Origin of the sequence: Geobacillus sp. 47C-IIb (genome assembly GCF_014679705.1) — a bacterium.
Taxonomy (GTDB): domain Bacteria; phylum Bacillota; class Bacilli; order Bacillales; family Anoxybacillaceae; genus Geobacillus; species Geobacillus thermodenitrificans.
Map to the genome: position 1 here is coordinate 2,253,313 of NZ_CP061473.1, position 115,343 is coordinate 2,368,655.

91 protein-coding genes, 8 pseudogenes, 2 CRISPR repeat arrays and 1 riboswitch (2 of these 102 only partly in view) are annotated in these 115,343 nt (G+C 45.9%); of the genes and pseudogenes, 62 read left to right on the forward strand and 37 right to left on the reverse strand.

Going from position 1 to position 115,343, the window contains the following annotated elements:
• The 6 genes and pseudogenes from gatB to IC804_RS11485 all read left to right on the forward strand — a co-directional run.
• Positions 1 to 1,172: the 3' portion of an Asp-tRNA(Asn)/Glu-tRNA(Gln) amidotransferase subunit GatB gene (gatB, locus tag IC804_RS11460; protein ID WP_008881443.1), read on the forward strand. 259 nt of this gene lie to the left of the window's left edge; 1,172 of the gene's 1,431 nt are visible here — the last part of the coding sequence; its start codon lies beyond the left edge, outside the window; the stop codon is at positions 1,170 to 1,172.
• A 186-nt stretch (positions 1,173 to 1,358) separates the two neighbouring features.
• Positions 1,359 to 2,663 (forward strand): homocysteine synthase, encoded by a 1,305-nt coding sequence (locus tag IC804_RS11465; RefSeq protein ID WP_008881442.1) that lies wholly within the window; start codon positions 1,359 to 1,361, stop codon positions 2,661 to 2,663.
• A gap of 608 nt (positions 2,664 to 3,271) precedes the next feature.
• Positions 3,272 to 4,150, forward strand: a complete 879-nt coding sequence (locus IC804_RS11470) for an IS982 family transposase (RefSeq protein ID WP_171355544.1) — start codon at positions 3,272 to 3,274, stop codon at positions 4,148 to 4,150.
• 48 nt (positions 4,151 to 4,198) lie between these two features.
• On the forward strand, positions 4,199 to 4,939 hold the full coding sequence (locus IC804_RS11475; RefSeq protein WP_223812798.1) for a lanthionine synthetase C family protein: 741 nt from the start codon (positions 4,199 to 4,201) through the stop codon (positions 4,937 to 4,939).
• Positions 4,940 to 5,280: 341 nt separating this feature from the next.
• Positions 5,281 to 5,973: pseudogene (locus IC804_RS19050) on the forward strand (response regulator transcription factor); the annotation flags it as partial.
• Positions 5,959 to 7,383, forward strand: a complete 1,425-nt coding sequence (locus IC804_RS11485; RefSeq protein WP_190300700.1) for a HAMP domain-containing sensor histidine kinase — start codon at positions 5,959 to 5,961, stop codon at positions 7,381 to 7,383. The pseudogene IC804_RS19050 and the gene IC804_RS11485, both read left to right, overlap by 15 nt.
• 93 nt (positions 7,384 to 7,476) lie before the next feature.
• Here the strand turns inward: IC804_RS11485 and IC804_RS11490 are convergent, their stop codons facing one another.
• From IC804_RS11490 to IC804_RS11520, 7 genes are all read right to left on the reverse strand, one after another.
• Positions 7,477 to 7,911: a NisI/SpaI family lantibiotic immunity lipoprotein gene (locus IC804_RS11490; RefSeq protein WP_008881434.1), complete on the reverse strand. Its 435-nt coding sequence runs from the start codon at positions 7,909 to 7,911 to the stop codon at positions 7,477 to 7,479.
• 54 nt (positions 7,912 to 7,965) lie between these two features.
• The gene (locus IC804_RS11495) at positions 7,966 to 8,754 is read right to left on the reverse strand and encodes a lantibiotic immunity ABC transporter MutG family permease subunit (RefSeq protein ID WP_008881433.1); all 789 of its coding nucleotides are present in this window, start codon (positions 8,752 to 8,754) and stop codon (positions 7,966 to 7,968) included.
• 1 nt (position 8,755) lies between these two features.
• Complete coding sequence (locus IC804_RS11500; RefSeq protein WP_008881432.1) at positions 8,756 to 9,502, reverse strand: lantibiotic immunity ABC transporter MutE/EpiE family permease subunit; 747 nt, start codon at positions 9,500 to 9,502, stop codon at positions 8,756 to 8,758.
• A gap of 18 nt (positions 9,503 to 9,520) precedes the next feature.
• Positions 9,521 to 10,210, reverse strand: coding sequence for a lantibiotic protection ABC transporter ATP-binding protein (locus IC804_RS11505; protein WP_008881431.1), 690 nt, complete (start codon positions 10,208 to 10,210; stop codon positions 9,521 to 9,523).
• 652 nt (positions 10,211 to 10,862) lie between these two features.
• Positions 10,863 to 11,492 carry an ABC transporter permease gene (locus IC804_RS11510; protein WP_011886703.1) on the reverse strand — a complete coding sequence of 210 codons (630 nt, stop codon included), beginning with the start codon at positions 11,490 to 11,492 and terminating at the stop codon, positions 10,863 to 10,865.
• Positions 11,493 to 11,881: 389 nt separating this feature from the next.
• Complete coding sequence (locus IC804_RS11515; RefSeq protein WP_008881428.1) at positions 11,882 to 13,015, reverse strand: betaine/proline/choline family ABC transporter ATP-binding protein; 1,134 nt, start codon at positions 13,013 to 13,015, stop codon at positions 11,882 to 11,884.
• Between the two features lie 16 nt (positions 13,016 to 13,031).
• A complete protein-coding gene (locus IC804_RS11520) occupies positions 13,032 to 13,934 on the reverse strand; it encodes a glycine betaine ABC transporter substrate-binding protein (protein ID WP_008881427.1) in 903 nt (300 codons plus the stop codon).
• 260 nt (positions 13,935 to 14,194) lie between these two features.
• Here IC804_RS11520 and IC804_RS11525 point away from each other — a divergent pair, with 260 nt between their 5' ends.
• Both IC804_RS11525 and cas6 read left to right on the forward strand, forming a co-directional pair.
• The gene (locus tag IC804_RS11525) at positions 14,195 to 14,365 is read left to right on the forward strand and encodes a hypothetical protein (RefSeq protein ID WP_171355543.1); all 171 of its coding nucleotides are present in this window, start codon (positions 14,195 to 14,197) and stop codon (positions 14,363 to 14,365) included.
• 561 nt (positions 14,366 to 14,926) lie between these two features.
• Complete coding sequence (cas6, locus tag IC804_RS11530) at positions 14,927 to 15,673, forward strand: CRISPR-associated endoribonuclease Cas6 (RefSeq protein WP_081157436.1); 747 nt, start codon at positions 14,927 to 14,929, stop codon at positions 15,671 to 15,673.
• Between the two features lie 715 nt (positions 15,674 to 16,388).
• On the opposite strand, the gene IC804_RS11535 is transcribed toward cas6, so the two are convergent.
• The 10 genes from IC804_RS11535 to IC804_RS11580 form a co-directional block, all read right to left on the reverse strand.
• Positions 16,389 to 17,557 (reverse strand): IS3 family transposase gene (locus tag IC804_RS11535; RefSeq protein ID WP_087959838.1). Its coding sequence is split into 2 segments (ribosomal slippage): positions 16,389 to 17,290 and positions 17,290 to 17,557, totalling 1,170 coding nucleotides; the frame shifts between segments, so codons are not numbered across the junction.
• Between the two features lie 106 nt (positions 17,558 to 17,663).
• Positions 17,664 to 18,227: a CRISPR direct-repeat array (repeat unit 36 nt; unit sequence GTCATAGTTCCCCTGAGATTATCGCTGTGGTATAAT).
• Between the two features lie 99 nt (positions 18,228 to 18,326).
• On the reverse strand, positions 18,327 to 18,653 hold the full coding sequence (gene cas2, locus IC804_RS11540) for a CRISPR-associated endonuclease Cas2 (RefSeq protein ID WP_171355769.1): 327 nt from the start codon (positions 18,651 to 18,653) through the stop codon (positions 18,327 to 18,329).
• Positions 18,640 to 19,539, reverse strand: coding sequence for a type II CRISPR-associated endonuclease Cas1 (gene cas1, locus IC804_RS11545; RefSeq protein ID WP_081157434.1), 900 nt, complete (start codon positions 19,537 to 19,539; stop codon positions 18,640 to 18,642). Before cas1 ends, cas2 begins: the two co-directional genes overlap by 14 nt.
• The gene (gene cas9, locus IC804_RS11550) at positions 19,484 to 22,732 is read right to left on the reverse strand and encodes a type II CRISPR RNA-guided endonuclease Cas9 (protein ID WP_081157433.1); all 3,249 of its coding nucleotides are present in this window, start codon (positions 22,730 to 22,732) and stop codon (positions 19,484 to 19,486) included. Before cas9 ends, cas1 begins: the two co-directional genes overlap by 56 nt.
• Positions 22,733 to 23,119: 387 nt before the next feature.
• Complete coding sequence (locus IC804_RS11555; protein WP_033025194.1) at positions 23,120 to 24,256, reverse strand: IS110-like element ISGka2 family transposase; 1,137 nt, start codon at positions 24,254 to 24,256, stop codon at positions 23,120 to 23,122.
• Positions 24,257 to 24,730: 474 nt separating this feature from the next.
• On the reverse strand, positions 24,731 to 25,969 hold the full coding sequence (locus tag IC804_RS11560; RefSeq protein ID WP_081157432.1) for an MFS transporter: 1,239 nt from the start codon (positions 25,967 to 25,969) through the stop codon (positions 24,731 to 24,733).
• Positions 25,970 to 26,142: 173 nt separating this feature from the next.
• Positions 26,143 to 26,796 (reverse strand): PspA/IM30 family protein, encoded by a 654-nt coding sequence (locus IC804_RS11565; RefSeq protein ID WP_029761612.1) that lies wholly within the window; start codon positions 26,794 to 26,796, stop codon positions 26,143 to 26,145.
• Complete coding sequence (locus IC804_RS11570; RefSeq protein ID WP_029761613.1) at positions 26,756 to 27,277, reverse strand: hypothetical protein; 522 nt, start codon at positions 27,275 to 27,277, stop codon at positions 26,756 to 26,758. The genes IC804_RS11565 and IC804_RS11570 overlap by 41 nt, the downstream gene beginning before the upstream one ends.
• Before the next feature lie 169 nt (positions 27,278 to 27,446).
• The gene (locus tag IC804_RS11575) at positions 27,447 to 28,820 is read right to left on the reverse strand and encodes a sensor histidine kinase (RefSeq protein WP_029761614.1); all 1,374 of its coding nucleotides are present in this window, start codon (positions 28,818 to 28,820) and stop codon (positions 27,447 to 27,449) included.
• Complete coding sequence (locus IC804_RS11580) at positions 28,810 to 29,472, reverse strand: response regulator transcription factor (RefSeq protein WP_008881421.1); 663 nt, start codon at positions 29,470 to 29,472, stop codon at positions 28,810 to 28,812. Before IC804_RS11580 ends, IC804_RS11575 begins: the two co-directional genes overlap by 11 nt.
• A gap of 44 nt (positions 29,473 to 29,516) precedes the next feature.
• Here IC804_RS11580 and IC804_RS11585 point away from each other — a divergent pair, with 44 nt between their 5' ends.
• The 8 genes and pseudogenes from IC804_RS11585 to IC804_RS11620 all read left to right on the forward strand — a co-directional run bounded on the left by IC804_RS11585 (position 29,517) and on the right by IC804_RS11620 (position 38,457).
• On the forward strand, positions 29,517 to 29,660 hold the full coding sequence (locus tag IC804_RS11585; RefSeq protein WP_190300600.1) for a hypothetical protein: 144 nt from the start codon (positions 29,517 to 29,519) through the stop codon (positions 29,658 to 29,660).
• Between the two features lie 174 nt (positions 29,661 to 29,834).
• Entirely contained in the window at positions 29,835 to 31,043 is a 1,209-nt protein-coding gene (locus tag IC804_RS11590; protein WP_081157431.1) for a S1C family serine protease, read from the forward strand.
• Between the two features lie 745 nt (positions 31,044 to 31,788).
• Entirely contained in the window at positions 31,789 to 32,088 is a 300-nt protein-coding gene (locus tag IC804_RS11595; protein ID WP_008881419.1) for a YhdT family protein, read from the forward strand.
• Positions 32,085 to 33,554, forward strand: coding sequence for a sodium/pantothenate symporter (gene panF / locus IC804_RS11600; protein ID WP_190300601.1), 1,470 nt, complete (start codon positions 32,085 to 32,087; stop codon positions 33,552 to 33,554). Before IC804_RS11595 ends, panF begins: the two co-directional genes overlap by 4 nt.
• Before the next feature lie 3 nt (positions 33,555 to 33,557).
• Positions 33,558 to 34,787 (forward strand): annotated as a pseudogene (locus tag IC804_RS11605) (M20 family metallopeptidase).
• A 3-nt stretch (positions 34,788 to 34,790) separates the two neighbouring features.
• Entirely contained in the window at positions 34,791 to 35,864 is a 1,074-nt protein-coding gene (locus tag IC804_RS11610; RefSeq protein ID WP_190300602.1) for a tartrate dehydrogenase, read from the forward strand.
• 74 nt (positions 35,865 to 35,938) lie between these two features.
• A complete protein-coding gene (locus IC804_RS11615; RefSeq protein WP_233129504.1) occupies positions 35,939 to 36,637 on the forward strand; it encodes an SDR family NAD(P)-dependent oxidoreductase in 699 nt (232 codons plus the stop codon).
• Between the two features lie 374 nt (positions 36,638 to 37,011).
• Positions 37,012 to 38,457 carry an aldehyde dehydrogenase family protein gene (locus tag IC804_RS11620; RefSeq protein WP_029761619.1) on the forward strand — a complete coding sequence of 482 codons (1,446 nt, stop codon included), beginning with the start codon at positions 37,012 to 37,014 and terminating at the stop codon, positions 38,455 to 38,457.
• A 310-nt stretch (positions 38,458 to 38,767) separates the two neighbouring features.
• Here the strand turns inward: IC804_RS11620 and IC804_RS11625 are convergent, their stop codons facing one another.
• Complete coding sequence (locus tag IC804_RS11625; RefSeq protein WP_223812800.1) at positions 38,768 to 40,039, reverse strand: M56 family metallopeptidase; 1,272 nt, start codon at positions 40,037 to 40,039, stop codon at positions 38,768 to 38,770.
• Positions 40,040 to 40,972: 933 nt separating this feature from the next.
• A pseudogene (locus IC804_RS11630) lies at positions 40,973 to 42,254 on the reverse strand (IS110 family transposase).
• An 821-nt stretch (positions 42,255 to 43,075) separates the two neighbouring features.
• Here IC804_RS11630 and IC804_RS11635 point away from each other — a divergent pair.
• The 4 genes from IC804_RS11635 to rlmD (IC804_RS11650) all read left to right on the forward strand — a co-directional run bounded on the left by IC804_RS11635 (position 43,076) and on the right by rlmD (IC804_RS11650) (position 47,675).
• The gene (locus tag IC804_RS11635; RefSeq protein ID WP_008881412.1) at positions 43,076 to 43,612 is read left to right on the forward strand and encodes an NfeD family membrane protein; all 537 of its coding nucleotides are present in this window, start codon (positions 43,076 to 43,078) and stop codon (positions 43,610 to 43,612) included.
• A 21-nt stretch (positions 43,613 to 43,633) separates the two neighbouring features.
• On the forward strand, positions 43,634 to 45,154 hold the full coding sequence (locus IC804_RS11640) for a flotillin lipid rafts scaffold protein FloT (protein WP_081157607.1): 1,521 nt from the start codon (positions 43,634 to 43,636) through the stop codon (positions 45,152 to 45,154).
• A 143-nt stretch (positions 45,155 to 45,297) separates the two neighbouring features.
• Positions 45,298 to 46,218 carry a diacylglycerol kinase gene (locus IC804_RS11645; protein WP_008881410.1) on the forward strand — a complete coding sequence of 307 codons (921 nt, stop codon included), beginning with the start codon at positions 45,298 to 45,300 and terminating at the stop codon, positions 46,216 to 46,218.
• 74 nt (positions 46,219 to 46,292) lie between these two features.
• A complete protein-coding gene (gene rlmD, locus IC804_RS11650) occupies positions 46,293 to 47,675 on the forward strand; it encodes a 23S rRNA (uracil(1939)-C(5))-methyltransferase RlmD (protein WP_008881409.1) in 1,383 nt (460 codons plus the stop codon).
• Between the two features lie 668 nt (positions 47,676 to 48,343).
• Here rlmD (IC804_RS11650) and IC804_RS11655 read toward each other — a convergent pair.
• Positions 48,344 to 49,729: an L-cystine transporter gene (locus IC804_RS11655; protein WP_011886717.1), complete on the reverse strand. Its 1,386-nt coding sequence runs from the start codon at positions 49,727 to 49,729 to the stop codon at positions 48,344 to 48,346.
• A gap of 337 nt (positions 49,730 to 50,066) precedes the next feature.
• On the opposite strand from IC804_RS11655, the gene IC804_RS11660 reads away from it, so the two are divergent.
• The 17 genes and pseudogenes from IC804_RS11660 to IC804_RS11730 all read left to right on the forward strand — a co-directional run bounded on the left by IC804_RS11660 (position 50,067) and on the right by IC804_RS11730 (position 66,696).
• On the forward strand, positions 50,067 to 50,840 hold the full coding sequence (locus tag IC804_RS11660) for an ABC transporter ATP-binding protein (RefSeq protein ID WP_011886718.1): 774 nt from the start codon (positions 50,067 to 50,069) through the stop codon (positions 50,838 to 50,840).
• Positions 50,815 to 51,786 (forward strand): FtsX-like permease family protein, encoded by a 972-nt coding sequence (locus IC804_RS18595; RefSeq protein ID WP_223812801.1) that lies wholly within the window; start codon positions 50,815 to 50,817, stop codon positions 51,784 to 51,786. Before IC804_RS11660 ends, IC804_RS18595 begins: the two co-directional genes overlap by 26 nt.
• On the forward strand, positions 51,752 to 52,687 hold the full coding sequence (locus IC804_RS18600) for an FtsX-like permease family protein (RefSeq protein ID WP_223812802.1): 936 nt from the start codon (positions 51,752 to 51,754) through the stop codon (positions 52,685 to 52,687). Before IC804_RS18595 ends, IC804_RS18600 begins: the two co-directional genes overlap by 35 nt.
• 24 nt (positions 52,688 to 52,711) lie before the next feature.
• Entirely contained in the window at positions 52,712 to 53,068 is a 357-nt protein-coding gene (locus IC804_RS11670) for a YxeA family protein (protein ID WP_029761624.1), read from the forward strand.
• A 400-nt stretch (positions 53,069 to 53,468) separates the two neighbouring features.
• Positions 53,469 to 53,819 carry a DUF2200 domain-containing protein gene (locus IC804_RS11675; RefSeq protein WP_008881404.1) on the forward strand — a complete coding sequence of 117 codons (351 nt, stop codon included), beginning with the start codon at positions 53,469 to 53,471 and terminating at the stop codon, positions 53,817 to 53,819.
• 197 nt (positions 53,820 to 54,016) lie between these two features.
• Complete coding sequence (locus IC804_RS18875; protein WP_255350162.1) at positions 54,017 to 54,148, forward strand: hypothetical protein; 132 nt, start codon at positions 54,017 to 54,019, stop codon at positions 54,146 to 54,148.
• 257 nt (positions 54,149 to 54,405) lie between these two features.
• Positions 54,406 to 56,498: a CRISPR direct-repeat array (repeat unit 30 nt; unit sequence GTTTGTATCGTACCTATGAGGGATTGAAAC).
• A 10-nt stretch (positions 56,499 to 56,508) separates the two neighbouring features.
• Positions 56,509 to 57,527: pseudogene (locus tag IC804_RS11680) on the forward strand (type I restriction-modification enzyme R subunit C-terminal domain-containing protein); the annotation flags it as partial.
• 227 nt (positions 57,528 to 57,754) lie between these two features.
• Entirely contained in the window at positions 57,755 to 58,078 is a 324-nt protein-coding gene (locus tag IC804_RS11685; RefSeq protein ID WP_008881400.1) for a PadR family transcriptional regulator, read from the forward strand.
• Entirely contained in the window at positions 58,071 to 58,631 is a 561-nt protein-coding gene (locus IC804_RS11690; protein ID WP_029761512.1) for an HAAS signaling domain-containing protein, read from the forward strand. The genes IC804_RS11685 and IC804_RS11690 overlap by 8 nt, the downstream gene beginning before the upstream one ends.
• Positions 58,632 to 58,665: 34 nt before the next feature.
• A complete protein-coding gene (locus IC804_RS11695; RefSeq protein WP_223812803.1) occupies positions 58,666 to 59,427 on the forward strand; it encodes a DUF4097 family beta strand repeat-containing protein in 762 nt (253 codons plus the stop codon).
• 360 nt (positions 59,428 to 59,787) lie between these two features.
• Positions 59,788 to 60,621 (forward strand): nucleotidyltransferase domain-containing protein, encoded by an 834-nt coding sequence (locus IC804_RS11700; protein ID WP_081157643.1) that lies wholly within the window; start codon positions 59,788 to 59,790, stop codon positions 60,619 to 60,621.
• 122 nt (positions 60,622 to 60,743) lie between these two features.
• Positions 60,744 to 61,331: a GrpB family protein gene (locus IC804_RS11705; RefSeq protein WP_060475559.1), complete on the forward strand. Its 588-nt coding sequence runs from the start codon at positions 60,744 to 60,746 to the stop codon at positions 61,329 to 61,331.
• A 676-nt stretch (positions 61,332 to 62,007) separates the two neighbouring features.
• Positions 62,008 to 62,886 carry an IS982 family transposase gene (locus IC804_RS11710; protein WP_190300603.1) on the forward strand — a complete coding sequence of 293 codons (879 nt, stop codon included), beginning with the start codon at positions 62,008 to 62,010 and terminating at the stop codon, positions 62,884 to 62,886.
• Between the two features lie 62 nt (positions 62,887 to 62,948).
• Complete coding sequence (locus IC804_RS11715) at positions 62,949 to 63,434, forward strand: hypothetical protein (RefSeq protein WP_081157687.1); 486 nt, start codon at positions 62,949 to 62,951, stop codon at positions 63,432 to 63,434.
• Between the two features lie 317 nt (positions 63,435 to 63,751).
• Positions 63,752 to 63,874: an ATP-binding cassette domain-containing protein gene (locus IC804_RS18605; protein WP_223812948.1), complete on the forward strand. Its 123-nt coding sequence runs from the start codon at positions 63,752 to 63,754 to the stop codon at positions 63,872 to 63,874.
• Between the two features lie 978 nt (positions 63,875 to 64,852).
• A complete protein-coding gene (locus tag IC804_RS11725) occupies positions 64,853 to 66,322 on the forward strand; it encodes an alanine/glycine:cation symporter family protein (protein ID WP_190300604.1) in 1,470 nt (489 codons plus the stop codon).
• 194 nt (positions 66,323 to 66,516) lie between these two features.
• Positions 66,517 to 66,696 carry a hypothetical protein gene (locus IC804_RS11730; RefSeq protein WP_011886726.1) on the forward strand — a complete coding sequence of 60 codons (180 nt, stop codon included), beginning with the start codon at positions 66,517 to 66,519 and terminating at the stop codon, positions 66,694 to 66,696.
• A gap of 495 nt (positions 66,697 to 67,191) precedes the next feature.
• Here the strand turns inward: IC804_RS11730 and sstT are convergent, their stop codons facing one another.
• Positions 67,192 to 68,424: a serine/threonine transporter SstT gene (gene sstT / locus IC804_RS11735; protein ID WP_008881301.1), complete on the reverse strand. Its 1,233-nt coding sequence runs from the start codon at positions 68,422 to 68,424 to the stop codon at positions 67,192 to 67,194.
• Between the two features lie 274 nt (positions 68,425 to 68,698).
• Between sstT and rlmD (IC804_RS11740) the strand changes: the two genes are divergently transcribed.
• The 4 genes and pseudogenes from rlmD (IC804_RS11740) to IC804_RS18615 all read left to right on the forward strand — a co-directional run bounded on the left by rlmD (IC804_RS11740) (position 68,699) and on the right by IC804_RS18615 (position 71,441).
• Positions 68,699 to 70,090 (forward strand): 23S rRNA (uracil(1939)-C(5))-methyltransferase RlmD, encoded by a 1,392-nt coding sequence (gene rlmD, locus IC804_RS11740; RefSeq protein ID WP_011886727.1) that lies wholly within the window; start codon positions 68,699 to 68,701, stop codon positions 70,088 to 70,090.
• 236 nt (positions 70,091 to 70,326) lie between these two features.
• A pseudogene (locus tag IC804_RS11745) lies at positions 70,327 to 70,736 on the forward strand (holin family protein).
• Between the two features lie 194 nt (positions 70,737 to 70,930).
• On the forward strand, positions 70,931 to 71,206 hold the full coding sequence (locus IC804_RS18610) for a peptidoglycan recognition protein family protein (RefSeq protein WP_223812804.1): 276 nt from the start codon (positions 70,931 to 70,933) through the stop codon (positions 71,204 to 71,206).
• Between the two features lie 46 nt (positions 71,207 to 71,252).
• Positions 71,253 to 71,441: an SPOR domain-containing protein gene (locus IC804_RS18615; RefSeq protein WP_223812805.1), complete on the forward strand. Its 189-nt coding sequence runs from the start codon at positions 71,253 to 71,255 to the stop codon at positions 71,439 to 71,441.
• An 86-nt stretch (positions 71,442 to 71,527) separates the two neighbouring features.
• On the opposite strand, the gene IC804_RS11755 is transcribed toward IC804_RS18615, so the two are convergent.
• Complete coding sequence (locus tag IC804_RS11755) at positions 71,528 to 72,310, reverse strand: helix-turn-helix domain-containing protein (RefSeq protein WP_008881273.1); 783 nt, start codon at positions 72,308 to 72,310, stop codon at positions 71,528 to 71,530.
• Positions 72,311 to 72,742: 432 nt separating this feature from the next.
• Between IC804_RS11755 and IC804_RS11760 the strand changes: the two are divergent.
• Positions 72,743 to 74,294, forward strand: a pseudogene (locus tag IC804_RS11760) (IS1182 family transposase).
• Between the two features lie 171 nt (positions 74,295 to 74,465).
• On the opposite strand, the pseudogene IC804_RS11765 reads toward IC804_RS11760, so the two are convergent.
• Positions 74,466 to 75,631 (reverse strand): annotated as a pseudogene (locus tag IC804_RS11765) (IS256 family transposase).
• A gap of 259 nt (positions 75,632 to 75,890) precedes the next feature.
• Complete coding sequence (locus IC804_RS11770) at positions 75,891 to 76,115, reverse strand: hypothetical protein (RefSeq protein ID WP_190300605.1); 225 nt, start codon at positions 76,113 to 76,115, stop codon at positions 75,891 to 75,893.
• A gap of 636 nt (positions 76,116 to 76,751) precedes the next feature.
• Here IC804_RS11770 and IC804_RS11775 point away from each other — a divergent pair.
• The 3 genes from IC804_RS11775 (at position 76,752) to IC804_RS11785 (ending at position 80,229) form a co-directional block, all read left to right on the forward strand.
• Positions 76,752 to 77,285 (forward strand): DUF8052 family protein, encoded by a 534-nt coding sequence (locus IC804_RS11775; protein WP_008881270.1) that lies wholly within the window; start codon positions 76,752 to 76,754, stop codon positions 77,283 to 77,285.
• Entirely contained in the window at positions 77,282 to 78,898 is a 1,617-nt protein-coding gene (locus IC804_RS11780; protein WP_011886730.1) for a carbon starvation CstA family protein, read from the forward strand. Before IC804_RS11775 ends, IC804_RS11780 begins: the two co-directional genes overlap by 4 nt.
• 425 nt (positions 78,899 to 79,323) lie before the next feature.
• Complete coding sequence (locus IC804_RS11785; protein ID WP_223812806.1) at positions 79,324 to 80,229, forward strand: DUF3990 domain-containing protein; 906 nt, start codon at positions 79,324 to 79,326, stop codon at positions 80,227 to 80,229.
• 49 nt (positions 80,230 to 80,278) lie between these two features.
• On the opposite strand, the gene IC804_RS11790 is transcribed toward IC804_RS11785, so the two are convergent.
• Complete coding sequence (locus IC804_RS11790; protein WP_078172601.1) at positions 80,279 to 81,067, reverse strand: zeta toxin family protein; 789 nt, start codon at positions 81,065 to 81,067, stop codon at positions 80,279 to 80,281.
• Positions 81,068 to 81,446: 379 nt separating this feature from the next.
• Here IC804_RS11790 and IC804_RS11795 point away from each other — a divergent pair, with 379 nt between their 5' ends.
• Positions 81,447 to 82,127 (forward strand): YebO family protein, encoded by a 681-nt coding sequence (locus IC804_RS11795; RefSeq protein WP_223812807.1) that lies wholly within the window; start codon positions 81,447 to 81,449, stop codon positions 82,125 to 82,127.
• A gap of 135 nt (positions 82,128 to 82,262) precedes the next feature.
• Here IC804_RS11795 and IC804_RS11800 read toward each other — a convergent pair whose 3' ends face one another.
• Positions 82,263 to 83,024, reverse strand: coding sequence for a sporulation protein (locus IC804_RS11800; protein ID WP_008881263.1), 762 nt, complete (start codon positions 83,022 to 83,024; stop codon positions 82,263 to 82,265).
• Positions 83,025 to 83,190: 166 nt separating this feature from the next.
• Here IC804_RS11800 and IC804_RS11805 point away from each other — a divergent pair, with 166 nt between their 5' ends.
• Entirely contained in the window at positions 83,191 to 83,592 is a 402-nt protein-coding gene (locus IC804_RS11805) for a (deoxy)nucleoside triphosphate pyrophosphohydrolase (RefSeq protein WP_029761499.1), read from the forward strand.
• 200 nt (positions 83,593 to 83,792) lie between these two features.
• Here the strand turns inward: IC804_RS11805 and IC804_RS11810 are convergent, their stop codons facing one another.
• From IC804_RS11810 to IC804_RS11830, 5 genes are all read right to left on the reverse strand, one after another.
• Positions 83,793 to 85,034: a HAMP domain-containing sensor histidine kinase gene (locus tag IC804_RS11810; protein WP_008881261.1), complete on the reverse strand. Its 1,242-nt coding sequence runs from the start codon at positions 85,032 to 85,034 to the stop codon at positions 83,793 to 83,795.
• Positions 85,034 to 85,738 carry a response regulator transcription factor gene (locus IC804_RS11815; RefSeq protein WP_008881260.1) on the reverse strand — a complete coding sequence of 235 codons (705 nt, stop codon included), beginning with the start codon at positions 85,736 to 85,738 and terminating at the stop codon, positions 85,034 to 85,036. The genes IC804_RS11810 and IC804_RS11815 overlap by 1 nt, the downstream gene beginning before the upstream one ends.
• A gap of 115 nt (positions 85,739 to 85,853) precedes the next feature.
• Positions 85,854 to 88,337: an ABC transporter permease gene (locus IC804_RS11820; RefSeq protein ID WP_008881259.1), complete on the reverse strand. Its 2,484-nt coding sequence runs from the start codon at positions 88,335 to 88,337 to the stop codon at positions 85,854 to 85,856.
• Between the two features lie 31 nt (positions 88,338 to 88,368).
• Positions 88,369 to 89,055, reverse strand: a complete 687-nt coding sequence (locus IC804_RS11825; RefSeq protein ID WP_008881258.1) for an ABC transporter ATP-binding protein — start codon at positions 89,053 to 89,055, stop codon at positions 88,369 to 88,371.
• Between the two features lie 443 nt (positions 89,056 to 89,498).
• Positions 89,499 to 90,668, reverse strand: a complete 1,170-nt coding sequence (locus tag IC804_RS11830; protein WP_008881257.1) for a Gfo/Idh/MocA family protein — start codon at positions 90,666 to 90,668, stop codon at positions 89,499 to 89,501.
• 287 nt (positions 90,669 to 90,955) lie between these two features.
• On the opposite strand from IC804_RS11830, the gene IC804_RS11835 reads away from it, so the two are divergent.
• The 6 genes from IC804_RS11835 (at position 90,956) to IC804_RS11860 (ending at position 98,179) form a co-directional block, all read left to right on the forward strand.
• Positions 90,956 to 91,999: a nucleotidyltransferase family protein gene (locus tag IC804_RS11835; protein ID WP_008881256.1), complete on the forward strand. Its 1,044-nt coding sequence runs from the start codon at positions 90,956 to 90,958 to the stop codon at positions 91,997 to 91,999.
• Positions 91,996 to 93,186, forward strand: a complete 1,191-nt coding sequence (locus tag IC804_RS11840) for a glycosyltransferase family 4 protein (protein ID WP_011886733.1) — start codon at positions 91,996 to 91,998, stop codon at positions 93,184 to 93,186. The genes IC804_RS11835 and IC804_RS11840 overlap by 4 nt, the downstream gene beginning before the upstream one ends.
• Positions 93,167 to 94,282 (forward strand): glycosyl transferase, encoded by a 1,116-nt coding sequence (locus tag IC804_RS11845; protein WP_099233018.1) that lies wholly within the window; start codon positions 93,167 to 93,169, stop codon positions 94,280 to 94,282. Before IC804_RS11840 ends, IC804_RS11845 begins: the two co-directional genes overlap by 20 nt.
• Positions 94,233 to 95,642 carry a phosphomannomutase/phosphoglucomutase gene (locus IC804_RS11850; protein ID WP_011886735.1) on the forward strand — a complete coding sequence of 470 codons (1,410 nt, stop codon included), beginning with the start codon at positions 94,233 to 94,235 and terminating at the stop codon, positions 95,640 to 95,642. Before IC804_RS11845 ends, IC804_RS11850 begins: the two co-directional genes overlap by 50 nt.
• Positions 95,643 to 95,840: 198 nt before the next feature.
• Positions 95,841 to 97,499 (forward strand): helix-turn-helix transcriptional regulator, encoded by a 1,659-nt coding sequence (locus IC804_RS11855; protein WP_081157486.1) that lies wholly within the window; start codon positions 95,841 to 95,843, stop codon positions 97,497 to 97,499.
• A gap of 278 nt (positions 97,500 to 97,777) precedes the next feature.
• The gene (locus tag IC804_RS11860; RefSeq protein WP_008881251.1) at positions 97,778 to 98,179 is read left to right on the forward strand and encodes an ATP-binding protein; all 402 of its coding nucleotides are present in this window, start codon (positions 97,778 to 97,780) and stop codon (positions 98,177 to 98,179) included.
• Between the two features lie 211 nt (positions 98,180 to 98,390).
• Here IC804_RS11860 and IC804_RS19055 read toward each other — a convergent pair.
• Both IC804_RS19055 and IC804_RS18620 read right to left on the reverse strand, forming a co-directional pair.
• Positions 98,391 to 99,717 (reverse strand): annotated as a pseudogene (locus IC804_RS19055) (IS1634 family transposase).
• Entirely contained in the window at positions 99,615 to 100,046 is a 432-nt protein-coding gene (locus IC804_RS18620) for a DUF4277 domain-containing protein (RefSeq protein ID WP_223812808.1), read from the reverse strand. Before IC804_RS18620 ends, IC804_RS19055 begins: the two are co-directional and overlap by 103 nt.
• A 28-nt stretch (positions 100,047 to 100,074) precedes the next feature.
• On the opposite strand from IC804_RS18620, the gene IC804_RS11870 reads away from it, so the two are divergent.
• Complete coding sequence (locus IC804_RS11870) at positions 100,075 to 100,425, forward strand: STAS domain-containing protein (RefSeq protein ID WP_144038736.1); 351 nt, start codon at positions 100,075 to 100,077, stop codon at positions 100,423 to 100,425.
• A gap of 6 nt (positions 100,426 to 100,431) precedes the next feature.
• Positions 100,432 to 101,955: a SpoIIE family protein phosphatase gene (locus IC804_RS11875; protein ID WP_008881249.1), complete on the forward strand. Its 1,524-nt coding sequence runs from the start codon at positions 100,432 to 100,434 to the stop codon at positions 101,953 to 101,955.
• A 102-nt stretch (positions 101,956 to 102,057) separates the two neighbouring features.
• Here the strand turns inward: IC804_RS11875 and IC804_RS11880 are convergent, their stop codons facing one another.
• Positions 102,058 to 102,789, reverse strand: coding sequence for a sulfite exporter TauE/SafE family protein (locus IC804_RS11880; RefSeq protein WP_008881248.1), 732 nt, complete (start codon positions 102,787 to 102,789; stop codon positions 102,058 to 102,060).
• Positions 102,790 to 103,073: 284 nt separating this feature from the next.
• Between IC804_RS11880 and IC804_RS11885 the strand changes: the two genes are divergently transcribed.
• The 7 genes from IC804_RS11885 (at position 103,074) to IC804_RS11915 (ending at position 113,248) form a co-directional block, all read left to right on the forward strand.
• Complete coding sequence (locus IC804_RS11885) at positions 103,074 to 103,487, forward strand: RDD family protein (protein WP_008881247.1); 414 nt, start codon at positions 103,074 to 103,076, stop codon at positions 103,485 to 103,487.
• A gap of 328 nt (positions 103,488 to 103,815) precedes the next feature.
• On the forward strand, positions 103,816 to 105,069 hold the full coding sequence (locus IC804_RS11890; RefSeq protein ID WP_008881246.1) for a methyl-accepting chemotaxis protein: 1,254 nt from the start codon (positions 103,816 to 103,818) through the stop codon (positions 105,067 to 105,069).
• A 127-nt stretch (positions 105,070 to 105,196) separates the two neighbouring features.
• A riboswitch (TPP riboswitch) is annotated at positions 105,197 to 105,310 on the forward strand.
• Between the two features lie 163 nt (positions 105,311 to 105,473).
• Positions 105,474 to 107,165 (forward strand): phosphomethylpyrimidine synthase ThiC, encoded by a 1,692-nt coding sequence (gene thiC, locus IC804_RS11895; RefSeq protein WP_008881245.1) that lies wholly within the window; start codon positions 105,474 to 105,476, stop codon positions 107,163 to 107,165.
• 342 nt (positions 107,166 to 107,507) lie between these two features.
• Complete coding sequence (locus tag IC804_RS11900) at positions 107,508 to 108,683, forward strand: aminotransferase class I/II-fold pyridoxal phosphate-dependent enzyme (protein WP_081157240.1); 1,176 nt, start codon at positions 107,508 to 107,510, stop codon at positions 108,681 to 108,683.
• Positions 108,680 to 110,320: a thiamine pyrophosphate-binding protein gene (locus IC804_RS11905; RefSeq protein ID WP_008881243.1), complete on the forward strand. Its 1,641-nt coding sequence runs from the start codon at positions 108,680 to 108,682 to the stop codon at positions 110,318 to 110,320. Before IC804_RS11900 ends, IC804_RS11905 begins: the two co-directional genes overlap by 4 nt.
• A 134-nt stretch (positions 110,321 to 110,454) precedes the next feature.
• Complete coding sequence (locus IC804_RS11910) at positions 110,455 to 111,936, forward strand: aldehyde dehydrogenase family protein (protein WP_008881242.1); 1,482 nt, start codon at positions 110,455 to 110,457, stop codon at positions 111,934 to 111,936.
• A gap of 154 nt (positions 111,937 to 112,090) precedes the next feature.
• Positions 112,091 to 113,248: a saccharopine dehydrogenase family protein gene (locus tag IC804_RS11915; RefSeq protein ID WP_029761490.1), complete on the forward strand. Its 1,158-nt coding sequence runs from the start codon at positions 112,091 to 112,093 to the stop codon at positions 113,246 to 113,248.
• A 111-nt stretch (positions 113,249 to 113,359) separates the two neighbouring features.
• Here the strand turns inward: IC804_RS11915 and IC804_RS11920 are convergent, their stop codons facing one another.
• From IC804_RS11920 to IC804_RS11930, 3 genes are all read right to left on the reverse strand, one after another.
• Positions 113,360 to 114,517 carry an MFS transporter gene (locus IC804_RS11920; protein WP_008881240.1) on the reverse strand — a complete coding sequence of 386 codons (1,158 nt, stop codon included), beginning with the start codon at positions 114,515 to 114,517 and terminating at the stop codon, positions 113,360 to 113,362.
• A complete protein-coding gene (locus tag IC804_RS11925; RefSeq protein WP_008881239.1) occupies positions 114,517 to 114,945 on the reverse strand; it encodes a MerR family transcriptional regulator in 429 nt (142 codons plus the stop codon). The genes IC804_RS11920 and IC804_RS11925 overlap by 1 nt, the downstream gene beginning before the upstream one ends.
• 135 nt (positions 114,946 to 115,080) lie before the next feature.
• Positions 115,081 to 115,343, reverse strand: partial view of a (2Fe-2S)-binding protein gene (locus tag IC804_RS11930; protein ID WP_008881238.1) — the 3' portion only. It continues 244 nt past the right edge of the window; 263 of the gene's 507 nt are visible here — the last part of the coding sequence; the start codon falls outside the window, past its right edge; the stop codon is at positions 115,081 to 115,083.

Consider the following 115,343-nt stretch of genomic DNA (forward strand, 5'->3'; position numbering starts at 1 on the left):
CGAAGGCGTACCAAATTTCGCAATACGACCAACCGCTTGGCAAAAACGGTTGGATTGAAATTGAAGTGAACGGGAAAAAGAAAAAAATCGGCATCACCCGCATCCATCTCGAGGAAGATGCCGGTAAATTGATGCATACAGGCGACGGCTATTCGCTTGTTGACTTTAACCGTCAAGGGACGCCACTTATTGAGATCGTCTCCGAGCCGGACATCCGCTCGCCGGAAGAAGCGTACGCCTACTTGGAAAAATTAAAAGCGATCATCCAATATACCGGCGTTTCCGACTGCAAAATGGAAGAAGGGTCGCTTCGCTGCGACGCCAATATTTCGCTTCGCCCGCTCGGTTCGGACAAGTTCGGTACAAAAACGGAATTGAAAAACCTCAACTCATTCAACTTCGTCCGCATGGGGCTCGAGTACGAGGCGAAACGGCAAGAGAAAATTTTGCTCTCCGGTGGCGTCATCCGTCAAGAAACGCGGCGGTTTGACGAAGCGACGAAAACGACCGTTTTGATGCGCGTCAAAGAAGGTTCGGAAGACTACCGTTACTTCCCAGAGCCGGATTTGGTCATGCTTTACATTGACGACGAATGGAAAGAGCGCGTCCGCGCCTCGATTCCGGAGCTGCCGGACGCCCGCCGGAAGCGGTATGTCGAAGAGTGGGGCTTGCCAGAATATGACGCCAAAGTGCTCACACTGACAAAAGAAATGGCCGACTTCTTTGAAGCGACCGTTGCGAACGGCGCTGATCCGAAACTGGCGTCGAACTGGCTCATGGTAGAAGTATCCGGTTACTTAAACTCCGAACAAAAAGAGCTTCATGACATCGCCTTGACGCCGGAAAGTCTAGCTGGGATGATCAAGCTCATCCAAAACGGCACGATTTCGTCGAAAATCGCGAAAAAAGTGTTTAAAGAGCTCGTTGAACACGGCGGCGATCCAGAGAAAATCGTCAAAGAAAAAGGGCTTGTGCAAATTTCCGACGAAGGAGCGCTGCGCAAAATCGTGCTAGAAGTGCTAGATGCCAACCCGCAGTCGGTGGAAGACTATAAAAACGGTAAAGACCGTGCGCTCGGCTTCCTCGTTGGCCAAGTGATGAAAGCAACGAAAGGGCAAGCGAACCCGCCGCTTGTCAACAAGCTGCTTGTTGAAGAAATCAATAAGCGATAAATCAAAAGACAAGGCTGCTGACCGGCAGCCTTGTCTTTTTATTTTATTTTTTAGACTTTTAAAAAAATACAATTGACATCCCTCAATGGAAATGATAGATTTTTAGACAAAACCAACTGAATTAGTTGGATATAGACATCAAGAGGAGCGAGAGAGGAAGAATCAAAACAGAGAGGGATGAGAACGATGAGTGAAGAACGTGCATTCCGCCCAGAGACGCTCGCCATTCATGCGGGGCAACAACCGGATGCAGAAACAGGTTCGCGAGCGGTACCGATTTATCAAACGAGTTCGTATGTATTCCGTGACAGTGAGCACGCGGCCAATTTGTTTGGATTGAAAGAGGAAGGATACATTTATACGCGTATTATGAACCCGACGAACGATGTGCTTGAAAAGCGAATCGCGGCGTTAGAAGGCGGCGTTGGAGCGCTGGCGCTGTCATCGGGGCAGGCGGCAGTGTTTTATTCGCTCATCAACATCGCCTCGGCGGGTGATGAAATTGTATCGTCTTCGTCCATTTACGGCGGCACATACAACTTGTTCGCCCATACGCTGCGCAAATTTGGCATTACGGTGAAGTTTGTTGACTCGTCTGATCCGGAAAACTTTGAGAAGGCCATTACTGGCAAAACGAAAGCAGTGTTTGCTGAAACGATCGGCAACCCGAAAAACGATGTGCTCGACATTGAAGCGGTAGCTGATATCGCTCATCGCCACGGTATTCCGCTCATCGTTGATAACACGGTTGCCAGCCCGTACCTGCTGCGGCCGATTGAGTTTGGCGCTGATATCGTTGTCCATTCGGCGACAAAGTTTATCGGCGGGCACGGCAATTCGATCGGCGGTGTCATTGTCGACAGCGGCAAGTTTGACTGGAAAGGAAGCGGCAAGTTTCCGGAGTTCACCGAACCTGATCCGAGTTATCATGGTTTGGTGTATGTCGATGCTGTTGGGGAAGCAGCGTATATCACGAAAGCGCGTATTCAGCTGTTGCGCGACTTAGGGGCAGCGCTGTCGCCGTTTAATGCGTTTTTGCTTTTGCAAGGATTAGAGACGCTTCATTTACGGATGCAGCGTCATAGCGAAAATGCGCTCGCTGTTGCTAAGTTTTTGGAAGAGGAAGAAGCCGTCGAATCCGTCAGCTATCCAGGGCTTCCAAGCCATCCGTCACATGAACTCGCGAAAAAGTATTTGCCAAACGGGCAAGGTGCGATCGTTACGTTTGAAATCAAAGGTGGCGTCGAAGCCGGGAAAAAATTGATCGACTCGGTGAAGCTGTTCTCGCATTTGGCCAACATCGGTGATTCGAAATCGCTCATCATCCACCCAGCCAGCACGACGCACGAGCAGCTGACCCCGGAAGAACAGCTGTCCGCCGGTGTCACCCCAGGTCTTGTTCGCCTGTCTGTCGGCACGGAGTCGATCGACGACATTTTAGAAGACTTACGCCAAGCCATTCGCCAAAGCCAAACCGTGGCGGTGAAGTAGTGGGCATCAACAGATGCGTATACAACACTACCATGAAATTTAGGGATTGAGAAGTGAGGGCTGAACTAAAACGCACGCGCGTTTTGGATCAGCCCTGCTTTTTTACTCCCAAAGAAGAATTGAGCTCATTCTAGTCGGATAGCGACTGCCATCAAAAGAAAGATGCCTTTTTTATATGGAAAGAGGATAGATCATTGACACACTTGTGGTGTAGAAATTCGTGAGGGGTGTGCTCATTTTAAACGTGCAACTGTACGAAGTGCAGATCTAATGTTCATTGAATAATCAAATGGAAGTGATTGAGCGAACCGAATAGTGCCCTGTATTTGAAAAGAATGAGGAGCGCTTTCGTGTAGCGGTCTTCCTCGTTACGTCAACTGCACCATCCTGATCTTGAACAAGCAAGTCGTCATGTAGAAGATGTTGTGTATTTTGCCAATAACCTTTTGAGATAGTCTCGTATACACAATAAATTTAAAGAACATTATAAAAAATATATACAAATACACCCGTGGTGCTAGATAAAATCTCAAGACATAAAAACAGCCCTTGCATGAGGATCTCCTTTAAAATGAAAGTGCGAACAAACATCCAAAAGGAGAAGTCCCATGCAAGAGCACTTTCATTTTACAATAGACCAAGCAAAAATTCAAAAGCAATATGCCGCGATCTTATTCTTTGTATCAGAACAATTGCCTTGTATCCAGATGTATTTACAACGTCGAAATTGTCATTTGTTGAAGCAAGAGGATGAGGTCATCATCGCCGTCCATGTTCTTGGAAAGTTGTTAGGTTTTACATCCGAACGAGCTTGGCACCGATTTGTGATCGGAAACTTATTTTCGAAAGATTTATTTCCTGAACGCTCTCGATATAACCGTCGTTGTCGAAATCTTGGCTTTGCCGTCAAATGGATCCGATATCAACTAGCCAAACGTGGACAACATCACGCTTATGCGGTGGTGGATAGCTTACCCATTGAACTCTGCCACCACGCACGAATGTATCGCGTCAAACGATTTCAAGGAATCGCAGATATTGGGTATTGTGCATCCAAAAAGATGGCTTACTATGGATTTAAGCTTCATCTTCAGATTACCGACCAAGCGCTTCCGATGGGATATGTCCTGACCGAAGCATCCTGCCACGACCGGACAGCTGCGGAAACCGTGATGGCCCAACTTCCTCATCCGTATACACTTGGCGACAAAGGATATGTGAGCCAAGCCTTGCAAAAGAAACTATACGATGAATACAAAATCGCTTTTTGGACGCCTGCTCGGAAAAATCAACGAGTTGCGCAATCAAAAAAATGGAAACAATGGATGAAGCAAAAACGCAAAATCGTCGAAACTGCGTTCTCGGTTTTAGTGGATTCATTTCGGATTACGGAAATTCGTGCCAATTCGGTTTCTGGATTTGAAACAGCGCTTGATGGCATTTTATTGGCCCATTCTCTCGTTGTTCTTGGGCTAGTGGAGCGTTGACGCTCAACTAGCACCACGGGTATTATAGATTTATCTCAAGATAAACAAATGGAGGATATCAACGTTCCTGGCTGGTATATTCCTCCAATGAATGCTTTTTCAGACACCGAAAGGAGAAAATGGCCATCGGGTTTCTTTAACATTGGGTTGTCTCACGGTATACCTGCTTTACTCATTGTCTTGTGCAATGCCAAAAAACTGAATATTTACGTAGATGGGCAAGATGAATGCATTCAAAGAATAGCTGATTTTCTTATGAAGTTTCAAATTAAAGATGAAAATGGCTCTTATTGGGGGACTCATGTTTCTCTAGAGGAATACAAAAATGGCTCTGTCCTAAACAAAGATACAAGGGATGCCTGGTGTTATGGCACGCCTGGTGTTGCTTATTCGTTACTTATAGCAGGTAAAACTCTAAATAATCAATCATACATTGATTGTGCTGTCAGCGGAATGAAACTGGCAAGCAAACGGCTTTACAACATTTTTTCTCCTTCCTTCTGTCATGGTTTATCGGGAGTTGCGTATATATGCAACAGATTTTATGAAGAAACGAATATCAGCGATTTTAAGGAAGCCGCCTGCAAATTAGTCGATGATATAATAAAATTTTATAATGAGGAATTCCCTTTTGGCTTTAAAAATATTGAGGAGAGCGAAGGAAGCACGAAATATTATGATTATGTGGGACTAATCGATGGAACAGCGGGAATTTTATTGACGATATTAGCTATACAAAACTCGAAAAAAACGCCTTGGGATTGTGCATTTTTATTATCTGAAGTTTAAATGTTGTTTATATACAATGGAAAAGCCGACTGATCGATGGTTAGAGGCAAGCCGCAGAGGGGGCTCCATCATACCTTGGCGTACCGATCGGTCGAACAACTCCCTAAAAAGGGGGTTGTTCGATCGACCGGTCATCGATCAAATATGTTGGAAAAGGTTCATAGACAAGAGGTGTCTTTCACCCGGGCGTCACTCAAGACGTGCGCATTTTTTAGTAAAAAGCAACAAAGAGTAAAGCTTCACATTGCACCTATGAACAATGCAACGGTGTTATGAGATTACCCCATGATATGGGGATGGAATAGGTTAAAATGCGATTCAACTGTATGGGGGATCAAAAGATGAATAACAAGAAAATTTTGGTCGTTGATGATGATGAAGATATTTGCTGCACCATTAAACAATATTTGGAGCTTCATCATTATCAGGTAGAAACGGTCCACAGCGGCGTAGAAGCGTTGAAGATGATAAACGACGATTTTGATTTGATTGTGTTGGATATCATGATGGAAGGAATTGACGGAATGGAGCTGTGTACAATCATTCGTGATCGGGTTGATTACCCTATTGTATTTGTTAGTGCTAAAACGCTGGAGGAAGATAAGGTTCAAGCTCTGGCGATCGGTGGGGATGATTACATCACCAAACCGTTCAGCTTAAAGGAGTTAAAGGCGAGAATTGATTCTCATTTAAGAAGGGAAGAACGGATTCGTTCAAACGAGAGATATCTTTTGAGTTCTAAAAATATTACGATTGATCTTTTGGCTAACGAAGTCTTTTGTAAAGGAAAGAAATTACCGTTAACAAAAAAAGAATATGAGATTGTTAAGTTGTTGATGCTCAATAAAAAGGTCGTTTTCTCCAAAGAAAGAATCTTTGAACGAGTATGGGGGATTGACTCCGACAGCCAGTTAGACACTGTTACAGAAAGCATTAAAAATATTCGAAAGAAAATCAAGGCCGTCGATCCAGAAACCTCTTATATTCAAACATTATATGGGCTCGGTTATAAATGGGATGTGACCGATGAAAAGAATAAAACGATTAAACGAGATTTTTATTTGTTAGTTGTGAAAGTCGTGTTGGCAACGGCAATCTCTTCGGCCGTTACTTATTTATGCTTAATCTATTTGATTATTACATTAGCCACGAACGATGTGGTGAAACCGACCAATTATTTCGTGAAGGATTTGGATTTGATTGAAAAAAAGGTGAAAGAAAACGAAGAGGCGATTTTCAAGGGGAGATTAATTCCCATTCATCGTTACAGTGAAAAGATACAGGGAGAAGTTGTAGACATCAGCGGTAAGCATCTGTATGGTGATCGAGAAATTATAGACGATCAAGTGGATATTAGTCAATCGATCAACCGTGAGATTGTAAAAGGAAGCTATGTGTATCGGTTCATTCCCTTGAAGCATGATAACGCCATTCAGGCGGTATATGTGTTGAAAGCGCCTTTTGGGTTCATCATTAACAATCAAAATCGCTTCGAAGCCGTGTTGATTTATGCTGTGATGTTTATTTCTCCGTTGATCTTTTTTATTGTCTATTTGATTTTCTTTACATCTAGGCTGTACAAATCATTGTTTCATAATGTCAAATTGTTGCTCCAGGCTTCGGATCACATTGCAAGCGGGAATTTTGATTTTCAAGTCTCGGGGTTGAAAAGAAAAGAGTTTATCAAGATCCAGGATTCCTTTAATACCATGATCAGTGCACTGAAAGAAATGGTGGAACGTTTAGCAAAGACCGATGACGAACGAAAAATGATGGTATCATCGATCGCACATGATATCAGAACCCCGTTAACGGTCATCCAAGGACAAATTGATTTGATTCAAGATTTGAGAAAGTTGGACCACTTTGATGTCACTCCCCATTTAGAGATTATTCGCAAAAACTGTGGGAAGATGACCATGTTGACAGATAATTTGTCGTTGCTCTATAAAGTAGAGAATGACCACTTCTCATTGAATGGAAAAGAAGTGGATGTAAGGCAAATCCTTGAGGAGAAAAAACTAGAGATCTCAACAATGGTTTACCATCAAAAATCGATAAACATTTGCTTTGATGTGAATTTGCAAAAATCATCTTACATACTTGATGAAGCGATGTTAATGAGAGTGTTGGACAATATTTTATACAACAGCCTGAGGTTTACAAAAAGCGGAGAAATTAAGTTGGAAGTACATGATGAAAAAGAGGGGAATGAGTGGAAAATCTATTTTCGCTGTTCAGATACAGGAACGGGATTTAAAGAAAACGATACGTCTTTGTTGTTCCAGCCTTTTTACCAGGATAAGCAGTATAAAAATCATGTTGGATTAGGACTGTATATTGCCAAACGAATTGTGAATCATCATGGCGGTGAAATTTGGGCCTACAACAATGAAAAAGGTGGAGCGACGGTTGAATTTTATATTAAGGAGCTATCTGATTAATCATCCAATCTTATGGGCTTTCCGCCGTTATAGAGAGTGGAGAATGCAGCTAGGGAGGAATTTCTCTTTCCCTAGCTGACAGTCTCTAAGCCTTTATTTTCTTTTAGCAATCAAAAATTGGTGGTTCACCGTAACAGCTACTTCTTCATCTGGGTTTACGCCTTTGATGCTGTATACCCAGCCAAAGTTCAAGTGAGTTCGTTTTTCATCCGTTTGATCGGGAATGACTTCGATCTTTCGCAGCTCTTTTTTACTCAAGATTTGATGATGCTCATTGATGGTAATCGTCTCCGCTACTTTCCCGATCGGTTTGTTCAATTGATTCCGATCGACTTTTGCTGCTTGAATCATGTACGTTCGGCCTTGATAGTGAATTTCTTGCAAATTTTCTTTGTTCAACTCGTATTTTGGTAATTTCCGATCGATCTCCATATTTTGTGTGGCTGTCTTTTTTAAGTCACTGACAAGTGAACAACCTCCTATAAAGAGGATTCCAATCAACATGAGGAGTAAGATGAAGTTTTTCATCGTTACTCTGAAACCTCCTTTTTTACCATCCCATTGAGAGGGAGCAGTGAACTTTCATTCATGTGGTTGATTTCCTTCCCAACGATGAAACCAGATCGAACCGATGATGGTGACGATGATGAAGCTTAGAAGGGCATAGGCTATTCCTTCCCATAATGATAGCGAAAAGGAACTTAATAACTGCACCCCCAAGGCTTGCTTTACTTCGGGCATCATAAGAATCGGAAATTGTGAGAGACGAACAGCCCAAGCCCAAGGAATATAGCTCCATACGTGATCGCCTAAGGAAGTTGCGCCAATCAGGGCAGAAATGAGAAATCCGCCGCTTCCTACTGCGATCGAGGCTCCCATTCCAAAGGCAAAGCTGATGAACAGATGCAAAGAAAAAAGGATGAGTGAGCCCACGATGGAGAGCATGGCTCCTTGCAAAAATAACTGATAATGAATGTGCGCCACTTTGAGTACGTATTTCATTCCAAAGAGCATGAGAATCGTCGCTAGCAAGATGTCCGCGCATGCAATAAAGATGAGCAGCGTGAGTTTGCCAACATACCATTGAACTTTGGATACAGGACCGGCCAAGATGTTCATGAAACTTCCTGCTTTTTCTTCTTGATAGGACATCAGCCCAGTCAGTAGGGAGATAATGATCGGTAAGGAAACGGCCATTACTTCAAAAAATCCTTGATAGATTTTCATCTGCCAAAACGTAGAGGTACGGTAGTGCGAAAAATACCATACCATAAAGAGAGAATAAATGATTGGCGTGATGATGACCATCATCCGAATCGCTGTGCGTTTTGTTTTTATCCATTCGGATGACAGAAGGCGAAGAAACGACATGTCAATACACTTCCTTTCGCGCAAACCAAACAGCGGTTAAAAAAGATAACAATAGAAACATGACAAGGGCAATCGCCAGGCCTATTGGAATGACAGAAGGATCCAATAGCGGACTCCCTTTTTCCAAAGGAACACCGTTCGGATGAACCCCGACGATCGGGCACATCATCCTCATTCCCCAGCTCCATGGGATGAACAGCCAATACGGTTGTGCGGCCATGACTACCCCTAAGGCGAGGCCAATGACACTGACAATGATCGAGACTACCATCCCGAACCGCTCGGCCACAAATAATCCGATCGGGATATAGGCTAAAGAGGTCAACCAAATGACCAAGCTGGCGAATACGGCAACCGTAGCTGATGAGAGGCTGTTGGGAAAAAGCCATTTCAATAAAACAAGTAAGATGATCAGCTCTATTGTTGAGAGCAACATGTAATAGGCGATGACGGTGATTTTGCTCCACCATAGACGCACGATGCTAATGTCGTGACAACGCAACACTTTATCGTTTCCTGACTTTTTCTCCCTTACCGTTGACAAGGAAGCGATCAAGGCTGTTCCAATCGGAACAAAAATCAATGGCCACCAATTAAATACGGCATATTCAAAATAATTGTGTGTGGAATTTATAGTTGGCATGGTGATGATGGCGTACAGGACAAAGAAAAGCGGAGCGATGAATACAAGTTTTTTCGCAAACGTCCGCTTATATTTTAAACGTTCTGACTCGAACATATTGAGCATGATTTCCATCCTCCTTCATTACTCGTTCACTACATCGACAAAGAGTTTTTCGAGATCTTGACTTTCGTCTATTTTCCCTTCGTACCTGAGTTTTCCGTTTTGGATAATGCCAATATAATCGGCTAATTGCTTAACTTCGGACAAAATATGGCTCGATAGAATGACGGTGATCCCGTTTTCGGTAAACGATTGAATGAGTTTTCGCAAGTCCTGTATGCCTAATGGGTCCAAGCCGTTTGTTGGTTCGTCGAGAATGAGCAGCTTTGGATGGTTTAAAAGCGCTTTGGCAATTCCTAATCGCTGTTTCATTCCGAGGGAAAATTGAGATGCTTTCTTTTTCCCTGTATTTTCTAAGCCGACGATGTTCAAAACTTCTTGGATCCGCGACTCAGGCAAATGAAGCAATTTAGCGTGAACAAGCAAGTTTTCATGAGCCGTTAGATTGCCGTAAAGAGCAGGGGATTCGATCAGCACACCGATATCTTTTAAGTCTTTTCTGCTCCAAGGATGGCCGTTGATCATGATTTCCCCTTTCGTAGGACGCAAAAGCCCTGTCAGCATTTTTAAAAGGGTTGACTTTCCGGCTCCATTTGGTCCAAGCAATCCATAAACCGTCTGTTTCTTGACTTTAATGGATACATCATCTACGACGAGTTGTTTCCCAAACGCTTTGCTTACATGATGGGTCTCTAACATATACTCTCCCATGTTCATTCTCCTCCTATATATAGAAAATTGGGTGGTGATGTTGCTTTTAGCTGGCATTAGCGAAAGGAGCGATGGCGATATCCGTGCTGTGTTTCATATTAATGGCTCAATGTAATGTTTTTATAAGAAAATGAGCACATGGATGATGTTTTTTACAGATTGGGCTTCGTACCTTGGTTTATCGTTTGCTGTTGCCGTGATCAGCGCTCTTCATTGACCAGTGAATGAAAATGATTGGAAATATCGATGGATTTGAGCGGTTAAGTTGATGTCACATGTGGTGAGGAAACAGAATGGTCAAGGGGGCTGTTGTAGTTCGTACATAGGGAGTGGGAGGCGGATGAATCATCATAAGGGGTAGTGTCCATTTTCATGGTGAGGCGGTTGACTAATGAACAAAACATATCATTTGTGGGGTGGGAATCACCCAACCCACAATGATTTTCAAATCTTATTTATGGCAGCAAAAACTGGACTGAACTTCCTCCGTTTTGTATCCTTACTCAAATAATCATTGACAAGCATTCATTTTGATTAATACGAACGTCAGGGGTTATATCTATATAAATATTCTCGCCCGCTCCGGGGCGAGTAAGCAGGGGAGAGTGGTGTTCGAATTCTTGTTGGGGTGGCGCCAAAGGGCTGATTACAGCTACAGCCCTTTTGGCGTCACTTTCTTTTCCACTTTGCGCAGCAACCAGTCAAACACAATCGCCAAAATGGCAGCTGGGATGGCGCCGGCTAAAATCAAGTTTTTATCGGCGATACGCAAACCGCGGTCGATCAAGTCACCAAGCCCGCCAGCGCCGATAAACGTCGCTAAGGCGGCGACACCGATCGTCAACACCGTTGCTGTGCGCACGCCGGCCATAATGACCGGAAGAGAGAGAGGAAGCTCGACCATCCATAAAATTTGTCGCGATGTCATCCCCATCCCTCGTCCGGCATCAACGAGCGCCGGGTCAACGCCGAGAATGCCCGTGTACGTGTTACGCAAAATCGGCAATAGGGCATAAAGCGTCAAGGCGATGATCGCCGGCAGTTTGCCAATGCCGAAAATCGGCAACATAAACCCAAGCAATGCTAAGCTTGGAATCGTTTGGATGATGGCGGCAATGCCGATAATCGGCTCAGCGAGTTTGCGATACCGCGTCAACACCACACCGAGCGGCACAGCAACCGCAATGGCGATGCCCATGGCAATAGCAGATAACAGTACGTGCTCTTGAAAAGCGATCCAAATCTCTTCTTGTCGTTCGATAAACGTTTGCAATAATTCCATTGTACCCCTCCTTGGTGGAAAAACAGCGGCAGATGGATAGCCGCTTGGTCATCGTGTTATTCCTTCCTTGGTGAAACAATCGTTGGCAGATGGACTAGTTTTCCCCCTTTGGGGAAAAGCGACGGGAAATGAGCCGCGACTTCATCATGGTATGCCATTCGGCAGAAAGGCGGCGGGTCAGCCGCCACTTCGTCCTCGGCTGAAACCGGCCGCCAACCGGATGAGTGATTTCAGCGGCTACTTTTCAAACAAGCAGTCGCATCCCCTTGTCCATAAACCACTTATCAGCAGTTCAACCCTTATTTTAATCGAGCCATCGTTTCAAGCGGTTTGCCAACAAGATGGACAGAAACGGGACATTCCTCTCCACCTATATCTCATTCATTTTTTTATGCATGTTGTTGAAATGTCCACTCAGCAAGCGCGCGCATCATGCTTGAGCGCGTAATACCGCCAACAAGACGGTCGCCGTCGAGCACCGGAATGATGCGCACATCCGAGTCTTGGAACAAAGCAGCGACGTCGGTGACACCCGCTTCTTTTTGTAATGTCGTCACATCGTAATCAGCGATGTCCGCAACAAGCAAATGTTCCTCATTGTATCGTTGTTCGATTTGTTTGAGTGTCACGATGCCGAGAAACGAGTGCTTTTTATCGACGACAACCAAACTGTCTACTTTTCTCGCTTTCATTAGCCGGAACGCTTCGGCTAAGCCACGCCGTGGCGAAATCGTTGCGACGTCATCGGACATTAAATCTTCCGCTGTTGGCACGGCTGTTTGGCGAGTTCGCATTTGCAGCCGATCTTCACCAATAAATTCGCGGACAAACGAGTTCGCTGGTCGCCGAAGCATTTGGTCTGGCGTCGCAAACTGGACGATTTCACCATCTTTCATCAGCGCAATCCGATCGGCAATTTTAATCGCTTCGTCCATATCATGGGTGACAAAGACAATCGTTTTGTGAATCTCCTCTTGCAGACGGATGATGTCATCTTGCAGCTGTTCACGGCTGATCGGGTCGAGAGCGCTAAATGGCTCGTCCATCAAAATGATGTCCGGTTCAGCAGCCAAGGCGCGGACGACACCGACACGTTGCTGTTGGCCGCCGCTGAGCTCCGACGGATAGCGATGCTTGAATGTCGCTGGATCTAAGCCGACGAGCTCAAGCAACTCATCGACCCGCTTTTCATAGGCGTGTTTTTCCCATTTTTTCAGCTTCGGCACGAGCGCAATGTTTTCCGCGATCGTCATATGTGGAAACAAGCCGATTTGCTGGATGACATAGCCGATGTTACGCCGCAGTTCGACCGGATCAAGCTCAGAAATGTCTTGTCCATCGATATACACTTTTCCCGATGTCGGCTCGATTAAGCGGTTGATCATCCGCATCGTTGTCGTTTTCCCGCAACCGCTCGGCCCGATGAGGGCAACCAGCTCTCCTTTACGGATTTCAAGATTGATATTTTTTAAGGCAACGAACCCATCTTCATACTGTTTTGTTACGTTTTCAAACCGAATCATCCACATTCCTCACTTTCTAGTCGATCAGTCCTTCCGATTTCAAGAAGTCAATCGCCACCTTGCGCGGCTGTTTCCCTTCCAAGTTCACTTCGCCGTTGAGTTCCATCATTTTTTCGTCAGTTAAAATATTCGCTAGTTGATTGAGTTTTTCTTCCAATCCCGGGTTGGCATCCAACACTTCTTGGCGGATGATCGGTACGGCGTAGTATGGTGGGAAGTACTGTTTATCGTCTTTGAGCACAACGAGGTCATATTTCTTAATACGGGCATCCGTCGTGTAGGCTGTGATGACATCAATCTTTCCATTTTTCGCTGCTTCGTATTGCAAGTCTGGATCGATGTTGACCGTTTTCTTGAAGTGGAATCCGTACGTATCGACAAGCCCATCATAGCCGTCGCTTCGCTCAAAAAACTCGGCGTCTGACCCAAATGTGAGGGAAGATGAATGGTTCACTAAATCGGAGTACGTTTTAACTCCGAGCTTTTCAGCAAGGTCTCTCCGCATCGCTAATGCATACGTATTGTTAAATCCGAGTGATTTGAGCCAAGCGATGTTGTATTTTTCCTTATATAATTTCTTCGTTTCATTGTAGATTTGTTCGGGCGTTTTCGTTGGATCGTACGGCTGTTTTAAAATGTTTAAATACCCTGTCCCTGTATATTCAACATACATGTCGATGTCCCCGTTTTCAATGGCTTGCTGCAACATAAAGGCACCGCCTAAACTTTCCTTCACCTCGACATCCAAATCGGTGTTGGCTTTCACATATTCAGCTAGTACATGCGTCAAAATCATCTGTTCGGTAAACTTCTTTCCGGTAATTACGATTTTCCCTTTCGCATCACTTTTTCCGCTGCAGGCGGCCAATCCTAAAACAAGCCCGACAGCGAGCAAAGACATGAACCATTTTCGCAACATAATTCCTCCTTTTTCTGCTAGTATCATAGGGGAGAAGAGAATAAAAAAGCGGCAAAATGACGCGGAGGGGTGAAAAGCGTCATAATAAAAGGGTAACGTAATATGGGGGTAGCTGGCAAATTTGGTATCGGCCGATCTGTCCGTCTGTCGCTTGCTCTTGTAGTGATCAGTGTTCTCTCCTCCTTGATGCTTATAAATGCTCGGGAATGCTCTCAGATCCTCCCGAATACTCCGAACTCAAGATATTCTGGTTGACCCCAATGTTACCGCCGCCCCGTCAGTTTACCGGTCTCCCGAGCGGGCTCGCTAAGCTCGCCTTCGTCATCGCCGAAAGCTTGCGGCCCATGGCCAAGGAGATGAAGCAGCGCCAAACAGCAGGCGGCCAAGAGGTGGCCCTCGGGCGGCTGTTGTTCGGATGTTTCGAGACATAGTTTGCGATTGTGTGAAGAAGAGGAGCTCCAATTGCGAAATGAGGTGAGCGAAATAATGAATAGAATGGATGGCCTCGTACGAACAGTGGGGAATGGTGAAAGAAAAGATACATATTGCGAAGCGAATGCTGACGCAAGAGATATAACGTGAAGGCGATTAGTGAACTGACCCGATTGTCGGTGGCAGTGGTGGGAAAACTGAAAAAGTAGAAGATCCATGTGAGGACACTAAGAAGCAAGATTCGTTTGTCGTCGACCTCCAATCGTGCAAAAACCCCAGGGGGTCGACGACATTTGTGTTTGTCACTGGGTTCCTACAGCTATCACGAGCGAGCATGATTGACAGAATTTTTCGACCGTGTTATTCTGAAGGCAACAAGGGATGAAAAAGCTTGATATAACAGCACTTTTTGGGGTTTGTATCGTACCTATGAGGGATTGAAACTCTGTCGATGAACTGAATTTTTATTTCGCCTGCGGTTTTTATCGTACCTATGAGGGATCGAAACGCCTCTGCTTATAAATAAAGAAAGAAGGAATTATAGAAAGCAGGGTATTCTCATGAGACTGACCATTACCATGAATGGGCGGCAGGGTCCTGTGTCGCTGCCGCTTCATTATCAGCATTTGTTGCAAGGGCTATTGTATCGATCACTAGAAAGTAAACAACTCGCGACGTTTTTACATGAGATTGGATTCCGCCATGAGAAGCGGTCTTTCAAACTGTTTACGTTTAGCCGCCTTTTTGGACGACATGAAGTGGACCGGATGAAGAAAACGATACGGTTTTTGGACGAATTCCAATGGCATATCGATACGATCCTTCCAGAGTTGACCGAGCAACTCGGGCAGCAGTTGTTGCTGCGGCGGGAGATTTGGCTTTACGATCAGCCGGTTGAAGTCAAAAGTGTGAAAATGGACAAGGTTGAGATCCGTCAAAGCACAATCGAGGTGGCTATGCTTTCTCCGCTAACTGTATACAGCACATATGAGACGATCGATAGAAGAAAGAAAACTCATTTTTTCGGGCCGGATGATGAGGTATTTCCCCATCTCATTGAGCTGAATTTTCGCCATAAATATCAAGCGTACTATGGTGTCCCGCCGGTGGAGAGATTGTCAATTCAACCCGTTCATGTCCACCAACGCCATCGCGTTGTGACACTATTCAAAGATATGTATATTACAGGGTGGTTGGGGCATTACCGTCTCTCCTCTTCTCCCGAGCAGTTGACGTTTTTATACCACGTTGGCCTGGGCAGCCGAAATTCCCAAGGGTTCGGCATGTTCTGCCTAACGGGTAAGTAATTCGATTCCTCTATTGTCGTCGACCTCCAATCGTGCAAAAACCCCAGGGGGTCGACGACATTTGTTTTTGTCACTTGGTTCCTACAGCTATCACGGGTGAGCGTGATTGACAGAATTTTTTGACCGTGTTATTCTGAAGGTAACATGGGATGAAAAAGCTTGATATAACAGCACTTTTTGGGGGTTTGTATCGTACCTATGAGGGATTGAAACCTTTACGCAAACGCTCAGCCAGATCCTCGCTACACAGTTTGTATCGTACCTATGAGGGATTGAAACTATTTTGAAACGGAAGAGCGTAAACGCTATATTCCGTTTTTATCGTACCTATGAGGGGCGAAATAAGATATATATTACGTAAAAAATCACTTTAATCAACTATGTAGAAACTTACAAGTACCTGGAGGAAAAGTATGCACATCAGTCATAGTTCCCCTGAGATTATCGCTGTGGTATAATAAACTGCAAGTAATTGAGGTGGTGGAAAGTGTCATAGTTCCCCTGAGATTATCGCTGTGGTATAATAAACTGCAAGTAATTGAGGTGGTGGAAAGTGTCATAGTTCCCCTGAGATTATCGCTGTGGTATAATGTAACCGCTCTGCTATCTCTGCTTGCTCGAGTCATAGTTCCCCTGAGATTATCGCTGTGGTATAATAAAAGACTGGTGTTATGTCAAGAAAACGGACACGTTAAACAGAGAGAAATAGCTGAATTTATACAGCTACCTTTCTCTGATTAGCGTAGTAAGCAGCTTCAAATTCACATGGCGATACATATTCAAGAGCGGAATGACTTCTCTTACGGTTGTAGAAACATTCGATGTACTCAAAAATGGCTTGTTTCGCTTCTTTTCGCGTACGGAATCGATTCGGATAGATACATTCTTTCTTGATTAAGCTATGAAACGACTCGATACAAGCGTTATCGTAACAGTTCCCACGTCTCGACATGCTCACTTGAAAATGGTGTTCCTGTAAGAGCTGCTGATAGTCATTTGAAGCATATTGGCTCCCACGATCCGAGTGATGGAGGACTCTCCCTGTTGGTTTCTCGTTGTTTAACGCTCGTTGTAAGGCTTTAATGACTAACTCTTTCGTCATTTGGTTATCGATATACCATCCTACGATTTTACGGGTATATAAATCCATGATGCTCGCTAAATACAACCATCCTTCATCAGTAGGAATGTACGTGATATCGGCCATCCATACTTCATTTGGAGCCGTTGCTTGGAAGTTCTGTTCTAACAGATTCACATACACGTTGTAAGGATGATTACTATTCGTCGTTGCCTTGTATTTACGTACCGTAATGGATCTTAATCCTTCTTCACTCATGATGCGAGCGACTGTCTTTTGGGACACACCAATTCCTTGTTTGCGTAGTTCTTGCGTAATTTTCGGACTACCGTAAATCTTGCGTGACTTGAGATACTCATTTCGAATCTGTTGGGTCAGTTGTTCTTTTTTCTCTTTTTGGTTGCTTTTTGGTCGTTTCAGCCATGCATAATACCCACTTTTAGAAACACCGAGAACTTGGCACATCTTCACCACGCGAAATTCATTTCGATGTTGAAAAATGAACGCGTAAATCACTTCTGGTTTCTGGTGAAGATGCCTAACGCCTTTTTTAGGATCGCTAATTCCTCCTCCAGCTCTTGATTGCGACGGCGCAATTCGATGATTTCTTGGTTTTGTGGCTTGATATTTCCTGAACCTACAAAGCTTGTACCATTGCTTTCTTTGTATTCTTTGACCCAACGGTGAAGAGTGTTGTATGCCAAACCTAACTCTTTTGCCACTTGGGCGATGGACTTATCCCCCTCCAAGCATAACTCAACGGCTTGAATCTTGTATTCTTGATCAAATGTTCTCTTTTTCATGATTGGACACCTCGAACTGATTGTAATTAAGTTTATTATAATCTCTCTGTTCTCCGTGTCCACTTTTTAGACTAACATCACATGAACGTAAACGGGTTGCATGTCAGTCATAGTTCCCCTGAGATTATCGCTGTGGTATAATCAGCCACTAAATCAATATCTTGTCTAATTGGTCATAGTTCCCCTGAGATTATCGCTGTGGTATAATTCATCACGATAGAACATATACGGTGTTCCTGTCATAGTTCCCCTGAGATTATCGCTGTGGTATAATCAGCCACTAAATCAAGATCTTGTCTAATTGGTCATAGTTCCCCTGAGATTATCGCTGTGGTATAATAGCTTGGCAGACGTACAGCTTGAGAACGGAGTCATAGTTCCCCTGAGATTATCGCTGTGGTATAATAAAAGAGGAGGAATCGAAATGAGCGAAGTTGTCATAGTTCCCCTGAGATTATCGCTGTGGTATAATTGTAGCTTTCTCGTCGAATACTCGTTAAGAGTCATAGTTCCCCTGAGATTATCGCTGTGGTATAATCGTTTTCTTGAGTTATCAGAACGCGCGGCAGTCATAGTTCCCCTGAGATTATCGCTGTGGTATAATGCGAAAGGCTTGCTTGCTTACATGCTTTCTGTCATAGTTCCCCTGAGATTATCGCTGTGGTATAATACATGTCCAAAAAAGCCTGCAATCTCAAGGATCGCAGGCTTTTTTGTTTTAAAAAAACGAAACGGTGTTGCTTGAAAAAGGGGAACTGTTGTTGTTTTTTTAAAAAAGCGTCAGTTGTGTGGATGTGAGTTTCTTTTCTTGCACTGTTGGTTCCCCGAGAAGCAGTTGCATTTTTGCATATTGCTTTTCCGTTACGACCATTGCCCTTATGGATCCTTGAGGTGGTAGATTCTGCTTCAATCTCGCCAAATGTTTGTCTGTTGCTTCATGTCCATGGCAAACACGGCTGTAAACCGAAAATTGCAACATATCATATCCTTCGCTTAGTAGGAATGTACGAAATCGCCGGTATTCGCGCTTCTCCCGTTTGGTCACAACGGGTAGGTCAAAAAAGACGAGCAATCTCATAAATTTACTCATAAACATGCAATTGCAACGGAAGAAGTTCCGGCAATTTCAAAAGCGAAGGATCTTGGCTTCGGCTTGCAGTGACGAAACTTTTTGCCATTTCCTCTACTGCGTTTACCACGGTCAGTTTTTCTTCATTCAATAGTATATCCATATTGACTAAATTATATAAGTCTGCCCGAATTGAAGAAGAAAATTCATCATCTGGCTGGACATGATGAGCAACGTATAGGTCTACGAGCGGACGCAGTACTTCCATAAAATCGTCGGCAAGATTAAATTTGTTTAATTCATTGTCGTGATAAATCCCTAGACATGGGAAAAATCCATACCCGACGAGGGAACGGGCGACGAGTCCACGCATGATGGCATATCCATAGTTTAAAGCTGCATTTATGACTGAATCGCTTCGACGTGTAAACTCATTGCCGAATAAATATTGGAAATACTTTTTTGCCCCATATGCTTCACGGTTATTGCTATCTCCGGAGTCGACGGTTTTGCTGATGCGGTATAGTTCATCAGCTCCTTGTTTATTAAGGAATTCTAGACATTTTCCTTGATTGATCAACTTTTGAATGACAATTCGCTGCCAAATTCTTTTTTTAAAAGGTTTGGAGTAGGCGTACTGCATATGCAATACGCCTACTTGCCGCGAATGTTTTTGGAACGGTTGCCATATCCCGTTTGGAAGCCGCTTTTGGTCGCAAGTAAACAAGGCGATGTTATACTCTGCCATTTTGCTTAGAGCGACTGCAGTCACGCTTACGGCTTGTTCCTCGATGACAATGGAACAAATGTCTTCCAATGGAATCGAGATTTTTTCTTCCTGTTCAATCACGAGTTGATTATAACGGACGGATAGTTTCCCCGGCTTTCGAATGAGAAGATGACGCCACCCCAACTCTCTTTTCCCCTCTCACTTTGTAGATGTTGCCTAGCACATCTACTTGGTATTTCTCGAATCGTTTGAGGGTTCTTGAACCGATGCTGCGGAGCGAAAAGCTGTTATCATGGCTAACCAAACTTAACCCTCCATTGGAGGAGTCGATGGTTTGATAATAGGCGAACAGATCCTTAATTTTGATTTCTTCCCCCACAGCAGTCTTTATTGTTTTTTCTCGGGGAAATTCGATACGGATAAGATCATTTGGGTATAGACTGAATCGGAATGTATAGTCCTCCGTCATTTCCTTCCACTCAGAGTACGGTTTGTTCGGCTCGATCGCCTTGTTTGGCAAGATCCCTTTCATCATATCTATTGTATAGATAGGGACACAATAATATTTGCCATCTTTCTCAAAGACGTCGACCCGCACGATGTTGCTGTTGTAGGCGACTGTTTTGCCATCGTTGAGCGGAATAACTTGATTTGTCGTATCGATGATTTTGATTGTTCGGATGATAGGACCTAGTTCTCCGTTCTTCTTCGGTTTATACAGAGGCTCTTGAAACGCCTTTTTTGGGTCATTGTTATGTTCAAGCAACCGTTGGCGAATGGCTTCATATGTCCTTGGATCGCTTTCTTTCCCGTACATTGGGAAATGACCTGTTTTATCCAGTTGGATCTCGGATAGTTTCTTTTTGACGACCGTCTGTATTTTTCCGCTCCGTTCGTCGATGCCGATATAACGCCGCAATGTTTCTTGATGAGCCGCTCCTGTTATGCTCCGCTTCGGCATTCGGGAGACAAAAACCGGCTGCAACGATTCGAGTTTCTCGTTATCATAATTTCCAAGATTGAGAGCTTTTATACTCTCCTTTGGATTTTTTGATAAACGCGCCTGCAGTTCATCAGCAAAGTGCGGCCAAGGCTGCGGAAACTGCGGATCCGTCTTTTTGGACAGTTCTTTGTTTTGTTCGCGCCGTTGATAGAAGGCGGTGACTCGGGCGATATCGCTCGGCGTTGTGCAGGCGACGATGGCAGCATCGACGGCATGATGCAAATTCGATTCTTCCCGGTTTTTGTTAAAATTCCAACGGCTGCGTAAATGGGCGGTAATACGGCCGTTGACCGTGTATACTTTTTGTTTGTCATCGCTGTCGGCGAATTTGAGATGTTCACGAATAAAGTTAGCCAAGAAGCGTGAGATATAACGGGTATCATTTAGATTACGATTTTTAAACTCATTTTCTTCGTTTTCATCGTAATGAAGCCGAAGGAGTCGATCCCGCTTCTTTTTCGAAAACTGCTTATTTGTCAAGACAAACGTCTCGAACTGTTGCCAACGTTCTGAGCCTAATCCTAAATATTCAGCTGGGGTGCGGTTTCCTTTTTCACGGTTCTCCTTTGTCAACACAAGAACTTTATTGGTATAGCTATCGTCCAAGCTTCGGCTGTATGGAATCACATGGTCGACTTCTGTATAGCCTGGTTCGAGCAACCGCTCGATTTCGATCGGTTGGAGTGAATAGGCACATTTTCCGTTTTGTTCGCTCCATAGTTTGAATTTCACAATGTCAAGCCCAGTTGGATTGAGCGTCAGCCCATATTCAACAAGTTGGCGAATGGCAGTTTCGTTTTTCTTTCGGTTTCCTTCCTGTTCTTTCTGCATTTTACGTCGTTCATCAAAGGATTGTGATAGTTCCCGGGCCAGTTCGATATGGATGGAGACCGGTGAGCCGTACTTTTTGATAATGGCATTGACCACTTTGCGTGCCTGTGTCAGTGCGCGCATGACGACCGGATTGGCGATCGGCGGAATGTTCGGCAGCAATACCGTTTTCTGTTTTTTCTTTGGCCCTGTAAATGTATATCCTGCTCGTTCACAAGCGGTTGAGTAGACTTCGCCTTGTTCCATATATGGAAGGATGTTGCGAAGCGCTTTAAGGGATAGATGACCAAACTTAGAAAACGATAAGTTTAAAAGTTCTTCAATCAATTCTTCATCATAGACTTTATCCGCTAGATTTTCCATTCGTTTTCCATTTTGTTCGTATTCGTTTCGCAAGTAACTGCGAATGTCGGTGTCGTCTTTAAACATCGTTAATGCGTAGCCAAATGTATCAAAATCAATCGGACGAAATGATTTTGCTGCTCCTTTGCCATAGACGCTGTCGATCGCTTTCCGTATTTTATGATAGGCGCCGAGTTCAAGGAAGCGAACTTTCTCATTTTCCTTCAGCGTGGTGTTTCGGTCATATAAAAGACCTTTAAAACGGGTGTCGTCAGGCAAGTTAAGCAATGTTCGAACATCATGGAAGGTGATTTTATTTTTATGAAATGCTTGCTTGTATATAAGACGACGTTCATCATCGGTTAGTGCCCGGATGCCTCCCGGGGAGACAAGACGAAGTTTGTTAATATGTTCCCAGACGGTGAAGGACTGGAATGTGTATGTTGCTTTTGGCGCGCGTTTTTCTTTAGGCTCAAACGTACAGAAACCGACTTTTTTCTCGATATCATCCTTAGAAGCAAAAGGGCGTTGCGATGCCCAAATGGAAATATACTCGTGTTCAAATGCTTCTGTGCAAACGATGTTCCCATATTCGCGCTGTTTGGCGAAAATCAGTTTGATTTCCCGTTCAAGATCGTCGCGGGCAACAGTGTTGGTGTAATTATCCTCTTTATTACGCTTGTGCAGGGAAAATTTCGGATCCTTGACAACCATTTCTGCAACCGTTCGGTAACTTGAAAGAATGGATTGGTTTTCTTCAATATGTTTGAGCATCGTACTGTTTTCTTTGTTGGTGCGCTCACTCTTGCGGTTGGATCTAAATCCACGCCGTTTAGCCAGATGAAGAAGGATGCGGGCTAATTCATCGTTATTTAGTTTTCGATCCAGTGCTTCAACACGAAGCTGCCAGACGTCGATTTCGTGCTTTTTTTCAAACAGCTTGTTCAGCTCTTCCTTCGTTAAAATTCCTTCGCGGATGAACAGGCGGCGAATGCGCTCCAGTCGATGTTTGCGACGCCGCAGACGACGTCGGGCGGAGCGGGCGAGGCGACGTGGAAGAGCTAGTGACTCCCCGGTTTTCGGGTTTTCCGCTCTGTCAAAAATGCGGACACCTAAATCTTCGATGCGAGGAATGTCCAAATTAATGACAGCCCAACCGATAGACGTAATGCCGATATCAAGACCGATTTTATACTTCATATTGTTTTCCCCTCCCATGCACAATAGTTTTATAGTAAAAAAGACCTTGACGTTTTCCGCCAAGGTCTTCGTTCGCCTAAGAGTGGGGAATGCCCGAAGAAAGCGGGCGATAGGCGATCCCCAACGCCACGGGTCAGTCTGCCTATAGGCAGAAAGCCCTTATCATAGTAACCCTGAGATCATTGCTGTGGTATAACCCTATTACTATAATAATGTTTATATTTGGGAAAATCAAGTCCTTTTTTCGTGAAAATCCCCACCACTTGGTGAGTGCGGTATACGCTCCTGATCCGTGCGGGTATACTGAAAATGGCCAAAAAAGGCAATAGGAAAGCAGAGGTGCCCGATTTTAGGCATCTCGTATAACCTGTCTGCCTTTTGGCTAGACTAAATAAGTTGTGGTTGGCGGAACGGCTCTTTGCGGGAGATCATGCAAAAGATGATCACCAACATCCGCCGAGCAATGGCGATGAGGGCTTTTTTCTTCCCGCACCGGGCCGCCAACGACCAAAACTTTCGGGACAAGGGATGCGTCTTGGATCGAGCTGCTGACCATGCCGCCTCGCATAACGCCGATCGGAGATGGGGATTGCCTTTTGTCGTGCGCGTGCTCTTTCGCTTTCCGGCGCTTTCATGGTTGCCGGGGGACAATCCAGTCCATGAAGCCGCCCGTTCCGGCGTTTCAAAGACGCTCATGTCGGTTCCCATCTCGGCTATGATGACGGCGGCGGTTTGTTTTTTCACTCCGGGCATGGTCATCAGCAATTCGACTTCCTCGCGATACGGCTCGAGCAGGCGGTCGATGTGCTGGTCGACTTCTTCGATTAACTGCTCCAATTCCTCAACGTGTTTCCACAAGAGGCGAAGGAGACGGAGCTCGTGTTCGGTCAAGGTGCCGAGCAGCGAATCGTACACCGCTTGCTTTTTCTTTTTGAGCCTTCCGCGCAGGCATTGATCCAACTCGTCCTTGTCCACGTATCCCTTCTCAAGCAGCCGGGCGAGGATGTCTTTTCCGGAAACGCCGAAGAGATCGGAGAGGACCGAGCCGAGTTTGACATTGGAAGACTCGAGCACTTTTTGAATCCGGTTTTTCTCCGAAGTCAGCTGTCCGACCCACTTTTTGCGGAGGCGGGTAAAATCCCGCAATTCGCGAATATCCGCTGGGGGGACGAAACTTTTTTCAACGAGTCCATGGCGGAGCAGCTTGGCGATCCACTCGGCGTCAGAGACATCGGTTTTTCTTCCCGGGACATTTTTGATCCGCTGCGGATTGGCCAGTGTCAAGTCGACATAGCCCTCGAGGAAGGCGAAGACCGGTTTCCAATACACGCCGGTGGATTCCATGGCGACATGGGTAACGCCATGTTCTTCGAGCCACTCAAGCAGGTCGCCAAGTCCCTTCGAGAACGTGGAGAAGGTTTGAATGTCCTTTTGAATGTGTCCATCTTCTTCCCATAGCGCGCAGGCGACGATGGTTTCGGCATGAACATCCAATCCTGCGCAGCGAGGATAGATGACATCCATGATGAAAATCCTCCTTTTCGATGATCGAGTGCGCAAACAGCGAATCCACGGGAGAAATGCGGCAGTTTTCCGTTCGTCGTCACCTTTCCTCCGCATCGGGAAAGGGCGGACAATGGGTGGTGCACCCAGTGGATTCGAACGCTTTTCTGTACAGGGTCCAAGCCACCATTAAGTATAACGTCCTATTGAGCTGTTTGCGCCTACTCTTCATTATGGGAAGAAAAGGGGGATTTTCATGCCCGGGTGGAGAGCAAAAATTGCTCATGGAACTTTTCTGTGAAAGTGTGTGCCCCTTAGTTCCTCATTTCCATGCCTAGGTAAGGAGCAAACCTTGCTCATGGGTTTTTTTATTTTTTCATAGAAAAATCCCCTCCATAGTAAACAGATCCGCGGGCTTTCTTTTTCTGTCTACTATAAGGGGATCATCTCATTTCTTTACGGACACCTTCTTTGCGTTCGATTCCGACAAGACGCTTAGTGCCGACTATGAAGGCGATGTGTCCAAGTGGTGAGTTTTTCTTTCATCTCTTTGCGCCACACGCTTGATGAACGACGATGGGCATAGCCGACTAAGGCGCCGGTGACAATGAGCAAGAGGCTGGAGAAGGCAAAAATGTAGGCGATGGAAAATAGACTGGCGATGGAACCTGCAGCGGTAGGACCGGTCAAGTTGCCAAGAAAGCGGCTGCTGGCGGTGACGCCGAACACCCGCCCTTGAATGCGGCGTGGGCTTTGCACATTGATGAGTGCCTGAATGGCTGGCCATACGCCGCCGACTACCAGCCCTTGCAAGAAGCGCCACACGTACAGGGCGTAAATATTGTCTGTCCATACTTGCGGCAAGGCGAACAAACCGGACAGCACAAGCAGTATCGGTAATGTTTTCTCCTGCCCGATCCGGTCGCCGAGTTTTCCTAAGTACGGCGCGCCGATGATCGTCGCAATGCCGGTGATGGATGAGGCGAGGCCGGACAGAAATGCAAGATTGCTTGTGTTGCCGACTAACGATTGGACAAAAATGGTCATCATCGAATTGACGCCAAGAACGGCGATTTGTACAAGAAACGTAGCGATAAACAAGATGATGAGCGGCCGATGTTCGAACACTTCCTTGAAGCTCGCTTTGTTCTTTTTCGTCTGCGGCACGACCGGATCTTTTTCGAGCCAAAACATTACAGGCAAGAGCGTAAGCAAGATGCAAAGCCCGGTCACCAAAAACACCGGACGGAAGCCAAATAGGTCGGATAAAGCGCCGCCGATGAGCGGTCCGATAATGTTGCCGGCGATACTTCCGGTTTGCAGTGTTCCGAGTGCCTCGCCGCTATGGTCTTTTGGAACGATGCGGGCCAAATAGGAAAACGAGACGGTGATGAATCCCGAGAAAAAGCCAACAAGAAATCGGAGCACAAGCAGTGCCATCGGCGATGCGGCAAACGCCATGCAGGCGGTGAGGAGGCCCATGCCGATTCCAGCGCGAATCAAATTGGCGCGCTGGCCGTATTTATCGGCAAACATGCCCCAAATCGGTGCCATAATCGCAGCCGATAAAAAGGTGGCGGAAAAGACGAGCCCTGTCCACATGCTTAAGGCATGATGTTCAGTGACACCCATTTGCCATAGGAAGAGCGATAAAAAGGGAATGACCATGGTCATTCCAGCCGAAACCATAAAATTGCACAGCCATAAAATGCGGACGCTTCGCTTCCAGTCCATGGGAGGTCATCTCCTGAATTATTTCGTTTCTCTAATCATTCTACTACAATGGAAAAATAGAGGAAATGATTTTGCTCATCCATGGCGGGAAATCAACTAGAGCGGAACAAACCAATCCCCCTTGCCAGGTGGGGCAAGGGGGTCATCTATGTGAAAAGGGGGGGAGGGGGAGATTAGGCGTTCGTCGATTGGGCTTCCTTCCATTTCGCTAATTCACGTTCCACTTCTTCCTCAAACGGCACAGGGGACAACACAGCGTTCGTTCCGAATCGAGCAGCGGACGCTTCGGCTTCTAACGCGATGACGCGTTCTTCCATGCGGGCGAAGCCGCGCAGCGCCTCATCGGCAGAAAACGAAGCGAGTGTCGTGTCGATTTGTTTTAACGCTTTGGCAGCATTGACGCGTGCGGTGAGCTCTAGCTGTTTGGCGGCAAGCTCGTCATATCGTTCGCGCAGCTGATTGAGGCGGCGGACGATTTCGGCTGTTTTTGCTTTGATCGTTTCATATTGTTGCTTGTAGGTTTCTAGTTTCTTCTCATACAGCAGTTTGTCGCCCAATGCCAACTTGGCGACGGCTTCTTCGTTGCGTTCGAGCGCCAACTTGGCTTGACGATTCCGCTTTTCCACCGTTTCTTCCGCTTGCGCGATGAGCGTTGCATAACGCTGTTCGGTGACCCATTGTTGGGCGAGCGCTTGGCGCCCTTGTTCGAGTTGTTGTTCGAGTTCGCGTAAATATTGTTTCGTCATGGCGATCGGATCTTCCCATTGATCGATTTGTTCGTTCACTTCAGCGAGAACGATTGTTTTGATCCGGCGGAACACACCCATTTGTTTTGCCCTCCTTTTGTACAATTTTTTCCCATTCATCGAGCCAGTCGGTGGAAATGGGTGCGGTTGTTGGTTTCCATGTTTCCGCGGCTACTGATTTTCGCGTTTGATGGCGTCCGAAGGCATATACGGCGGCCAGCGCCAATCCGAGTAACACCCATTTCGGCAACAGGGCGGCGATCCCTAAGGTGATAAGCGCCCAGCCAATCCAGCGCTTCGATCGCTTCGCCACAAGCCATATCGCGCCAACGCCGACAAGCAGCAGTGGGATGAACCACATGAGCAAGCCGGGAATCAACCAGCCTGCGCGCGGCTCTACACGAAAGATCAGGTGGTGATGCCCAAAGCCGCCGTGCATGCCGTCAAACAGAACACTTAGGCGCCTGTACACGATCACTTCATGTGGCGTGAGCACATGAAATAGGCTGACCCCGGCGAGCACAATAAGGGCGAGCAGAGCGAGCGCTCGAAGTTTCTTCAATATCGACACCTCCTTTTTCGGTGGTGGACTAGCTTACAGTTTGCATTGTAGTAGGCGAAGGAGAAAATTAGGTGAAAAGCGAAATCTTTTTAAACTGATTGTGGATAGAGAATGAAAGGTGTCCCGTTCTATAGGGGACACCTTTTGTTGTGATAAAAAAAGCTGTGGGTTAAGCGGGCAGGAGGACAAGAAATTCTGTCCCTTGGCCGAGTTGGCTTTGAACGTGGATCGTACCACCATGGGCGTCAACGATCCATTTGGCGATCGATAGTCCCAGACCGTGGCCACCTTGTTGGCGGGAGCGCGCTTTGTCGACACGGTAGAAGCGGTCGAAAATCCGGCCCATATCTTCCGGCGGAATGCCGATGCCGGTGTCTTTGACGGAAAGGACAAATTGTTTCGGTTCGGTGCGGATCGACAGCGTCACATTCCCGCCTTCTGGGGTGTATTTGATGGCGTTATCAAGCAAAATGTATAGCAGTTGCGTCAACTTGTCCGGATCGGCTGTCACCATCGCCTGCTCCGGGGCGTGAAAATTCATTGTGATCTGTTTTTTCGCTGCCAGCTCCGAGATGAGCTGGAATGTTCGCTCAGCGTGCGGGCGGAAGTCAAACGTTTGTTTCGCCAGCTCCAACGCGGCATGTTTTGCATCCGCGCGGGCGAGCGTCAAGAGGTCGTTCATCAACTTCGTGATCCGCTTCAACTCTTCACGAAGGCGATCGAGCAGACGGTGGGCCAATTCGTTTTTCATCACATCTTCTTCCAGTGTGAGCGCCTCAACGGATGAAAAGACGACACTAAGCGGCGTGCGCAACTCATGCGAGGCGTCGGCGACAAACTGGCGCTGCCGCTCGTACGCTTCTTCAATCGGCACGAGAGCTCGCTTGGACATAAAGAAACTAAGCGCCACCCCGACGGCGAGAAACAGAATGGCAAGACCGATGAGCACGATCAGCAGCCAATGAAACACTCCAAAAAACGATGTCACGTCCATCCCGATATAAAGCATGCCGACGACATCTCCCCGAATGACGAGCGGGTGGGCGGCGGTGAGCACTCGCCAATCACGCGCAGCGTCGCGGGCTAGGCCTGGCATATGTTTAGGCAATGATACGGTCAGATAGACTGGGGTCTGTTCGTTCGTGTCCAGATGAGACAAGGCGCTTAAAAAATACGGGCGCAGGCGCCGGTGGACTTCATCCCCGGCGAGCAGACGGCCGGTTGGGCTGATGACGTAAAAAAAGAGTTGATCTTCGCTGAACAGCACGAGACTTTGGTCATCGAACAAGTCAAAATTGCTTTGTTTTAACAAAAACTGTTCAATGGTATTGGCCTCCTGTTCGGCGAGGCGAGTGATGCGCTGCTCTTGCTCGGATGTCGTGATCCAATAAAACAAGGCGGCGGCAATAACGACAAACAAAGCGAGAAATAAGGTGAAAATGCCGCTATAAAGCGCGGTCAGCCGCCAATGAGTGCGGCGGAACAAGTCCGCGTTACCTAAACGGCGCAGCCATTGGCGCCACTCGTTCCAGTTATTTATCAATTTTATATCCCACTCCCCGCACCGTTTGGATGACATCGTCTTTCAACTTTTTACGAAGCAATTTAATCGTCGCGTCAATCGTTTTCATGGATACATCAGCGTCCCATCCCCAGACGCGGTCTAGGATCGTCTCGCGCGGCACAACTTGGCCTTGGTTTTGGACGAGAAGATCGAGAAGCTGAAACTCGCGCGGGGTAAGGGAAATTTCCTCATTATTGCGATGCAGCGTATGGCTTGTTCGATTCAACGTGAAGCCGTGAAAAGTTACTGTTTCCTCTTGAAGCGGGACGAACGTGCGCCGAGCGAGCGCTTTTAAGCGGGCAACAAGTTCATCAATTTCAAACGGCTTAACCAAATAATCATCCGCCCCAGCTTCAAGCCCGGTGACGCGGTCTTGCACTGCGTCTTTTGCCGTCAGTATCAAAATGGCGCCCGTATAACCATTTTGCCTCAATCGTCGGCAAATATCGACTCCATCGCCGTTTGGGAGCATCCAATCGAGCACGACGACATCGTAAAACTCCGCCATCGCGTAGTCGTACGCGTCTTCTCCTTCTTGTACCCAGTCGATATGGTCAATCCCTTTTTTCTTTAACAAATGGACGATTAGTTCCCCTAAGTGGAGATCATCTTCGGCGAGCAATACTTTCATGGCCGTTCCTCCCGTTTCCCATCATTTCTTTTATCATAACAAAGATGCGTGAAAAAAAGGTGAAAATCAGAAGGGAAGGGAGGAGTCACTCCGAAGAGATGGTTTCTTTCACTATTTTTTCACTTTTCTTGACTATGATGATGGGGGAAGAGGAAATGGGAGGAACAGAAGATGCGATTGAGCTCTAGTATGACGCCGACAGCTAAGTGTCGGACTGGGTGGTCTTCGCTATGCGTGCGACCGATAGATGTCGGCGATAGGATGGTGTTTCATCCGCCTTTTCGCTGTTTCGCCAGAATGCGAGCCAATCTGTCTAATGCTTGGTTATCGATGACGATTCATCATCAAGGAGGAGAAGAGCTATGGACATGATGACATTCGAACCAACACCACCCCCACAACCGAAACGACGCGGTCGTTTCGTGTCATGGCTGGCGGCTTCTGTCGCGGGAGCGGTGATCGGCAGCGTGGCGACATGGTATGTGGCGCCCAAATGGCTGAATCAAGGAAACGTCGCCCAAACCCAATTGACCCAAACGAATGGGAAAAAAAGTGAAACATTGCCGTTGCAGCCGACTGCGAGCACAAACACGAATATGATCGCGGCGATCAACGAAGTGGCTGATGCTGTCGTTGGGGTCATCAACATCCAGAAGCAAGCGGATTTTTTCTCTAACCAAGTGCAAAATACAGAAGCGGGAACAGGTTCGGGCGTGATTTTCAAAAAAGATGGCAATACGGCATACATTGTGACGAACAACCATGTCATTGAAGGAGCGAACGAAGTCGAAGTGGCACTTGCGAACGGAAAAAAAGTGAAAGCGGACATCGTTGGCGCCGATGCGTTAACCGATTTGGCCGTCTTGAAAATTCCGGCCAATGGCGTAACGAAAGTAGCGAGTTTCGGCGACTCGTCAAATGTACCAATCGGCGAACCAGTCGCGGCAATCGGCAATCCGCTTGGCCTTGACTTGTCGCGGACGGTGACGGAAGGGATCGTCAGCGGCAAACGGACGATGCCCGTATCCACCTCAGCGGGTAATTGGGAAATCGATGTCATCCAAACCGACGCGGCGATCAATCCGGGCAACAGCGGCGGTGCGCTCATTAACAGCGCCGGGCAAGTCATTGGCATCAACAGCATGAAAATTGCCCAAACGGGTGTTGAAGGACTCGGCTTTGCCATCCCGAGCGAAAACGCCCAACCGATCGTCGAGCAGCTCATGAAAGATGGAACAGTCAAGCGCCCGTACCTTGGTGTCCAACTCGTCGATGTCGCTGATTTGTCTGCCGACGTACGCAACGACGAACTGAAACTTCCATCAAGCGTGACACAAGGCGCTGCTGTCACCGCAGTCGAACCGTTCTCGCCTGCGGCCGAGGCCGGGTTGAAGTCGAAAGATGTCATCGTGGCAATCAATGGGGATAAAATCGACAGCGTCAGCACCTTGCGCAAATATTTGTATACAAAAACATCGGTAGATGAACGCATCAAACTGACCATTTATCGCGATGGATTCGAGACAACCGTTTCGGTGACGCTCAAAACCAAACAAAACAATCAATCATAAGAAAATAACGCCTCTTTTCGGCTGTATCAGCTGGGAAGGGGCGGTTTTTTATTTGAAAAGCCCCCCTGCGAATACAATCGACTTGACGGTGGTGATCACGCATCTTTACTGCAGGATCGACGAAAAGACTCTGAATAGCGCGGAGGAACCACTACAGCACTTAGGATGTGTAGGATGACGGCTTCGATTCCCTTCTGGTACATACAGCAACGAGGTGAGAAGGAGAATGGGAAGCAGATGAAGGCAGCTGAGATTCCATCCAATGTGGTGAGATGCTCAAATCCTCGGTCGGCGTCCGGTTATATTGCTGATCTGAAAAGGAGTGTGTGGTAGACTTGGTAGGTAGTTTGACGTTGTTTCAAAGAGTTTCTCTTTGAAGCGAAGACAAGGGGAGATGAATCAGGAGGTGTCTTATTCACAAAAACGAGCTTACATTCTATAACAAGATTATCCTATCAAGTAGAGAAGGAGGGAATATCATACCCTTATAGCCAAAAAATATTTCTCTGAGTATCAAAGGAGAATTGGGGACGTTTGATGTCTGTGACTAGGAAGCTATCCGTGTAAGGTTTTCATGAGTTTCAACATAACAACAGTGTTCGAACAGCATATTTTTACATAATGAAAAACAAATCTGTCTGTTTATTTAACAGAATGTATAATGAAATTAACGATCTGATAATATAGAATATTTTTTGAATTTTGTCTTTATTAAATATTCTATAAATGGATGGGGGTTCTATGAGTGAAACATGACATTTTTTCAAAAGACCCACGCTATAAAATAGCTCGCAAGGAAGTTTGGATTGGGATAGGTTTGGTGATTTTCAATTTTATTTGGTGGTATGGTTTTGCTTATGGATTAGGATCTGTACCGGCTAACCAATACAGCTATATCTTTGGATTTCCTGCTTGGTTTTTTTACAGCTGTATCCTTGGTTTAATTGTTATGTCCTTGCTTGTTTTCACTGTTGTTAAATTCTTTTTTAAAGAAGTTCCGTTTGACGAGGACGAAATCGATGGAGAAGGGAGGGGGGTAAAATGAATCGGGAAGTAATTATACCATTAATCATATTCCTTTTGATCACTTTTAGCGTTGGGGTCTGGGCGAATAAATATGTCAGTAAAACTAATTCCTTCCTTCAGGAATATTTTTTAGGGAGCAGGGAATTAGGTGGGTTTATTTTAGCCATGACTATGATGGCTACATATGGTAGTGCCAGTAGTTTTATTGGAGGACCGGGTGTTGCTTATACGACGGGATTAGGTTGGGTTTTGTTGTCAATGGCACAACTACCAGCAGGATACTTTGTGTTAATGATTCTTGGAAAGAAGTTTGCTATTGCAGCAAGAAAGTATCAAGCAATTACCTTAATCGATTTTTTGAAATCAAGATATGAAAGTAAATGGGTTGTGCTACTCTCCGCTTTAAGCATCATTATCTTCTTATTTTCAGCAATGGCTGCTCAATGGGTAGGGGGAGCTAGATTAATTGAATCGTTAACAGGTTTGTCCTATACAACAGCACTATTTATTTTTGCTGTTTCTGTGTTGGTCTATGTTATAATTGGTGGTTTTCGGGCTGTGGCTATGACGGATGCTATTCAGGGAACCGTTATGTTTATTGGTACTTTCATTCTACTCATTGCCACCATCGTTGCCGGTGGAGGAGTATCAAACATTATCTCAGAGCTAGCGACAGAAAATCCAAATTTAATAACGCCATTTGGTGCGGAAGGAGAACTTACTCCATTATATGTATCTTCATTTTGGATTTTAGTAGGTGTTGGAGTTGTCGGATTGCCACAGATCACAGTTCGAGCCATGTCTTATAAAAACGCTAAGGCGATGCATCGAGCAATTATTATTAGTACCGTATTTGTTGGTTTTATTATGCTTGCTATGCATCTAATTGGAGTTTTTGCACGAGTAATTATACCAGGTGTAGAGATAGGCGATAAGGTAATGCCATTGCTTACCCTTCATGTTCTGCCTGCTTGGTTAGCAGGGATTGTATTGACTGCTCCATTGGCTGCTATTATGTCTACAGTAGACTCTTTGTTAATATTGGTTAGTTCTTCTATAGTGAAGGATGTTTATCTAAACTACATCAAACCGGAAGCAACGGAGAAACAAATTAAAACAGCAAGTTTTGGAGTAACAACGATTATTGGAATACTAGTTTTTCTGATGGCATTAAGTCCTCCAGATTTGTTGATTTGGCTAAATCTTTTCTCTTTTGGCGGTTTAGAGGCTGCGTTTATTTGGCCAGTTATTCTAGGACTGTATTGGAAAAAGGGGAATAAATACGGAGCCATTGCTTCCATGATTGTTGGTGTTGGCTCGTATATTGTCATTCACACATACTTTGGTAATTTATTCGGTTTACACACCGTAGTAGTGCCTGTTCTTTTATCATGCATTGTTTATGTGCTTACTAGTCTAATTACAAATAAAACGATGGGAATGAAAGTAGACTATGGGTTAAGTCATCAAACAAAGGAGGTTTAATTCATGAATAATTATGTTACGGATTCTACCCTTCGCCTTCTTCGAGATAGGGAGGAAGTAGTTAAGCTTACACAGGCACTTGTGCGAATTCCAAGTGTGTATCGGCCAGGAGATCCTGAGGGGAATGAACAAAAAGTGGCTCAATATGTAGCGAATTATTTAAAACAGATGGGAGTTGAGGTGCATATAGAAGAAGTAGAACCGGGACGCCCTAATGTTATCGGTATTATCGACTCTGGAAAGCCGGGGAAAACCATTCTTTTTGAGTGACATACGGATGTAGTAACAGAAGGGGATAGAAGTGCATGGACTTATGACCCTTTCGGAGCGGAAATTGTTAATGGGAGAATTTATGGAAGGGGCACAAATGACACAAAAGGAAATTTAGCTTGTATGATCACCGCTGTTCATTCTTTATTGAGGGAGAAAGAACAATGGAAAGGAAAAATTATACTTTGTATTCCTTGTGATGAAGAAGGAATGATGATCGGGATTAAGCACTTTATCCAAAGAGGTTGGGCGAAGGGGGTTGATGGTGCGATTATTTGTGAGCCGGAAGAAAATCAAGTATGTATTGCGCAAAAAGGAGCGATGAGGATTGTTATTCGTGTATATGGAAAGATGGCACATGGGGCGATTCCTTTAAGTGGTATAAATCCAAACACAAGAATGGCGAAATTAATATGTGAGTTAGAACAACTAGAGAAACGAGAAAAAGAAAGATTAGGGAAACATCCGTTGCTTGGCTGGCCAAGTATTACTCCAACCATTTTGAAAGCACCTGTGCATGGGGATGCCCAAATAAATGTAATTCCTGATCAATGTATGACGACGCTGGATATACGAACGATTCCGGGACAGGATCACGAAGAGCTCTGTGAAGAAATTCAGCGTATCTTTGAACGGTTAGCCAAGGAAGATCCAGATTTTAAAGGGGAATTTGAAGTCATTGAAAACAGACCATGGACGAAAACGAGTAAAGATGAGCCAATTGTAAAGGCAGTGGCAGAAGCAGTGAGGAGAGTAACGAAAAAAGAACCTTATTACAATGGTGTACCCGGAGCGACGGATGGTACCTTTTTACACCTGGAAGGCATACCTATTGTAACTATTGGAGCAGGAGATCGTGAAATTCCTCATCAAGTTGATGAGTACGTAGAGATTGATGAACTCGCTGAAACGACTGAAATCTATAGAACAGCAGCTTTGCTGTTCTTAAATGAAGAGGTTTAGAGAATGAGGGAGTTTCGGATAGCAGTTCTTCCAGGTGATGGAATAGGTCCTGAAGTAATGAATGAGGCGTTAAAAGTTTTACGGATACTCAAATATAAAGATTACACATTTCAATTTCATGCAGATATGTTTTTGTGGAATTCAGAGTATTACTTGCAGCATGGGAGAATGATGCCAGAAAACGGTCTAGATATATTAAAGAATTACGATGCCATCTTGTTCGGTGCTATCGGAGACCCACGTGTGCCTGATGATATATCTGTGTGGGAATTGATTATGCCAATACGGAAAAGGTTTTGTCAATATGTGAATCTTCGACCTGTGAAAAAACTGAAGGGAATTCCTGAACAATTTATCCATCAAGAACGCCCTATCAATTTTGTAATAGTAAGAGAAAATGCAGAGGGTGAATATTCTAATAGTGGAGGAAGAATATATCAGGGAACTGATCAAGAAATAGCTGTTCAAAATACAATCATCACAAGGAAGGGAACAGAGAGAATAGCAAGATATGCATTTCAATATGCTAAAAAACATGGTTATCAAAAAGTTATAAATGCAACAAAGTCAAATGCGGTAGTCCACTCGATGAAATTGTGGGACGAGGTGATTGAGCATGTTGCCAGCGAATATCCAGATATTCAATTAGAAAAGTACTATATTGATGCTTTAGCTGCATACTTTGTTCAAAGACCTGATACACTTCAAGTTATTGTCGCCTCTAATTTATTCGGTGATATCCTTTCAGATTTAGGCTCTGCTTTAGTAGGGGGACTAGGTATATCGCCTTCCGCTAACATCAACCCGGAAGGGGTATTTCCATCGATGTTTGAGCCGGTACATGGGTCAGCCCCAGACATTGCGGGAAAGGGAAAAGCGAATCCGATTGCCCAAATTTGGTCAGCAGCGCTAATGCTTCAATCTTTAGGTAGAGAGGATTTAGCTAGTATTATCTTAAAAGCAATTGAAAAGGTAACCGAGCACGGAGAAAAATTGACAGAGGATCTTGGTGGCAATTCAACAACCGCTGAAATGGGAGAAGAAATCGTTCGACAAATAGTCAAAATAATGGGCTAAAGGTAGAGAGGTGAGATCAATTGTGTATGCGCTTTCTAGACAAAGTCGTTATCGTAACAGGAGCAGCAGGAGGTATGGGGAAAGCAGCCGTAAAGCGTTTTTTAGATGAGGGGGCACATGTTGTGGCCCTCGACCTTTATCCTAGAGGGATACCGGAGACAGCCGATCACTTTTATCCATTGGCTGTAGACGTAACAAATGAAGAAAAAGTAAAGCAAGTATTTCAGGAGATTCGAAATCAGTTTGGCAAAATAGATGCACTTGTCAACTTTGTAGGGATAGCACAACAAGCTGAACCGATTGAACAAGTGTCTTTAAATAAATGGATGAAGATTTTAAATACAAATGTTACTTCTTTATTTTTGCTTTGTAAAGAAGCGGTTCAGATTATGAAAGATACACGAAACAAAGGGGCAATTGTTAATGTTGCTTCCATTTCTGTCGTCCGACCAAGACCGGGATTGCAATCCTATATCGCTTCTAAAGGTGCAGTTGTGTCCTTTTCTCAAGCTCTAGCTCTTGAACTGGCCCCTTACCAAATTAGAGTCAATGTGATTCATCCAGGACCGTGTGATACTGATATGTTAGGAGAATTTGCAGCTCTCGGATCTGATGTGAATGTGGTGAAGGAGGAAATATTCAAAAAAAGCATTCCGTTAGGGGAATTAATCCAACCAGAGGATGTAGCGAGTACCGCTTTATATCTTTGCTCAGACGAGGCACATATGATTACAGGGAGTGTTATTCATGTCGACGGTGGACGCGGTATATGAGGAATCCATGTTTTGTTGATTTATATCCAGCAGGGTCATAACAAGATATAAAACTGTTGCAGATAGGGAGTAGATACTCCAAGAAAAAATTTTAATAGGGGCGAAAGTATCATCATCGCCCTTTCTTATGATGGGTTGAGATAATCACTCATTATATACAGGCGCATTGAAAAATCAACATTTGTCCTCGCCTGCACAGAACTTCTTGCCCTGCAACCTAGTTTGCAGATGGCATCTACGGGATCTTTGGAGCAATTGCTATTTGGATTGCAGGATGATGCGGGAGGTTAACTCTTCATCTTGCATATGTATATAGCAGTGAGATGCATATAAGGGGTTTTGCGATGATCATTATTTAAAGTAAGGGGATGGGCATGAAAAAACGAAAAATGTATGTAGATGGAAAATGGATCGATAGTAAATCAGGAGAGGCAATCACCGTTTTCAACCCTGCAAACTATGAGCCGATTGCTCAAGTTCCTCGTGGTAATAGCGAAGATGTAAATGATGCAGTTGAAGCTGCACGAAGAACATTTGAGTCACAGCAATGGAGGAACGTGAAACCGCATGAACGAGGTTATATTTTGCTTGAGATGGCTAAAAGAATACGAGAGTGTAAAGATGAGTTGGCACGATTAGAAACATTAGATGTCGGAAAGCCTTTGTCTCAGTCATATGCAGATGTGGAGGCAGCGGCACGATATTTTGAGTTTTACGGAGGGGTTGCCGATAAAATAATGGGGGAAACCATTCCAGTTGAGCCGGGAATATTAGATTATACTATTCGTGAACCGCTCGGTGTCACAGCACATATTATTCCATGGAATTATCCTATTCAAATTTCTTCAAGAAGTGCCGCAGCAGCAATCGCGGCAGGAAATGCTGTTGTCATGAAACCAGCTGAAGATGCTCCTTTAACTACGTTAAAGTTGGCAGAGTTTTTCGACGAACTAAACCTTCCAAACGGAATATTCAACGTAGTGACAGGATTTGGACATGAAGCAGGAGCAGCTTTGGCATCGCATCCAGATATTGACCATGTGACATTTACTGGATCGGTAGAAACAGGAATATCTGTTATGCAGGCTGCAGCTAAGAACGTCGTTCCTGTTACGTTAGAACTAGGAGGGAAATCTCCAAATATTGTATTTTCAGATTGTGATAAAGAGAAAGCTTTACATTGGATAGTAAAGTCAATTATACAAAACGCTGGTCAAACCTGTTCGGCTGGTTCTAGGCTCATTATTGAAAAATCGATCAAAGATTCGTTTGTAGAAGCTTTAGTAGAAAGATTTAAAAACATGACAATTGGTCCGGGTATAGAGGATGTTGATATTGGACCTATTATTTCAAAAAAGCAGTTTGACATCATACAGAATTTCCTCTCGATTGCAGAGAGAGAAGGGAAGATACTTGTAGGTGGACGGCGAGTAATGATTCCAGGAAATGAGAAAGGATATTATGTACAGCCCACTATTGTTGATGAAGTGGATGCAAATAGTCCATTAGCTCAGGAAGAAATTTTTGGACCTGTGTTAACGGTACTTACGTTTGAATCGGAAGAGGAAGCCATTCAAATGGCTAACGGGACTAAATTTGGGCTTGTGACAGGCATTTGGACATCAGATGTAAAGAGAGCTCATCGTGTTGCAGAAAGGGTTCAATCTGGACAGGTCTTTATCAATAATTATGGGGCAGGCGGAGGTATTCAAATGCCTTTCGGCGGATATAAACGAAGTGGGTTCGGGAGAGAAAAAGGACTAGAAGCATTGAGAAATTACACACAATTAAAAAATATAGCTTTGAAATACTCTGACTAGGCTTAATCGTTACTAGTTTTGTATTTGTGGCGATGATAAAGTCTTCATTATTTAACGTGGCGTTTGAATGGATTGAAAAGAGGGTGTCCTCAAATTCGTGCAATTTAGGAAAGTTTCTATAACAATAAATAAGCCAATTATCTAATTGATTGACGACCAAAAAAGAGACACGAACCGAACTCCTTGATTACAATAGGCGTATGCCCATCACGAGTCACAAGGAGGTTCGTGTCTCATGTGTATAACGACGAGATCTCACGAGGAGAGCTCAGTTGACCATTGAGATGAGTAAGTCTGCTCACCTACAGTTTCAATTGGGCAACGACTCCCGGAAGCGGCTGCACCACCATAATTTAATTTTTCCGATGCTCCATCCGGTTTCTGTTGTTTGAAGTGAATGAACACGCCAATACATGGGTGGATGGGACATAAACTGGAATTCCAAAAATCTGAAAAACCAAGAATCTCTTTCTAAGGAAGAGATTTTTTTGTCCTTTTTATTCGCTTCTTGCTCTTTTTCAAAAGTAACGTAGTATCCTGCAGACTTTTCCAATGCTCGATCTTGATATTCACACAGGATCGTCAAGCTGTTAGCCATTTGAGCATTCCCACCGTCCAACAGCGTTGCTCCTAAATGATCTGCCCGTACTTCCATCCACTGTGTGAATAGAGATTGGAAAGCAGGAAGCAGAAAAATCAAGAGCCAAAGGCTGAGAAAAACAAAGATTTGAGCATGTTCCAGCCAATTTTGGAAAGCTTTATAGAAAAGGAAAACACCAGCCAAAACCAACCCAATCAACAAAAATCGCAATAACTGTCCCATCAAGACATCTCGCTTTTTCACATGAATCGCCTCATGAGCCAAAATGCCTTCAATGGCTTCATGGGGAAGTTTCAGCGTTTCTGAAGTCAACGCTACCAATGATCGACCAATATTCGCGCCTATCGCAAAACCGTTATATTCGGCCGATTCCGTGACATAAATATCGACATGGGAAAGGCCGGCACGTGAAAAGACTTTCTCGATGATTGGCAGCAAATCGGGATCGTCTATTTTCTTCATATCTAAAGCGATTTTTAATACGCGATCAGAAATCCATAGATTGAATATCCAAAATAGTACCATAACAATGGTTGTTACGATCGGTCCGATCCCCATCAAAGTAAACAGTGTGATGAGAGCTGCATAAGCTCCCACCCCTTTCACCGTGGCTGCAAAATACCATTTTCCTAAAAGACGTTTCCAATTGTTTTGATGATAGAAAGGCTTTACTTCGACCTCTTCCATTTTATGTATTTCTTCTTTGAGGAGAAATGCCATTGATTCCGATGGATCCGGAGTGAAATAGACTTTTTCACCGGAAAAAGATAGCTTCCACGTTTTCCCCATGCTGGTCGTATAGTCCATGTTAGGAGAGAATAAAGAAAAAAGCTGGAATAGTTGCAACACATCCGGCCGGGTTTGAACGCTGACTTCTGAAAGTTCCTCCAATGGATACTTTTTTGTTTCAAACAAAGATACAGCATATAGTACTTCTTCGTGTTCTGCGTAAAAAAGGCGGAGAGAGCGAAACAACTCCACTCTTTTGTCAGTCCAACGACAAGAGAGACGAAGCTATATAAAAGTATGAGCGTGATCGGGGAATCCGGTCCGAAAAGGAAGTAAAGAACAGCGATGACTATAAACAATCCGGAAAATAAGAAATCCACTAGAAGGCGCTCTTTATTTTTAGACAAGACAATTTCTCTCGCGCCTTGTTCTTTTAGTTGATCGATGATCTCCTGCAATTGGACCTTGCTTCTTTCTGGTACCGGAGAGCTAAAAAAGCTAAATACAAATATAAAAAAAATAGGCACCGTTTTTATAAACCCTTGATCTAAGAACACATAGACGATCCATCCGATTCCGAGTATAGCAGTGAGGATATATACATATAAAGAAGGACACCATTTTTTAAAAAAAGTATGCCAAGAAACTGAGAAAAAAGCCGACCACAGCAGTCCAAATCGATATAGTCACATCTGGCATCTGTTGCTCCCCCTGTCTAGTTGAAAAAAGTGCAAGAAAACCCCCAGTCATTATTTATCACTTAAGTAAATCCACTAATACCCATTGGTAACGAAACTCCTCCCTCTAGAAATGTTGATTTATCAAGGCTTTTCGGCCTCTCAGGGGTGTCCAAAAAATATTTTTCGACAAAATCCCTTACATCCTTTTTCAGTTTTGTGGATATCTTACAGACCTAGGGTGCGCTTCGCGGCCATGGCTGGTTATATTTTCCTGACGTGGGGAGAAGCATATTCGATGCACCCTTTGGATCTCCGCGTCGCTGATGAGGACGAACCCTCCCATGTCTCCGGGCGTCTTCGCGCCAACATTCCCTCGTTCGGTCTCGTCATCAGGCGGAGGCCGGCCAAGCTCCTTTAGGGACTCAAGGTCGAATGGATGAAATCACGCCAGCTTCTCCGGTGTCATCTCGTTGTCCAACGATTCTTCCGTTCGCAGGGGGAGGCCTTAGGCCGCCCGTTGCACTTGGGACAAGACGTCCTGCTTCATTCGCTCCGCGTCAAACGCTTGTTTCTTCGTACAAATCGCAAACAGCACATTCAACAGCTTCCGGCACAAGGCGACGATGGACTGCTTTCCGGTCAGCGGGTTGACGGGGCGGGTTGTGTAATATTCATGCAGCTCGCGAAACGCCTCGTTGTGCCGGATCAGCGGAATCACCGCCCGAAACAGCACCGAGCGCAACCGTTTCCGTCCCCGTTTGGAGATGTGCTTTTGCCCTTTGCGCTGGCCGGAGGAGTTCTCCTTGAGCGTCAGGCCCGCCAACTTCACCAATTGGCGCGGGTCCCGATAATGGGCGAAGCTGCCGATCTCCGCCAGCAGATCGATGATCGTGGCGTCTCCCAACCCGTCGACCGTTTTCAACCATTGGTACTCCATCGTCGTTTGAACCAATGCCTTCAACTCGGCGTCCAGTGCGGCGATCTCCGCCTCCAATTGGCGGTATCGGCGGACGAGCGCGGCGATCTCAAACCGGGCCATCGTCGTCCCTTCCGTCACCCCAATGGAGTCCTTCGCGGCGTTGATCAACGCCTGAATTTTGGCCTTCTGCGGGCATTTCAGCCCTTCGCTTTGCCGGTACACCTCGATGAGCTCCTCGGCGGTCCGACCCGCCATATCAGCCGGAAGCGGCGTCCACTCCAACACCGAAAGCGCCGTTTTCCCCAAGTCACGAAACACGGTCCAAAACTCTGGAAAATACCGATCCGTCCAGCGGACGATCGCGTTTTTCACCGCCGTCTGTTCCTTGCGGAGCTTTCTCTTTGAGCGTGCTCCCCACGCGCAAATCGGCTTCAATCTCGTGCAGCAGCCGGGGAACGAGGAATCGTCCGTCTTTTGCCAGTCTGGCAATGACCAGGGCGTCTTTGGCGTCGTGTTTCGTCGGCAGGTTGTCATCAAGTTCTTTCGACCGGCACACATGCGCCGGGTTGACCATGACCAACGGGATCCCGTGCTCCTCGAGGAAGTAGGCCAGGTTCAACCAGTAGTGCCCGGTCGGCTCCACGGCGACGATCACCTCTGACTTCCCGAACGCTTGCATCGCCCCCTGAATCGCTTTATACAGCTGTTGAAACCCCTCTTTCGACTGGAAGATCGGGAACGATTTGCGAAGCACGCGCCCCCGGTCATCCACGAAGCAGGCGTAGTGGGTTCGTTTCGCGATATCAATACCCACGACAAGCGTTTGTTCGGTGACTTGATCAATTTTATAGTTTTGTGTACAATTCATCTGAAGTCCTCCTTGGTATGGTGAGTGATGTGGTTGACACCCCTGCATCATACCAAGAGGGCTTTTTTTGATCAAGTCCCCGGAAAAGCTCCTAACGGGAATGCTCCTTTCTACATGTAGGTAGGTTGACAATGACATATTGTTGAACGTTCATGAACGTTTTCTTCTAATCTTGGTTTTTTTTTCTAATTAGCATTATAGCAGGGATAGGTCCTTTTTGTATATCTTTTTCTTTTTTCACTCCACTGCGCTTGTTGGGGAACCTGAATGTGACCTACAATATTTTCATCACATGTAACGGATAACGATCATTCATGTAGGAGAGGAACCGTATGATTAAGAGCACCGTTTTTGTATGACTCATGTTGTTGCCTTCCTCATGATTCGGGATTCACGCTTACGAAAGCGAGCGGTCAGTGCCCTGATATGTTCTTTGCATGGGTGGATCAGCAGATTGTTGCTGATGTTTTGGCCATTCATTGTAGTAAAGGTGGGGCGAGCATGTCATGACGGAAGGGCATCGGCATCGCCACGCTCATTGCTGGCATCATTACAAACACATTCTGTCGTTCGTATTTGTTTGTTGTTGTACTCTTGGTTCCAGTATTTGTTCTGAACAACTCAATGGATGGGTCAGCCAATTTTTTTGGACTTGATTTTCTGAACCTAGGAACAATCGTTTGTGAACAGAATGTATGTTTTTTCTCTGGAGACAGGAAACATGAGGAATGTTGTCGAATATTGATGGAGGTGGAAAAATCATGAAACCTCTAACGGCTTCGGTCGTATGAATAGGTGAGGGGAAAGGAGGGAGGGAGAAGTTGTTTGGCTATCCGCCTGAAGTCGTATACGGAGCGGTGCTGGTGGTCAGCGCACTATTGACGGTTTTGTATTTTTTCTTCAGCGATGTGCTTGACGGTTTGTTCGATGTGGCCGCTCATCCGCTGTTTAGCCCGCAGCTGGTTTTATCGTTTTTCATCGTCGCAAGTGCGGTTGGACTGTTGGCGGAATGGTATACGGATTGGGCGTCTCATTGGATCATTTGGCTGAGCGTTGGAGTGGCACTTATTGTTGTACTGCTTTTGCACTTTTTCGTCTTTTTGCCGCTTCGGTCGGCTGAGGCTTCGCTTGGGTATACGGACGCCGAATTGGAAGGGTCGCTAGCGAAGGTGATCGTGTCCGTGCCGCCGGATGGGTTTGGTGAAATTCTCATCTCCCGTAAAAGCGGTGCAGTGGCCAAAGCGGCGAAGAGCATGAACAATGAAGCCATTCCGTCAGGGGAAGAGGTCATCATCGTGCGAATGGAAAACGGCATCGCTGTGGTGGCGAGGCACGATCCGTATCAGCTTTCCATCTAACATAACGAAAGGGGAAATGTCATGACTGTTGAACCATGGTTGATTGTAGTTGGTGTCGTTGTCTTGCTTCTCATCGGACTCATTGCTATTTTTATTGCTCGTTACCGTACAGTCGGTCCGGATGAGGCGCTTATTGTCACAGGCAGCTACTTAGGAAACAAAAACGTCCATGTTGATGAGTCAGGAAACAAAATTAAAATCGTCCGCGGCGGCGGTACGTTTGTTGTGCCGATTTTCCAACAGGCTGAGCCGCTCAGTTTATTGTCGATTAAGCTGGACGTGCAAACGCCGGAAGTGTATACGGAGCAAGGGGTGCCCGTGATGGCGGACGGGGTGGCGCTCATTAAAGTCGGCAGTTCGATCGGCGAAATTGCGACCGCAGCCGAGCAGTTTTTAGGCAAAACGCGCCAAGACATGGAAAACGAAGCGCGTGAAGTGCTTGAAGGCCATCTTCGCTCCATCCTCGGGTCGATGACGGTTGAAGAAATTTATAAAAACCGCGACAAATTTTCTCAAGAAGTACAGCGTGTCGCCTCACAAGATCTCGCAAAAATGGGGCTTGTCATCGTCTCGTTCACGATCAAAGATGTGCGCGACAAAAACGGCTACCTTGACGCGCTCGGGAAGCCGCGCATCGCTCAGGTGAAACGTGACGCCGATATCGCGACAGCAGAGGCAGAAAAAGAGACGCGCATCAAGCGGGCTGAAGCTGACAAGGAAGCGCGCAAAGCAGAGTTAGAGCGGATGACGGAAATCGCCGAGGCGGAAAAAATCAATCAGCTGAAACTCGCCGAATTCCGCCAAGAGCAAGATATCGCCAAAGCGCGTGCCGACCAAGCGTACCATCTCGAAGAAGCGAAAGCAAAACAAGAAGTTATGGCTCAACAAATGCAAATTAAAATCATCGAGCGGCAAAAACAAATCGAGCTCGAAGAAAAAGAAATTTTACGCCGCGAACGGCAATACGATTCAGAAGTGAAGAAAAAAGCCGATGCCGAGCGCTATGCGATCGAGCAAAAAGCGGCAGCGGAAAAAGCGAAACAAATCGCCGAAGCCGATGCGCAAAAATACCGCGTCGAAACGCTCGCCAAAGCGGAAGCCGAGCGCATCCGCCTCGACGGGTTGGCGAAAGCTGAGGCTGAGAAAGCAAAAGGGGAAGCAGAAGCGGAAATTATCCGCCTGAAAGGTCTCGCCGAAGCGGAAGCGAAACAAAAAATCGCCGAAGCGTTCGAACGCTATGGCCAAGCAGCCGTGCTCGACATGATCATCAAGATGCTTCCGGAATATGCGAAACAAGTGGCGAGCCCGCTGTCCAATATCGAGAAGTTGACGATTGTCGACACTGGCTCAGGAGCGGGAGGCGGTGCCAACCGCGTCACCGGTTATGCGACGAACTTAATGGCGAGCTTGCAGGAGACGTTAAAAGCGTCAACTGGCATCGATGTCAAGCAGCTGCTTGAAAATATCGCCCAAGGCGGGACACCAGCCTCACCCGTGAACCCACCTACTGCTTCGGGGCAACAAACGAACACGAACGAATAATTCAGCTGTCTCTAGCGCCTTTGGTCGATCCAAGGGCGCTTTTTCTGCTTCATAGTTGCGCAGGGAGCGCCGTTTCGCTATGATGTGGAATAGTGGAAGGTTCCTTTTCAAGGATGGAAAAAGAGGAAGTAGGTTGATGATGAATGAAACGAGCTCGAGTGATTTATAATCCGACATCGGGACGGGAGCTGTTTAAGCGCCATTTGCCCGATGTGCTCGTCCGATTAGAAAAGGCTGGATATGAAACGTCATGCCACGCCACTGAAGGGCCGGGGGATGCGACGAAAGCAGCGAGGCAAGCAGCCGAGAGGGAATTTGACCTCGTTGTGGCGGCAGGCGGCGATGGAACGATTAACGAGGTGGTCAATGGCATTGCGAATCAGCCATACCGCCCGAAGCTCGGCGTGATCCCTGTTGGGACGACGAACGATTTCGCCCGTGCTATCGGTGTGCCGCGTTCGATCGAAGGGGCGTGCGAGGTGATCGCCACGGGTGAACCTGTCGCGATTGACATCGGCTCTGTCACCAATGAAGACCAGACACGTTATTTCATCAATATCGCGGGCGGCGGGCGCCTGACCGAGCTCACCTATGAAGTGCCAAGTAAGTTGAAAACGATGCTCGGCCAGCTGGCCTATTACTTAAAAGGGATTGAAATGCTTCCGTCGATTAAGGCAACGGAGGCGCAAATTGAGTATGACGGCAAACTATTTGAAGGCGAAATCATGATGTTTTTAGTCTCGCTGACCAACTCGGTCGGCGGCTTTGAAAAATTAGCGCCTGATTCGTCACTCAATGACGGCCTGTTTGACTTCATCATTGTCAAGAAAACGAATTTGGCTGAGTTTATCCGTCTCGTCACGCTAGCGGCGCGCGGGGAGCACATTAACGACCCGCATGTCATTTACACGAAAGCCAATCGGGTGAAAGTACGCTCTTCGATGCAGCTGAACTTAGACGGCGAATTCGGCGGCATGCTTCCGGGCGAGTTTGTCAACTTATACCGCCATCTCGAAGTATTCATGCCAAAAGAAAAAGCAGCACAAGTGAGAACAGGGCCATAAGCCTGTTCTTTTCTTATGTCCTCACGCTAGAAGGGGCACGCTAAACATACACGATGGTCAGAAAGGGGAACGACATGGCGAAACAACAAGCACCGGTCGCCAAAAACGACTACTATGACGTGACATTCACAGATTTGACTCACGACGGTCTTGGCGTCGCGAAAGTGGATGGCTTTCCGTTGTTTGTGAAAAACGCGCTTCCAGGCGAGCGGGCGAAAGTGAAAGTGATCAAGGTGAAAAAAGGGTACGGGTACGGCCGCCTCATCGAGCTGTACGAACCGAGCCCGGACCGCGTCGAGCCGCCCTGTCCCGTTTATCGCCAATGCGGTGGCTGTCAGCTGCAACATCTAAGCTACGAAGGACAGCTGAAGGCGAAAGAAAAACAAGTGAAAGAAGTGCTCGCCCGCATCGGCAAGCTAGAACACGTCACCGTCCATCCGGTCATCGGGATGAAGAACCCATGGCGCTACCGAAATAAGGCACAAGTGCCAGTCGGTGAGCGCGAAGGGGGACTGATCGCCGGATTTTACAAAGAGCGAAGTCACGAGATCATCGACATGGACGCTTGTTTCATCCAACAGGAGAAAAATGATGTCGTCGTCCAAGCAGTGAAACGGATCGCCGAGCGCTATGGTGTCCGACCGTACGATGAACTCACCCACCGCGGCGTGCTCCGTCATATTGTCGCCCGCTACGGAGCGGCAACAGGTGAGGTGATGGTCGTGCTCGTCACCCGCACCGAACGTTTGCCGCACGAACAAGAGATTGTCCGCGACATCATCCGCGACATCCCTGACGTCAAATCGATCGTGCAAAATATCAACCCTGAGCGGACGAACGTCATTTTCGGAGCGAAAACGCGGGTATTATGGGGAAGTGAGTTCATCACCGACCGAATTGGCGACATCCAATTCGCCATCTCGGCTCGTTCATTTTACCAGGTCAACCCGGAACAGACGAAAGTGCTGTACGACAAAGCGCTTGAATACGCTGAGCTAACCGGAACGGAGACAGTCATTGACGCCTACTGCGGCATCGGCACGATCTCGCTCTTTTTAGCCAAAAAGGCTAAACATGTCTACGGCGTTGAAATCGTCCCCGAAGCGATCGAAGACGCCAAACGCAACGCGGCGCTCAACGGCATCACAAACGTCACGTTCGCTGTCGGCGCTGCTGAAGACGTCATCCCGCGTTGGTACGAAGAAGGCATTCGTGCCGACTGTCTCGTCGTTGACCCTCCGCGTAAAGGCTGTGACGCGGCGCTGCTCGAGACGATCATGGCCATGAAACCGCCGCGCGTCGTCTATGTCTCGTGCAACCCAGCCACCTTGGCCCGCGACTTGCGCATCTTAGAGGATGGGGGTTACGAAACGATCGAAGTCCAGCCTGTTGATATGTTTCCTCATACGGCTCATGTAGAAAGTGTAGCTCGATTAGCGTTAAAGATAAGAGCGTAAATAAACTCTTGTTAAAAACTCTTCTTGCCAAAAACCGAAGGAAAGTTTTGCTCATATAACAAGAACATCCTTCTCTATCCAGTTGACTGAACGGGTTAGGATGAAAAAGCAACCATTTTTCCAGAGAAACGGGACAGGTTCCTGTTTCTCTTTTTTGTTAGGGAGTAAAGGCGCAGGGGAAGAAGCATTCACTCGAATAAGGTAGACTGGTTCACGTTGAATGTTCAACGCTGAGCAGTTTCATCGTTTTAGCACAGGATCCCCCTACTTCCACGAATGAGAAAGGCGGAGCCCGATGAGTAAGTGGGGGAGGAAGGCGTCTTCCTCCTCTCTCTTCTAGTATGCTATTCACTAAATAATTGCTCATTTTTAGCGGGTGTTTATACAGGATGGAATTGAAAAATGGGAGCGATTGCTTACTCCCGTCGAAGAACAGAATTTTTTTCTATAATCTGTGGTGCCAGGACATGTTTCCGTTTCGCTGCAAATGGTTGAAGAAGCACAAACGAATACGGCATGGGTTCTCGTGAATACTGAACCCATGCCGTATTTCATTTACACGTATCTATTTAGCCGATACCTGTTTGCCATATTTATTTTTTCTTTCATTTACCGCGTGCAAGTGCAACTAGGTGTTTTGGCGTGCGTGAAAGTGAGAAACCTAAACCTTATGCTTCTAGTTTTTGCGTTTCTTCGTTATAGACATTTACATCCAATTCTTTAGTGATGCGGCTGGTGACTACACCAGCGGTCATGCTTCCGCTGACGTTCAAGGCAGTTCTTCCCATGTCAATCAGCGGCTCTATGGAAATGAGCAATCCTGCTAATGCTACTGGCAGATTCATCGTTGATAGCACTAAAATCGCCGCAAACGTAGCCCCACCGCCAACGCCTGCAACCCCAAATGAACTGATGGTGACGACTAGAATCAGCGTCAAAATAAAGGAAGGGGAAGTTGGATCGATGTTGACGGTTGGCGCGATCATCACGGCAAGCATGGCAGGATAAATGCCAGCACAGCCATTTTGCCCAATTGACAGCCCAAATGAGCCGGCAAAGTTGGCAATGCCTTCCGGAACGCCAAGCGCGGTTGTTTGTGCTTTCACATTCAATGGAAGAGTGGCTGCGCTTGAACGGGAAGTGAATGCAAACGACAGTACCGGAAGCACTTTTTTCACGTAAGTAATAGGGTTGAGTCCGGCCAACGCTAAAATGATCAAATGAATGGCAAACATAACGAAAAGTGCAATATAAGAAGCGACAACAAATTTTCCTAGTTTTGCGATTGTGTTTATATCGCTTGTCGCAGTGACCCGGGACATAATGGCTAAAATTCCATAAGGCGTTAAGCGGAGCACCAACGTGACGATACGCATGACAATAGCGTATAAGGCATCCACTATTTTTTTGAACATTTCCGCTTGTTCAGGCTGTTTTCTGGCAACCCCTAAATAAGCAATGCCGACAAAGGCCGCAAAAATAACAACCGCTATAGTGGATGTGCTGCGTTGTCCCGTGAAATCTAAAAATGGATTGGCCGGAAGCAGTTCGATAATTTTTTGCGGGAAAGACAGGTTTTGAATTTGTTCATATTTTTGTTCTAACTCCTGTCCGCGCGTTTGTTCCGCTTCTCCTGAAGGAATTTCCATCGCCTCTAATTGAAATCCTAATGAGGACATGATGCCGATCGAAGCGGCGATCGCCGTAGTACCCAATAATAGACCAATAATGAGCGTGGCAATTTTCCCTAAATGATTAGAGACAGAAAGTTTAGTAAACGCCATAACGATAGAAATGAAAACTAATGGCATAACAATCATTTGCAATAGCTTGACATATCCTGTGCCGACAATGTCAAACCATTGGGTGGACTGCTGGACGATAGCGGAACCAGCCCCATACACTCCCTGCAATGCAAACCCAAAGACGATTCCTAGTCCAAGAGCAGTAAACACCCGTTTGGAGAAGGAAACATGTTTCTTTTGCATGTAGACCAAAACACCAATCAATAACAGCAATATAGCAATGTTAAAAATAATTAGGTAAATATTCATCGTCAATCCCTCCTGACACGTAAAATTACTATAATGATTAAAAACCGATATGTCAAGTAAGCTTTATTTATTGTATGAAAGAGTTTATTAAGATAATCTTGGAAAATAAACCACTGTTTATTGAGGGGAAAATTTTTTCGAAAACAACTTTTCCAGAAAAAGGGCTCTTCGAACAGACCGTAATGAGAATCAAAACCTTACCTCACCCATTTTGAGGTGAGGTTTTTAATATGTTTTCTTACAAAAGTGTAAGACAGGTGTAAGGAAAGATCTATGTTTCTCAGTTTATATCCCTTGTACAATGAACATGCAAAGTCAGTTGCTGGAGGGAATTCAAATGGAAGAAGTGTTACAAGTAAAAGAAATAAACAAAATTTATCAAGGAAAGGTAGCATTCCAAGCTTTAACCAATGTATCGTTCAGTGTAGAAAAAGGAGAATTTATTGGAATTATGGGGCCGTCGGGGTCAGGAAAAACAACATTATTAAATCTCATTTCTACAATTGATAAACCCACATCAGGAAAAGTCCTGATTAACGGGCAGGATCCGCATCAGTTAAAAAAAGAAAGGTTAGCCGAATTCAGGCGGAAAGAATTAGGATTTGTATTTCAAGACTTTAATTTGTTAGACACATTAACATTAGAGGAAAATATTATGCTGCCTCTAACATTGGAAAATGTTGACCCGGAGTTGATTGAGGAGAAAGTAAAAACCATATCAAAAAAATTAGGGATTGATGCCATCTTAACGAAACGGACATATGAGGTATCTGGCGGACAGAAACAACGTACGGCGATTGCCAGAGCAATCATTCATCAACCTAAGTTACTATTAGCGGATGAGCCGACTGGAAATTTAGACTCGAAAGCATCAAAAGACGTGATGCAGACCTTGCAAATGATTAACGAAAACGATCAAACAACGATGTTGATGGTCACTCACGACCCATATGCTGCAAGTTATTGTCATCGAGTCATTTTTATTAAAGATGGTAAATTGTACAACGAAATTTATAGAGGAACGGATCAAAAGGCATTTTTCCAACAGATTATGGATGTTTTATCAATGTTAGGTGGGGATAGAGATGACTTTTCCACAGTTCGCTTATAAAAATATTACACGTAATTTAAGGGCGTACATGGCTTTTTATTTAAGCAGCTCGTTTGCAGTAATGATTTTCTTTATGTTTGCCATGTTTATCTTCCACCCTGCGCTCGAAACAGGTTATATGAACAACATTGCCAAAAAAGGCATGAAATTTGCGGAGTGGATTATTTTTGGCTTTTCCATTTTCTTTATTCTTTATTCTTTAAGTACTTTTTTAAAGACACGGAAAAAGGAATTTGGAATTCTCACCATTCATGGAGCATCTCCTAAACAACTTCGATGGCTCATTACATTGGAGAATGTATTCATTGGTCTTGCTTCCATCATCACAGGTATATTAGGTGGAACGGTGCTTGCTAAATTCTTTTTTATCGCAGGAGCATATATGGTCAAAATGGAGCCGCTGCAACTCTATTTTCCTTTAGAAGCACTGGGGATAACAGTCGGCGTATTTCTTCTTCTGTTTATCCTTATTTCACAATTTATGTTATTTACTATTCACTCTGAGGAGGTCATTTCTTTACTAAAGGGGTCAGAAAAGCCTAAAAAAGAACCGAAGCCATCTATCCTTTTCTCTGTTCTCGGCATCTTATTTTTAGGAACAGGATTTGGCATGTCTTTATTTGCGGGCATCGATATGGGAAGTGCCGTGGTTATTACTTTGTGTACGGTGATCGGAACGTACTTGTTTTATAGTCAGTTAAGCGTCTGGATGATACAACTATTGAAAAGAAATAAGAAAATGTATAGAAAAGGAATCAATCTGCTATGGATTTCAGATTTAACGTACCGCATCAAAGATAACGCTCGTCTATTTTTTTATCGTAAGTATTGTTTCGGCTGTAGCTTTTACCGCAACCGGTACATTAGCAACATACAAATTGATGTTTTCCACAGCAGAAACATCATATGCAATGGAATTTCTGTCTTATGCAACGAATCAGGATGAAAAGAAGCAGTTGGAATTTATTAAGGAAAAACTAGAACAAGAAAATATTGATTACCAACAAACCATATTCAAAGCGATTGAAGCCCGGCAAGGACCAATGAGCTATCCGGTTTTAGTCGTTTCACATCAAGATTGGGTAAAACAATTCCCTGAGTTACAAGCTCCGAATATTCATGATGGAGAAGGGATATATTATGGGGAGGCAAAACGGGGAGGTTATACCATTGTAAATGGTAATAAGACGAAATTGCTAACAGACGACCAGCAAATGTCGATTACGTTACAGTCCATTGAAGAGCCGGTATTTTACCTTAGCGATATATTGGTTGTAGATCATAACACGTTTAGACAGCTGGAACAGAATCATGAGTTAAGTACGATGTACGGTTTTCAATTCGAAAATTGGAAAGAAAGTTTGGAAATCAGTCAAGAGATTCAAAGCCAAATCGTAGGTGAAACATTCAATCCTAATGCCCAGTACTTTTCAAAAGCTGTTCGATATTTTGAGACGGTCCAATTGCCAAGTTTAAGCTTATTTATCGGCTTGTTTATCGCTATCATTTTCTTCTTGGCGGCTGGGAGCTTCTTGTATTTTAGATTATTTGCTGATCTATACGAGGAAAGAAAAAAATACAAATCACTTGCAAAGATTGGGTTAAGCGAAAAAGAAATGGTGAAAATCTCGACGATTCAGATGGCCATTCTTTTCTTCCTTCCCTTCTTGTTAGCGATTATTGAAACAGGTTTCGCTCTACATGTGTTACAGAGGGAAGGTGGATATTTTCATGTATTCCAATCAGGCGTTATCACCATTTTAGGGTTTTTGGGCTTGCAAATCATATATTTTATCATTATGAGTCATAGTTACAATAAACATTTAAAAGAATACGTATTTCGATAATGGACAAATAAGGAGAGGTAGAACATGAAAAAAATCATAGGGATGATCATTGCTCTTGTTGTCGTATTCGTTGGATTTTTTACGATTGTTCCGGAAGAAGATAGAGATCACATCAATCCTTTTATTCCGAAAGAAGTCATTTATGTCCAAATTTATGAAGACCCTGCCCCGCATGGTCAAAGATATAAATACACTCTTACTGGCTATACAGAAGATGGGGAAGAAAAGGAAATTACATTTACTGCAGGAAAAGTGTTAAAAGAAAAGGCCATTTTAAAAGTGAATGCCAAAGGATCTTTTGTAGAAAAGTGGGAAGAAGTTCAGCCTGAAGAATTGCCTGAAAAAGTAAGAGGAAAAATGGATTCTGTACCATCCAATTGAGTACAAAAAGACAAACACTGCTCCATCAAATATGTCCGCGATGACCATTTAAGCCACGGAGAATGTGTGGCCAAGCGAAAATTACGGATGTGATTCCGCCTCAATCAAAAATAAATGTCCGATTCAGGTCCGGAGCTCGGGAAAACATCATTTTCCGATTTCCGGGCCTGTTTCATTTCACCCCCTTGATGATCAGCGCGCTTGCTTTATCTCCTACCAACGCTCGCAATGTGTAACGAAGAAATGACCATCCCCTTTCAGCAAAAGATAAGGCAGATTATCATTTTCAAGCATAGAGCACAAGAAAACCGCATTCTGTAAAATCAGGCGATTACATGACAAGCAATGGTATAATTAAATGATAAGTTATTGCGAATATTAAAATGATGGGGGATGTATGATGACCACACATAAAATTTATAAAATGAGTTTTTCAAAAGTTTATCCAAACTATATAGCGAAAGCAGAGAAAAAAGGGCGTACGAAATCAGAAGTGGATGAAATTATCCGTTGGTTGACAGGATATACCCAGGATGAGTTGGAAGCTCAGTTGGAAAAACAGGTAGACTTTGAGACATTTTTTGCTGAAGCTCCGCAATTAAATCCGAACCGGGTTTTGATTAAAGGAGTAATATGTGGTGTTCGAGTAGAGGAGATTGAAGATCCGTTGATGCAGAACATTCGTTATCTGGATAAGTTAATAGATGAGCTAGCAAAGGGAAAGTCTATGGAGAAAATCTTGAGAAAATAATCATGAAAAAAGAGGAAAACAAGAGCAATATTCTGGATATCCAATCAAATAAAACGGGAAAAATTTATTATTTATGTGTAGGATGAACCAACAACGGGACTTGACGAGGCGAGGCAGCGGCGGTTGTTCGGACTGTTCGAGACGTATTTGTGATTATTTGAGGAAGAGGAGCGCCAATTACGAAACGAGGTGAACCAATGGAGACGAAGGAAGCGAAACAAGGAATGGAGTGGATCATCTCCGTACGAGCGGCAAGGAATCGAGAAAGAAAAGGTGGACACCGCGAAACGGATGGTGGCGAAATGATGCGACGTGACGGTGATGGGTGAGCTGCTCGGATTGCTGATGGAAGTAGTGGAAAACAGCAAAAGGAAAAGGCTCATGTGAGGGCTCGAGAAAGCAAGAAGCGAACTTCGTTTGTCGTCGACCTCCAATCGTGCAAAAATCCCAGGGGGTCGACGACACTTATTTTTGTTGCTGATTCCCTACAGCCATCATGGACGAACATGATTGACGGAATTTTTCGACCGTGTTATTCTGAAGGTAACATGGGATGAAAAAGCTTGATATAACAGCACTTTTTGGGGTTTGTATCGTACCTATGAGGGATTGAAACATTCAAAATGGTGTGAATGCGGAAGAACTTGATAACGTTTGTATCGTACCTATGAGGGATTGAAACTTCACTAGGCAGGTGAACTACGGACTGATCACCCGTAGTTTGTATCGTACCTATGAGGGATTGAAACAAAACACCGAGTTCAAGCATTTTACGGTACTTGGTGTTTGTATCGTACCTATGAGGGATTGAAACATATCGACAACATCATTGCGGAGCATGTCCACGTCGTTTGTATCGTACCTATGAGGGATTGAAACCATCAAACGCCACGCGGCATATGAAAGCAATATTCTAGGTTTGTATCGTACCTATGAGGGATTGAAACATATATAAATAGGCAATAAAATTCTAATAAAACTCGTTTGTATCGTACCTATGAGGGATTGAAACACGAGGCAATCGGCTAACCCGCCTGGGTTGGCGTTTTGTTTGTATCGTACCTATGAGGGATTGAAACGTGAAAAAACTCAAGGCGCTCGGGTTTGACGCGTTCAGTTTGTATCGTACCTATGAGGGATTGAAACATCGGTCCGTCAAAATAGACGACTTTTTCAACGTTTGAGAGTTTGTATCGTACCTATGAGGGATTGAAACATCGGTCCGTCAAAATAGACGACTTTTTCAACGTTTGAGAGTTTGTATCGTACCTATGAGGGATTGAAACTCCGGGTTGGTCGCGTCGTTGTCATCTCGCAGCCGCTTGTTTGTATCGTACCTATGAGGGATTGAAACCAAGCGCATTGCTGCGTGGGTTAATCGGCAGAATCCGTTTGTATCGTACCTATGAGGGATTGAAACTTGATATATACACGGCTATCTTCTTCGCTCGTGGAAGTTTGTATCGTACCTATGAGGGATTGAAACTCCTCGAAATACAGGCGACCACTTTGTATAGACGCGTTTGTATCGTACCTATGAGGGATTGAAACCTCTTTGTCCGTCCCTCGTCCGCGTGAAGATCACGCGTTTGTATCGTACCTATGAGGGATTGAAACTTTATCGCACCGTTAGCGATCTTATCGGTAGTCACTGCGTTTGTATCGTACCTATGAGGGATTGAAACCGAACCCGGACGAGAATTTATACAGCGTGACCAACGTTTGTATCGTACCTATGAGGGATTGAAACAAACGTGGGCTTGTCGATGTAAATATGCCGTTGCGAGTTTGTATCGTACCTATGAGGGATTGAAACATGCATACGGCGTTCGATACACGACCACTGGCGGTCGTTTGTATCGTACCTATGAGGGATTGAAACAGCGCCTGGACATTATTGACGCTCACCCAAACAATCGTTTGTATCGTACCTATGAGGGATTGAAACTGTGAAGATCATCGACAATGGTCATGTAATTGAGGGTTTGTATCGTACCTATGAGGGATTGAAACATGATTGTGATATTGTATCTGTATTTGGGGGGATAAGTTTGTATCGTACCTATGAGGGATTGAAACCCTCGTTTCCGTACCCTACCCGATGCCCCTTCTGAAGTTTGTATCGTACCTATGAGGGATTGAAACCTTTTCTTCCCTGCATAAATCTCGCCAGTAAAATTCGTTTGTATCGTACCTATGAGGGATTGAAACTAGAAACTCCTGCCGTTGGTGAGACTCCAGCGGCAGGTTTGTATCGTACCTATGAGGGATTGAAACTTCAACAGAAGATAGAGGAGCGCAAGCAAAGCAAGGCGGGGTTGTATCGTACCTATGAGGGATTGAAACTAAATGGTTCACCGTACATGCTGATAACATCATACAAGTTTGTATCGTACCTATGAGGGATTGAAACTCCCTTCATCACCGTATAGGAAAAGGATGCGTTGTGTTTGTATCGTACCTATGAGGGATTGAAACTATCGGCACGTCAACAAAACACCTTGCCGCGCAGTTTTGTTTGTATCGTACCTATGAGGGATTGAAACGGGAACTGATCGAATCTTTAGTTGAGTTTCAAAAGGGTTTGTATCGTACCTATGAGGAATTGAAACATCCGAGCCACACGAATTTCGATGTTATGGCCGGCTTGTTTTTATCGTACCTATAAGGGATTGAAACGATACTGTAAGAGTATACAGTTTATCGCCATGCCTTGATTGACGAAGTGGTGGCGGAAATCCGTCGGCTAAACGAAGAAAACTTCCGCGTACGCCAACATATCCCATATGTACACAAGTTCCAAAACCGGGAAGCATGGAACTGTTTAACGGCGATGGATGTCAATGAAATCAAAGAACATATTGCACCGCTCATTGTTCCGCTCAACGATGATGAACTGGCCAAGCGCTTTGATTTGCTGATGTATACAGTTGAGTTGGCGAAGTTGCAAACAAAAAATGCGACGAAGCCAATTCGGAGCATGATTCGCACCACAGAAGCGTTATCTAAGCTCGGATCGATTCCGCAAGTGCAGGAACAAAAATGCATCATCGAAAAGGTGTAGACGGAAGAGTTTTGGAGCGAAGCCGATAGTTTTGAATTGGAAGCTGTTCGCGAAGCGTTGCGCGATTTAGTGAAATTCCTTGAAAAAGAAACGCAAAAAATTTACTATACGAACTTTAAAGACCAAGTGCTAGAAGTCAAAGAAAACGGTCCAATGTTTACTGTCAATGATCTGAAAAGTTATCGGAAAAGGTGGAGCATTATCTGCACGAACATCGCGACCAGATGGCCATTTAAAAGCTACGAAACAACAAAAAGTTAACGGTGCAAGATTTGAAAACGCTCGAGCATATCCTTTGGAACGAGCTTGGCACAAAAGACGATTATCAAAGAGAATTCGGCGATACACCGATTACAAAGCTCGTCCGCCAAATCGTCGGCCTTGACCCGCAGGCTGCCAACGAAGCGTTTTCCGAATTTTTATCAAGCGAGCGGTTGAACATCCAGCAAAGCCGTTTTGTCAAACTGATTGTCGATTATTTTGTGAAAAACGGAGTCATGGACAAGCGGATGCTGCAGGAAGAACCGTTTAAAACCGTCAGCAGCATTGTCGAGCTTTTTAAAGACAACATGGACGACGCGCGGAAGATTATTAGTATTATCGATGAGATGAATAAGAATTCTGAAGATATTGTTGGGGCGTAACTATATCATAAAATCTTTCCACTTTAATGGTAAAAGAACAGGCATCTTAGGGCGCTCATCTATTGCTCCTGAGATGCCTGTTTCAGTTAGATATGTTGAGTAAAAATATTTAAATAAAAAACAGTACCTTGTAATAAACAATACTGTATGGTATATTGTTTGTTGAAAGGGATTTGTTTATCACAGTACTGTGCAATAAATAGTAGTGAGAGTGAGGTAACACCCCAATGAACACGCAGTTTAAAAAAGGAGTATTAGAGCTATGTGTACTTGCACTATTGAATAAGCAGGATCGTTACGGTTATGAGATCGTTCAAAAAATTTCGGAGCAAATGGTTATTTCAGAAGGATCGGTATATCCCTTATTAAGGAGACTGAAAAAAGAGGATTATTTGACAACGTATTTGCAGGAGTCGAATGAAGGTCCTCCTCGAAAATATTACAAGCTCACGGAAAAAGGGAGAAACCATCTTCGGAATCTTCATGAAGAGTGGATGCAATTTTCTGAAGGGGTCAATCAAATCATAAAGGACGGTGGATTACATGAATAAACAACAATTTCTAACGGCTCTTGAAAAGGAGTTGAAAAAGCTTCCTCACGAAGAACGTGAAGAAATTATACAAGATTTTGAAGAGCATTTTTACATTGGAATGGCTAATGGAAAATCTGAAGAGGAAATTTCTCAATCACTTGGTTCCCCGAAACAGATCGCCAAAGAGATCGCTGCTGTTTCCCGTATCGAAAAGATCGAGACAAGCGCCACGGCCGGAAATGTTTTACGTGCAGTATGGGCTGTGATCGGATTGGGGTTTTTTAACTTTGTAACTGTGTTTGGACCATTTTTGGCATTGCTGGCAGTGGTATTTGTCGGGTGGTTTATAGGGGTAGCTTTTATTGCCTCTCCATTAATACTGCTGGTTTCTGCAATCAACCATCCTGGAATGTTCGATCTGTTCAGTCTTTTCTTTTCGATAATGCTTTGTGGAAGCGGTTGGTTCATTGTTAGGGGCATGTTGTACGTCACAAAGGGATTGACTGATCTGTTGGTGCGTTATTTAAGATATAATGTTTCACTGGTCAAGGGAGGCTTAAAGCATGATTAACACTAGACATATATCTTTTCTCGCGCTCATTCTATTGGTAGTTGGAGCAATCGGGAGTTTGATCACATTTAAGCCTGCAAGTAAGCCATTTTCCGTATCGGAAGAGAGAATATTGACTGATAAAATCATCACAGACATTGAAATCAGAGCGAATGATGAAAATGTGAACATCTTTTCTACCAAGGATTCAAAGACAAAAGTACAATTGACTGGGACCAGCGTAGAAAAAATGGATCACTATTTTTCAGTTGAAGTGGAAGATGGCACCTTATTGATCAAACTAAAGGATGATAAACCATTTTTTGATTTCTTTCATTTTAGGGGAACATCCCTAACTTTGGATGTATACTTACCTGAAAAGGTATACGAGTCATTACACGTAGACATGAACAATGGAGAGATTCAGGCTGAGAAGTTACGTATAAACAATATTGAAGCGAAATTGGCAAATGGTTACTTAGAAATGAAAGATATCGTTGCAACGATGTTAAAGGCTGATTCAGATAATGGGGAAATTCATCTTGAGAATATTGAAGGCGAAATTTACGGTAACGTCAATAACGGACAAATTTATCTGAAAACCAATCACTTGGATCGCTCATTAACATTTGAATCCGACAATGGTGATATTGAAATTAAAACAGATCAAAAGCCAACAAATGCAGTCCTAGATATCAAAACAAAAAATGGTGAAGTGACTGTTTTCGGGAATTCTAACTGGGACACTGTGATTGGTAACGGAGAAAACCAAATCAAATTAACAACTAATAATGGAGATATAAGAATTGTGAAATAAAGAAAAACAGATAAAAAAACAAACAGTCCATCTCCCGCTCCTTATTGGATGAAGCAGGAGAGAGGGATAGAGAAAAAACATTGATCGATCAAAGAAAGTTGAATACACATATGGCGAAACCAAGAGGGAAGAAACATCCACGTTCTTCCCTTTTTCTTCTTCTAAAAACCGAAAAACAAGTTTATTTCGAATAGGGACGTGAGAAGAGGAACGAGGTTATTGAAAATGGACAGCAGGTGTGATCCCAAAAATAAAATTCCGATTTCCAGATTTGAAGCCATCTAGACTTTTATGAGGTATAATGGAAAAAGATTTGATGGGAATTTTATGGAAGGTCATTGACGAAAGGTGCGGGCTTGGATGGTCAATCATATGATTCAATCAGTAGCAGAAAAGTTATCCTGTCTTCCTTTTATTGAAGGCGTTGTGTTGGGGGGCTCTCGTGCAAGGGGGACTCATGAAGAGGATTCGGATATTGATTTCGGTATCTATTACAACGCAGAATTATTTGATCTCAATGCGATGAACCAGGTTGCTGCAGAATTGGACGACGAGCGTAGAAGCAACCTTGTTTTCCCTCCTGGAGCATGGGGAAAGTGGGTGAATGGAGGTGGGTGGCTGGTCATCAATGGGTATCATGTCGATTTCATTTTACGTGATATCAAACGTGTGGAACAAATCATCAAAGAAACCGAGCAAGGAATGGTCACTGCCGATTATCAGACTGGGCATCCCCATGGTTATATCAGTGCCATGTATCGGGGGGAATTGGCGATCAGCAAAATACTATATGCGAAAGATGAAACCTTCTGCCAATTAAAAAAACGGGCGGAAACTTATCCCGCTGCCTTGCGGAAAAGTTTAATTGACTTTTTTATGTTTGAAGCAGAATTTTCTTTATTGTTTGTAAAGAAAAATGTAAAAGCAAATGATAAATATTATATTGCAGGCCATGTTTTTCGTATGATTTCATGTTTAAATCAAGTAATATTTGCATGCAATCATGCTTATTGCATTAACGAAAAGAAGGCAATCAAGCTGATTGAAACATTTGAGCATAAACCTGAGAACTATGCGCAAAAGGTGAATCGCATTTTTGAACTACTTGGTTCTTCGCTTATGGAATGCTGCGACATGACGGAGAAGCTTTACAATGAAGTGAAACAACTTGTATCGGAGATAAATCACTTTTAAGACGAGAGGAATTTACGGTTGAACATCTTGTTTTTACTGCTGATGGAACATAAGACTGGATCATCATGAGTGATCGCTTCAGTCTGTCCCCTCAACAATAAACAGCAAAGGAGTGTGGCACGATGCGATCGGAAAATCGCTTTACACCTAGGAGTGATGAGGAACTCCAGAAGCTTACGGTGGGTGAACTGAAACCGCACAATGCACCGATTACTCTTGTCGAATACGATCCGCGTTGGCCTGAATTGTTTGAAAGGGAAGCAAAACGGATTCGTTCCGTACTCGGCAGCAAAGCATTACAAATCGAACATGTTGGCTCAACTTCGGTGCCAGGACTTTGTGCCAAGCCAATCATTGATATGCTGCTGGTTGTGGAGGATTCTGCAGACGAGCCATCATATGTCCCGGCATTGGAAGCAGCTGGCTATCGACTGCGAATTCGAGAACCTGAATGGTTCGAGCATCGTTTATTTAAAGGACCGGATACTGACATTAACTTACATGTGTTCAGCAAGGGAACGTCTGAAATCGATAAAATGTTACGCTTTCGAGATTGGTTGCGCTCGAACGAGAGCGACCGTGACAAATATGCGCAAGTGAAGCGAAGCTTGGCAAAGAATAAGTGGCGGCACGTTCAGCACTATGCAGATGCGAAAACATCAATCGTGCAGGAAATCTTAGCACGGGCGAACGATTCAAATGCTAAATAAGAAGAAAAGGTGATCTTCTAAAATTTGAGTTGTTTCTATGAACAGACAAGTTCTCGAAAATGAGAAAAAACCATTGCTATGTTCCCGCAAACGCAATGTTTAAGAGATAATCCATTAGCTCGTGACACGTTGAGTTTGTGGCGAAGATCCGTGAGGTAAGGAACGTGGGGCGGCTTGTCCGGCCCTGTTATTCATTTATTTCAATCCATTGCTAACGATCCTTAATTGTACCAACTGCCGTGGCGCTAGTATATTTATTAAAATCATCGGTGGCTGCTGTTTTGTTAAGTGCAATGGAAGGGGAAAAGGGTTTTTGCGCATGCTCATGCGCCTTGAGCTTAATGAGAGAAGACAGCGGCTAAAGAAGCCTAGCACAAAAAGGGCGTTTCTAGACGGAATATGCTCTATTGTTTCGTCCATCAACAGTAGACACCAAACGTTTTGTTCGTGTTTCATGAGTGTGGGTACGATGTTTCGCTAGATTGTGCCCGAACTATTTTCTTCGCCTTTCATCATATGAAGATCTCGTTCCTCTTATGAGGCTGAATAGTTGCAACATCTATTTATCCAAGTATACCCGTGGTGCTAGATAAAATCTCAAGACATAAAAACAGCCCTTGCATGAGGATCTCCTTTAAAATGAAAGTGCGAACAAACATCCAAAAGGAGAAGTCCCATGCAAGAGCACTTTCATTTTACAATAGACCAAGCAAAAATTCAAAAGCAATATGCCGCGATCTTATTCTTTGTATCAGAACAATTGCCTTGTATCCAGATGTATTTACAACGTCGAAATTGTCATTTGTTGAAGCAAGAGGATGAGGTCATCATCGCCATTCACATTCTTGGAAAATTGCTGGGGTTTACTTCGGAACGGGCTTGGCATCGATTTGTCATTGGAAACCTGTTCACAAAGGAAATGTTCCCAGAGCGCTCTCGATACAACCGTCGATGCCGGTCGTTGCGTTGGGCGATCAAATGGATTCGTCACCAACTCGCCAAACGTGGACAACATCACGCTTATGCGGTGGTGGATAGCTTACCCATTGAACTCTGCCACCACGCACGAATGTATCGCGTCAAACGATTTCAAGGAATCGCAGATATTGGGTATTGTGCATCCAAAAAGATGGCTTACTATGGATTTAAGCTTCATCTTCAGATTACCGACCAAGCGCTTCCGATGGGATATGTCCTGACCGAAGCATCCTGCCACGACCGGACAGCTGCGGAAACCGTGATGGCCCAACTTCCTCATCCGTATACACTTGGCGACAAAGGATATGTGAGCCAAGCCTTGCAAAAGAAACTATACGATGAATACAAAATCGCTTTTTGGACGCCTGCTCGGAAAAATCAACGAGTTGCGCAATCAAAAAAATGGAAACAATGGATGAAGCAAAAACGCAAAATCGTCGAAACTGCGTTCTCGGTTTTAGTGGATTCATTTCGGATTACGGAAATTCGTGCCAATTCGGTTTCTGGATTTGAAACAACGCTTGATGGCATTTTATTGGCCCATTCTCTCGTTGTTCTTGGGCTAGTGGAGCGTTGACGCTCAACTAGCACCACGGGTTATCCAAGTATATATAAACTTACAAAAAAAAAGGGTTGTATATGATAAAGAAAGGAAAAAGAGGAAAGAACTATTCTGTTTCCGATCACATCTTTGCAATAACTGTTGTATCTTTCATGTGCTTAGCTATTATTTCATTTCCTTTCCTGCTTTTTTATGCAGTCATGCATCTTATTTCGTTGACAACTGATGTGCGTATTCATTCGCTTGGAACCTTCTCTTCGCTCAAAATTATCCTGAGATTTTTTATAACGACTGTAGTCACCACAGGGATGGTAGATACGATTTTTTCGATTATCTTGAAGCGTTCGAAAGGAATGTTTGGTTTTCTTTCCGAAGCGCTTTTGATGCTTGCTTTCTTCTATCTTTATGTTTTGGTTTATTCTCTTGTGTCTGATGACATTGTAATGACCGATAAAGGTCGTCTTTATGTTTCTTTCTTTTTGTTTCTTATGTATGTATCGATTCATCTAGTATATATTGGTGCAAAACGGCTTTATGAATTAATCACCCGTCATGCTAGTTGAGCGTTAGTGCTCAACTAGCTCAAGTGTCACTAATGAACATACGTAATCAGGCGCCAACTAACGCTACTTCAAATTCAGTCATCGAATGAACGCACATCTCCGTGATCCGATCGAATGTTAGGTCACACTTTCATTTTATAGCACATCCACCAGCAAGGACTGTTTGTATGTTTTCCGATTTTATCTAGCATTACGGGGGATAAGGATAATTGAAAGCCTAGAAGTAGAATGTTACGGGAGAACCATTGAATGATATTGAGCTGCACAATATCGCTAAATCATTTGATGATAAACATTACATACTAAAAGATATCAACTTGTCGTTACACGAAGGGGACCGTGTAGGCATTATTGGGGCAATTGGTTCGAGGAAAACCAATTTGTTAAGAATAATCTTGGGATTGTATACTCCAACATCTAGGAAACATATCCAATCATGACATTGGGTATTTGCCTTCTACTAAAGGGATTATAGAAGAGTTTACCGTGAGAGAAAACCTCATATTTTGGGTTCAAACTTATCAATCTCCTCTCTATGTGGTTTATTTTTCTAAATCAAAAATAGACATAAAGGGGCTTTTCATTAAAATCATCACTGCTATTCTTATATTATCGGCATTAGCATGGATAAGCAGGTGATGCCTAAAATTTCGTATAATGCAAGATCGTATCTCTGATTCAAAATTCCTTCTCTCTCAATGAAAAGAAGGAAGATTTTTCTGTTGTGATGTTAAATAGGTCCTTGGTACGTAAGGGAACCAAAGGAGTTTTCATCCCACGAATGTTCGAATTCGTTTGATTTGTGGAAATCATTATTTAAATATAATAAATATCATCTGTAAATGTCTTGGTCCCTAGCTGATGGATCGACTGGGTTCCGGCCGATCTTTAAGACCACTCCGAGTCAGTGATGTTGTCTAGCTGCTCCTTCTCAATATCTTAAGCAGCTGTCAAGCATTTGTTCACTTGGAATAATGAGAGCATAACATAGAGCCGTCCAAGCTCAATCGGCCGACTAGGGTCGATTTTTTCATTGTTCTAACATGTGAAAGTTGTTCTATTGGAGTCGCGAGATAGGGCAATCCACTGCTCGCTGGGGCAATCGTTCGTCCCAGCAGAGAAGGATTTGGAAAGGTTTGGGCCTGAATGAAAGTATTTACGTTGAACCAAATAAAAAACGACCGGCGACGATAAAAAAGCTTGACGTCGCTAGTGGTGTTGGCTCAAAATTTATTCTAAAAAAACAAATAAAAATGTCTTGCTTCTGCGCTCATAAAACAAGAGATGTAAAGTTTATTCCGAAAATACCAAAAAAAACTATTATAAAAAATTATTGAAACATTAGTGTGTGATATTTATAATAAACTTAGCTGCGTGTTATACAACAAAAGTAACTGATTAGCCGAGGAGGGATTTATTTGATTGAAAAATTTGTCGAAACAGTCAACGGATTATTATGGAGCCCTCTATTAATCGTTTTTATTGTTTTTTGTGGTTTGTATTTTAGTATTAGGACTAGATTCCTGCAGATTCGTCACTTTAAAGAAATGGTTAAGCTTGTGACGACCGGGAAGGGCTCTGATGCGGGAGTATCTTCATTCCAAGCGTTGACAATGTCGTTATCAGGCCGCATTGGTGTAGGGAATGTGGCTGGAACGGCAACGGGGATTGCGTATGGGGGACCAGGGGCCGTATTTTGGATGTGGGTGATTACCTTTATCGGCGCAGCGACGGCTTATGTTGAGTCCACGCTGGCACAAATTTATAAAGAAGAACAGGATGGACAGTACCGAGGCGGCCCAGCTTTCTATATTGAAAAAGGGCTTGGTTGGAAATGGTTTGCGATCGTTATTGCCGTAGCTATCCTTCTTGCGATGGCGGTGTTAATGCCGGGAATTCAGGCGAACTCTATTGCAGATAGCGTTTATAACGCGTTTGGCATTAATAAACTGGTTACGGGAATTATTGTTATTTCTATTCTTGGTTTTACCATTTTCGGAGGAGTTAAGCGGATCGCCAGAACGGCTGAAATTGTTGTTCCTTTTATGGCTGCTGGATATTTGTTAATCGCCATTGCGATCATTGGTGTGAACTTTGACAAAATCCCAGAAGTATTTGCTCTTATTTTTAAAAGTGCGTTTGGTGCTGAACAAGTGTTTGGTGGCATTATCGGATCGGCTGTTATGTGGGGCGTAAAACGTGGTCTTTATGCTAATGAAGCTGGTCAAGGTACAGGTGCTCACCCGGCAGCGGCTGCTGAAGTATCTCACCCGGCGAAGCAGGGGTTAGTGCAAGCGTTTTCAATTTATTTAGATGTATTCTTAGTCGTAACGGCGACTGCACTGATGATTTTATTTACAAATCAATACAATGTCATTAATGAAAAAACAGGAGAACCGATCGTTGTCAACCTTGAAGGTGTAGAACCGGGTGCTGGTTATACGCAAGCGGCTGTTGATACGCTCCTACCAGGATTTGGTTCAGCATTTATCGCGATTGCGCTATTCTTCTTCGCTTTTACAACGATGTACGCCTATTACTATATTGCTGAGACAAACCTCGCCTATCTCGTACGTGGTAAAAATAAGGGAATTGCTTTTTTGGGACTAAAAATCATCTTTTTGGCTGCCACGTTCTATGGAACGGTAAAAACAGCAACAACGGCGTGGGCAATGGGCGATATCGGGCTTGGCATTATGGTTTGGTTAAACTTGATCGCAATCTTATTACTATTTAAACCAGCCTATATTGCTTTAAAAGATTACGAAGAACAGTTGAAACAAGGCAAAGACCCAGAGTTCAATTCATCGAAATATAAAATCAAAAACGCGACATTCTGGGAAAACGGATATAAGAAATCTGAAGAGAATCAAAAGAAAGCCTTATAAGAGACGGTTGCTTTGTCGCAACAATCCGTGTCTAGGTTGCCCAGTACATGAATAGCAATGATCTGACGTCGAGGGTGTCCTAAAAGCAACAGGACACCCTTTTTCGTTTCGTTGAAACAATCGTACGCACATAACAAATGACGAGGCAGTTCCTATAAGGAATATGTGACGTTTCCTGAACAAGGTGAGGAGTGATGAATGTGACGAACGTGAGTATTTCTTCTGTTATTCTATTTTTGTTTGTTGTCTCAGTCATTTTGTTTGTGTATGGCTTTGTGCGAAAGAGAAAAGCTGTGAAATGGATGGCGCTCTGTTTTTTTAGCGCGTCTATCGGATTAGCTGTCTTTGTCATTTTGTTAATGCGTTATATGTAAATGAACATCAAGTCCACATTTTGAGGATGATGGGCATTATTTACTTTTATTAGCATTTGTTGAGTGGAATGTAGAGAAGGGAAAACCGGCCGTACAAAATAAGCAAACGGCCGGTTTTCTATGAATATTAGTGGTTGATTCCACCGATTTCGAAAACGATTTGCGTCAGCACTTCGTTGATCAGCGCCAAGGTCTGTCGAGCAGTTTTTCAACATCGTTGTTTTCCACTTTTAAGGAGCCTTCGCGGATGCCGTGTTGGACGTTAACGAGAAACGAACGAACCCCAGTCAGACAGCGTTTTTCATGATGCCGGCATGGGTGTCATCGGCGGCTTGTTGCGCTGATGCGTCTTTGCCCAAGACAGTGCCGAGAGCGGCTGCGAGTTCATGGGTAGGCCGAAACGTTCGTAAATCGCGTTTTCATGGCTGGCCCCGGTCGGGACAGTTTGAATGGCCCTGCTTTCGCTTTTCAGACACCATGCAAAGGGGGATGCCGTTATGCTTTGATGGCCACTTGTTTTCCTTCTTTGCGTCTTTTCGCATATTCTGCTGTGGCGGTAAAAAGGACATCCGAGGATGAGTTTAGGGCAGTTTCGCATGAATCTTGCAAAACGCCAATGATGAAACCGACCCCTACGACTTGCATGGCGATATCATTCGGGATACCAAACAAACTGCATGCTAATGGGATAAGGAGGAGCGACCCCCCAGCGACACCGGATGCCCCCGCGGCGGCGATGGCGGAAAGAACGCTAAGAATGAGTGCAGTGCCTAGGTCAACTTCAATTTCCAACGTATGAACCGCAGCGAGCGTTAAGACGGAAATCGTCACAGCGGCGCCAGCCATATTAATCGTTGCGCCGAGTGGGATCGAAATAGAATACGTATTTTTATTGAGCCCAAGCATTTCGGATAACCGCAAGTTTACAGGAATGTTTGCGGCCGAGCTGCGTGTAAAGAACGCTGTAACCCCGCTTTCCCGAATGCATCTCCAAACGAGCGGATACGGATTTTGCCGAATGTTAAGAAAGACAATGAGTGGATTCATAACGAATGCCACAAAACACATCGTCCCAAGAAGAACTGCTAATAATTTTCCATAATCAATCAAAGCGGAAAGCCCGTTAGTGACAATGGCATCGAAAACAAGCCCCATGATGCCGATGGGCGCGAAATTGATAACCCATGTAACAATTTGCGAGATGGCGTCAGAGAAATGAGCGATGACATTTTTGGTTGTCTCCGGCGCCGTCCTTAATGCGATGCCAAGCAATACAGCCCATGTCAAAATGCCGATATAGTTCGCATTCAGTAAGGCGTGAACAGGGTTATCGACAATATTAAACAGCAATGATTGAATCACTTCCGTTATGTTGCTAGGAGGAGAAACCTCTTTTGCGCTTTCGGTTAACGATAAATGAACCGGAAAGAGAAAGCTGGCTACGACGGCAGTGAGACTGGCTAGGAACGTGCTAAACCCGTATAGAATCAGAATATGTTGAATATTTGTTTTTTGTCCGCTTTGATGCCGAGAAATGGCTGAGATCACGAGAAAGAACACTAATACAGGCGCGACCGCCTTTAGAGCGCCAACAAATAACGAACCGAAAATGGAAATCCATTTTGTCGATTCCGGAACGGTAACTGCAAGTGTAATCCCGATGATGATGCCGATAATGATACGTTTGACGAGGCTGACTCGATTCCATTTGGCAATGAGTTGCTTCATAACACGTTCCTCCTGATCATTCATGATGAGCGTATGAGAATAAATTCCACTGTACGTATACAAATGTTTTCTGTAGGTGAACACTCATTAGTTTAACATGAATATTAGTAATTGATAAATAGATTGTTATATCTGAATTATTTTAACTATAGAAAAATAAGGTGAATATTTAATGAGGTGGTCATGGCAGGCTGTTGCTTTGTATTCGCCCGCCCATCGTGTACAATACATAAAGAGTGACAACACACCGCTCATCTTGGAAGGAGGAAAGCCATTGATAGACGGCGCAAAACAATCGTTCATTACGGACATTGAGCAGTTAGATAAAAAAGGGGCCGGACAAGCGGTCGTTTGGCAGGAAGAGGAGGGGAAGAGAAAAAAGCTCAAACTCACCATTCCATCCACTCTTCCTGGTGAAAAGGTGCGGGTTTTGATTGATCGTCCGAAACGACGGAAGGCCAATGCTCGATTGGAAGAAGTGATCGAGGCACATCCAGAGCGGCTCGAGCCGCCGTGTCCGCACTTTGACCGCTGTGGCGGCTGTGTCTGGCAGCACTGGCAATATGAAGGGCAATTGCGGCATAAAACAGAGCACGTGAAGGCGCTCTTGGAGCAACATGGATTTGATCCGAACATTGTGCGCGAGACGATCGGAATGGAACATCCGTGGCATTACCGCAATAAAATGGAGTTTACGTTCTCTCCTGAGGGACTGCTTGGACTGCATGAGCAAGGGAATTTTCGGCAAATCATCTCATTGGAGACATGTCTCATTGCGGGTGAACGGATCGTTAAAGCTGCCATGGAGGTGGCGCGTTGGGCTCGCGATCACCAGCTGCCTGGATATCACAAAGATACCCATGAAGGGTTGCTTCGCCACGTCATGGTGCGTGAATCGTTTGCGACCGGGGAAGTCATGGTGGCGCTTTTCGCGACTGAGGCACCAGAAGGGGAGTTAAAGCAGGCCGCCGATGATTTGACGGAACGGATCACAAAGGCGCTTCCGGAAGTGAAGAGCTTGCTTTGGCTCGAGAATCGGGCGTGGGCGGATCGCATCCAGGCGGAACAAACGCACGTGTTGGCCGGTCGTGATTTCATTTATGACGAATTGTGCGGGTTCCGTTATCGCCTCTGGTTCGATACGTTTTTCCAAACGAACCCCGTGCAGGCAGCCAAACTAGTCGAACTGGCGTTGGAAATGGGGAAACCGCAGCCTCACGAAAAAATGATTGACCTCTTCTGCGGAGTAGGCACGTTTTCCTTGCCATTCGCCAAACGAGTAAAGGCGTTAGCTGGCATTGAAATTGTGGAAACATCAATCGAATCAGCCAAACGCAACGCGAAAGACAACGGCATTGACAATACGTACTTTTTGGCGCGAGACGCCCGGCGTGGCATCGATGAGGTGCTCGAACAATTCGGAAGACCGGAGCTGTTGCTTTTGGATCCTCCGCGTTCGGGTGCAGGCGGAAAAGTGATGCGAAAAATCGGCCGGTCCCAGCCGGAGCGGATCGTTTACGTCTCGTGCAACCCAGAAACGTTTGCCGCAGATATTGCAGAATTAGTTCCATTTGGATATACATTAAAAACCGTCCAACCGGTTGACATGTTCCCGCATACAGCACACGTTGAGTTGGTAGCATTGATGTCTAGGGTGGATAAATAAGAAGGGTTGAAGTATTGATAACTTTATTATCAAGATGTCGATAGTCTGGTTTATTGGGCAAATGAAGCTGCTTACCGATGGAAATTACGAGGCATTGCCATTTGGTCATTAGGGCAGGAAGATATGCGGGTGTGGGAAGCATTGCCTAAACAAATATAAATAATTCAAGGGTGTCTACAAAATGTAGGCACTCTTTTTATATGGATTATTTTAAAAACTAAAGAAGGAAACTTACTGTGAAGGATATATGGAATTGGATACAAATGATTGTTACAGCACTAGGTGGTTTCATGGGTTGGTTTTTAGGAGGGTTAGATGGCTTTTTGTATGCATTGATTATATTAGTTGTTGCTGATTATATCACAGGAATTATGTGTGCAATTGTCGATAAAGAACTATCTAGTGAAATTGGTTACCGAGGGATATTTAAAAAAGTGTTAATTTTTATATTGGTTGGTGTCGGGCATATGATTGACACTCATTTGATAGGAGATGGCAGCGTTCTTAGAACAGCGGTCATCTTTTTTATTGTTCAAATAAAGGTATTTCTATGCTAGAAAACGCTTCACGATTAGGTTTACCAATACCAGAGAAGTTAAAAAATGTACTTGCTCAGTTACACAATAAAGGGGGAAATGAATCATGAATTTAAAAAAGTTATATTTAACAAAGAATGAGTGCTATAAAGCGGGAAGAAAGATTACACCAAAAGGAATTATGGTTCACAGCACAGGAGCAAACAATTCAAATTGAAAGCGCTATGTTGGTTCGGATGATGGTTTACTAGGGAAAAATCAATACAACAATCACTGGAATCAGCCAAGACCAGATGGTAGGCAGGTGTGTGTTCATGCATTTATCGGAAAGTTAAAAGATGGATCAATTGCGACATATCAAACGTTACCTTGGAATCATCGTGGTTGGCATGCGGGTGGAGATGCGAATAATACACATATTGGCTTTGAAATTTGTGAAGATAATTTAACGGATAAAACTTACTTTAATAAAGTTTATAAAGAAGCGGTTGAATTGTGCGCGTATCTTTGTAAACAATACAAATTAACTGAGAAAAATATTATCGGTCATTATGAAGGGTATCATAAAGAAGATTGCTAGTAATCATGGTGACCCGCGTCATTGGTTTTCTAAATTTGGCAAATCAATGGCTACGTTCCGAGCAGATGTGAAGAAAGAATTAGCAGAAGGAACAACAACTTCTAAACCATCAACTGGCGCTAAAAAACTGTATCATGTGCAGATTGGTGCTTATAGTGTTAAAAAGAATGCAGACAAGCAGTTAGCAAAAGCGAAGAAAGCTGGATTTAAGGATGCGTTTGTGAAGTATGAGTAAATGGAAGTAACCGAGGAGTATATTATTCCTCGGTTGTATTCATTGCTTAGAATTGGTATTACTTTTGAAATCGATTTTGTATGCTCCTAATACTCATCAAACTTCTTCTTTATTTTTTGTTTTAATTTAAAACTAAGGCGATTTGTATGCTCATTATTTTTTACTAATAATTGATATGCTGAAATAATAGTGATAGTACGAACAGATAAAGCAAGGCCAACAGCTATCAAAAAAACAAAAATCGGATAATAAGGAACTAAGATACCCATTTCTAACTTTTTCTCCAAAGCAAAAGCTAGAAAACCTACTGCTAATAAAGAACCTCCAACTATTGTTGTTCCTAAATGTTTTCTTTTAAATCCTTCATATCTTGTTCTTAATTCTTTAATATAATTTGAATCAAACAATAACACTTCTTTTTTTAGAACTGTATATTGTCCTTGATCAAAGCCTAACGTAGCAAAAGAAATAATACCTAATGTTGCGATGATAATAATTAATAGAACACCTAGAAGTGAGGTGGTTCCTAAAATAAAATATGGTTCAAACGCTAGTGCAAACAGTCCGAAGCCTATACCAACATGGTTAGCAATTTTTTTTGAACTTAATAAAAAACCTTCTGCCATTTCTCTACTAACATAATAACCATCTTCTTTATCATCATTATTTTCGGCAGACTCTTTCAATAAGTAATCAATAGATACCTCAAAGATATTCGCAATCATCAATAGTTTTTCAGTTTCGGGGAATCCTTGACCATTTTCCCATTTACTTATTGCTTGTCGAGTGGTGTTTAATTTTTCCGCTAGAGCCTCTTGAGACAGTCCTTTCTCTTTTCGTAACTTAACAAGTTTTTCTCCAAAATTCATTTGTTGTAACTCCTTTCATGTTATTAACTATATTGTATAAAACATCGATATTTTTTCTATCCTATTCTAGTTGCACTTTGTCAACTTCTAGTTGCACTTTGTCAACTTGTGGTTGCATTGTTGTTATTCCGCACTTTAAAGCTTATTTTATTAAGTCTATACAAATTATATTTATTATATTTAATAAATAAAACTAAAGTTTTTTAGAAATTTCGGTACCGTCAAGAATTTTGTGTAATGTAATGGGGTAGGGTTTCTCTGAAATGGATTTGAATTGATAGGGGACTGATTTTCTCCACACAGAGGATGTCCCAAAAGTGTTCGCATAGCGTTCGCTTTTGGGGCACTTTTTTGGGCAAAAAAAGAAGAAAACCGTTCCTTTTTTGGTATAATAGAGTCACCACAACCCTACCAAGAAAGGACGGTTTTCTTATGTACATTTATTATAACCGAGATCAACTCATTTTGCCAATGGATCTTGAAATTCTCATTCCCAAACATCATCTTTGCCGGATCGTGGATCTAGCCGTGGAAAAAATGGATCCAGCTCTGCTCGTTTCCCTCTATCCCGGCGGAGGCCGCCCAGCCTATCATCCGAAAATGATGTTGAAAGTCATCCTGTATGCCTACGCCAATCGGATCTATTCCTCTCGCCAAATCGCCAAGCAATTGAAAGAAAACATTTATTTTATGTGGCTATCCGGCCATCAAACACCGGATTTCCGCACCATCAACCGATTTCGGTCGGAACGGATGAAGGACATCATTTACGAAACGTTTTTCTCCATTGTCGATCTTCTGCGTCAAGAAGGGTTGGTCAAACTAGAGGATTACTTTCTGGATGGAACGAAAATCGAGGCCAGCGCCAACAAGTACACGTTCGTTTGGCGCAAATCAACGGAAAAGTACGATCAGAAGTTGGAGGAGAAATTCCGGAAAATCGTAGCCTCGATCGAACAGGTGGTAAAAGAGGATGAAGAGTCGGAACAAGAAGGAGATTTTCAAGAAAAGCTGGAAGCTTCACCGATCACGTCTGAAAAGATCGAAGCCGTGATCGAACAAGTGGAAGAACATCTAAAGAAAGAGCCGAAGAATCGCACGTTAAAGAAAGCAAAACAGCAATTGGAACAAGACATTCTCCCCCGTAAGAAAAAATATGAAGAATACAAAAAAGTGTTAGGCGAACGAAACAGTTTTTCGAAAACGGACCCCGATGCGACGTTTATGCGGATGAAAGACGACCATATGAAAAACGGCCAGCTCAAACCGGGATATAATGTGCAGATAGGGACAGAGAACCAATTCATCACTGGATTTAGCGTGCATCAACGGGCGGGGGATGCCGGATGCTTCATTCCACATTTGGAGCAATTGGCCGCCTATGGGCGTCCCATGCCTAAACGAGCGATTGCGGATTCCGCCTATGGGAGTGAGGAGAACTACACGTACTGCGAGAAAAAAGCAGATCGTCGCGCTGATCAAGTACAACACATTGGACCGGGAACAAACGAAAGCGTGGGCGAAAGAGATCGGCCGAATCGAGAACATGACGTACGATGAGGAATTGGATGAGTGGATTTGCGCGAAAGGGGAACGGCTGGTGTTTGTGTATAAACGGAAGGAAACGACCGACAACGGGTACGTCATCGTCAAACGGACGTATCGTTGTACAGCATGTGCCGGATGCCCGTTTCAAGCAGCATGTGCCAAAGGCAAAGACACGAAAACCATCCGCGTTTCCTTGAAAAATCAACAACAACGGCAAGAAATCCGGAAACGGCTGTCCACGGAAGAAGGGGCGACGACATATCGAAGACGGCAAATCGAAAACGAGCCGGTGTTTGGGCAAATCAAGCATAATCAGCAATTTCATCGGTTTTCATTGAGAGGCCTCCCAAAAATTACCTTGGAGTGGGGTCTAGTTTGTGCTGCCCACAATTTGAGAAAGTGGGCCACAACGACCGACCCAACAAGGAAAAAATAGGATAAAATTCGGAAATAAGGAGAAATTCCTGCCTCAAAAAAGGAATAAATAACCAAATGGTAAGAAAAAGAAACAGAGGCTACTCTCAAAAGGTCGGTTTAGACGACCTTTTGAGACAGCCTCTGTGTGGAAAGGGAGAATCCCCCTATTTTGTTTATTTACAGTATTTGGTTAATGATAACGTTCTTCAAACATTCGTTGAAGGGCTTCATGCGCTTCGGCAAATCCTCGCAACTTTCGCCCTGCCCATTTCTCATTAAAATCTTGAATGGTCAAATACACGATTTTTTCAGCGGCTGCTAAACTATTCAAACTGTTCATCGGTTTTAGGCGTTTCCGAATCTCCTTGATCGTTCGTTCGATGGCATTGGTCGTGTAAATCACACTTCGAATACTGCTTGGATCATCCATAAATGTAAGGAGGACATCCAACTCATTGGCCCAAGATTGAACTTCTCTTGGATATTTGCTGGACCATTTCGACTCAAACTGTTGAAACATTTGTAACGCCATCTCTTATTCGGCGCGCGATAAATCAGCTTGAGATCCTCGGCCACTTCGAATTGGTCTTTTTTCCGAACACGATGGAGCGTGTTGCGGACTTTGTGAACGACACAACGCTGCACATCGGCTTTCGGATAAACCGCCTTAAAGGCCTCCTCCAACCCCGGTAGTCCATCGAATACGCCCAGAAGCACTTCCTTTACGCCCCTGTTGTATAGTTGTTGAAGAATCTCCTGCCATACATAGGCGCTTTCCTGTCCTCCCACAAAGAAATCAAGAATTTCGCGATATCCTTCTTCATTCACCCCTAACACCACATAAATGGCTTCTTTCTCCACGGTTTCGCGACGAAGTTTTACGTATAAACCATCCAAATATAAGACAGAATAACGCTTGTGCAGTGGACGAGTGTGCCATTTCTCGATGCCTTCCTTCACTACATCGGTAATACGGCTGATCGTTGCAGGAAAATAGGCATTGCCTAAAATTCGTTCAATAAACGTGCCAATTTCACGTGTGCTCATGCCACTTTGATACATCCTGATGATGGCTTCCTCAAGCCAGCCCGTGTGGCGTTGGTAAGGGGCAAACAGCTGCGTTTGAAATTCTCCGTTTCGGTCTCTAGGGACCAAAAGACCTTCAATCCGGCCATATTGCGTATCTAGATTTCGTTGATAGTAGCCGTTTCTCATATTCGATGTTCCGGCTTGTTCTATTTCGAGGAAATTCTTGATTTCTTCCCGCATGATCAGTTCTAATTTTTTCTTTACAAACTGACGAATGACGCTTTCCAGTTGAGTTGTCCAGTCGACATTCGGTATACTTTTAGACATAGGTAGGGTTCTCCTTTCTCTGGAATGTGTTGGTCCAAATCAGAGAATACCCTACCTTTTTTCTTTTGTTCTAGCAAAATGCTTTACACAAAATTTTATACATCATCCATTAGGGCGTCTTAAAAAAGGATGAAAATTTATCTTTATAGATTTGTTTCAAGATCCTAAATATTATCCAGATCCTAGCAAGATAGATATAGCTATCGAATCCCGAAATGGTATGATTACTGAGCGAGTTCGCTTAGATAAAATCATTGAGTTACCATTTCCACTGAAGCATAAAAAGGTTCTGGGTTATGCGGAAATCATTACCGGACGAATCGTTGAAAAAGATTCGCGTTAAAGAAAGGGGTTCCTGACCTTGAGCTTTTCCTTCAGGTGACTTTGCCGGAGGCCGCAAACTTAAACAACCCATCCCCATGAACGCAAGATTCAATTGGCTCATTCCATGACGATTGTTTTGTATTGCTTGTGAAATTGTCATCGTAAGGAAAAGCCCGTTCCCTAGATGAGAAGGGAACGGGCTTTATTATCTTGAATCAAGAAGTTGGTGTAGGGCGTTCAATGGTGAAAAGACGGCCCGTGTTCAAGGTTGCTTAGGAGGCCGATGAAAATCACTGGCTTTGGGGGAACTCTAAACAGCAAGTCTTATGTATGAAAAAACCATCTTTTTGCGGTATGATTTTGGCTCAATCCCCCCACTTTTCGATGAGGAGGGTGTAAGAAAAGGGTGCATTTTTAAATCAAACTAATGTATAATATACTATACAGAATATACAGAAAAATAGTAAATTATTAATGGGCGGGATGAACGATGGATTATTCCATTTCCATTGACGACAACGCTAGGAAGTGGTTAAGGGAGGAGGGGAGTGTATTGACCATTTCGAAGTTCCAAGCGACCCATTGTTGTGTCCCGGCATCAGAAGTGTGGGTTGAATTTCAGAGGCCTGAAAATGAAAGCCTTTACAAAAAAGATTGTTCAACACGGGATTACGTGTTTTATAGAAAAAGGTCTGGAGTTTAAACAAAACCATCTGAAGGTGAAACTGACTGGTCCACCCTTTTTTAAAACGATTCGGGTGGAAGGGCTCAAATATTTTTAAAGGGGGGAGAACGAATGGTGGGAGATCGGTTGACCCGCTTTGCCCATGAGTTAGCTAACAAATTCACTTTATATTTTGATGTATACCGCGATGAACAAATCAGCGATTTCCCCCTCGCGTTTATTGCCCACTACAAGCGGAGAGACGAACGGTATATGGTAACAAAAAAGATTAAAGTATACGGTGTGGAAAACCAACAACTTGTTTTTGCTACTGTCGCAAATGAACCCGTCTCGTTACCATTTGTCAGGCGATTTCGGGATGTCATCGATCAACATAAACATCAATTTATTCAAGAACATACAGAACATATGTCTACGATTGTACTCGGCCTTATCATTGCGGATGGCAAACTCGATGAAGTGGTTTTGAAGGAGGTGAGGAAGTATCGAAAAGTAAAGTTTTTAAAATTCGGCTGGCACGGGTGGGTTGAGATGTATATGGCCGTCCTCCATCCTACTCAAAAAACCGTTCATATCCACCCGAAGGGAAGGTCGTTCGTCAAGTCGATCGAAACTCTAATGAGGGAGGATAAAATTAGCCTATGAGCGCGGTGACCTTATTGCTGATTTCGGCTATTGCCTTTATTGTTGCTTATTTTACGTATGGCAAGTATCTTGACCGCAAGCTCGGCGTGGACCCAAACCGGCCGACGCCGGCGGTGGAGATGGCGGACGGGAAGGACTATGTTTCCACCAATCGACCCGTTTTGCTTGGTCACCATTTCGCTACGATTGCGGGCGGCGGTCCGATTGTTGGTCCGATTTCTGCGGCGGTATTCGGTTGGATTCCGGCTGTGTTGTGGATTGTGTTAGGAAGCATTTTCTTTGGCGGGGTGCATGACTATGCCTCGCTGCAAGCATCGATCCGCCATAAAGCCCAGTCGATTGGCACGGTCATTAAAGAGTATATCGGCAAGCGCGGCCAAACATTGTTTTTATCGTTCTCTATCGCGACCATTATTCTTATTGTTGGCGTGTTTATCGTGTTGGTTGCCGATACGTTTGCTAACGTTCCGGCGGCAGCGACTGCTTCCATATTGTTTATTTTCGTGGCGATGTTGTTCGGCTTTTTCGTCAACCAAATGCGCGTCAATTTTGTGTTGGCGAGCATCATCGGCGTCATTGTCATGTTTGCTTGCGTTTGGATCGGCATCGTGTTCCCGATTAAAATGAGCGCGACGTTTTGGGTGTTTTTCTTGATCATTTATTCTTATGTAGCCTCCGTGTTGCCGGTTTGGTTGCTTTTGCAGCCGCGCGATTATTTGAACTCGTATTTGTTGTACGGTATGATGCTCGGTGGGTTTATCGGCATTCTTTTTGCGAATCCGACGCTTCAACTCGCCGGCTTCACCGGCTTTTACAATGAAAATTTAGGTCCGTTGTTCCCGATTCTCTTTATTACGATTGCCTGTGGCGCGATTTCTGGTTTCCATTCCTTGGTGGCGAGCGGCACGACAGCCAAACAGTTGGACAACGAACGAAGCGGCCGTTTCATCGCCTACGGTGGGATGCTGATTGAAGGGTTTTTGGCGGTGATTGTTGTCTGCTCGGTAGCGTATTTGACGACGGAGCAGTTCACGCAGCGACTCGCTGAGTTAGGCGGGCCGATCCCCGCTTTCTCTGCTGGTCTCGGGTATTTTATGAGCCATTTTGGCATTCCGGAAACGGTAGGCACAACCTTTGTTGCTCTGGCTGCCTCGGCTTTTCTCATGACAACGTTAGATTCAGCGACACGGCTCGGGAGATACGGTGTGCAAGAGTTTGCGGAAGGAAGATCCAAGACGTTTGCCAATCCTCATGTAGCAACAGGAGTGATCGTCGTCGGTGCGGCGGCGCTGGCGCTCTCGGGAACGTGGAGCGATTTATGGCCGCTATTCGGTTCTGCCAACCAAATGCTTGGCGCGTTGGCGTTGTTGGCCGTCAGCGTCTGGCTTGTTAAAAGAGGGACGAAGTCGTGGTTTGCGATCATCCCGATGATATTTATGTTTATTGTGACGCTTTCCGCGTTGCTTGTCTTCATGAGAACGAATTTCTTGAGCGGCAATATCTTCCTTGTGGTTTGTGGGTTTATCTTGTTTGTCTTGTGTATCTTCCTCGTCCTTGAAGCGTATCGTTCCTTTACAAAACCGAAAGATAAAGATACGACGGTCAAAGCGTAATAGGTTAAGGCGATACTAGAGTTGCTGAACATCCCCTTTTGGTAGACTTCTGTCTATTGAAAGGGGATTTTGTTATGCATGACAGTATTTTTTACATTCTAGAAAGTTGGTGAAACACGAGCGTTTTCCATTGTGCAGCGGTCTTCTAGGTGGAGTAAGGTTTGTAAAGCTTTTCTATTTTGATAAGTTTCGTCGTTGCACCGTGTTCCTCAATAAATCCTCCTTTCTAAGGCTCTGCTTCATAATGGAATTGGCCTAAAAGGTCGATGATTGCGTCGTAAACACGGCGCCAGAGAGGGCTTTTTTACATAGAGAAACTTTGTGACTCTGCTCTTACATGCATTTGAGAATTGTGAAGTAACGGAAACGCTTGCGGTTCACTAGCTTCCTAGGTAATACGTATATTTTCTTTCTCATAAGTATATATGGACTACGTTTTATCATCTCCAATGAAGGGAGGAAGTCTCCCTATGCTCCCCGCTCATGATACATGTACGGTTTATCATGGAACGAATCTGTTCGCCGCAAGGATCATTAGAAAGATCGGGATACGGCTTGATGTGCAGAGAGAGCTTACTGATTTCGGAAAAGGCTTTTATGTTACGTTAAACCCTCAACAAGCAAAAAACTGGGCGCAGATTAGGGCCATGCATCCGCAAATTTCTCCCGACTTACTGGCCCAACTTAATATGAGCCAGTCTCAGTATTTCAATCACCCGGAGATTAAAATTCCAGCTTGTTTAGTGTACGAGCTGAATGTAAGCCAGCTGCGGCAATTAAACGGAAAAGAGTTTTCCTTGCCTCATGAGCCGGGATGGGAGCGCCATCAGCGGTCATGGGAACGGTTTGTGTTAGATTGTCGTACGGGGAAGAGACATCATTACGACTATGTGTATGGACCGGTAGCTAAGGGGCATTTGACTAATATTGAGAAAATCAAAGTTTCCCGTACAAAAGATCAGCTTTCTCTAAATAGCATGCGGGCCGTAAAATGTTTATCCACATTAGATATTGTGGCTTTCAAACCGGAAGACATATATATGAAAACGTTCTTGTTAAAGCAGCTGTGGAATCATATACAGAACTCGGAAAATGCTAGAAACTATAGATTTTTACACGAAATCCGCAATGAGTTGATGATGATTGGCAACCTGACTAGCCGTCAGGCCGATAAGATGTTGCGCCAGTCTTTAACGTCTCTTCCATTCAGTTCAATTATCATGCACGAACCGGCTGCTTATTGGGCTTTTTCCGTTTTGTACGGGATGCGGAAGCTTTGGTATAAAGAGTATGAAGTGTACATGAAAAAGAAACATGGAGCACGTAAGTAAGAAAAGCGGCTGCAGCGTGGTCGCCCGACGCGGTTTGCCGCCATTTTTATTATGTTTTTCCTTTTTTTAAAAAATTGTTGTATAAGACAGGCTCTATGTAATCGTTAGAGGCAATAAGTACGAGTTTGTCTTGATTGTCGTATACATAGTAACGATCAGCGAAGTCTTTAATGGCTTGAAACGTTCGTGGGACTAGCTTGTGTGTATTTTCGATTACTTGATAAGGAATTTTTCTTCCGGTCATCTTTGCTCTTTCCTTGGCTCGTTGTTTCGCTAATTCGAGAGGAATGTCAACGATATAAATATGCACTTTATAACCGGCTTTTTTTAGCTTCTTCATCAACTGTTTGTATGCCCTCGTTCTAGCCATGGTTCCTTCGTAAATGAAATGTTTGCGATGGCGAATCAGCTGTTTCAATAATAAATTGCTAATGTCGCGGGATTCTTGATGAACGAGACGGGCGGCGTCATTTGGATGAGTTTTTTGCAGCGAGTGATATTCGGGAATGTAGGTTTTTATGTCATCAGGATCTACGATGATTGCCTGTACACCTTCTTCAGCTAATTGTTTTTCAATCACCGTTTTTCGCATCATCGTCTTTCCAGAGGCTGTTCCGCCGCCAATAAGAATGGCTATGGGCCTTTCCGTTTTTGGGGGAGAAGGGGCTTGTTTCATGATCGCATGAACGATCCTCATATGCATGGCGTGACGTTTCGGACTGTATTTATAGCCTTTCACCGAATACATTTCTTTTGTGCTCTTTATTTTTGCGTGATTCCGGTTGAATTTTTTTGTGAATATCCATTTTAAGCGTTCTAGTGGCCTTATGAATTTCATGGGGGTCACCTTCCTTTTGCAGAAAGCTCTTGCCTTTGAACAGTGAAGAAGATGGCTTAGCCCCCTTTAGAGGAGCGGTATTTCTTCATGCCAGTGGTTTTGGAAAGTTTCAAATATCAAGGTTTATGTAGTAGAGAAACGTCTTTTGGCATCGTATAATTCATTAAAATAAACACTCTTTTCAGCGCCCGCGCAGGAGATAGGAATATGTCATCTATTCATATCCAATGTATGCACCAAAAAGCGAAGGTAACATAAAATGAATGGAAACTTTTGCTTTAGTTTCAGCATTCGGAAATGGAAGGTGGAGCAAGGGGGACAGTATTTCCTGCTGTTGTCATCGTATAACATTGTCTTCAACGAAAGAGGGGGCTGGGTGATGAAGAAGACGTCGGTATTCGGGTTGCTTTTTTTATTGCTGATTTCTGGTTGCGTGAACGAGTCGGGCGACAAAGTCAAACTAAACCAGCAAATACAAGAACAGGCGCAGCTCATTGATCAGCTGAAACAGCAGAACAAAGAATTGGCCAAAAAAGCGGCAGAGTGGCAAACAATGAACGAGAAAAAGGTATTGTCCGCTGCATTGGCGATTGTCGAGGCGCTGAAGGCGAAGGATATGGATCGGCTTGCGATGTACGTCCATCCAGACAAAGGGGTGCGTTTCAGTCCGTATGGCCATGTCGATATCGCCAACGATGTCGTGTTTGCGAAAGACGAGCTCCCTTCACTTATGAAAAGCAACCGTATTTATCGATTTGGTACGTTTGACGGGTCTGGGGAGCCCATCATGATGACGTTTAGCGATTATTTTCAGAAGTTTGTTTATGATGTGGATTTTGCTAATCCACATATGATTGGAAACAACATCGTGATCGGGAAAGGCAATACACTAGAAAACATTCATGAAGTATATCCTGATGGAGTATTTGTGGAGTTTCATTTTACCGGGTTTGACGAGCAATATGACGGTATGGATTGGAAGAGCTTGCGCCTTGTCTTTGAACAAGATGGCGGCTCATGGAGATTGGTTGGGATTGTTCATGATCAATGGACGACCTAAGTACTGCTGGCATTTTCGCTGAAAGAAACCATGCTGTTTCGTCTGTAGAGCAGCGATAGGGGGACATAGGGGTAAGATGTCGATGTGCTTCATTATGGGACAAAAGAGGCCGATGGCCCCTTTTGTTTTTTAGCTTTAGCTATGGCGTTGAATCACATTGGCCAACAGTTGCGGCAATGATGCGATATCGTTCGGTCCATAGGTAAACCGGACGAGCGTTTCGTCCATATCAAGCGCTTCGGCGAGCAATCCAGCGAATCCGCGCGCTTTGCGGTCAATTTCTAAAATGGTTTCCACTCCATGTTCAGAAACAAAAAAGACAGCTTCCAATTCGTCAAGGCGCCCTCTAAATGCTCCCCTTGTCGGTCGAAATTCAAACTCTTGGACAAACGGCAGCCGCCGTTGCCAATAGCGCGGCGCTTGTTCGCATTGCACATGGCGGAGACGGAATCCTAGCTGGTGGGCGGCCTCGAGAAATGCTGCGACGAGCGGGTGCGGTTCGATTGTGAGGTAGTCTCGGTCTTGTGGATCAAGCGCCATTTTAATGTCAAGGCCGGTTTGCAGCCATACTTTTGAAGAGCCGAGCGTAATTGGCACGTCATATGGCAAGGCGAATTGAAACGGAATCGTTTTGGTTTCATTCGGCTGGATCGTCATGGAGTCGGACACCCGGTACCGGGCGAGTACGGCTTTTTCTTCGACTTTCTTATCATCGATCTCGCGAATATACGTTGTCACTAAAGCGAGATAAATTTCATCAATGCGCTGTTCAACACTGCCGCCGCGAACCTCGACGACTCCTTCGACCGTTTCCCCTTGGGCGTATTGCGCTTTGGCAAGTTTCGTATCGACGGTGGCCGCCCCAATGCCGATGGAGCTTAACAGTTTTTTGAACAATCGACTCTCCCCCTTGTCGGTGATGGTTCTTATTCGGGAATACGCAATTCCTAGTAAAAAGGTTCCACATTTGTTATAGCACAATGTTTGAATAAATTCCACTATTTTGGAAAACGAAACGTTTTTTGCTAAAATGGCGTATATCGATGAGAGAGGTAGGTCAGCAATGAAACGGGTTATCCACGTGGTCGGGGCAGCCATCTGCAATGAACAGGGGGACGTCTTATGCGCGTTGCGTGGGCCGCAGATGTCGTTGCCGAACGTTTGGGAGTTTCCAGGCGGCAAAGTGGAAGAAGGAGAGAGTTCGGAAGCGGCCTTAGTTCGAGAAATTCGTGAGGAACTTGGCTGTACCATTTCGGTCGGCAAGCTGTTAGCTGATGTGTTCCATAAGTATGAACACGCCATCGTTCATTTGCAGACATATGAAGCTCGCCTCATCGATGGGGAGCCGCGGGCACGGGAGCATGCCGAGCTCCGGTGGGTGCCGTTCTCTCAGCTTCGTACCCTGGCATGGGCGCCCGCTGATCTCCCTACCGTTGAGGCACTGTTGGCAAAGAGCTGTTCATAGGCAAACGAGGCATTGATTCCGATGAAGGAAAACGGAATTGGCCCACAGTCATTCAATGAAGCCTTGGAGCCAACTGCTCCAAGGCTTCACTCTTCACCGTTGCAAGAGGTGACCGCGGGAAGTACAATTCCGCATGAGAAGATTTGTTTATGGTATGAGTTGGTGATGTTTTGCGCTACTTTAAGGTCAGCCTTTTTCCGTCAATAGTTAAGAAAAGTAATGGAAAACGTCGTACCTTTTCCGAGTTCGCTCTTCGCTTCAATCATGCCGCCATGCGCTTCGATGATCGATTTCGCTAAAGCCAATCCGATGCCGATCGAGTCAGGTTTTTTCGACGTTTTGGCCTTGTAAAAGCGTTTGAAAATGTGAGGGAGATCATCTTGGCTGATGCCTTCTCCCGTGTCGGCGATCACCACCCTTGTATAAAGCGGATGGGAGACGATGGTGATATCGATGTTCCCTCCCGGTGGGGTGTGTTCGATGCTGTTTTTTATGATATTGATGAACGCTTCTTTCAACCAAAGACGGTCATGGTTGAATTCAACTTCTTCACTGTTTTCAAAGCGAATATGAACATTTGCTTCGACCGCTTGCTCACGCAAATCGTCGATCGATTGCCAAACGGTTTCGTTTAAGCTTTGCTGTTGGCGATCCATTTGCAATGCTTTTGCGTCGAGTTTTGCGAGTTTGAGGAGGCTTTGAATGAGCCATTTCATTCGCTCGAGTTGTTTTTCGTTTTGCAATAAAAACATGCGTTGCTGTTCTTCCGACAGCTGTTTCCCTAACATAATTTCATTGTAGATGATCATGGAAGAGAGTGGTGTTTTGAGCTGATGGGAAATGTCGGACAATAAATCGGCTAAAAACCGTTTTTCCTTTTTCAGTTCATCTAATTGATTCCGGATCGTATTCCGCATGCCGTTAAAGGCGACCGCTAGTTTTGAAAAGTCACCTTCCCTTGTTTCGCTCATAATGATATTGAAGTCGCCTTCCACCACCTTTTCTGCGGCGAGCGCAAGTTGCCTAATGCGACTGTAAAGCGTTCGATATTGTGAGTAATTAAGGAGAAAAAGCGACAATGCCATCAATAGAAACAACAACACGACTGCACGCTCGTTTTTTTGAATCGCCGTGTGGACATAAGGAAATAATTCGTCGTTCAATTGCTCCGTTAATCCGTATTGCGCTAGGATCTCCTTCCCTTTTTCCTCTTCTTCACGCGAGATTTCTGTTGTCATGAACGGGACGATATCTTGCTCGAGTTCGGGGTGTTCCTCGACAATTCGTGAAGCAATGGAACCGAAGACGGCTATATAGTCACTTTTTAATTGCTCATGGTGAAGCTTTAACATGATGAAAGCAACGAGGAAAAAGAAAGCCATTAATGACAATAACACACCAGAGCTAAGACGCAGTTCAGGGTTCATAAAGTCGCGGCTCATCACAGTATCTTCTCCCTCGTCACTTCTTTATTCCATTTGTACCCGAGGCCTCTTTGCGTTACGATATATTGAGGCTCTTTAGGGTCATCTTCGATTTTTTCCCTTAGCCGTCGAATATAGACGGCTAACGTGTTTTCATCGAAAAATGCTTCCGTTCCTTCGGCAAGTTCGCGTAAGATTTCGTCGCGGCTCATGACGGTGCAAGGGCGATCCATCAATGTGAGCAGCAGCTTATATTCTTGAGCAGAAAGAGAGATTTTTTGTCCGTTTTTCTCGACGGTGGCCGCGAGCGGGTCGACGGTGATGGTGCCGCTTTTTAATATCATTCCCGTGGCTCGATGTCCTGCGCTTCTTCGGAGCAGCGCTTTAATTCTTGATAAAAACACGCCGACGCCAAACGGCTTCGTGATGTAATCGTCCCCGCCGAGCTCCAAGCCGAGAATGATGTTCACTTCTTCATCGAGCGCGGTCAAGAACAAGATCGGCACGTCGCTTGTGGCGCGAATATGTTTGCATAAATCATAGCCGCTTCCATCGGGCAAATTGATGTCTAAAATGATTAAATCAAACGATTGCGAGGCAAATAGCGCTTTTCCTTCTTCGAGAGTGGAAGCGCGACACACTTCATAGCCCTCGTCTTGCAAGGCGAATTCAATACCGAGTGCGAGCGATTCATCATCCTCGACTAGCAGTAGTTTGCTCATTCGTGTTCCTCCTTTGTGTACTCTAGCCGTTCGTTTCCTCCCTTTTATGATAGCTTGCCGAATTAGAAAAATAAAGGATGCGGATTATGGCGATCCGCATCCTTACCGTGTTCGTTTAATACTCTTCCCGAATCGCTTCAATAAGATGTTCTTTCTTCATTCTTGCCAAAGGTGGCAATACGGATAAATAAGCGATCACAACAGCGGCCGCTCCAGCGATGAGCATCGCTGTCCACGGAGGTTGCCATGAAAATTGTTTCACGTCAATGAAAAACATGTACATGAGATAGGACAGGCCGCATCCAATGATCGAACCGTACAGTGTCCCCATCGTTCCGTACATCACGCCTTCAAGCACAATCATTTTCTTTAATCCTTTGTTCGTTAAGCCGATCGCTTGCAAGGAAGCGAGCTCTCTTTTTCGTAAAAGGATATTGGTCGTTAAGGTGTTGATAATGTTGACGCTGCCAATGAAAGAGACGACGATGATAAAACCGTACACTAATATTTGCAGCATAAGAATGCTTGACTTCGCTTTTCGGTTTGTATCGATATGGTTGATGAGCATGACAGAAGGGTAGGGACGAATCACCGCTTCGATTTGTTTTTCTGCCTCCTTTTCACTCTCTGCCGTTTTCAGTTTAATATTCCATTGCACCGGTTGCAGTTTTTGTTGCGACAGCAAACGCTCCGCGACTGTCTTTGTTGTGATTAGTTTTAATCTGCTTGGATTGCTGCTGCGAAAGTGAAACGGATCGTCCTCGACAACGGCGGCCACTTTCACTTTTTGCATCGCATCTTTATAGGAAACGGGCGCGCGTTGGCCAACATCTTTTTCTAGATAGATTTCATCCCCCGGTTGCAGATGGGCGATTGGGCCGTTGTAAAATTTTTTTGTTTTGTCATTATAAAATTCGTTGTTCTTAATGACAATGACCGCGTTTTCTTTTGTCAGCTGTTGTTCATCAATATTTCCTGCTTCCAAATAGCGACGGGCTGCTTTGAGTGATTCGCTGTCATAAATGTTGATCGTGGCTTCTACCATTATTTTTTCGCCGTCAGGCCAATCGATCGGTTGGTAAATTCCTTCGAACGGTTGCACTGCCTTCAGCTCGCTCTCTTTGTCGATAATGGCATAAAAATCATGTGATTCGTAAGCTTCGTATACTTTATCAACTGTCGGCAATGCTCTAAGGGCAGCAGAGATGGATGCGGCCGTCCCTTTCGCCTCTGGCGTGTCTTTTACGATGGAGAAATGAATGTTTCTCGACTCGTTGGGATGTTCGCTGATCGTAAAAGCCATGTCCATGAATGATTTAAACACAATAAAGAGCATGACGCTAATGGTAATTGAAAAGACGGTAATGCGGTATCGTTTGCGATCTCGCTTCATATTTTTCGCTGCCAACATACCTTCAAAGCCGAGCCACTTGCTGATCCACCTGTTTTTGCGCTTTTTTATTCGTTCTTTTACGATCAGCGCGCGACTGCTGATCGCTGCTAACGGCGAGATGCTGCCAGCGAAACGAGCTGGAAGCCAAGCGGAGAAATAAATGGATGTGAGCCCGATGGCTGCGCTCAAGAGCAAGATGTTGCGAGAGATGATCGGCGGTGTGGCGAACAGCGCTTCGTTCGCAATCAGCTTAGATGCGAAAAAGATGCCGTAAATGGCGACAAGGCCGCACAGGAGGCCGAGAGGGATCCCGATCAATGATAAAAAGGTCGCTTCTCTTATCACAACAGCTCGGATTTGTTTTGGTGTCGCCCCGATCGCTCGTAATAAGCCGAATTGTTTGATCCGTTCAACAATACCAATTTGGAACGAGTTATAAATGATGGCGATCGTAGAGATCACAACGATTCCGATGATAATGGCGACCGCTGCATACAGTCCGATGGCCTGTTCATTGTCACCGCCGGCTCCTTGCAAAATAAGCAACTTCGTGTTTAGTTGAACATATCGGTCGTCGGACAACTTCTTCAGCTCGTTAACGGTTTTCTCCAAGTCCGCCTTTTCACTAATTTCAACAAGAAGAGAGGCTTTCGTTTCATCGATTTTGTTCGTTTTTGACAATAAGATGCCTTTGTTGCTTATTTGATTTTCCACATCGTTTCCTAATATGCCGGAAACGGTGTATTGTTTATGTTGCAGTGTGATGCGGCTTCCAACCGTTGCCTGAGGATCGATTTGTTTTAGCAACCATTCCTCTAAAGCCGCTTCTGTTTCATTCTTGGGAAGCCGGCCTTTTTTCACATGCGTCGGAAGCAGCTCTAATGCACGGTTTGTGGCGATATATTCCGTCACCATCACCTTTTCGTTAATGCTCATTGTTTCGCCGATGGTGAAAAATCCGTATCTTGAAACGTTTGGATTATGAATGACTTTGTTGACCGTATCGCTGTCCAATTTTGTGAACATGACATGGTATGCGCCTTTGGTTTGTTTTGTTTCTTCAATTTCTGCCTGCTGTATCCAAAAGAGGAACAGACCGATCGCTGAGATTAAGGAAATAGATAACGTAATTCCTAATATGGTGAGTGCTGTTCTTTTTTTGCTTGCTTTTAAGTACTTCCATGTAAGTTGCTTATAGCTCCTCATCCTCTTGTTCTCTCCTTTGTCGGCCAGAGTGTTAGCTTCGCTGTAAATATTGGTCGGAAATGATTTCGCCGTCTTGGATGGTCACAATGCGATCGGCCATCTCGGCGATTTGAATGTCGTGCGTAATTAAGAGGATCGTTTGGTTATACTTTTTCGCTGTAAACTTTAACAACTCTATGATGTCTTTTGAATGTTTACTGTCGAGATTACCGGTTGGTTCATCCGCGAGTATAATGGATGGTTTGTTTAACAGCGCTCGACCGATGGCGACGCGTTGTTGCTGTCCGCCTGATAATTCAGAAGGGAGATGGTTGCGTCGATTCGAAAGTCCTAATATGTCAATCAGCTCATTTAAATACGCTTTATCGACTTTGTCGTGATCGATCAATGCCGGCAGCGAAATATTTTCTTCAACCGTTAATACGGGGATAAGGTTGAAGAATTGGAAAATAAATCCGATTTTCCGTCTGCGAAAAATCGCCAGCTTTTCTTCGTTGTAATCGTAAATATTTTCACCGTCGATGAAGACATTGCCGCTTGTTGGTCGATCTAGTCCGCCGATCAAATGCAATAACGTACTTTTCCCGGAACCAGATGCACCGACAATCGCTACAAATTCCCCTTTTTCTACGGACAAATTAACATATTTCAATGCTTCCACTTTGTTTTCTCCTGTTCCGTAAGCTTTATATAAGCGTTCCACTCGCAAAAGTTCCATTTTTGTGACCCCCAATCATTTGTTCACTGTGCCTTCATTGTAGAAAATGGAATAGGGCTTTTCCATGCATGGAAGCTTACGGTCATCTTACAATTTTGTAAGGGAACGAGAACGGATGAGTAGTTGTGCGTATACGGTTTCATATAAAGCAAGGAGAGTGTGCTGACGATTTTAGGGAATAACGGCTAGGGAACGATGTCTTTTTTAGTATGTCCGGTTCTGTTGATGGTTCAGGGGTTTTGGTGAAAATATATATTTTTGCATGATTGATATCCTATTTATTATCGTTGCGAAAGAAGGCTCCTGTTTCCAATGCGTGAAGAGTACTGTTCGGTGAGTAGAGGAAGGCAAATGTCGGGTAGCTTAATGGGGAAATGAAAACGAACAAGCCTGTTGACAGCTGCCTTCACGGCAGCCCAACAGGCTTGTTTTGTTGCCCGTGCTTAGCGGGCAGGAGATAGTTTTTCTGCGACGGTGCATGATTCAGCTAAAGCGATGTCGGCGATGGCGTCTTCCATGGTGACAAGGCCGCGCTCATTTGGATTTTCGATCAAGCGGCAAAAGTCAAGAAAGCGCGCTTGAGCGCTCGCCTCGTACCAGCCGTGGCGGTCTGAGAGGGCAACCGTGCGTTCGTACAGGATACGCGGGGCGTCTGATGGTGCAGTTGATGACAACAGCCGGTTGGCTGCTTGCCCAATTTGTTCGATGGCGCTAGCGGACGGTTGTTTTGGAATGGCATCGAGCAGATTGTCAATGCAGGCCGCTTCATCGGCCGAGACGAGACCGGAGACGGACAGCTGCATCGGAATCCAGCCGTCAAGCGTAATGCGCCCTCGTGTTGTATGAATGTCCCAATGCGTTGATTCTGGGGCGGCTGGGTCCATTGTAAAGCCGTGGTAATAGTGAACCGGAATGTGGCGACCGCCCTGCTCGTGGATGACAGTGGCTCCGACGCGCGGTCGTGTGCCGTCCGTATTCGTTAAGGCGAATCCCCGTGCTTCAGCCGCCTCACCGAACCAGTGGCGTCCGACTTCGAAAAAGTGGACACCGTGCTCGATGAAAATACCGCCGCTTTGCCGTTCATCCCAAAACCAATGGCCTTGAGCGACGCGGTGGGCCGCATTGTGTAGGCTCGCATAATCTACAGTCCCAAGCAGGGCATGGTGGATGAGTTGTTTGACGGCCTCCACAAGCGGGTGATAGCGCAAGACGAGATTGACGGCCAGCGCCCGTTGTCGGCGATTGGCAAGTTCCATGTTGGCGTGGAGCTTCTCGGCAGCAAGGGCGCCAGGCTTTTCGAGCAGCACATGTTTTCCTTTCTCAAGCGCTTGTTTGGCGAGCGGAGCGTGCAAGTGCGGTGGAGTGGTAAGAATAACAATATCGACATGCGGGTCAGCGATCAGTTCTTCTGCTTCACGATATTCGCGCACATCATCTGACTTTGGCTTTCGGCGAAGATAAGCGTCGAGGACACGTCGGCGTTTGGCATCCGTCCGCCCAGCGACAGCGGCAAGATGAAAGGAAGGAAGCGGGGCGAGCGCACCGGCGAGAAATTCTGCGAACGCACCGGCGCCGGCGATACCGACGCGGTAATAGAAAGATGAAGAAATCATGGCGTATTCTCCTCCTTCCCCACATATATATATCATTACTAATCTTCATTATACCGCAAAGAAAGAGGGGGGATTTCAAGTTTTTAAACTTGTAAACAATGAATAATTATTCATCGACAGTATCTGACAATCATTTTGCTTGCGTAACAGAAGGAATATTATGTATATTATTACTAGCAACCGTTGCAGCTGAGTGCTAGCAATCTATGAATCACTTTCATTTTCTCGTTCATCCGTCAAGATGATTGTCTGTTTTTTGCGAAAAAATCATATGGAGGGATGACGAAATGAAAGCATTGTTGCTGGCTGGAGGATTAGGTACACGTCTTCGTCCATTGACCGAAAACATCCCCAAACCGATGGCCCCAATTGCAAATCGGCCGTGGCTTGAGCACCTCATTATTCATCTTCGCGATCAAGGAGTCAATGAATTTGTCATCGCTGCTCACCATTGTTCAGAAGTGATCCGCCGTTATTTCGGCGACGGGAAGAGTTGGAACGTCAACATTACATACGCGCTTGAACCATTCCCGCTTGGAACGGCCGGGGCAATTAAAAATGCCGAACGTTGGCTTGATGAGCGATTCCTCGTGTTTAACGCCGATATTGTACATTTGCCGCAATTGATTCCTCTGCTTGATTTTCACCGACAGCACGGCGGCATCGCGACGATTGTTTTAACGGAAGTCGACGATCCGTCCTCCTATGGAGTAGTTGAACAAGATGACCAAGGACAAATTTTGCGCTTTATCGAGAAGCCGCGCCGTGAGGAAGCGCCGTCCAACCGGATCAATGCCGGTATGTATATTTTGGAACCGGACGTAATGCGCTACATTCCGGCTGAGCAGGAAGTGTCGATCGAACGTGAAACATTCCCGCGCTTAATCGAAGAAAACACTGGCGTTTATGGTATTGTCAGCAGCGGATATTGGCGCGATATGGGAACGCCGGCCCGTTATCGCCAAGTGCATTGGGATGCCTTGAACCGAGAGTTTCCGCTCCCGATCAAAGGGCGTGAGATTCAGCCGGGCGTGTTTGTCGGTGAAAATGTCAAAATTAGTTCGGGTGTGCTGTTTGTACCCCCTGTACTAATTGGTCATAATGTGAAAATCGGGCATCAAGCAGTCATCGGCCCGTATGCCGTCATCGGTGACGATTGTCAAATCGGCTCCCGCGTCCATTGCGCGCATACGATTGTCTGGGATCGTTCCCTCATTCGTGATCGCAGCCGTTTGCAAAACAGCATTTTTGGCTACCGGACGGTGACACCGGCTGGAGAAGTATTCGAAGATTCGATTATTAATCAGTTTAAGGAGGCGGTGCAAGCATGACCCGAATTGCGTACGTCAGTACATATCCGCCGCGCAGGTGCGGATTGGCTACGTTTACGGAACATCTTCGTCAAAGCATTGATAGCGTCCGCGGAAAGGTAGAGGGGGATCGGGTGATTGTCCTCTATAACGAAATTGATGGTGATGACGCCTATCGCGGCAATCCTGCGTATTGGCCGCTTCCAGCGCAAAATCGTGCCGCTTATGAGAAGATGGCCAGACGGGTGAATGAAAGTGATATTGATGTGGTCGTCCTGCAGCACGAATTTGGGATTTTTGGCGGCGAGGCCGGTGAATACATTCTCGATTTCATCGCGGCGCTCCAAAAACCGCTCATAACGACATTCCATACGGTGTTTGCTGCTCCTGAGCCGCCGTATCGCCCGATTCAGGAGAAGATCGCAGCGGCAAGCGATGCAATTATCGTCATGAACCGGCAGGCTATCGGGTATTTAGTAAAGGCGTTCGGTCTCCCAGAGGAAAAAATCGTCTACATTCCGCACGGCGCTCCGGGGCCAAGCAGCGAGGAACGCCAATCTCTACGCTCCCGCCTCGGATTTCACGGCCGTAAAGTGATGTTTACGTTCGGTCTGCTCAGCCGCGGCAAAGGCATTGAATCAGTGCTCACCGCGCTGCCGGGCGTCGTCCGCAAGGTGCCGGAAACGTTGTATGTCATCGCTGGCCAAACGCATCCGGAAGTGAAGAAACGGGAAGGTGAAGCGTACCGTGAGGAGCTGAAAGCATTGATTCATCGGCTCGGACTCGACGATCATGTTCGCATGGAAGATCGGTATTTCAGTGAGGAAGAGTTGATTGATTACTTGACGGCGTGCGATTTGTATGTCACTCCATACCCTGGTATGCAACAAATCACAAGCGGTACACTCGCTTATGCGGTCGGCGTCGGACGTCCGGTTGTTTCAACACCGTATGAGCATGCACGTGACTTGTTGCAAGGTTGTGAAGAACTGTTGTTGCCATATGGGAATACGTCTGTCTGGGAAGAGCGGCTCGTGCAGCTGTTGGCCGATGAGGCGGCGTTGGAGCGATGGGAGAGAATTGTGCGCCAAATTGGGGCAAACACGCATTGGCCGCGTGTCGGCGAACAGCATATCGCCTTATTTGAACGTGTATGCACCGCCGCCAACAGCGGGGAGGTGAAGGCGGTTGACTTCGTCAGTCATTAAGTTCGACCATCTAGAGCGCATGACTGACGACACCGGGCTGCTCGAACATAGCCTCGGCCGCATTCCGCGTCGGCGCGAGGGCTATTCGACTGACGATAACGCCCGTGCGATATGGGCATGTTTAGAGTGGCTTGCCCTGCTTAAAAATCGAGAGATGGAGAAACGTCTGTATCGCTTGCTTGATCGATATTTGGCATTTCTGCTTTGGGCGCAAAACGACGATGGAACATTTCATAATAATTTTTTCTTCGATCGGACGAAAGAAGAAGAGACGCCGTCAGACGACTGCCTCGGGCGGTCGTTTTGGGCGGTGGCGTCGGCGTATATTCAGTTGAATGATCCAGCTCGGTGCGAGGCAGCTGCAGATATGTTGCGGCGGGGGATGCCGGCGGCGTGGAAGCTTCACTCGCTGCGCGGCATCGCCTGGGGGTTGGCAGCTTGCGGCCTCTTGCTTGAGAAAGCAAGCCCACCCGGTGTCGACAAGGAAGAATTAGCGACGCTGGCCGGACGATTTGAGCGGCGGTTGCTTGAGGCGTATTGGACGCACACAGACGATGGTTGGCGTTGGTATGAGCCGGAGCTGACCTATGGGAATGGCGTGCTGCCGTGGGCACTTTGGACGGCGTATCGGCGCGCACCGAGGCAAGAGGTGAGGGAGGTAGCGGAAGAAAGCCTTGCCTTTTTAATAGAAATGATGAGCGGACCGGAGGGAACGATCCGTCCGGTCGGCAACCGCGGCTGGTGCAGCCGCCGCTACCGCGCTGACTGGGATCAGCAGCCGATTGATGTGATGAAGCTTGCTTTAGCGGCGCGCGAAGCATATTGGGCAACGGAGGACGGGCGGTATCGCGACGTTGTCCGCCGCTGTCTCGCTTGGTTTTACGGGAAAAATGATGGCAACGTTCCGTTAGCCGATCGAAGCGACGGTAGTTGTTGCGACGGGCTTGGTCCGAACGGTCCGAACCCAAATCGAGGGGCGGAGTCAACACTATCATACTTATTAACAGCAGCAATCGCTCAATCGATTTCGGTGGAGGTGGTTTTCGATGAATACGTCGATAACGAAACCGTTCGCATGGCCAACACACGTATTTAAAGAGTATGACATTCGCGGGCGTGCCGGCGAGGAACTTGATGAGTCGTTTGCTTATTGGCTGGGACGGGCCTTTGCTGAAATGATGCAAAATGAGGGCGAACGGAAGGCGGTTGTTGCCCATGACAACCGCCTGTCGTCGCCGGCGCTGCATCGATCGTTGAAAAACGGGTTGCTTGATGGCGGCTGTGATGTCATCGATATTGGGCTTTCGACGACACCGATGTTTTACTACAGCTTATACAACACGGACATTTCATGTGGCATGATCGTTACCGCAAGCCACAACCCAGGCGATGAGAACGGATTTAAAATCGCCATGGGAAAAACAACGATTTATGGCGAACGCATTCAAGCGCTGCGAAAGGCGATGGAGCGGCTAAGCCAACAACAGGCACAACCCGAAGTGACGCGGGGGCGTGAGGAAACGCTTGACCTGGTCCCGGCATATATCAAGATGTTGAAGGAGAAAATTCAGCTCGGTCCACGTCAGCTGAAAGTCGTTGTCGACTGCGGCAACGGCACCCCGTCGATCATTGCGCCAAAAGTGCTCAAAGAATGGGGCTGTGATGTCATCCCGCTCTATTGTGAATCCGATCCGACGTTCCCGAATCACCATCCTGACCCGGTTGTGCCGGAAAACTTAGCTGATTTGATCAAAACGGTGCGCAAGGAGCAGGCGGATCTAGGCATCGCATTTGACGGTGACGGCGACCGGATCGGTATCGTGGATGAAACGGGCACGATCCGCTGGGGCGACCAACTGATGGTATTGTTCTGGCGTGATATTCTCAAGCGCCATCCGGGAGCTGAGGCGCCGGTTGAGGTAAAATGTTCGCAAGCGCTCGTAGAAGAAATTGAGCGGCTCGGCGGCCGGCCGTTTTTCCACCGTACCGGTCATTCACACGTAAAAGCGACGTTGCGCCGCCGACCGGCCATTCCGTTTGCCGGCGAGATGTCCGGGCACTTATTCTTCAATGATGAATTTTATGGTTACGATGACGCCTTGTACGCTGCGGGACGGCTGCTTCGCCTCTTGTCGCATGACAAGCGCCCACTCTCTGAGTGGTTTGCTGATGTGCCGTATTATGTGGCGACGCCGGAAACGCGTGTCACCTGCCCAGAGGAGAAAAAACCGGTGGCCATCGACGCTGTGAAAAAACGGTTTGCCAGCCGTTATCCGGTCGTCGATGTCGACGGTGCTCGTATTCAATTCCGTGAAGGCTGGGGATTGGTGCGTCCTTCGAACACGCAACCGATTCTTGTCTTGCGCGCTGAAGCGAAGACGGAAGAAGCGTTGGCGGAGATTAAACGGCAGTTGGCTGATTGTTTGCATACGCTCGAGCTTCACGTCAATTGGTAACTTTGCTTTTGTCCAGATCGATGTGCCTACTTGTTTGTTATCTTGGATAGCAGCTATTTTTCCGGCGTCGGCCGCCCGTTCCATAGGGCGCCGCGCCGGATTGTTTTGCTTTCGGTTAAAGCAGAAACTTGATATCTTGCAGTTCATTTGTTCATAATAGATAAGGAAAAAACATAGTTTGGGAGAGTTGAGGGTGAATTGACGATTAATGATTTGTTGCAATATGTCCAAGATGCGTATGCGGCATTAACGGGGTTAAGCATGATTATTGTGGATTATGACGGCAATCCGGTAACGAAAGTATCGAATATGACCGAGCTGGCAGAGCTCGTTTTATTTGTCGAGAAAAAGGGAGTCGCCTCGTTTTTTTGCCCTCGGGAGTTAGCGATTGATGGGCGACAACGGACGACTGTTGTACCAGCTGGGCATTTCGGATTGAAAAGCATCATTGCTCCCGTGCTTGTCGACGGGAGGGCAGAATATTGGGTTTGGGCTGGTGTGTTTGTTGAGGAAGAAACGAAAGAGCTGATTGGCGATAATGCCCAGAAGTGGACGGCGGCCATCAAACAGGCAGATGCACTGCCCGTTGGCGCGGTCGAAGCAAAGTTGAACGAAATTGAAAAGATGGCAGCCATATGTGGAGAATTAATCGGCAGCGAGCGCCGCAAGCAAAAATACCATGAGTACGGACAGCTACTTAAAACAGCGGTAACCGATCATTCGGCTGTAAATCGTATGGACAAGCTGCTTCACGAGCTGCGCAAGATGAATGAGTGCCTTGATATGGCGTTGTATATCGAAAAGCGCCAGCAAGGATGGGTGGTGGCGGCAACGAACGGCGAAAAAGCCGGGCGGCTATATGGCAAAATGGTCGATGAACTGTTTCCACCGCTCTCCTTCCCTGAAATGCCGCTCTGTCCTTCTTATTTTCAAAATGTTGCGTTAGATCCACGCTTTTCGTTTTTTGTCCGTCATGGCATCCGCCCGAAAGCGATGATCATATATCCGGCGATATATGAGCAAAAAGTGGAAGGATGGGTCATTGTTGGCAGTGAGACAGCATCCTCATTGCCAGCAGCGATGAAGCCGCTTGGCGCTGCGCTCGTTCAATATGAGCATTTGCTTGTGAAATGCGCGGCCGCTGATATGAAAATGAACCGTCATTTCATGCGGTTGACAATGTTAATGGAAATTGGTCGGGCGATGCACGTCGTGCAAAATGACGAAGAAATCGTTCGCATGATGACCCAGTTTGCGCTCGAGCTTGCCTACGGCGATTTCGTTTGTACCATATTGTATGTTAATGGCAAGGCAGTCACCGTTCATGAAGGAGCGATTTCCGCTGAAATGGCGTCTTGTTACCAAGAGGATGTGCTTCGCCACTATGGACGTAGTATTAAACAGGTGGCGAAAAGTCAAGTCCCGTCTTTGCGCCAAGTAGGAGACAAAACCGTGATGGAAGTGCCGTTTTTTGTCCGTGATGGCTATTATGGCGTTCTTGCGGTTCATTTAAAAGAAACGGACGAGGCGAAAGAAGCCGAAGTGTACGTGACAGCGTTAGTGGCTGTTGGAGTGATGATGATGAATAGCGCAGCTCAAGATGGGAGCGGGCAGACAGTTAATGTTCAGATGTTGTCCGAACAGCTGACATCTCGAGAGATGGATGTGCTTGAACTGCTCGTCCAAGGTTGTAGCAACCGCGAAATTTCAGAGCGTTTGTTCATTAGTGTACATACAGTAAAAAATCACATCACGAATATTTTTCAAAAGATAGGTGTCAACGACCGGTCACAGCTGATTGCCCTTGTGTATCAGTTAAGTCATCGTCGTCATGAAGGGAGCATCATCGGACGATAAGATCCATGATGTTCCTTTTTTATCATCCTAGCCGAGGAGATTTTGTACTCAAAAGTGAAATTAAGGACTAAAAGCATAGGAAATTGGAATGTGATATGTTTTTTATTATAATGTTATTGTGGTAAATAAGAACTATTTTTGTGTAGATGGAATAATTAAGAAAGAAGAAAGCATAGCATTCCAACCTGTTTTTCCCGGCGCTAGAGTGTGCAATAGTGAAAAAGATGATATACTGCGTTTGACTGCGCGTGCAAGCACAGAAAGATAGGGGAATGCCGATGAAGCATATGATCATGATTCGAACGATGACGATCATGAAAACGGTGGACATTTTAAAAGCGATGGACATTACTGAGCAGTTGGCAAACGAGATAGGCTTTTTGCCACGCGACTGTCTCTTTCTTCGCTTGGCGACGGAGGAAGCGTGTACGAACGCATATGAATATTGTCAAAAAACAGGGAGACTACCATTTAGAATATTTTGGAAAATTGATACAAGCCAGTTTACGATTATTGTTAAGCAGCGAGGGGGATGCTTTTCTGTCGCCAAAACCGACAACGTGAACACTGGGGCGCGCGGCAGAGGGCTGCAGCTGATCGCCCATATTGTCGACGAGGTATTCGTGAAGCGAACGGGAAATAACGTCTTGCTTTGCATGTGCAAATGCAAAAAAAAATGAGTGACCATTGGAGGAAGCTAGGATGGAGACGAGACAAGGGGCAATTCGCACACTGACATGGACGGAAGATATTACATTAAATCTCACATTTCGCACCCTAACAAGGTCAAAACAAAGGATTTTTTATTTAGTTTTTCAGAATAACTTTTTGACCAACACAACGAGCGATGGCAATCCCTTTTTTTACCATCGCTGGTCGTTCCGTATCACGTTACACGTAGATGCTCTCATCCATGCCCAATCCCTGCAGAATCCTTCGCTGATCAGGGGTAAGGGAGCGATCCAGTGAGCGTTGGATGCGCCCATCCGGCAGCTTGAACAGGACGACGTTCACATATTGAAACAGCTGAAAAATCGCCTGTCCCGTCGGCCGGGTCAGCTTGCGGCCTCCAGGACCCTTCAACGGGTGTTCTGGAGTAATAAACTGACGCACTCGGCGCTGAAAAACGCGGTAAATAGCCAAGGCCAACAGAAACAAATAGCCTAATACTGCGACCCGTTCTGGTTTTTTGACGTAAATCTCATCCGTGAAAAACGGATCTTTCAAAAAAGCGAAGTTCATTTCCACCGAGATCTGCCCTTTATACAGCTTCAAGATCTCTTGGGCATCCATGGGTTGGCCCTTCCATTCCTTCGGAACGGTCGTGACAAGGACAAACCGGGACGCTTTCCGTCTCGCCTGTTCCCACGCGTCTTGGTCGAATTCGACGTCAAGGTGCAAGAAATACAGCGTCTCCACCTCGGGTTCCGCCCCTTTTTTCGGCCGTCCGCGCCGTTTTTTCAGGCGTACGATCTCTTCGACCGCGGCCTCAACCCGATGAAACCGGGGGCGAAGGGACGCCTTGAGGGACGCCAAGGCTTGTTCGGCATCTTCCCGGCAGGAGAAGGGGTGACGCTCCCAACGGGCTTGTTCTCGCGAAGAAGCTCCGCTTCTTTGGTTCGTTCTTTTCAAGCGTCTTTCCTTTTCGCTGGTCGAGCGCGCTCGATTCAACAACGATCAGCCGAACGGGGTGGCCTTCATACGTCGAGGCCGTTTCCCATACCCGGTACGTGGCGCCGTTTCTCTCCGCCAACGTAAAGGGATCGCTCCACGTCGTGTCCTCAGCATCCGCTTCGGCCAGCGCGGTTTTCACGATCCGGAGCGACGAAGGGCCTCTGGTGATCAAAAAGGCGTTGGCCGCTTTGGTTTGCGCCAGGGTCTCTTTCGTCATCGCGGCGGAATCGGCCACGTAAATCCATTCGTCTTCGATTTTGGCCTGCTTCAGCTGTTCATGGACACGAGACAGCACCTCGGGATTCCATGTTTTATCGGGCAGGTTGCCATCGTGCACATCGCCGTAAAACGGGATGCCGTCCTCGTTGCCGACCAGTCCGAAACCGATCTGTTTTTGCCAACGATGATGGCGGTTGTAGCCATGTGTGATTTGTAAGGCCTCTAACGAGGCCGATTCATACGCGCCGTAAACGGTCTTGTCCGTCGTATCGGCGTGGAAGGCTCGGAGGAAAGGCCTTCTTTTCGATAAATATGAATCAAGCAAGTGCTGATGACGTTGTGAATGCCAGCCTCATACAGGCGATCGAGATGACGGGCCAACGCATCGTCGTTCAACCAGGAAGGATGGAGATCGGGACGGATGAGTTTCTCACAATCGACCTCCTGAGCCCAATGTTCCAAGTGAACAAGGGCTTGCCGGCCGTCAAACACATTGTAGAGGATGGCCTGAACGGCATCGCTGACTCGCGTTTGGCACTGCGGATCGACGGGCACGAGATGGTCAATCAATTGAGGCAGACCCAGTTTCTTGAATAGGGCACTTATTATATTCAAATAAGAATTGCGATAGACCTTTTTGACTTGAACGTTCATAAGAGAAAAACTCCTTTACGTTCCTTGTGTGTCAAGGATTCATTCGACATCGGAACGAAAAAATCCTCCCGATTTTCGTCGAGAGGGTGCGAAATGTGAGTTAAATAATGTTGAATCGTTTCGTCAAGCGCTTGAACAGTTGCTGGCCGAACGGGCTGACCAGTTGATTGTTAACATGGAAGCGGTCAACTACATCAACAGCGCCGGGCTCGGCATGATTGCCGACAGCGTGATGGCGGCCAGAGCCCAGCAAAAAGAACTGGTCGTTGCCGGAGTGAAAGGGTCGCTCGCAGAAATTTTCCGTATTGTAAAATTTTATTCGTTTATGAAATTATTCGCCACGGAGAAAGAAGCAATTGATTATTTAAGCGGAGAATGACGTTTTATGATTGATGAGTTTTTGGAATATCTGCGACATCACAAAAACTTTACATGGCGGGAGTTGTTCGACAGACTTGAAAAAATGAACATGCTGTTCGGGTCGAATGATTATGTATACTGGTTGGCAGCACCGGATAAAAGAAAAATATTGTTCATTTCTTCGTCGTGTGAGCAGCTATACGGCCTGCCTCCGGCTGCCTTTTATCATGATGAGGATATATGGATGAAAATATCCTACCCCGACGACCATGCCAAAGCGGAGGCAAAATGGGCACTCCCTTGGGAATCTAAGGTGAGTACACAAACATACCGCATCGTTAATCAGCGGGACGGGTCTGTGCGTTGGGTGCTTGAGCGGATGGTTCCTGTGCTTAGTGAGGCAGAGGAAGGAAACCTGATCAGCGGCTTTGTCATGGACATCACGGAGACGAAAAGAAACAGGGACGAGATTCGGCTCGCTGAGCAAGTGTATGCGTCCATCGAACAGGCGATGCTTGTGACTGACGATGAGTTTGCCGTTCGGTTCGTCAACTCGGCGTTTACGAAAATCACCGGCCATAGTACGGAAGTCGTCGGCCAGCCGCTGCATACGCTCTATGCTGGTTATTACGCTGCCTGGTTTTACGAAGTGATCAAAAACGGAATTGTGGAAAGCGGGCAATGGCAGGGACGGGTGCGCTGGCGGCGGAAAAACGGATCGGTGTCTGTTAGGCGAACAACGGTGCGGGCTGTTCACAATCAAGAAGGGAACATTTCCTTTTACTTATTTTTGTTTTCCGGCCTGCATGAGACGCCTTATGCGGAGGCAATGAAGGATGATTTAAAGCTGGCCCGCGAAGTGCAGAAGCGTGTATTAAGCAAACCGTTGTCAGCCAATGGAATCGACATCGCTGGCACATACATTCCGTCGCAGGAGTTGGGCGGCGACATGTATGCATGGTATCAGATCGACAACCAGCGGTACGGCATTTTTTTAATGGACGTGATGGGGCATGGAGCGGCGGCTTCACTCATTTGCATGTCAGTTCGCTCGCTCCTTAACGGCATCATCCGCAAAGCGATCGTCCCACAAGCCGTGTTCTACGAGTTGAACCGTCATATGCGCCAGCTGTATCATGAAAACGGGCAGATGACGTATTATTTTACTGCTGTGTATGTCCTTGTTGATGTGAAGAAACGGATGATCGAGTATGCATCGGCCGGCCATCCGCCCGGATTTTTATTCCAACCGGACGGCACGGTATTCGAATTGGATCGCGGGTGTGCGCCGATCGGGTTGCTCCCTGGGCTTTTCGTTGATAGCGGCCAGTTGCGCTATGAGTCTGGGGCGACGCTTGTCCTGTATTCCGATGGGGCTATTGAAGGGGAGGCGGGTTCTGTCCGCCAAAATATTGAGACGTTCCGTGATACGCTAGCGCCGTATGTTTCTCTCGATGAGCGTGCGCTGTTAGCCTGCTTACGCCGTCATTTTATCCAAAAAGGATCGCTTCGGGACGATTTCTCAGCGGTGGTTGCTAAGCTTAGATAGGGGGAAAGTCGCCAATGTCAGCCGACTTGGCAGGGCTGTCATGTTGGGACTCTCCATTTGTGAGTAAAAGGATGCCCATTTTTTCGGGCATCCTTTTACATGCTATGAAAAGGCCAACAAGTTTACTCCCGCCGCAAACACAATGAAAGAAGCCAATGTTTTAATCCGTGTATGCGGCAGGCGTTCAAACCATTTCAGCCCTATGTGTACACCAGCCAATACAGCGACGGCCCCAAGCAAAAAGTACAGAACGAATGAATCGGTAAAGTCTCCATGAATCCCGTGCAAAACGATCGTAAAACTATTCATGATGACAAAGGACGCTTGAAGATTGGCATTATAGCTTTCTTTTTCTTTATAACGCATCAGAAAGTAAAAGACGAAAAAGGGGCCGCCTACGGCAAAGATCCCTCCGATTATTCCGCCGATCAAACCGATCAACATAGGAAAGATCGGCTTTTTAAACGATGGGGCATAGGCGTTTTTTTCACTCATATAAAGATAAATAACCATCCCAATGAGTACAAGGCCCAACAGTTTTCTCATGATCTCCGTCTCGCCATAGAAGGTTAGGATAAAGAATGACAATATGCGGCCTGCTAAGGCGAAACTTAAAATAGAAAGAAGGTCTTTGCCTCGAATGTGTTTTCTGAACTTGACCGCCACGTGGAACGATATGATGAGCGTCAAAGCCAACACTAATAGTGTGCTATTCTTAAAGGTTAATACCATCGGCAAAAGCCCCATAGAAAACAACCCGAAGCCAAATCCGCTTGCTCCTTGAATCAAACTGCCGACAAAAAGAATGGCAAATACGAAAATAAGTTCCCACATATGTTGTCAAGCCTTTCATAAAAAATGGCGTTGTCTACCCATGACCTCTTGCTGCTGGCCATTACGCAAAGGGAATCTTTCTAAGTTTACTATATACGAATTTTTCACCAATACTACTTTTATGAGAAACTTTTCGCCGTAGTTGGTCCGAAGCGGGCTGGGAGCTCCTGGCTCTTGGCCGGCCTTGATCGTATGGACGTCTCCCTGAGATTTAGGCTAAAATAAAGACAATTGTACTGTAGGTGATGAATACAATATAGAAAAGGTAGAAGGGGGAAAGATACATGGCAGTGACAAACCCGGCTGGATTTTGGAGGCGGCTGTTGGCAAACTTGTTAGACGCTATTGTCATCGGCATTCCGATTTCAATCATCGGCTATTTGATTACAGGTAGTGCGGAAGAGAACTGGTTTACGAATTTGGTAGAGTTGTTGTACGCCCTAATTGTTCCTGCTGTCTGGTATGGGTATACGGTCGGTAAGCGGATGATTGGCATCCGGATTGCGAAAGTGAATGGCGGCAAGGTTGGCATCGGCACGATGTTTTTGCGCTTGTTCGTTGGCGGACTTGTTTATGTTATCACGTTAGGCATCGGTCTGATCGTTAGCGCCATTATGGTGGCTGCAAGGGAAGACAAACGGTCGATTCACGATTTTATCGCCGGAACGTATGTCACAACCGAAAAGCCGACGGTGTAAATAAGGAAAAAGCGGTCTTCCAACTGGAAGCCCGCTTTTTATGTTGATGTTCAAGATAGATAAACTTCGGGGGGCAGGCGGCTTAGAAGGTCATGTGGGGAAATATCCCAGTTCTATGCCACCGGTAGCCAGAGATGGTGGGTGTCGTCGTGGAGAATCGCAAAATACGTTTCATTATAATTTTTTGGGCTAAGCATCTCCGCAATGTAATATCGGCAAAATGTTTGGATGTTCGATTAGGCACAAAGAAGGAAAACCTATGCACATTGCCGAATATGTCAATGCTGTATAAAACATTTTTAGGCGATAGAAAAAGGGGGAGAAAGGTTTGTCGTTAATGAGCTATATCATCCGCACGATGTTCGTCGTGATTCCGAGCACGGCGGTAATCGGCCTTGCGATATGTCTAGCTAACAGCATTCGCGGGGCGGCGTTTTGGTGGACGTTAGCCGCTACGTTGCTGCTTGGTGCGATTGTTGGCTTCATTTCGGCAACGCTGAATTATCGGCGGTTTGTTGCTCCAATTGCCGTCATTAACAAATACTTAAGCAAGATGACAAGTGGGGACTTAACAGTGCGCGTACCGCTCAACAGCGTGCGGCAGTTGCGGCCGATTGCCACATCGTTAAACAATATGGCGGATGCTTGGCAAGAGGTGATAGGCCGCATTCAACACCATGCGGACGAAGTGTCGCAGTTTTCCAACCAGTTAGCTACTGTTGCCGAACAGACGACGAGGGCGACAGAACAAATTGCGGCAACGATGGACGGACTTGCTTCCCATGCGGAAGAGCAGGCGAGTGCAGCCCGCGGCACAGCGGAATCCGTCAATGATATTTCCCGAACGCTCAGTGATGTTGCCCGTCAAACAAAAGAAGTGGCACACAGCGCCCAAGAAACGGCAACAAAAGCAGGGGATGGCAAGCAATCTGTGATGCAAATGTCTGAGCAAATGCAATTTATTTATGACCACGTTCAATCGCTCGGCCAAGTCGTTAAAGGGCTCGGGGAGCGATCGAACGAGATTGGACAAATTACTGAAGCGATTACGAGCATCGCGTCACAGACGAATTTACTGGCGCTCAATGCGGCGATCGAAGCGGCGCGTGCCGGTGAGCAAGGGAAAGGATTTGCCGTTGTCGCGGACGAGGTGCGGAAGTTGGCGGAGCAGTCAGCGCACTCAGCGCAGCAAATTTCCGATCTGATTAGCTACATCCAGGAAGAGACGAAGCAGGCAATCGCCTCCACGGAACGGGTCGTCGCTGAAGTGGCGCAAGGGTTGGACGTCGTCGCTGTTGCCGGTCAGTCGTTTGCCGATATTCGTGAGGCGGTCGGTCAAGTAAGCGAACAAATTGGACAAGTATCGTCTGCGATTGAACAAATGACGGGCCATGCCCGCCAGGTGGATGAGGCGTTCCAACAGATGACCAAAATTGTCGAACAGTCAGCAGCTAGTGCTGCCAATGTATCGGCAGCGACTCAAGAACAAATGGCTTCTGTTGAAGAAATTGCTTCTTCGTCGGCATCGCTCGGTCAGATGGCGGACGAGATGCGGACGATGTTAAAGCAATTTTCGGTGTGAAGCGGAAAAAAAGCGCGTTTACTGAGGAAAGAAACACGGTACATCAGTTGTGATATGGAATAAAATGGTTTGTTTATTTTCTCATTATGTAGTAAAATAAAAAAAAGTCAGTCATCATTGTTATACGCTTATCTGCTAGGGGAGTCCGAGAGCCGGGCTGAGAAAAGAACGCGATGAAGTTCTTTGACCCTTTGAACCTGATCTGGGTCATGCCAGCGTAGGGAAGCAGGCAGCGGGAACAGATGGACGCTTAGACTGTTCATTTGGCCTTTTTGCCTTGATCGGGTTCCGTGTTGCGGGACCCGTTTTTATTTTTCACGGCAAAGAGCGGCTCGTTTTTGCCTTTGCTTCGGCTGGCTTGGCCTCGGATCCTAAACCATCGTTGATTTAGAGGGGGAATCCGTATGGAAAACATTCGCTCGTTTATGTCATTTCCAGCCAGCCGGAAAGTGTACGTCGAAGGATCACGGCCGGACGTGCGCGTGCCGATGAGAGAAATCGCGTTATCACCGACGAAGACACCGCAAGGAGAGGTGGAAAACAAACCGGTGCGCGTCTATGACACAACCGGTCCATACACAGATCCTGATTTTGAGCCGAATGTAGAAAAAGGATTGCCGCTTCTTCGCCGCAACTGGATTGTTGAGCGAGGCGATGTCGAAGAAACGGAGCCACAGTCCACCGCCGGCCGTGCGGCGTCGCTTCCGTTTGCACGACGTCCGCTGCGGGCGAAGCCGGGGAAAGTGGTCACGCAAATGCATTACGCCAAAAAAGGAATCATTACACCGGAAATGGAATTTGTCGCGATTCGCGAACAAATCGACCCGGAAATCGTCCGCCAGGAGGTTGCCGCTGGCCGAGCGATCATCCCTTCGAATATTAATCATCCAGAAAGCGAACCGATGATCATCGGCCGCCGTTTTCATGTAAAAATTAACGCCAACATCGGCAACTCGGCTGTTTCTTCCTCGATTGAGAATGAAGTGGAAAAACTGCTGTGGGCGGTACGCTGGGGTGCTGATACGGTGATGGATTTGTCGACCGGCAAACAAATTCACGAAACGCGTGAATACATTATCCGCAATTCGCCAGTTCCAATCGGAACAGTGCCGATTTATCAGGCGCTTGAGAAAGTAGGCGGCGTACCAGAGAAGTTGACATGGGACGTGTACCGCGAGACATTGATTGAGCAGGCTGAACAAGGGGTTGACTACATGACGATCCACGCTGGTGTGCGGCTTCATTACATTCCGCTCACCGTCAATCGGACGACCGGCATCGTCTCACGTGGCGGCTCAATCATCGCGCAATGGTGTTTGGCCCACCATGAAGAAAACTTCTTATATACGCATTTTGAAGAAATATGCGAGATTTTAAAACAATACGATGTTGCCATTTCGCTTGGTGACGGCTTGCGCCCGGGGTCCATTGCTGATGCAAACGACGAGGCACAGTTTGCTGAACTTGAGACGCTCGGTGAGCTGACGAAAATCGCTTGGGAGCATGACGTGCAAGTCATGATTGAAGGACCGGGGCATATTCCGATGCAGAAAATCCGCGAAAACGTCGAGCGAGAACAAGAGCTTTGTCATGGTGCACCGTTTTATACGTTAGGGCCGCTTGTCACCGACATTGCGCCGGGATACGACCACATCACGTCGGCGATTGGCGCCGCGATCATCGGTGCCTACGGGACGTCCATGCTTTGCTATGTGACGCCGAAAGAACATTTAGGGTTACCAAATAAAGAGGATGTGCGCGTCGGGGTCGTTACATATAAAATCGCCGCCCACGCCGCCGATTTGGCGAAAGGTCACCCAGCCGCCCAGCAGCGCGACGATGCGCTCTCGAAAGCGCGCTTTGAGTTTCGCTGGAATGACCAGTTCAACTTATCGCTCGATCCGGAGCGGGCTCGTGAGTATCATGATGAAACATTGCCGGCTGAGGCGGCGAAAACCGCTCATTTTTGCTCGATGTGCGGGCCGAAATTTTGCTCGATGAACATCTCACACGAGCTGCAACGGAAAATCAAAGAAGAAGGAATGAAAGAAAAGGCGAACGAATTTGTGCGCGGCGGTTCATCGCTGTATCGGTAAGGAGAGGATACGTTTTGTATACCGGACGTTAACTAGGCGTCCGGTTTTTCTTTTATGCTTATAAAGCGGTAGTGTAGATGGGGGTGAGAAAAGCAACGAAAGGGAGCTCCTTCCATTCGATCGATATTCTAATTATTTGAAATGAATAATAAAATGATTTACGAGAGGAGATGAGCTAGACGAGACAAATGATACATGTTCACCAAAGCAACAGTTCCATCGTTCAGAGAGGGCAGTTGCCAAACAACGGTGAGTGATGATCCGGCTCCAGCCAGCATCGAACACCCTGTCGTTTGCTTGTTCCGCGCCTCAAACAATCGAATCGAAGGGGGAGAGGCCGCGATGAAGATGGCTTCCGACCTTGTGAGAAGAATGCCGCCGTATTTATTTTCGGACTTTGAGCGAAAAAAGGTCGAGCTTGCGAAAAAAGGGGTTGATGTCATCGATTTAGGCATCGGGGCGCCAGATTTGCCGCCGCCGTCGTTTCTTATTGAGACGCTGAAACGCGAGCTGGATGACCCACGCAATTATACGTATTCTCCGTACGCCGGCTGCCGCGAATATCGCGAAGCCGTTGCTGACTTTTATGAGCGGCAGTATGGTGTCAAGCTTGACCCAGACACTGAAGTGCTCGCTTTGATTGGCTCAAAAGAAGGCATTGTCCATCTATTGCAGGCGCTGATTGATCCGGGGGATGCAGTGCTTGTTCCGAACCCGGGCTATCCGGTGTATCGAACTGCTATTCACCTTGCCCGAGGCACGCCGATCGACTTGCCGCTGGATGCAGCCCGTGACTACGCACCACAATTTTCCGCTATTACTCCATCCACTTATGATCGAGTCAATATCATGCTATTAAACTATCCAAGCAATCCAACAGCATCATTAGCCACCATCGATGTTTTCATAGAAGCAGTCATGCTTGCAAAAAAACATCGTTTTCTTATCGCCCATGATTCAGCCTATTCATTATTGACATTCGGTGATGCCTTTGCTCCGAGCGTGCTGCAAGTTGACGGTGCCAAAGAAGTAGCCATCGAATTTGGATCTTTATCGAAAAGCTATAACATGGCTGGTTGCCGCATCGGTTATATCGTCGGCAATAAGGAGGTCATTCGGGCGCTCTCCATCTTGAAAAGCAATATTGATACGTGTCAATTTTTGGCGGTGCAAAAAGCAGCGGCCGTTGCATTGCGGAGCGGAGATGAAGCCGCAAAGGAGAACAACCGCATTTATGAAGAGCGGATGAAGGCAATGACGGTTGCACTTTGGCAAATAGGCGTGCCCGTTCAGCCGCCTCGAGCGACGTTTTTTCTTTGGGTGCCAACGGCGGTCGGTTACTCTTCCGCTCAGTTCGCCGCTCGGTTGCTTGATGAGGCCGGGGTGATCGTTACACCAGGGACGGCGTTTGGTTCAGCAGGGGAAGGGTATGTGCGCATATCACTCGCCGCTCCGAAGGAACGGCTGCTCGAAGCCGTTCGGCGCTGGAAAGCGATTGAATGGGAGGGACGGCCATGAAAAAGCGGGTGATGCGTGGCCTTTCTGTCCCGCAAGCGATTGTCGAATGCTTAAAACAAGAGCGTATTTCTCATTTGTTTGGCGTGCCGGGAGAAAGTTATTTGCCGCTGTTGGATGCGTTGTACGATGAACCAACCCTTCAGTTCATTTCTGCCCGCCATGAAGGAGGGGCGGCGTTTATGGCTGAAGCGTATGCGAAAGCGTCCGGCAAACCAGGTGTCGTCTTAGCGACGCGCGGAGTCGGAGCGTCTAATTTGGCCATCGGGGTTCATACAGCACGTCAAGATTCGACCCCGCTTGTCGTCCTGTTAGGACAAGTGCATCGCCGATTCCGTGGTCGTGAGGGATTTCAAGAAGTAGAACTAGACGAATGGTTTCGGCCGCTTGCGAAATGGGCAGTCGAAATCACCGACCCCGAGCGCGTTCCAGAACTCGTGCAACGGGCATTTCGGGTGGCGAAAACGGGACGACCTGGTCCGGTTGTCGTCTCTATTCCTGAGGATGTGTTTGCGTCAACGGTTGCTGAGGCGGTGTTGATGACGATGGATGTGCCGCGCCCAGCCCCAGCGGATGATGAGGTGAAGCGGATTGAAGCGGCACTCGCTGCTGCCCGTCGGCCGCTCATTGTCGCCGGTGGCGGGGTGAAGCGGGGGCGCGCTGAGCAGGCGCTGCGTCGCGTCGCTGAACAATATTCCCTTCCGGTTGTTGCCGCATTCCGCCGCCATGACGTGTTTCCGCATGACCATCCGCTTTATGTCGGCCATCTCGGTCTTGGCGCACCGGCAGCTGTCGTTGAGACGGCCAAGCAGGCGGATGTTATTTTGGCGGTTGGAACGCGGTTGGCGGAAGTAACAACGCAAGATTATACATGGCCGCTGCCGCATCAGATGCTCATCCATATCGATATCGACGAGGAGGCGCTTGGCAAAGTGTTTTCAGCGGACATCGCCGTTGCGGCCGATGCCCACGAGGCGTTGTGTGCACTGTTAGGGCGGCATATCGTCCCGACGTGGAATGAATGGGTCTTGGAGCGCCGACAAGCTTATGAAGAAACAGCGAGGCTGCCGCAGCCGCCAAGAAACGTGCAAGAAGCCATCATCGCTCAGCTACAAGCGCAGTTGCCGGACGATGGAATGATTACGAACGATGCCGGCAATTTTGCCGGCTGGCTGCACACCTTTTTCTCCTTCAAGGAACAGCATATGTATATTGGCCCAACATCAGGAGCGATGGGATACGGGCTGCCGGCGGCCATCGGCGCGAAGCTCGCCCATCCGGAACGGCCGGCCGTTTCGTTGTCAGGAGATGGTGGGTTTCTCATGACGGCGGCCGAACTCGAGACGGCGTCCCGTTATGGCGTCCCGGTCATCAGTCTCGTGTTTAACAACCGGATGTATGGGACTATTCGTATGTATCAAGAGCTTCAGTTCCCAGGACGAGTGGTCGGCAGCGGACTAGGTGAAGTGTCGTTTGCCAGATTGGCTAGGGCATTAGGTGCCAACGGTGTTACGGTGGAGACAGCCGATGAGTTTGCCGCTGCCTTTAAGCAGGCGCTCACTGCGACGAAACCAACCGTGATTGAGGTGATGACGGAGCCGGAACAACTGTCTGTGACGATGAGACTGTCAGACAGATGAAAACATTGGAGAAGAGTTTCCGCATTGAGACCGAGATAGCCCATGAATCATGCAATGAAAAGGACAGCTGTAGCAAAGTAACAGCGAAACGACATCTACTCGTACAGCGAATCAATAGACAAAGGAGGATGACGATGAAGGCGTTGAACTTTATTAATGGAAAATGGCAACCGGCTTTGAGCGGCCAATGGGCGCCGGTGATCAATCCGGCAAATGGGGAAACGATCGGTGAAGTAGCATTATCTGCAGCGGCTGATGTCGATGCTGCTGTCAAAGCGGCAAAAGCGGCGCAAAAAAAATGGGCGCTCGTGCCGGCTCCGAAACGAGCGGACGTATTATATAAAGTCGGTTTGTTGCTGAAGGAGCGGAAAGAACAGCTTGCTCGGCTGCTGACAATGGAAATGGGGAAAGTGATCGAAGAGGCGCGCGGCGAAGTGCAAGAAGGCATCGATATGGCGTTTTACATGGCGGGGGAGGGACGACGGTTATTCGGCGATACGACCCCGTCTGAGCTAAAAGACAAGTTTGCCATGAGCGTTCGGGTGCCGGTCGGGGTTGTCGGCATCATCACCCCATGGAATTTTCCGATTGCTATCGCGACATGGAAATCGTTCCCGGCCATTGTCGCCGGCAACGCTGTCGTCTGGAAACCGGCACTTGAAACACCGTTTATGGCGCGCGAGCTGGCAGCGATTTTCACCGAAGCCGGTCTGCCGGATGGGGTGTTTAACGTTGTTCACGGCGACGGCCCGACGGCAGGGAACGCGCTTGTTGAGCATCCGGACGTTCCGGTCATTTCATTTACGGGCTCGAATGAAGTCGGCCGTCAGATTGCCGAGAAGTGCGGGCGCCTGTTGAAAAAAGTGTCGCTCGAAATGGGTGGGAAAAACGCTGTGATCGTCATGGATGACGCAGATTTGACGTTGGCGGTTGACGGTATTGTTTGGAGTGCGTTCGGCACATCGGGGCAGCGGTGCACGGCGTGCAGCCGAGTTATTGTCCATGAGCGGGTGAAACAAGAGCTCGAGTGGCGTCTGCTTGAAGCGGTGAAGACGTTGAAAATCGGTGACGGGCTGGATGAAACGGTCAAAGTTGGTCCGGTTATCCATGAAGAAGCGCTGCAAAAAATCGAACGCTATGTGCACATCGGCCGAGAAGAAGGAGCGAAACTGCTTGTTGGCGGCCATATATTGAGCGATGGAGACTATGCACGCGGCTTTTATTACGCACCGACGATTTTCACTGACGTCACGCCCGACATGCGTATCGCCCGCGAAGAAATTTTCGGCCCGGTTGTGTCGATCATTTCCGTCCGCAGTTTGGATGAAGCGATCGCTGTTAACAATTGTGTCGACTACGGATTGTCCAGCGCTATTTTCACTCGTGATGTCAACAATGTGTTCCGGGCGATGCGCGATTTGGATACCGGCATTGTGTATGTCAATGCAGGGACAACGGGTGCAGAAATTCATTTGCCGTTTGGCGGCACAAAGGGGACAGGAAACGGTCACCGTGATTCCGGCGTCGCTGCGCTTGATGTATTCACTGAATGGAGAAGCATTTATGTCGATTTCAGTGGCAAGCTGCAACGGGCACAAATCGATACGGATGATTGAACTGTTCAGTCGTCTTTATAGTTAGTGAAAGAGAAGTGAGCATCAACGCCAAACATTGATGGTGAATGAAAGCAGTAGCTGCGATAAAGACGAACAAAAGCAGCAGTCATGTAAGCAGATGGAAAAGAATCCGTGATAGAGGAGGGAATGAATGGTGAAGGTGCTCGTGCTTGGTGCGGGGCTGATGGGGAAAGAAGCTGCACGCGATTTAGTGCAAAGTGAAGACGTTGAGGCAGTGACGCTGGCTGATGTCGATTTGGCCAAGGCAGAGCAGACGGTACGCCACCTTCAGTCTGAGAAACTTGTTGCCTTGCGGGTGGATGCTGGGGATCAACAGCAGCTGTCCACCTTAATGAAAGGACATGATGTGGTCGTCAACGCCTTGTTTTACCGGTTTAACGAAACAGTGGCGAAAACGGCGATTGCCACAGGCGTCCATTCTGTCGATTTAGGGGGGCATATCGGCCATATTACCGACCGGGTGCTTGAACTCCATGACCAAGCCCAGAAAGCTGGGGTGACGATCATCCCCGATCTGGGCGTCGCCCCAGGAATGATCAACATTTTATCCGGTTACGGGGCAAATCAGCTCGATGAGGTTGAATCCATCCAACTGTACGTCGGCGGCATTCCCGTTCAGCCCGAACCGCCGCTTGAGTATAACCATGTGTTTTCGTTAGAAGGGCTTCTCGACCATTACACCGATCCGTCTTTAATTATTCGCGATGGTAAAAAGCAAGAAGTGCCATCTCTGTCTGAGGTTGAACCGATTTATTTCGAACGGTTCGGCCCGCTTGAAGCGTTTCATACATCAGGAGGGACGTCGACGCTGTCACGCTCGTTTCCGAATTTGAAACGGCTTGAATATAAAACGATCCGCTATCGTGGCCATGCGGAAAAATTCAAGCTCCTCGTTGACTTGAATTTGACGCGCAACGATGTCGAGGTGGAAGTAGGCGGCCACAAAGTTAAACCGCGTGACGTGCTGCTTGCGGTATTGACTCCGATGCTTGATTTAAGAGGTAAAGATGATGTCGTCTTGCTTCGGGTGATTGTCGGTGGACGGAAAGACGGAAAAGAAACGGTGTTTGAATATGAAACGATCACGTTCAACGATAGCGAACGTAAGGTGACGGCGATGGCGCGCACGACCGCTTATACGATTTCCGTCGTCGCCCAGCTTATCGGCCGAGGGCTGATTACGAAACGCGGCGTCTATCCGCCTGAGCAAATCGTTCCCGGGAATGTGTACATCGACGAAATGAAAAAACGAGGAGTGGTGATTAACGAGAAGAAAACGGTTCGCTTATGAAAAAAGCATCATAGAGTGATGATAAGAGATGATGACAATGATCCGAATAAAAACACGCCTGTTTCTCACCGAGAAACGGGCGTGTTTTCGTTTTGTCCGCAACGGTTGCTTTTATACAGTTTTCGTTGCCGATGGCTCCCGTTTGCGCCAGGCAAGGAAAAGGAATGCAACAAGCGACAGCGCCATGGCGATCATAAACGGCGCCTTTGCGGAAACGGCGTGACCGATGACGCCAGATAGCACCGGAGCGATGGCCGCCCCCATCCAGCGAACGAAGTTGTACATGCCGGAAGTGACGCCGCGTTCATACGGCGATGTTTCCATCACATAGCCTGTAAACAAGGCGTTGTTTAAGCCGGATACAAGGCCCGACAAAATGATAAGGACGATCATGAACCATGTTTGTTCAGCGACCGCTAAAAGCAGCAATAAAACGGCAAACAGCAATAAGCTGTAAGGCAATATTTGTTTCGGTTCGTATTTTGTTTCAAGTCGGTGGGCCAACGCTGCCGATCCGTAGGCGAGGCAAAGCCCCCAGCCGAAAAAGACAAGACCGATTTGAATCGCCGATAACTTAATGACCAGAGGCGAATAGGCCAAAACAACGAAAAAGCCGTAATAATAAAGCATCCCGCCGATCGCCCCTTTTAAAAACGGCGGAAAGGCGAGCAGATGCCGCATTTCCTGCCATCCGACTGCTTTTTTCGGTTTTCCTTTGTTTGGATCATACACAAAAAATGCGACAAGCAAAAAGGCGATAAAAATGAGCACGCTTGTGCCGATAAACGGGTAGCGCCATGAATGTTGGCCCAGCAGTCCACCGATGAGCGGACCACCGGCCATGCCGAGGCCGATCGCCGCCTCATACAAGCCGACAGCGGTGCTTGCCTGCGGCGTCAAAGCGATTAACAGTGTCATAGCCGTTGCAAAAAAGGTGGCATTGCCAAGCCCCCAACCGGCGCGGAAGATCGACAGTTGTGGGATGTCGGCGGCAAAACCGCACAATAATGAGAAAATCGTGACAAGGCCAAGTCCGATCACCATCATTTGTTTATCACCAACGCGGCTGACGACAAGTCCAACGGGAATCATCATGACCGCCATCGTAAAAATATAGGCGGTAAACAACATTTCCACTTGCCAGTGGGTCGCGCCGATGCTTTCGGCGATGACCGGCAAAATCGGATCGACGACCCCGATACCCATAAACGCCAAAAAGGCGGCGGCAACGGTAATCCAGCGCGCCCGTGTTTGTTTTCTTTCCTCCACTATTCTTCTCTCCTCTCTTCTAGAATGGCGTCTATTTGCTCTGCCATTTGTTTCAGTTCTTGTTTCAGTGTCGCCATTTTCTTCATTTTGTCATCAAGCATGGCAATTTGTTGGTGCAACCCGGCGGCCATTTGTTCGAGTTCACGCTGCTGTTCGCTGCTAACGATGGCTTGGCGGTATTCTGCTCGATGCGTCTCAATTTTTTCTTTCAATGTTAAAAAGTGCTGTAACTCCTGCAGCGAAAAACCGAGCACTTCGCGGGCGGCGACGATGTTTTTCAGCTGCTCGATATCTTCCTGCGTATAAAGGCGTGTGCCGCCCTCACTCCGTGCCGGCGGCTTGATCAAGCCGATTTCTTCATAATAGCGGATCGCCCGCTTTGTTAAGCCGGTCGCTTTGGCGACGTCATCAATTTTCAATCGTTCCATCCTGGGCCCTCACTTTCGCGTGATCGCGATACACGGTGTTTTCTACAGATATAACGTTAACGTGAACGTTATATTTTTGTCAATAGGTATTTGGAATGGGATGGAAAAATCATCGCACAAAAAAGGATATCCCTGCTAGACTCGGGATATCCGGTTATGTGAGGGCTGTATGTCCGTTTTTTTGGCTTGAAGCGCTTCTTTCACCGCCGCCTCGATTTCTTGATAGCTCGTGCAGCGACAAATATTTGACTGCAGCCATTCTTGAATCGTTGACTGATCAGCGTTTGGATGCTGCTCGATGAGCGCATGGATGTTCATAATAAAGCCAGGCGTGCAATAGCCGCATTGAAAGGCGAAGTGACGGACAAAGGCGTGCTGAATAGGAGTATCGCGGAGCC

Bases quoted from the DNA above. Each gene is read 5' to 3' on its own strand.
- IC804_RS11465 (WP_008881442.1), top strand. From the start codon at position 1,359: ATGAGTGAAGAACGTGCATTCCGCCCAGAGACGCTCGCCATTCATGCG.
- IC804_RS11470 (WP_171355544.1), top strand. From the start codon at position 3,272: ATGCAAGAGCACTTTCATTTTACAATAGACCAAGCAAAAATTCAAAAG.
- IC804_RS11475 (WP_223812798.1), top strand. From the start codon at position 4,199: ATGGAGGATATCAACGTTCCTGGCTGGTATATTCCTCCAATGAATGCT.
- IC804_RS11490 (WP_008881434.1), bottom strand. From the start codon at position 7,911: ATGAAAAACTTCATCTTACTCCTCATGTTGATTGGAATCCTCTTTATA.
- IC804_RS11495 (WP_008881433.1), bottom strand. From the start codon at position 8,754: ATGTCGTTTCTTCGCCTTCTGTCATCCGAATGGATAAAAACAAAACGC.
- IC804_RS11500 (WP_008881432.1), bottom strand. From the start codon at position 9,502: ATGCTCAATATGTTCGAGTCAGAACGTTTAAAATATAAGCGGACGTTT.
- IC804_RS11505 (WP_008881431.1), bottom strand. From the start codon at position 10,210: ATGGGAGAGTATATGTTAGAGACCCATCATGTAAGCAAAGCGTTTGGG.
- IC804_RS11510 (WP_011886703.1), bottom strand. From the start codon at position 11,492: ATGGAATTATTGCAAACGTTTATCGAACGACAAGAAGAGATTTGGATC.
- IC804_RS11515 (WP_008881428.1), bottom strand. From the start codon at position 13,015: ATGATTCGGTTTGAAAACGTAACAAAACAGTATGAAGATGGGTTCGTT.
- IC804_RS11520 (WP_008881427.1), bottom strand. From the start codon at position 13,934: ATGTTGCGAAAATGGTTCATGTCTTTGCTCGCTGTCGGGCTTGTTTTA.
- IC804_RS11525 (WP_171355543.1), top strand. From the start codon at position 14,195: ATGTTACCGCCGCCCCGTCAGTTTACCGGTCTCCCGAGCGGGCTCGCT.
- cas6 (WP_081157436.1), top strand. From the start codon at position 14,927: ATGAGACTGACCATTACCATGAATGGGCGGCAGGGTCCTGTGTCGCTG.
- cas2 (WP_171355769.1), bottom strand. From the start codon at position 18,653: ATGTTTATGAGTAAATTTATGAGATTGCTCGTCTTTTTTGACCTACCC.
- cas9 (WP_081157433.1), bottom strand. From the start codon at position 22,732: ATGAAGTATAAAATCGGTCTTGATATCGGCATTACGTCTATCGGTTGG.
- IC804_RS11555 (WP_033025194.1), bottom strand. From the start codon at position 24,256: ATGGATGTCATCTATCCTCGCTGCGCAGGATTGGATGTTCATGCCGAA.
- IC804_RS11560 (WP_081157432.1), bottom strand. From the start codon at position 25,969: ATGGACTGGAAGCGAAGCGTCCGCATTTTATGGCTGTGCAATTTTATG.
- IC804_RS11565 (WP_029761612.1), bottom strand. From the start codon at position 26,796: ATGGGTGTGTTCCGCCGGATCAAAACAATCGTTCTCGCTGAAGTGAAC.
- IC804_RS11580 (WP_008881421.1), bottom strand. From the start codon at position 29,472: ATGAAAGTATTGCTCGCCGAAGATGATCTCCACTTAGGGGAACTAATC.
- IC804_RS11585 (WP_190300600.1), top strand. From the start codon at position 29,517: ATGCGTGAAAAAAAGGTGAAAATCAGAAGGGAAGGGAGGAGTCACTCC.
- IC804_RS11590 (WP_081157431.1), top strand. From the start codon at position 29,835: ATGGACATGATGACATTCGAACCAACACCACCCCCACAACCGAAACGA.
- panF (WP_190300601.1), top strand. From the start codon at position 32,085: ATGAATCGGGAAGTAATTATACCATTAATCATATTCCTTTTGATCACT.
- IC804_RS11610 (WP_190300602.1), top strand. From the start codon at position 34,791: ATGAGGGAGTTTCGGATAGCAGTTCTTCCAGGTGATGGAATAGGTCCT.
- IC804_RS11615 (WP_233129504.1), top strand. From the start codon at position 35,939: ATGGGGAAAGCAGCCGTAAAGCGTTTTTTAGATGAGGGGGCACATGTT.
- IC804_RS11620 (WP_029761619.1), top strand. From the start codon at position 37,012: ATGAAAAAACGAAAAATGTATGTAGATGGAAAATGGATCGATAGTAAA.
- IC804_RS11640 (WP_081157607.1), top strand. From the start codon at position 43,634: ATGACTGTTGAACCATGGTTGATTGTAGTTGGTGTCGTTGTCTTGCTT.
- IC804_RS11645 (WP_008881410.1), top strand. From the start codon at position 45,298: ATGAAACGAGCTCGAGTGATTTATAATCCGACATCGGGACGGGAGCTG.
- rlmD (WP_008881409.1), top strand. From the start codon at position 46,293: ATGGCGAAACAACAAGCACCGGTCGCCAAAAACGACTACTATGACGTG.
- IC804_RS11655 (WP_011886717.1), bottom strand. From the start codon at position 49,729: ATGAATATTTACCTAATTATTTTTAACATTGCTATATTGCTGTTATTG.
- IC804_RS11660 (WP_011886718.1), top strand. From the start codon at position 50,067: ATGGAAGAAGTGTTACAAGTAAAAGAAATAAACAAAATTTATCAAGGA.
- IC804_RS18595 (WP_223812801.1), top strand. From the start codon at position 50,815: ATGACTTTTCCACAGTTCGCTTATAAAAATATTACACGTAATTTAAGG.
- IC804_RS18600 (WP_223812802.1), top strand. From the start codon at position 51,752: ATGGAATTTCTGTCTTATGCAACGAATCAGGATGAAAAGAAGCAGTTG.
- IC804_RS11670 (WP_029761624.1), top strand. From the start codon at position 52,712: ATGAAAAAAATCATAGGGATGATCATTGCTCTTGTTGTCGTATTCGTT.
- IC804_RS11675 (WP_008881404.1), top strand. From the start codon at position 53,469: ATGACCACACATAAAATTTATAAAATGAGTTTTTCAAAAGTTTATCCA.
- IC804_RS18875 (WP_255350162.1), top strand. From the start codon at position 54,017: ATGGAGACGAAGGAAGCGAAACAAGGAATGGAGTGGATCATCTCCGTA.
- IC804_RS11685 (WP_008881400.1), top strand. From the start codon at position 57,755: ATGAACACGCAGTTTAAAAAAGGAGTATTAGAGCTATGTGTACTTGCA.
- IC804_RS11690 (WP_029761512.1), top strand. From the start codon at position 58,071: ATGAATAAACAACAATTTCTAACGGCTCTTGAAAAGGAGTTGAAAAAG.
- IC804_RS11700 (WP_081157643.1), top strand. From the start codon at position 59,788: ATGGTCAATCATATGATTCAATCAGTAGCAGAAAAGTTATCCTGTCTT.
- IC804_RS11705 (WP_060475559.1), top strand. From the start codon at position 60,744: ATGCGATCGGAAAATCGCTTTACACCTAGGAGTGATGAGGAACTCCAG.
- IC804_RS11710 (WP_190300603.1), top strand. From the start codon at position 62,008: ATGCAAGAGCACTTTCATTTTACAATAGACCAAGCAAAAATTCAAAAG.
- IC804_RS11715 (WP_081157687.1), top strand. From the start codon at position 62,949: ATGATAAAGAAAGGAAAAAGAGGAAAGAACTATTCTGTTTCCGATCAC.
- IC804_RS11730 (WP_011886726.1), top strand. From the start codon at position 66,517: ATGAATGTGACGAACGTGAGTATTTCTTCTGTTATTCTATTTTTGTTT.
- sstT (WP_008881301.1), bottom strand. From the start codon at position 68,424: ATGAAGCAACTCATTGCCAAATGGAATCGAGTCAGCCTCGTCAAACGT.
- IC804_RS18615 (WP_223812805.1), top strand. From the start codon at position 71,253: ATGGCTACGTTCCGAGCAGATGTGAAGAAAGAATTAGCAGAAGGAACA.
- IC804_RS11755 (WP_008881273.1), bottom strand. From the start codon at position 72,310: ATGAATTTTGGAGAAAAACTTGTTAAGTTACGAAAAGAGAAAGGACTG.
- IC804_RS11770 (WP_190300605.1), bottom strand. From the start codon at position 76,115: ATGACAATTTCACAAGCAATACAAAACAATCGTCATGGAATGAGCCAA.
- IC804_RS11775 (WP_008881270.1), top strand. From the start codon at position 76,752: ATGGTGGGAGATCGGTTGACCCGCTTTGCCCATGAGTTAGCTAACAAA.
- IC804_RS11780 (WP_011886730.1), top strand. From the start codon at position 77,282: ATGAGCGCGGTGACCTTATTGCTGATTTCGGCTATTGCCTTTATTGTT.
- IC804_RS11785 (WP_223812806.1), top strand. From the start codon at position 79,324: ATGGACTACGTTTTATCATCTCCAATGAAGGGAGGAAGTCTCCCTATG.
- IC804_RS11790 (WP_078172601.1), bottom strand. From the start codon at position 81,067: ATGAAATTCATAAGGCCACTAGAACGCTTAAAATGGATATTCACAAAA.
- IC804_RS11795 (WP_223812807.1), top strand. From the start codon at position 81,447: ATGAAGAAGACGTCGGTATTCGGGTTGCTTTTTTTATTGCTGATTTCT.
- IC804_RS11805 (WP_029761499.1), top strand. From the start codon at position 83,191: ATGAAACGGGTTATCCACGTGGTCGGGGCAGCCATCTGCAATGAACAG.
- IC804_RS11810 (WP_008881261.1), bottom strand. From the start codon at position 85,034: ATGAGCCGCGACTTTATGAACCCTGAACTGCGTCTTAGCTCTGGTGTG.
- IC804_RS11815 (WP_008881260.1), bottom strand. From the start codon at position 85,738: ATGAGCAAACTACTGCTAGTCGAGGATGATGAATCGCTCGCACTCGGT.
- IC804_RS11820 (WP_008881259.1), bottom strand. From the start codon at position 88,337: ATGAGGAGCTATAAGCAACTTACATGGAAGTACTTAAAAGCAAGCAAA.
- IC804_RS11825 (WP_008881258.1), bottom strand. From the start codon at position 89,055: ATGGAACTTTTGCGAGTGGAACGCTTATATAAAGCTTACGGAACAGGA.
- IC804_RS11830 (WP_008881257.1), bottom strand. From the start codon at position 90,668: ATGATTTCTTCATCTTTCTATTACCGCGTCGGTATCGCCGGCGCCGGT.
- IC804_RS11835 (WP_008881256.1), top strand. From the start codon at position 90,956: ATGAAAGCATTGTTGCTGGCTGGAGGATTAGGTACACGTCTTCGTCCA.
- IC804_RS11840 (WP_011886733.1), top strand. From the start codon at position 91,996: ATGACCCGAATTGCGTACGTCAGTACATATCCGCCGCGCAGGTGCGGA.
- IC804_RS11850 (WP_011886735.1), top strand. From the start codon at position 94,233: ATGAATACGTCGATAACGAAACCGTTCGCATGGCCAACACACGTATTT.
- IC804_RS11860 (WP_008881251.1), top strand. From the start codon at position 97,778: ATGAAGCATATGATCATGATTCGAACGATGACGATCATGAAAACGGTG.
- IC804_RS18620 (WP_223812808.1), bottom strand. From the start codon at position 100,046: ATGAACGTTCAAGTCAAAAAGGTCTATCGCAATTCTTATTTGAATATA.
- IC804_RS11875 (WP_008881249.1), top strand. From the start codon at position 100,432: ATGATTGATGAGTTTTTGGAATATCTGCGACATCACAAAAACTTTACA.
- IC804_RS11880 (WP_008881248.1), bottom strand. From the start codon at position 102,789: ATGTGGGAACTTATTTTCGTATTTGCCATTCTTTTTGTCGGCAGTTTG.
- IC804_RS11885 (WP_008881247.1), top strand. From the start codon at position 103,074: ATGGCAGTGACAAACCCGGCTGGATTTTGGAGGCGGCTGTTGGCAAAC.
- thiC (WP_008881245.1), top strand. From the start codon at position 105,474: ATGGAAAACATTCGCTCGTTTATGTCATTTCCAGCCAGCCGGAAAGTG.
- IC804_RS11900 (WP_081157240.1), top strand. From the start codon at position 107,508: ATGAAGATGGCTTCCGACCTTGTGAGAAGAATGCCGCCGTATTTATTT.
- IC804_RS11905 (WP_008881243.1), top strand. From the start codon at position 108,680: ATGAAAAAGCGGGTGATGCGTGGCCTTTCTGTCCCGCAAGCGATTGTC.
- IC804_RS11910 (WP_008881242.1), top strand. From the start codon at position 110,455: ATGAAGGCGTTGAACTTTATTAATGGAAAATGGCAACCGGCTTTGAGC.
- IC804_RS11925 (WP_008881239.1), bottom strand. From the start codon at position 114,945: ATGGAACGATTGAAAATTGATGACGTCGCCAAAGCGACCGGCTTAACA.